At 45.2% G+C, this 115,343-nt stretch carries 86 protein-coding genes (1 of these 86 running past the window's edge); 47 read left to right on the plus strand and 39 right to left on the minus strand.

The window, feature by feature from the left end:
• Positions 1-3,893: tandem-95 repeat protein (locus KIT90_RS24330; protein ID WP_285379112.1), on the minus strand; the 3,893-nt coding region annotated here is incomplete at its 3' end.
• A 404-nt stretch (positions 3,894-4,297) separates the two neighbouring features.
• On the opposite strand from KIT90_RS24330, the gene KIT90_RS24335 reads away from it, so the two are divergent.
• The 4 genes from KIT90_RS24335 (at position 4,298) to KIT90_RS24350 (ending at position 8,851) form a co-directional block, all read left to right on the plus strand.
• Positions 4,298-5,608 carry a TolC family outer membrane protein gene (locus tag KIT90_RS24335; protein ID WP_045416554.1) on the plus strand — a complete coding sequence of 437 codons (1,311 nt, stop codon included), beginning with the start codon at positions 4,298-4,300 and terminating at the stop codon, positions 5,606-5,608.
• 3 nt (positions 5,609-5,611) lie between these two features.
• A complete protein-coding gene (locus tag KIT90_RS24340) occupies positions 5,612-6,232 on the plus strand; it encodes an OmpA family protein (RefSeq protein ID WP_005443610.1) in 621 nt (206 codons plus the stop codon).
• 106 nt (positions 6,233-6,338) lie between these two features.
• Positions 6,339-6,692 carry a DUF2750 domain-containing protein gene (locus KIT90_RS24345; protein ID WP_005443612.1) on the plus strand — a complete coding sequence of 118 codons (354 nt, stop codon included), beginning with the start codon at positions 6,339-6,341 and terminating at the stop codon, positions 6,690-6,692.
• A gap of 191 nt (positions 6,693-6,883) precedes the next feature.
• A complete protein-coding gene (locus KIT90_RS24350; RefSeq protein ID WP_285379113.1) occupies positions 6,884-8,851 on the plus strand; it encodes a GGDEF domain-containing protein in 1,968 nt (655 codons plus the stop codon).
• On the opposite strand, the gene queC is transcribed toward KIT90_RS24350, so the two are convergent.
• Together queC and queE are read right to left on the minus strand one after the other, a co-directional pair.
• Positions 8,808-9,506, minus strand: a complete 699-nt coding sequence (gene queC, locus KIT90_RS24355; RefSeq protein WP_285379114.1) for a 7-cyano-7-deazaguanine synthase QueC — start codon at positions 9,504-9,506, stop codon at positions 8,808-8,810. The genes KIT90_RS24350 and queC overlap by 44 nt on opposite strands.
• 14 nt (positions 9,507-9,520) lie before the next feature.
• The gene (gene queE / locus KIT90_RS24360) at positions 9,521-10,171 is read right to left on the minus strand and encodes a 7-carboxy-7-deazaguanine synthase QueE (RefSeq protein ID WP_038894142.1); all 651 of its coding nucleotides are present in this window, start codon (positions 10,169-10,171) and stop codon (positions 9,521-9,523) included.
• A gap of 165 nt (positions 10,172-10,336) precedes the next feature.
• Between queE and KIT90_RS24365 the strand changes: the two genes are divergently transcribed.
• Positions 10,337-11,146 carry a Cof-type HAD-IIB family hydrolase gene (locus KIT90_RS24365; protein WP_045416562.1) on the plus strand — a complete coding sequence of 270 codons (810 nt, stop codon included), beginning with the start codon at positions 10,337-10,339 and terminating at the stop codon, positions 11,144-11,146.
• 73 nt (positions 11,147-11,219) lie between these two features.
• Here the strand turns inward: KIT90_RS24365 and KIT90_RS24370 are convergent, their stop codons facing one another.
• The 4 genes from KIT90_RS24370 to KIT90_RS24385 form a co-directional block, all read right to left on the minus strand.
• Entirely contained in the window at positions 11,220-12,659 is a 1,440-nt protein-coding gene (locus tag KIT90_RS24370; protein WP_045494885.1) for a bifunctional NUDIX hydrolase/phosphatase PAP2 family protein, read from the minus strand.
• 307 nt (positions 12,660-12,966) lie between these two features.
• Positions 12,967-14,520 (minus strand): trypsin-like serine protease, encoded by a 1,554-nt coding sequence (locus KIT90_RS24375; protein WP_285379115.1) that lies wholly within the window; start codon positions 14,518-14,520, stop codon positions 12,967-12,969.
• Positions 14,521-14,720: 200 nt separating this feature from the next.
• On the minus strand, positions 14,721-15,203 hold the full coding sequence (locus KIT90_RS24380) for a GNAT family N-acetyltransferase (RefSeq protein WP_285379117.1): 483 nt from the start codon (positions 15,201-15,203) through the stop codon (positions 14,721-14,723).
• Between the two features lie 122 nt (positions 15,204-15,325).
• Positions 15,326-16,888: an arylsulfatase gene (locus KIT90_RS24385; RefSeq protein WP_285379119.1), complete on the minus strand. Its 1,563-nt coding sequence runs from the start codon at positions 16,886-16,888 to the stop codon at positions 15,326-15,328.
• Positions 16,889-17,046: 158 nt separating this feature from the next.
• On the opposite strand from KIT90_RS24385, the gene KIT90_RS24390 reads away from it, so the two are divergent.
• A complete protein-coding gene (locus tag KIT90_RS24390) occupies positions 17,047-17,964 on the plus strand; it encodes a LysR family transcriptional regulator (protein WP_285379120.1) in 918 nt (305 codons plus the stop codon).
• Between the two features lie 27 nt (positions 17,965-17,991).
• Here the strand turns inward: KIT90_RS24390 and KIT90_RS24395 are convergent, their stop codons facing one another.
• The 7 genes from KIT90_RS24395 to KIT90_RS24425 form a co-directional block, all read right to left on the minus strand.
• Complete coding sequence (locus KIT90_RS24395) at positions 17,992-19,872, minus strand: propionyl-CoA synthetase (protein ID WP_285379121.1); 1,881 nt, start codon at positions 19,870-19,872, stop codon at positions 17,992-17,994.
• 61 nt (positions 19,873-19,933) lie between these two features.
• Entirely contained in the window at positions 19,934-21,121 is a 1,188-nt protein-coding gene (gene prpF / locus KIT90_RS24400; protein WP_285379124.1) for a 2-methylaconitate cis-trans isomerase PrpF, read from the minus strand.
• 23 nt (positions 21,122-21,144) lie between these two features.
• A complete protein-coding gene (gene acnD / locus KIT90_RS24405) occupies positions 21,145-23,754 on the minus strand; it encodes a Fe/S-dependent 2-methylisocitrate dehydratase AcnD (protein WP_285379126.1) in 2,610 nt (869 codons plus the stop codon).
• Between the two features lie 132 nt (positions 23,755-23,886).
• Positions 23,887-25,029, minus strand: a complete 1,143-nt coding sequence (gene prpC, locus KIT90_RS24410) for a 2-methylcitrate synthase (RefSeq protein ID WP_285379128.1) — start codon at positions 25,027-25,029, stop codon at positions 23,887-23,889.
• 132 nt (positions 25,030-25,161) lie between these two features.
• Positions 25,162-26,058, minus strand: a complete 897-nt coding sequence (gene prpB, locus KIT90_RS24415; RefSeq protein WP_009696947.1) for a methylisocitrate lyase — start codon at positions 26,056-26,058, stop codon at positions 25,162-25,164.
• 12 nt (positions 26,059-26,070) lie between these two features.
• The gene (locus tag KIT90_RS24420; protein ID WP_009696948.1) at positions 26,071-26,790 is read right to left on the minus strand and encodes a GntR family transcriptional regulator; all 720 of its coding nucleotides are present in this window, start codon (positions 26,788-26,790) and stop codon (positions 26,071-26,073) included.
• 277 nt (positions 26,791-27,067) lie between these two features.
• Complete coding sequence (locus tag KIT90_RS24425; protein WP_005426534.1) at positions 27,068-27,958, minus strand: hypothetical protein; 891 nt, start codon at positions 27,956-27,958, stop codon at positions 27,068-27,070.
• 134 nt (positions 27,959-28,092) lie between these two features.
• On the opposite strand from KIT90_RS24425, the gene KIT90_RS24430 reads away from it, so the two are divergent.
• The 19 genes from KIT90_RS24430 (at position 28,093) to KIT90_RS24520 (ending at position 51,396) form a co-directional block, all read left to right on the plus strand.
• Entirely contained in the window at positions 28,093-30,075 is a 1,983-nt protein-coding gene (locus KIT90_RS24430; protein ID WP_285379131.1) for a type VI secretion system Vgr family protein, read from the plus strand.
• Positions 30,075-30,683, plus strand: a complete 609-nt coding sequence (locus KIT90_RS24435) for a hypothetical protein (protein WP_285379133.1) — start codon at positions 30,075-30,077, stop codon at positions 30,681-30,683. The genes KIT90_RS24430 and KIT90_RS24435 overlap by 1 nt, the downstream gene beginning before the upstream one ends.
• A complete protein-coding gene (locus tag KIT90_RS24440) occupies positions 30,680-30,982 on the plus strand; it encodes a PAAR domain-containing protein (RefSeq protein WP_005426629.1) in 303 nt (100 codons plus the stop codon). The genes KIT90_RS24435 and KIT90_RS24440 overlap by 4 nt, the downstream gene beginning before the upstream one ends.
• Positions 30,983-31,183: 201 nt before the next feature.
• On the plus strand, positions 31,184-32,632 hold the full coding sequence (locus tag KIT90_RS24445; RefSeq protein ID WP_285379135.1) for a type VI secretion system ImpA family N-terminal domain-containing protein: 1,449 nt from the start codon (positions 31,184-31,186) through the stop codon (positions 32,630-32,632).
• A 33-nt stretch (positions 32,633-32,665) separates the two neighbouring features.
• Complete coding sequence (locus KIT90_RS24450) at positions 32,666-33,187, plus strand: type VI secretion system tube protein Hcp (protein ID WP_005443647.1); 522 nt, start codon at positions 32,666-32,668, stop codon at positions 33,185-33,187.
• Positions 33,188-33,207: 20 nt separating this feature from the next.
• Positions 33,208-33,711, plus strand: coding sequence for a type VI secretion system contractile sheath small subunit (gene tssB, locus KIT90_RS24455; RefSeq protein WP_005443648.1), 504 nt, complete (start codon positions 33,208-33,210; stop codon positions 33,709-33,711).
• Positions 33,711-35,189 carry a type VI secretion system contractile sheath large subunit gene (gene tssC / locus KIT90_RS24460; protein ID WP_285379137.1) on the plus strand — a complete coding sequence of 493 codons (1,479 nt, stop codon included), beginning with the start codon at positions 33,711-33,713 and terminating at the stop codon, positions 35,187-35,189. The genes tssB and tssC overlap by 1 nt, the downstream gene beginning before the upstream one ends.
• A gap of 68 nt (positions 35,190-35,257) precedes the next feature.
• Positions 35,258-36,652 (plus strand): type VI secretion system contractile sheath domain-containing protein, encoded by a 1,395-nt coding sequence (locus KIT90_RS24465; RefSeq protein WP_285379139.1) that lies wholly within the window; start codon positions 35,258-35,260, stop codon positions 36,650-36,652.
• Complete coding sequence (gene tssE, locus KIT90_RS24470) at positions 36,652-37,074, plus strand: type VI secretion system baseplate subunit TssE (RefSeq protein WP_005451929.1); 423 nt, start codon at positions 36,652-36,654, stop codon at positions 37,072-37,074. Before KIT90_RS24465 ends, tssE begins: the two co-directional genes overlap by 1 nt.
• The gene (gene tssF / locus KIT90_RS24475) at positions 37,067-38,818 is read left to right on the plus strand and encodes a type VI secretion system baseplate subunit TssF (protein ID WP_285379141.1); all 1,752 of its coding nucleotides are present in this window, start codon (positions 37,067-37,069) and stop codon (positions 38,816-38,818) included. The genes tssE and tssF overlap by 8 nt, the downstream gene beginning before the upstream one ends.
• 12 nt (positions 38,819-38,830) lie before the next feature.
• Positions 38,831-39,769, plus strand: a complete 939-nt coding sequence (locus KIT90_RS24480; RefSeq protein WP_285379142.1) for a type VI secretion system baseplate subunit TssG — start codon at positions 38,831-38,833, stop codon at positions 39,767-39,769.
• Between the two features lie 57 nt (positions 39,770-39,826).
• Positions 39,827-42,433 (plus strand): type VI secretion system ATPase TssH, encoded by a 2,607-nt coding sequence (tssH, locus tag KIT90_RS24485; protein WP_285379143.1) that lies wholly within the window; start codon positions 39,827-39,829, stop codon positions 42,431-42,433.
• Positions 42,434-42,445: 12 nt separating this feature from the next.
• Positions 42,446-43,249: an ABC transporter substrate-binding protein gene (locus tag KIT90_RS24490; RefSeq protein ID WP_041060152.1), complete on the plus strand. Its 804-nt coding sequence runs from the start codon at positions 42,446-42,448 to the stop codon at positions 43,247-43,249.
• A gap of 3 nt (positions 43,250-43,252) precedes the next feature.
• Positions 43,253-44,191, plus strand: a complete 939-nt coding sequence (locus KIT90_RS24495; RefSeq protein WP_009704392.1) for a type VI secretion system-associated FHA domain protein — start codon at positions 43,253-43,255, stop codon at positions 44,189-44,191.
• Positions 44,191-44,673 carry a type VI secretion system lipoprotein TssJ gene (tssJ, locus tag KIT90_RS24500; protein WP_285379144.1) on the plus strand — a complete coding sequence of 161 codons (483 nt, stop codon included), beginning with the start codon at positions 44,191-44,193 and terminating at the stop codon, positions 44,671-44,673. The genes KIT90_RS24495 and tssJ overlap by 1 nt, the downstream gene beginning before the upstream one ends.
• A 26-nt stretch (positions 44,674-44,699) precedes the next feature.
• Positions 44,700-46,031 (plus strand): type VI secretion system baseplate subunit TssK, encoded by a 1,332-nt coding sequence (tssK, locus tag KIT90_RS24505; RefSeq protein ID WP_285379145.1) that lies wholly within the window; start codon positions 44,700-44,702, stop codon positions 46,029-46,031.
• Positions 46,032-46,037: 6 nt separating this feature from the next.
• The gene (gene icmH / locus KIT90_RS24510; protein ID WP_277203553.1) at positions 46,038-47,291 is read left to right on the plus strand and encodes a type IVB secretion system protein IcmH/DotU; all 1,254 of its coding nucleotides are present in this window, start codon (positions 46,038-46,040) and stop codon (positions 47,289-47,291) included.
• Positions 47,288-50,677 carry a type VI secretion system membrane subunit TssM gene (gene tssM / locus KIT90_RS24515; protein WP_285379147.1) on the plus strand — a complete coding sequence of 1,130 codons (3,390 nt, stop codon included), beginning with the start codon at positions 47,288-47,290 and terminating at the stop codon, positions 50,675-50,677. The genes icmH and tssM overlap by 4 nt, the downstream gene beginning before the upstream one ends.
• Positions 50,678-50,679: 2 nt before the next feature.
• Positions 50,680-51,396, plus strand: a complete 717-nt coding sequence (locus KIT90_RS24520; RefSeq protein ID WP_285379474.1) for a protein kinase — start codon at positions 50,680-50,682, stop codon at positions 51,394-51,396.
• 26 nt (positions 51,397-51,422) lie between these two features.
• Here KIT90_RS24520 and KIT90_RS24525 read toward each other — a convergent pair whose 3' ends face one another.
• Both KIT90_RS24525 and KIT90_RS24530 read right to left on the minus strand, forming a co-directional pair.
• Complete coding sequence (locus tag KIT90_RS24525; RefSeq protein ID WP_285379476.1) at positions 51,423-54,566, minus strand: HD domain-containing phosphohydrolase; 3,144 nt, start codon at positions 54,564-54,566, stop codon at positions 51,423-51,425.
• Positions 54,567-54,773: 207 nt separating this feature from the next.
• Entirely contained in the window at positions 54,774-57,902 is a 3,129-nt protein-coding gene (locus KIT90_RS24530; RefSeq protein WP_285379149.1) for an HD domain-containing phosphohydrolase, read from the minus strand.
• Between the two features lie 518 nt (positions 57,903-58,420).
• On the opposite strand from KIT90_RS24530, the gene KIT90_RS24535 reads away from it, so the two are divergent.
• A complete protein-coding gene (locus tag KIT90_RS24535) occupies positions 58,421-58,909 on the plus strand; it encodes a prepilin-type N-terminal cleavage/methylation domain-containing protein (RefSeq protein WP_285379151.1) in 489 nt (162 codons plus the stop codon).
• Positions 58,910-59,001: 92 nt separating this feature from the next.
• Entirely contained in the window at positions 59,002-59,451 is a 450-nt protein-coding gene (locus tag KIT90_RS24540; RefSeq protein ID WP_285379152.1) for an N-acetyltransferase, read from the plus strand.
• Between the two features lie 158 nt (positions 59,452-59,609).
• On the opposite strand, the gene KIT90_RS24545 is transcribed toward KIT90_RS24540, so the two are convergent.
• A complete protein-coding gene (locus tag KIT90_RS24545; protein ID WP_285379154.1) occupies positions 59,610-60,008 on the minus strand; it encodes a GFA family protein in 399 nt (132 codons plus the stop codon).
• A 284-nt stretch (positions 60,009-60,292) separates the two neighbouring features.
• On the opposite strand from KIT90_RS24545, the gene KIT90_RS24550 reads away from it, so the two are divergent.
• The 7 genes from KIT90_RS24550 (at position 60,293) to KIT90_RS24580 (ending at position 68,879) form a co-directional block, all read left to right on the plus strand.
• Positions 60,293-61,270, plus strand: coding sequence for a tripartite tricarboxylate transporter substrate binding protein (locus KIT90_RS24550; RefSeq protein WP_009704382.1), 978 nt, complete (start codon positions 60,293-60,295; stop codon positions 61,268-61,270).
• 228 nt (positions 61,271-61,498) lie between these two features.
• Positions 61,499-61,993: a tripartite tricarboxylate transporter TctB family protein gene (locus tag KIT90_RS24555; protein WP_285379156.1), complete on the plus strand. Its 495-nt coding sequence runs from the start codon at positions 61,499-61,501 to the stop codon at positions 61,991-61,993.
• 20 nt (positions 61,994-62,013) lie between these two features.
• Entirely contained in the window at positions 62,014-63,540 is a 1,527-nt protein-coding gene (locus KIT90_RS24560; RefSeq protein WP_005451899.1) for a tripartite tricarboxylate transporter permease, read from the plus strand.
• A gap of 154 nt (positions 63,541-63,694) precedes the next feature.
• Complete coding sequence (locus KIT90_RS24565; protein ID WP_042601388.1) at positions 63,695-64,465, plus strand: sulfite exporter TauE/SafE family protein; 771 nt, start codon at positions 63,695-63,697, stop codon at positions 64,463-64,465.
• A gap of 556 nt (positions 64,466-65,021) precedes the next feature.
• Positions 65,022-66,437: a tryptophanase gene (gene tnaA, locus KIT90_RS24570; protein ID WP_285379158.1), complete on the plus strand. Its 1,416-nt coding sequence runs from the start codon at positions 65,022-65,024 to the stop codon at positions 66,435-66,437.
• Positions 66,438-66,531: 94 nt separating this feature from the next.
• Positions 66,532-67,749, plus strand: coding sequence for an aromatic amino acid transporter (locus tag KIT90_RS24575; RefSeq protein WP_285379159.1), 1,218 nt, complete (start codon positions 66,532-66,534; stop codon positions 67,747-67,749).
• A gap of 26 nt (positions 67,750-67,775) precedes the next feature.
• Positions 67,776-68,879 carry a porin gene (locus KIT90_RS24580; RefSeq protein WP_285379160.1) on the plus strand — a complete coding sequence of 368 codons (1,104 nt, stop codon included), beginning with the start codon at positions 67,776-67,778 and terminating at the stop codon, positions 68,877-68,879.
• Between the two features lie 138 nt (positions 68,880-69,017).
• On the opposite strand, the gene KIT90_RS24585 is transcribed toward KIT90_RS24580, so the two are convergent.
• The 3 genes from KIT90_RS24585 to KIT90_RS24595 form a co-directional block, all read right to left on the minus strand.
• On the minus strand, positions 69,018-69,989 hold the full coding sequence (locus KIT90_RS24585; RefSeq protein WP_009704380.1) for a TAXI family TRAP transporter solute-binding subunit: 972 nt from the start codon (positions 69,987-69,989) through the stop codon (positions 69,018-69,020).
• Between the two features lie 212 nt (positions 69,990-70,201).
• Positions 70,202-73,246, minus strand: a complete 3,045-nt coding sequence (locus KIT90_RS24590; protein ID WP_285379161.1) for an efflux RND transporter permease subunit — start codon at positions 73,244-73,246, stop codon at positions 70,202-70,204.
• The gene (locus KIT90_RS24595) at positions 73,243-74,013 is read right to left on the minus strand and encodes an efflux RND transporter periplasmic adaptor subunit (RefSeq protein ID WP_285379162.1); all 771 of its coding nucleotides are present in this window, start codon (positions 74,011-74,013) and stop codon (positions 73,243-73,245) included. Before KIT90_RS24595 ends, KIT90_RS24590 begins: the two co-directional genes overlap by 4 nt.
• A 312-nt stretch (positions 74,014-74,325) precedes the next feature.
• Between KIT90_RS24595 and KIT90_RS24600 the strand changes: the two genes are divergently transcribed.
• Positions 74,326-75,426 (plus strand): alkene reductase, encoded by a 1,101-nt coding sequence (locus KIT90_RS24600; protein WP_285379163.1) that lies wholly within the window; start codon positions 74,326-74,328, stop codon positions 75,424-75,426.
• Between the two features lie 73 nt (positions 75,427-75,499).
• Here KIT90_RS24600 and KIT90_RS24605 read toward each other — a convergent pair whose 3' ends face one another.
• Positions 75,500-77,020 (minus strand): aldehyde dehydrogenase family protein, encoded by a 1,521-nt coding sequence (locus tag KIT90_RS24605; protein WP_038881709.1) that lies wholly within the window; start codon positions 77,018-77,020, stop codon positions 75,500-75,502.
• A 248-nt stretch (positions 77,021-77,268) separates the two neighbouring features.
• On the opposite strand from KIT90_RS24605, the gene KIT90_RS24610 reads away from it, so the two are divergent.
• The gene (locus KIT90_RS24610) at positions 77,269-79,032 is read left to right on the plus strand and encodes a sigma-54-dependent Fis family transcriptional regulator (protein ID WP_285379164.1); all 1,764 of its coding nucleotides are present in this window, start codon (positions 77,269-77,271) and stop codon (positions 79,030-79,032) included.
• Between the two features lie 65 nt (positions 79,033-79,097).
• Here KIT90_RS24610 and KIT90_RS24615 read toward each other — a convergent pair whose 3' ends face one another.
• On the minus strand, positions 79,098-79,235 hold the full coding sequence (locus KIT90_RS24615; RefSeq protein WP_009704374.1) for a hypothetical protein: 138 nt from the start codon (positions 79,233-79,235) through the stop codon (positions 79,098-79,100).
• Between the two features lie 342 nt (positions 79,236-79,577).
• Here KIT90_RS24615 and KIT90_RS24620 point away from each other — a divergent pair, with 342 nt between their 5' ends.
• Entirely contained in the window at positions 79,578-80,480 is a 903-nt protein-coding gene (locus KIT90_RS24620; RefSeq protein ID WP_285379165.1) for a LysR family transcriptional regulator, read from the plus strand.
• Between the two features lie 99 nt (positions 80,481-80,579).
• On the opposite strand, the gene KIT90_RS24625 is transcribed toward KIT90_RS24620, so the two are convergent.
• Positions 80,580-82,100, minus strand: coding sequence for a DUF1254 domain-containing protein (locus tag KIT90_RS24625; protein WP_285379167.1), 1,521 nt, complete (start codon positions 82,098-82,100; stop codon positions 80,580-80,582).
• Between the two features lie 271 nt (positions 82,101-82,371).
• Between KIT90_RS24625 and KIT90_RS24630 the strand changes: the two genes are divergently transcribed.
• Positions 82,372-82,578: a hypothetical protein gene (locus KIT90_RS24630; RefSeq protein ID WP_020197504.1), complete on the plus strand. Its 207-nt coding sequence runs from the start codon at positions 82,372-82,374 to the stop codon at positions 82,576-82,578.
• An 86-nt stretch (positions 82,579-82,664) separates the two neighbouring features.
• On the opposite strand, the gene gnd is transcribed toward KIT90_RS24630, so the two are convergent.
• The 6 genes from gnd to KIT90_RS24660 form a co-directional block, all read right to left on the minus strand.
• A complete protein-coding gene (gnd, locus tag KIT90_RS24635; protein ID WP_005442184.1) occupies positions 82,665-84,113 on the minus strand; it encodes a decarboxylating NADP(+)-dependent phosphogluconate dehydrogenase in 1,449 nt (482 codons plus the stop codon).
• A gap of 40 nt (positions 84,114-84,153) precedes the next feature.
• Entirely contained in the window at positions 84,154-84,870 is a 717-nt protein-coding gene (gene pgl / locus KIT90_RS24640) for a 6-phosphogluconolactonase (RefSeq protein WP_020197501.1), read from the minus strand.
• Positions 84,867-86,369, minus strand: a complete 1,503-nt coding sequence (zwf, locus tag KIT90_RS24645; RefSeq protein WP_038894102.1) for a glucose-6-phosphate dehydrogenase — start codon at positions 86,367-86,369, stop codon at positions 84,867-84,869. The genes pgl and zwf overlap by 4 nt, the downstream gene beginning before the upstream one ends.
• Before the next feature lie 617 nt (positions 86,370-86,986).
• Entirely contained in the window at positions 86,987-87,673 is a 687-nt protein-coding gene (locus KIT90_RS24650) for a response regulator (RefSeq protein ID WP_020197499.1), read from the minus strand.
• Positions 87,670-89,289: a sensor histidine kinase gene (locus KIT90_RS24655; protein ID WP_285379170.1), complete on the minus strand. Its 1,620-nt coding sequence runs from the start codon at positions 89,287-89,289 to the stop codon at positions 87,670-87,672. Before KIT90_RS24655 ends, KIT90_RS24650 begins: the two co-directional genes overlap by 4 nt.
• A gap of 257 nt (positions 89,290-89,546) precedes the next feature.
• A complete protein-coding gene (locus KIT90_RS24660; RefSeq protein WP_285379172.1) occupies positions 89,547-90,734 on the minus strand; it encodes a MalY/PatB family protein in 1,188 nt (395 codons plus the stop codon).
• A gap of 564 nt (positions 90,735-91,298) precedes the next feature.
• Here KIT90_RS24660 and KIT90_RS24665 point away from each other — a divergent pair.
• The 6 genes from KIT90_RS24665 (at position 91,299) to KIT90_RS24690 (ending at position 99,393) form a co-directional block, all read left to right on the plus strand.
• Positions 91,299-91,526: a hypothetical protein gene (locus KIT90_RS24665; protein WP_010648656.1), complete on the plus strand. Its 228-nt coding sequence runs from the start codon at positions 91,299-91,301 to the stop codon at positions 91,524-91,526.
• A gap of 150 nt (positions 91,527-91,676) precedes the next feature.
• The gene (locus KIT90_RS24670; protein WP_285379175.1) at positions 91,677-93,092 is read left to right on the plus strand and encodes a TolC family protein; all 1,416 of its coding nucleotides are present in this window, start codon (positions 91,677-91,679) and stop codon (positions 93,090-93,092) included.
• Between the two features lie 3 nt (positions 93,093-93,095).
• Complete coding sequence (locus KIT90_RS24675; protein WP_005442193.1) at positions 93,096-94,076, plus strand: HlyD family secretion protein; 981 nt, start codon at positions 93,096-93,098, stop codon at positions 94,074-94,076.
• 18 nt (positions 94,077-94,094) lie between these two features.
• Positions 94,095-95,282: an ABC transporter permease gene (locus KIT90_RS24680; RefSeq protein WP_285379177.1), complete on the plus strand. Its 1,188-nt coding sequence runs from the start codon at positions 94,095-94,097 to the stop codon at positions 95,280-95,282.
• Entirely contained in the window at positions 95,279-96,430 is a 1,152-nt protein-coding gene (locus tag KIT90_RS24685) for an ABC transporter permease (protein ID WP_045416696.1), read from the plus strand. The genes KIT90_RS24680 and KIT90_RS24685 overlap by 4 nt, the downstream gene beginning before the upstream one ends.
• Positions 96,431-96,804: 374 nt before the next feature.
• Positions 96,805-99,393 (plus strand): AAA family ATPase, encoded by a 2,589-nt coding sequence (locus KIT90_RS24690; RefSeq protein WP_285379180.1) that lies wholly within the window; start codon positions 96,805-96,807, stop codon positions 99,391-99,393.
• Between the two features lie 287 nt (positions 99,394-99,680).
• Here the strand turns inward: KIT90_RS24690 and KIT90_RS24695 are convergent, their stop codons facing one another.
• The 5 genes from KIT90_RS24695 to KIT90_RS24715 all read right to left on the minus strand — a co-directional run bounded on the left by KIT90_RS24695 (position 99,681) and on the right by KIT90_RS24715 (position 105,194).
• Positions 99,681-101,189: a DUF3360 domain-containing protein gene (locus tag KIT90_RS24695; RefSeq protein ID WP_009704349.1), complete on the minus strand. Its 1,509-nt coding sequence runs from the start codon at positions 101,187-101,189 to the stop codon at positions 99,681-99,683.
• Positions 101,190-101,605: 416 nt separating this feature from the next.
• Entirely contained in the window at positions 101,606-102,223 is a 618-nt protein-coding gene (gene msrQ / locus KIT90_RS24700; RefSeq protein WP_285379182.1) for a protein-methionine-sulfoxide reductase heme-binding subunit MsrQ, read from the minus strand.
• Positions 102,220-103,224: a protein-methionine-sulfoxide reductase catalytic subunit MsrP gene (msrP, locus tag KIT90_RS24705; RefSeq protein ID WP_005446028.1), complete on the minus strand. Its 1,005-nt coding sequence runs from the start codon at positions 103,222-103,224 to the stop codon at positions 102,220-102,222. The genes msrQ and msrP overlap by 4 nt, the downstream gene beginning before the upstream one ends.
• Before the next feature lie 222 nt (positions 103,225-103,446).
• Positions 103,447-104,382, minus strand: coding sequence for a DMT family transporter (locus KIT90_RS24710; protein WP_285379186.1), 936 nt, complete (start codon positions 104,380-104,382; stop codon positions 103,447-103,449).
• A gap of 98 nt (positions 104,383-104,480) precedes the next feature.
• Positions 104,481-105,194, minus strand: a complete 714-nt coding sequence (locus tag KIT90_RS24715) for an AraC family transcriptional regulator (RefSeq protein WP_199458633.1) — start codon at positions 105,192-105,194, stop codon at positions 104,481-104,483.
• 198 nt (positions 105,195-105,392) lie between these two features.
• Between KIT90_RS24715 and KIT90_RS24720 the strand changes: the two genes are divergently transcribed.
• Positions 105,393-106,760, plus strand: a complete 1,368-nt coding sequence (locus KIT90_RS24720) for an MATE family efflux transporter (protein ID WP_285379189.1) — start codon at positions 105,393-105,395, stop codon at positions 106,758-106,760.
• Positions 106,761-106,870: 110 nt separating this feature from the next.
• Here the strand turns inward: KIT90_RS24720 and KIT90_RS24725 are convergent, their stop codons facing one another.
• On the minus strand, positions 106,871-108,037 hold the full coding sequence (locus KIT90_RS24725) for a hypothetical protein (RefSeq protein ID WP_285379191.1): 1,167 nt from the start codon (positions 108,035-108,037) through the stop codon (positions 106,871-106,873).
• A 358-nt stretch (positions 108,038-108,395) separates the two neighbouring features.
• Entirely contained in the window at positions 108,396-109,292 is an 897-nt protein-coding gene (locus KIT90_RS24730; RefSeq protein ID WP_285379193.1) for an SDR family oxidoreductase, read from the minus strand.
• 188 nt (positions 109,293-109,480) lie between these two features.
• On the opposite strand from KIT90_RS24730, the gene KIT90_RS24735 reads away from it, so the two are divergent.
• A complete protein-coding gene (locus tag KIT90_RS24735) occupies positions 109,481-110,365 on the plus strand; it encodes a LysR family transcriptional regulator (protein WP_285379194.1) in 885 nt (294 codons plus the stop codon).
• Positions 110,366-110,471: 106 nt separating this feature from the next.
• Here KIT90_RS24735 and KIT90_RS24740 read toward each other — a convergent pair whose 3' ends face one another.
• The 3 genes from KIT90_RS24740 to KIT90_RS24750 form a co-directional block, all read right to left on the minus strand.
• A complete protein-coding gene (locus KIT90_RS24740; protein WP_285379196.1) occupies positions 110,472-112,076 on the minus strand; it encodes a S8 family peptidase in 1,605 nt (534 codons plus the stop codon).
• Positions 112,077-112,583: 507 nt separating this feature from the next.
• Complete coding sequence (locus KIT90_RS24745; protein WP_285379198.1) at positions 112,584-113,768, minus strand: nitrate/nitrite transporter; 1,185 nt, start codon at positions 113,766-113,768, stop codon at positions 112,584-112,586.
• A complete protein-coding gene (locus KIT90_RS24750; RefSeq protein ID WP_285379200.1) occupies positions 113,765-114,478 on the minus strand; it encodes an L-histidine N(alpha)-methyltransferase in 714 nt (237 codons plus the stop codon). Before KIT90_RS24750 ends, KIT90_RS24745 begins: the two co-directional genes overlap by 4 nt.
• A gap of 641 nt (positions 114,479-115,119) precedes the next feature.
• On the opposite strand from KIT90_RS24750, the gene KIT90_RS24755 reads away from it, so the two are divergent.
• Positions 115,120-115,343, plus strand: the 5' portion of a protein-coding gene (locus KIT90_RS24755) for a cytochrome-c peroxidase (protein ID WP_020197616.1). The gene runs 763 nt beyond the window's last position; the window shows 224 of its 987 coding nt (coding positions 1-224); it begins with the start codon at positions 115,120-115,122; the stop codon falls past the right edge of the window.

The following is a 115,343-nucleotide window of genomic DNA, read 5'->3' on the forward strand; positions in this document are numbered from 1 at the left end:
ACAACTGGTGATTGGCCTTCGAAACTATCGTTGTCTAACACATCCAAAATGGTTGGCGTATCTTCAACGATATCTGCACTATCTAAGACAATATCGGCAACGGCGTTGACTGTGAAATCAACTTTCTGACTCACTTCCAAACCACTCGGATCTTTTGCAGTGAACGTTAGCTCTTCAGAACCGTTCCAGTCTGCGGTTGGTGTGATCGTCGCAATACCATCGACAATCGAAACTTGAATGTTATTGTTGCCAGAAACGGTAAACGTCAGTTCGCTGTCCGCGTTATCAACATCGCTAAATGCGTCATTTAAGTTAATCGTGTATTCAGCAAAGTCCTCAGGTAGAACTTGGTCAGCAATGGTATTTTCCACCACTGGCTTATCATTAACAGGAGTGACGTTTAGCGTAACCGTCGTAGTCTCAGTGACACCGCCAGAGGTGACTGTGTAAGTGAATTTATCAGAACCGTTGTAATCTTGGTCTGGCGTGTAGGTGATTGTTCCGTCGTTGTTAACAACCACAGTGCCGTTAGTCGGACCATCTCCAGATTCAACTGTAACAACTGGAGATTGGCCTTCGAAGCTATCGTTGTCCAACACATCCAAAATGGTTGGTGTGTCTTCAACGATATTCGCACTGTCCGAAACAATATCGGCAACAGCATTAACCGTGAAATCAACCGTCTGACTCACTTCCAAACCACTTGGGTCTGTCGCCGTAAACGTTAATTCTTCTGAACCATTCCAGTCTGCGGTTGGTGTGATAGTTGCGATACCATCAGCAATCGAAACTTGAATATTGCTGTTACCAGAAACGCTGAACGTCAGTTCGCTATCCGCGTTATCAACGTCACTGAACGCGTCATTTAAATCGATGGTATAAGGCGTAAAGTCCTCAGATAGAACTTGGTCAACAATGGTATTCTCAACCACCGGCTTATCGTTGACAGGAGTAACGTTCAGCGTAACTGTTGTGGTTTCAGTGACGCCGCCAGAGGTCACTGTGTAAGTGAACTCATCCGCACCGTTGTAGTCTTGGTTTGGCGTGTAGGTAATGGTGCCGTCGCTGTTAACAACCACACTGCCATTTGTAGGACCATTGCCCGCTTCTACGAATACCACTGGGGATTGGCCTTCGAAGCTGTCGTTGTCTAACACATCCAAAATTGTTGGTGTATCTTCAACGATATTCGCGCTGTCCGAAACAATATCGGCAACGGCGTTAACCGTGAAATCAACAGTCTGGCTAACACTTTCACCATCAGGATCTGTCGCGGTAAACGTTAGCTCTTCTGAACCGTTCCAATCTGCTGTTGGAGTGATAGTTGCGATACCATCAACAATTGAAACCTGAATGTTACTGTTACCAGAAACGGTAAACGTCAATTCGCTATCTGCGCCATCTACATCGCTGAATGCGTCATTCAAGTCGATAGTGTATTCAGCAAAATCTTCCGTTAGAACTTGGTCAGCAATGGTGTTTTCTACCACTGGTTTATCGTTTACAGGAGTAACGTTCAGCGTAACTGTTGTGGTTTCGGTCACACCGCCAGACGTAACTGTGTAAGTGAATTCATCAGAACCGTTGTAATCTTGGTCTGGCGTGTAGGTAATCGTACCGTCGTTGTTAACAACCACACTGCCGTTAGTCGGACCATCACCAGATTCCACTGTAACAACTGGTGATTGGCCTTCGAAGCTATCGTTATCCAGCACATCCAAAATTGTTGGCGTATCTTCAACGATATCTGCACTATCAGCGACAATATCGGCAACAGCATTGACTGTGAAATCAACCGTCTGACTGATCTCTAATCCGCTTGGATCTGTCGCGGTAAACGTTAACTCTTCTGAACCATTCCAGTCTGCGGTTGGTGTGATAGTTGCGATACCATCAGCAATCGAAACTTGAATATTGCTGTTACCAGAAACGCTGAACGTCAATTCGCTATCCGCGTTATCAACGTCACTGAACGCGTCATTCAAGTTAATGGTGTATTCAGCAAAGTCCTCAGGTAGAACTTGGTCAGCAATGGTATTCTCAACCACCGGCCTATCGTTTACAGGAGTAACGTTCAGCTTAACTGTTGTGGTTTCGGTCACACCGCCAGACGTAACTGTGTAAGTGAATTCATCAGCACCGTTGTAATCTTGGTCTGGTGTGTAGGTAATGGTGCCATCATCGTTAACAACCACACTGCCATTTGTAGGACCATTGCCCGCTTCTACGGATACAACTGGTGATTGACCTTCGAAACTATCATTGTCTAACACATCCAAAATTGTTGGCGTATCTTCAACGATATCCGCACTGTCAGCGACAATGTCGGCGACAGCGTTGACCGTGAAATCAACTGTTTGGCTGACCTCTAACCCACTTAGATCTGTCGCGGTAAACGTCAATTCTTCAGAGCCGTTCCAGTCTGCTGTTGGGGTGATAGTTGCGATACCATCGACAATCGACACTTGAATATTGCTGTTACCAGAAACGCTGAACGTCAGTTCACTGTCTAAGTTATCTACATCGCTAAATGCGTCATTTAAGTTAATCGTGTATTCAGCAAAATCTTCCTGTAGAACTTGGGATGGGATAGCATTTTCGGTTGTCGGAGCATCATTAAGTGGATTAACTGTTACCGAAACTTCTGCTTCATCTTCTAATGCACCATCAGAAACTGTGTAGCTAATGGTTGCGTCGCCGTTGAAGTTTTCTGCTGGAGTAAAAACAAGCTTACCGTCTACGATCTCAACCGTACCTTGCTCTGCAGGAACAGACGCATTCACTATGGTCAGCGTGTCACCGTCAACATCGCTATCGTTTGGTAGCACATCAATGGTGACTGGCGTATCTTCGTCCGTCGTAGTGCTGTCATCATTTGCTACTGGTGCATCATTTACAGGGTTAACAGTAACCGAAACCGTTGCTTCATCTGTTAGTTCACCATCAGTAACAACATAAGTGATAGTTGCTTCACCGTTGAAATCTTCAGCAGGAGTAAAAATAAGCTTACCGTCTACGATCTCAACCGTGCCTTGCTCTGCAGGAACAGACGCATTCACGATGGTCAGTGTGTCACCGTCAACATCGGTGTCATTGAGTAGTACATCAATGGTAACTGGCGTATCTTCATCCGTCGCAGTACTGTCATTATTTGCTACTGGTGCATCATTTACAGGGTTAACAGTAACCGAAACCGTTGCTTCATCAGTTAGTTCACCATCGGTAACAACATAAGTGATGGTTGCTTCGCCGTTGAAATCTTCAGCAGGTGTAAAAACTAGCTCACCATCAACGATTGCAACGGTTCCCTGCTCTTCAGGTACTGTGGCTGAATCAATTGTAAGGGAGTCGCTATCTTCATCATCGTCATTGGCTAGGACATCAATGGTAATCGAAACGTCTTCGTCTGTTTGAATGTTGTCATCTTCAGCGACCGGAGCAATTGGCGTGACGGCTGGAGAGGTGTTAGGAAGGTTTAAATACAGCTCAGCAAGAGTTAGGCTTTGAGTTTCGGAAAAGCCAAGCGCAGCTAACCCCGTTGTTTCAAACACAGTATCGGCTAGCAGTTCTGCTGCCGTGCGCTCTACAGTGCCGCTAGCCTGCAAACTGGAACCATTACTCTCGCCTGCAGCTGGTGCGAATTCTTCGTTGAGCAACGTTGGATCTTGCCCATCTTGAAGTGCGTCAATAATTTGAGCGACATCGTCAGTGACGTCTTGCACCCCTTCTTCTCTTGCGACTTGAACTTGAAGCTTTTCCGGTTCAGCTTCAGTTCTAGCAACAATAAGTTCACCCGGTAACGGTTGTTCGTTTTGAGCTAATGTCTTTAATTGCCCATCCAAACCTATTACTACGATCTGACCACCAAGTGAAACTAAGGATGTACGATCCATATAAACCCCTGACCTTTAAATACTGTCAACATTTTGACCAATGATACTAATTCGTTATATATTGCCCGAAGATATAACGCAATAACAGAGCTTTAACACCAAAAAACAACTTTTAAGTCACATATTATCCATATGAAGTGCCAAACAAATGTATGAGAACTGGATCACTACGTTTAAGTGCCAAAATAGTTCTAACATCATGAAAATATGATCTTTATTCAAAGATTATATTAACAGCCATACGGTATAGTGAATTTCAACGATGCACACTTAAGTATAGCAACTAGTTCCATAGTTGATTGTTAATAGCTTTGTGCGTTAGATTATTGACGCCTATAGAGTTATCCCTAATTTATAAGAATAATTTCTCGCCTTCAGACTTGACTAAATCTAGGAGAATTAAAGTGAAGTGGACTCGTGCCAACGCCCTATGTCTTGGTGTGCTTACCGTTAGCCCAGCTTTCGGGCAAACACTAGAGCAAGCAGTAGAAAACACGCTTATTACCAATCCAGACATCAAAAGCGCGTTTAATGAATTCGTAAGTAAGCAGTATGTGAATGAAGCCTCGAGTGGTGCTTACCTCCCTTCAGTCGATCTGGATGCAGGAATCGGTTATGAAGGTATTAACCCTGCCGAAGGTGGCAGAGACTCAACAGACTTAACTCGAAAAGAAGCAACGGTCACCCTAACCCAACTTATTTGGGATGGTTCAGCAACACTAAACGACATTGATAGAACGGCCGCTGACGCTGAGTCTGTTCGTTATCAACTGCTTGCAGATGCTCAAGATACGGCACTTGAAGTGACCAAAGTGTATCTAGATGCAGTGAAAGCCTATGAAGTATTAACGCTTTCAGAAAACAACCTGAAAGTGCACAAAAAGATCTATCAAGACATCAAAAAACGCGTAGATTCAGGAATTGGCTCAACCGCAGACTTAACCCAAGTAGAAGCTCGCCTAGCAAAAGCTCACGGTAATTTGGTCGCGGCACAAAACAATTTGTTTGATAGCCATACCATCTTTACTCGATTAGTCGGGCAAGCTCCACAAGGACTAATCTTCCCACGAGCTGATCAAAACTTCATTCCATACACAGTGGATGACGCAGTTGACTTGGCATTTGACTCTCACCCAGTGATCAAAATTTCTAAAGCAGACGTTGATTCAGCGAAGTTTCAATACAAGCAGTCAAAAGGGAATTATTACCCAACGATCTCGGTAGAAGCAGCACAGACATGGCGTGATGATGCCGCTGGTATCGAAGGAAGTAGTGACGAAACGACCGCAATGCTTCGAATGCGTTACAACTTGTATAACGGAGGCAGTGATGCAGCAAATGCCGAGAGTTTTGCTTACCAATTGAACAAAGCTAAAGACTTACGTGAACGCGCATACCGAAATGTTGAAGAAGGTCTTCGTTTGTCATGGAGTGCATTGGATCTTACCCAGCAACAAAAGCAGTTTTTGTCTGATCACGTAGATTCAGCATCTGAAACCGTTATCGCTTATGAGAAACAGTATCGAATTGGTAAACGAACCCTACTTGATCTGTTGAACACAGAGAATGAACTGTTCGAAGCGCGCAAAGATTATTTAGATGCGAAATACGCTGAGCAATACGCAAAATATCGTGTGATGAACGCAACAGGACAACTATTGAATGCCCTACGCGTTGACGTTCCGACAGAATGGAATCAGAAGGTGGAGTACTAAGACATGCAAGCAGTAAAGATTCTATTCTCACTTGGATTGATTTTGTCTGTGAACCAAGCATTCGCAGAAGATGAATACGACTACATGGTCACTCCGAATGCACAGCAAATAGCAGATCTTCAAGATGATGACGATGACGGAGTAATTAACGCCAGAGATTTATGCCCGGGAACGCCGCCGACATCAGAGATCGATAACGACGGCTGCGGTGAGTACATTAAGTCATCAGAACAAATGCAAGTTCGCGTCTTATTCGCTAATGATTCTGATGAAATTAACCCAGTTTTCCACCGTCAAATCCGTCAGCTGTCTGAGTTTTTGAACGAATACCCTTCCACATCTATTGAGCTGCACGGTTATGCAAGTAAGGTCGGTGGCTCAACCCATAACTTAGACCTATCTAAGCGTCGCGCGAACAACGTCCGTTCTGCACTATTAGGTTACGGTATTGCGGCAAATCGTGTTCGAATCGTAGGTTATGGCGATACTCATTTAGCCCAACAAGGCACGGATGAAGTCAGCCATGCGCTCAACCGCAGAGTGACCGCTTCCGTTGTGGGTTACAAAGGTGAAATAAAGAAAGAGTGGACAATATTTACCACTCTTCCTGAAAATACAATTTAAGGAGCTTCGGCTCCTTTTCTTTTTCAACCTTGCTAAACCGTATTATGCTTTAGGAATCGGCACTTTAGTGGTAATCTACTCGCGTCATAACAATGAGAGTTTTGAAATGAGCAAACTTACATCAGATATCCAAGCAAACCTTGACCTTTTCGTTGCTGAAACCAAAGAAAACCAGTTGGTTTGGGGTCTACGCAATGAAGAAGGTTGGCTATCTTGTGAATCAACTGAATTCGAAAACAGCGAGGTTATGCCTTTCTGGTCTACTAAGGAAGATGCACAAACACACAACGTTGAAGAATGGGCAGATTTCGAAGTACTAGAAATCCCTCTAGATATCTTTGTTGAAGATTGGCTTCTAACTCTTGCAGAAGATGGCGTGCTTGTTGGTACAAACTGGAACGCTCAGCTAGAAGGTAAAGAGGTTGAACCTCAAGATCTAGCTAAACTGTACGTAGGCTAATTCCTAAAGACCTCAGCATCGTGCTGGGGTCTGCTTTATTGTTACTTACCTTTTCGATGTAAAGCTCGACCGAGCGCATAATTTTCTTCATTCCATTATCTATACCCTTCGGCTTTTGTCACAATGAACTGTACCTAATTGGTATATCATTCTGAGCAAACAATATAAAAATAACATAAGGTTACATCACTATGCGTACCCTGCTTTCTTTGCTTGCGTCACTCCTAATCGGCGGTCAGGCAAACGCAAGTGACACTCAAAATATCACCCAATGGCATGCTGTCTATCAAGCTACAATGAAAACAAATGCTAAGTCTGCGCTCAGCATGCTGCAAGATCGGTATCATAGCGCCGATTCTAATAGCGAAAAGTTGTACGTTAGCGGCTTGATTTACGAATACATGTCGAATATTGATCAGCCGTATTATGGAAGCAGTCAAATATTAGAAAACCGCTTTGCCAAGCTTGAGTCCAAGTACATTCTTGCACTGACAGAACGAAAAAATGGCAACTACGATACGTCGGTAAACGTTTTTACTTCCTTACTACAAAGTGCAAAACAGCGAAGTGATGAAGAAACTAAAGCATTAATGAACTATCAGCTTTGCTACACGTTGAATCAACAGGGCCAGTACCACAAAGCAAGCTTCTTTTGTTCATCATTGAACAATCATTTATCGGGTGATCATCAACAAAATATCCCTTCGGATCTTGCTTTACGTGTTATCGCGAACAACTTTGACTTTCGCGGTGAGTATGAAATTGCACTGAATTTGTACCGTCGATTGCTGACAGAAATGCCGACTCAGAGTGACCCAACCGGTGTTTACAATGACGTTGGTAACTTACTGAGCGAGTTAGGTCAGTTTGAGCAATCCGAACAGTACTTAATACAAGCATTGCTGGCACGCCAACTTGAATCAACACCGCTAGAAGTCGCACAGGTCGAACATAGCTTGGCGGCGATGTATAGCAAGTCTATGGATTATGAAAAAGCGGTCAGCCACTACAAGAATGCATTGACGCTTCTTGAGGATCTTAACTATCCCTACGGTCAAGGGTTAACTTATCTTGGACTTGGTTCCGCTTATGTTGATTCTGGCGATTTGAAAAGTGCAGTACCTTACATTAAAAGTGCACTTGCATTAGGTGAGCAATACGAAAATAAGCGTTTGCAAACTGAAAGCCATCTTACCGCGGGCTTTGCTTATTTGAAGCACGACTCTCTGCATGAGGCTTTGGAACACGCGCAAGCGGCGTTAGAACTCGCTAACAAAAACTCCACATCAGCGCTACAAGCTAAAGCCCAGCTGTTGTTATCGCAGATTTATCAAAAGCAAAATGATTTTTCTAACGCCCTCTCACACTATCAAAAATACGCAAAGCTCGAACTTGCTAGCCGTGATGCCAACAACGTAAAAGCAATTGAGGCGTTGGATCTAACAAAAAGCGAGTACGAATATGAACTTCAACTGGTCAAAATAGACAATGAGCGAAACCTTAAGCTCTTGGAACTTGAAAAGTTAGGTGAACAGCAACGAGCTTATAACTTTGTGATTTTCTGTCTGCTTACTATTTTACTAGTCGTGCTGTTCGTATTACGCAATACCAAGATAAAATCACGCTTAGATAGACTTACTGGTTCGTTGAACCGAAGTACTATCATAGAAAAAATCAGAAATCAGACCGTCAGCGCCCCAGAAGATATGCGCTATGTATTAGCCCTGATCGACTTAGACAACTTTAAACTACTCAATGACAAGCACGGACACCCAACTGGCGACTTGGTGTTGAAGCACGTGTGTAAAGCGATTCAAGTTAAATTGAACAAAGGCGAATACCTTGGTCGTTTGGGAGGCGAAGAGTTTATCTTGCTGTTGAAGAACGTGGATGAGATTGATGTGCCATTTCGTATCCAGAGCTTACACAAAACTATCTCTGAAAAACAAATTAAGAGCACTAACGACGAAACTCTCAATGTAACTGCAAGCTTGGCCTACCTCTCAACATCTAAGCCACTCAGTAACTTCGATGAGTTATATTCGATACTAGACCAAGCTTTGTATCAATCTAAAAAGAACGGACATAATGCCGTGATTGATGCGTATAACGAGCCTATTGATCTTCCGTCTTCTGCTTTTGAATCAACGACTGCATAACGGCGTCTTTGTTGTTCAGATAGTCATCTAAGCCCGCTTTGCGCAGGTCGCATGACGGGCAATCACCACAACCATCACCGATGATGCCGTTGTAACACGTTAGCGTGTTTTCACGAACTAGTTGCAGCGCCTCATATTGATCAGCCAGTGCCCACGTTTCTGCTTTGTTCAACCACATTAGCGGAGTTTTGATTTCAAACTGACGATCCATACCCTTAACCAAGGCACTGTTCATCGCTTTCACGAAATCATCACGACAATCTGGATAGCCACTAAAGTCTGTTTCACAAACCCCCGTAATGACGGTTTCTGCACCAATTTGGTAAGCGTAGATGCCAGCAAGCGTTAGGAACAAAATGTTGCGGCCAGGAACGAAAGAGTTCGGCAAACCGTTTTCTTGAAGTTCATGAGAAACTGGAATGTCGTCACGCGTCAGAGAGCTGATGGCCAGTTCATTCAGTAAGCCAACATCCATCACTTTGTGTGCAGTGACGCCAAGATCTTTTGCGACTTTCTCAGCCACTTCAATCTCCAGCTTATGACGCTGACCGTAATCGAATGTGATGGCATGTACTTCGTCAAACTCTTTTAATGCTTGAACCAGACATGTTGTAGAGTCCTGTCCACCACTGAAAACAACGACTGCTTTTTTCATCTTTCTCTCCGAGCTTAAGCAATACTTAGGTATTTATGAGTTTGAACCGACAAACGCCAGTTGCGAGCAACACAGGTATCAATACACAGTTGTGTAGCGCGAGGCTTCTGACTGATAGGCTGAAGTGCGATGACTGTCTTCTCAGCGATTTCTGCAGAGGCCAACAATGCATCAAGCTGATCGATGTCTTTTTGGGTGCCAACCGGATGTTTGATCTCATTTGCGCGTTCTAATGCACTTTTGAGTACTGGTAGCTTCCCTTTCATTGCGACTTTAGGTGACACCGTCACCCATGTACTTTCTGAAGTCACGACCTCTGAAGTACCACTGGTTTCGATTTGGCATTGGCAACCCATTTCCTCAAATGCAGCCGTCAACGCACGTAAATCATAAATGCATGGTTCGCCACCAGTGATCACAATGTGCTTCGCATTGAAGCCCTGCTTTTTGTATTCAGCTACGATGTCTTCTGCCGATGCGAAACACCATGTTGGAGAATCTTCTGTTTTCACCAAGATATCACCGATCTGGCGCTGGTCTTCTTCTTCTGCGTACCAAGTCTGTTTCGTATCGCACCAAGAACATCCAACCGGACATACTTGCAAACGCACAAAAACCGCTGGCACACCAGTGAAAACCCCTTCCCCTTGGATGGTTTCAAACATCTCATTTAGCTTATACAACGTAGAACTCACTCAACTCATTATACTTCGAGGCGAAGACCTTAATGGAGAGGCGCACTCAGGTCAATTTAAACCAAAAATAAATTGTTAAAATAGGTCGTTTTGTAGTTTCATACGCAGGTTCCCCATTTTTTAAGGTAAGTAAAGATGTACAAGCTGATCGCCCTAGACATGGACGGCACGTTGCTAAACAGCGACAAAGTAATTTCTGAAGAGAACAAGCAAGCCATTGCAAAAGCACGCGAAGCGGGTGTTACCGTTGTACTTGCTTCTGGCCGCCCTCTTGAGGGAATGCAAGACAAGCTAGACGAGTTAAACATCAACTCAGACAAAGACTTTGTTTTGTACTACAACGGTTCTATGGTGAAAAACATTGGTACCAATGAAATCATCCACCAGCAGATCATTGATGGCAAAGCTGCGAAGAAAATTGCACGTAAAGCACGCGAGCTTGGCGCTTATGTTCACGCATTCAGCCAAGAGCATGGTCTGATCACAGAAGAAAACAACCCTTACACTGACATCGAAGCAAAAATCAATGGCGTAGCAGTCACTGAGATGAACTTTGATGCGCTAGAAGATGATCACGCGATCATCAAAGCAATGATGGTTGCAGAGCCAAGTAAACTAACTGAAGTTATCTCAGCCCTACCAACAGAGCTAAAACAAGAGTTTACCGTTGTGCAAAGTGCACCTTTCTTCTTAGAGTTTTTGAATCCATCAAGCAACAAAGGCGTCGGTGTTTCGGCCATCGCAGAATACTTAGGCATCAAAGCTGAAGAAGTGATTTGTATGGGCGATGCCGAGAACGACCACCACATGCTTGAATACGCAGGTCTTGGTATCGCAATGGCGAACGCAATGGAAGAAACCAAACAAATCGCAGACTACATCACGGTAAGCAACGACGAGCACGGTGTAGCAAAATCGATCGAGAAGTTTGTGCTTAACGCGTAATACTCTGAGTCGATCTGAATTGATGTAAAAAAGCCTCGCATTTGAGCGAGGCTTTTTGTTATCCATTTTCTAGCTAAGCGCCCTGTTTCGCACGCTTTCCACACGTCAGCTTTCTAGCTAACGTAATAAACGTCAGCATTAGCAACGGGTAATGGAACGTATTAAAGACCAGAGACCAGAACCCACTGAACGAAACCGTTGTACCCAAGTAGAGATAGAGTTGATCAACCAGCAACAAGGCCAAAATAACGAACAACATCTGCTGGCGCTCAAATCGAATATCCGACTCTTTGAATGTCATAACCAGTGCAGACGCTGTAATTAGAATCGCTAACCAACTGGTGAACACAGGCAATGGCCAGATAACAGAGATCACCGCTGTAATTGCTGTCATGGTGAACCAAACCCCTTTCGAGGTGAGCAGTCTATCGACATCTATTTCTGGATTATCTTCCAAACGTAAAACATGCCATGCCACTAGAACACCCAGCAACGCACCAACAGACATATCCAGAATAAACGCAGTCCCCAAGAAGAACTTGCAGAACATTACGGTTAAAGTGACCAAGCCCGTCAACAAAGTGACTCGATTTAATCCAAAACTCTTCGTTCTTTGGAATAAGAAGGTCATCACACAGAACCAAATCGCGATCGGCAAGCTTGGGAAACTAAAACCAAAGCTATGCGTTAACTCTGTGATCGGCATATAAACGTGCGGCCTTGGTAGCGAGAACCCCTGCTGCGCAACCAATACCATTAGAGAAGTCGCAGTGATAGAGAAAAATAGACGGTAAACGAAACGGCTATCAAACTTCATCATGACAAACGGGAACAAGAACAACAGAAACGTTGGATTGCTGATGCTCGTTACCAATTTTGCAACTTCACAGGTTGTTTCACGGCTTGCTGACGAAAATGACGCGATCCAGCTTTGTAAATCGACCATCCAAGAAAGCTCAAGTTGACGAAAACCCGGCGCGGAATCAATCAACTGGTCAACATAAACAACTGATTGATTTGTCGCTCGCGAATAAAATTCAGCCACCTCTTTCCATTGCGCAGGATAACGGTAAAGAGAAGCTGACATGTTGCTCGGGTTTGCAATCATTGCAGAGGCGACTTCTACGCCATAATGCGGCGCAAACCAAATTGGAAGCTCGTTCCCATCTAAAGTGTTGGTCATAGAAAAAGCAATCACTTCTGAATCAGAGACACAATCATAGAATACAGCTGTGTCCGTTCTACCTAGCTCCTCGCCAACGGTGACAACTAAGCCAGTTTCTTCCCAAGTTTCTCGTTGAGCAGCGAGCTTCGGTGACTCACCTTCAATGACAGTGCCACCAGGAAGAGAAATTTTATTGGTTAATATTTCATGGATTAAAACCAGTTTGTCATCTGCGCGGACAATACAAAGCGCCCCTTTTACGTCTTCAGGAAGAGGATTCGCGGCAGATGTAGGAGATACAAACAAAGAAATGGAATACAGGATGAGAAAAAACAGCTGTCTCAGCACAAAATACGACCTTTAACAAAAAAGAAGAATCACTCAGCTATGATGGCAGGATTACCAATATTTTTCGACATAAATTAAGTAACCAGTTGTACATTTAGCACACATGTCAAAAAACGCTTTGCGACACTCTTCAAAATAGTTCTGACAAAAATCAGACATAACTCGAAATATTGGCTGCGATTTTGCCAGTTATATTAAGTTAACGTCAGAGGAATTTACGTGGATTTTACGCCTTCTCAGAATTGAAACAAGAAAGAGAGCTTATTGTCGACAACAAATAAACTCTCTTTATGGTTCACTTATGCATTTACAGCTTTAACCATGCATCTGTCCAAGCCGAGCCCACACCCGGCTCATATGCACTTGGAGTTGAGCCACACCACAAACTGTTTGGCCAAGGCTTGCATTGGTAACTTGCACCATTATTCGTCACTACATCCCCTGCAGAGTAATTCGTACCCGCTTGGTAAGCATCACCTGAAGATGGCGGCGTTGGTGGCGTAGGCTCTGTTGGTGGATCTACAGGAGGATTAGTCCCAGAACAATCTGAGCTGCCTATTGACTGCCATACTCCCCATGGACCAGATTCTGATGGATTATCGCCTTGAGTCCACCATTGCGCTTGCCATAATTGACCAGCCCAAGTAACGGTTTCGCCCGTGTTGTATACGCTACTCGCTTTCCATTCATTGTCACAACTACCAGAAGGCGGTGTCGTTGTACTAGTGGCGGAAGCTGTAGCCACTGCTTGGTATGTAGTACTGGTTTTATCGATACCAAAGGCCAAAGCAACTCTCGCATCACCTGCTTGAGACGCGCCAAATTCCACATCGACACGACATGAGCTTCCTGCACTGAGTGTCGATTGTGCACATTGGTCTCTGGTGATCATCGCAGATTTCGTGACTCCAGAACGTTGCAGTCCTACACTTTCGACAGTAAACGCAACATTACCGATATTTTGAATACTGAAACTGTGTTGCTTCAGCTCGCCCACTTTAAAAGAACTCAACGTCTGATTTGCCGTGTAACCAACAGAAACATTATCTGTTGGAGGCGTTGTCGTACCTATCACACCATCAACAAAACTGCGTAATGCTGCGATGTCGCTGTACACACCGTACTTACCCGGTCGGGCACAACCTATGCCCCAACTGACGATACCTAGCTGAGTGACGAGACCGTTGTTCTTAACGACGATGGGACCGCCGCTGTCTCCCTGACAAGAATCAATGCCACCTTGCGGAACACCCGCACAGAATGATACGGAGCCAACTGTGGTGTAATTACCGCCAGCTTGTCGACAAGTCGCATCAGAGACCAGAGGAACATCCACTTCTTGCAGCGCGGTTGGTGAACTGCCCCCCTCCGAAGTTCGACCTAGGCCAGCGACGGTTAACCAATCACCGACACCTGCATATTGCGAGACACTGCCTGCGGCTATATCCACTTTCGCAACACCAGAGGGAATTGAAGTGAGCTTAAGCAATGCGATGTCGTTAGAAAGCGTAGAAGCATTATAAGAAGGATGAACATAGATCTGGCTGACATTGGAACGTACGCCATCAGTGCCGTTATAAATCACACCACCAATTTTTACCGCGATTTGATTTGGTGTGTCACCGTCAACACAGTGAGCAGCAGTAAGTACGAAACCATCCCCAATATAACTCGCCCCGCAAAAAGAACGATTACCATTGCGGCTGACTATCTGGGTATAAAATTTCCAGTCATTGGGGTTTGCCGTGATACCACCCACGATATCCGGCTGAATTTCATTGTTTTGTGTTTGCGTGACTTGATCTGCACTTGCCAACATTGGCAATAACGCCGTTGCAAGTAAGGTTTTTGATAGATTCAATGTTATTTTCCTCTTGTTTTATGAGGCACTATTCATGTGCCACTTACAAAACAAGCAAACAAAAACAACATCACCAATTTGGATGAGAATGAGTCGCCGCACATTGCGACAAGACTAATAACAAATACTGACTAGTAGACTCAACTTTTGCATCGTCAGATTACATAAATCACTAAGTTACCGTCTTAGCTACGCATTAATTAACGTTCAGATAACGACTTTCTTAACCAATGAATATGATGCCCAAAACCTTGGTTCTCATAGAGAGAAATCGCTGTCTGGTTAAAGTCCCAAACCTCAACAAACATCTGTTTCACTCCATAATCAATGAATGTCGCCTCTATCTTTTCAATCAAAGCCTTCGCGGTACCTTGCTTGCGATACTCGGGTAAAACGTATAGCTCATCAACGCTTCCCATCATCACGGGTTTACTAACCGTAGAAATAAGCTCGCAGAAATGCCCTGATACAAAGCCGATGATCTCATCCTCTACTCTAGCGACATATACCAAACATTCAGGATTATCGAGATAGCGAGCAATACTCTTTTCTTGTTCGATTTCTTCTGCGGTTTTAAACAGCTCTGGGGATTGGACATGGTGCTCATCATGCAGCTCGAACATCAAATCATTGAGTTGTTCAAGATCGTCAAAAAGCGCTGGTTTGATTACAAAAGTAGACATAGGAAAAGTAGCCAAAAACAGGAATCCATATAGTGTGTGTTTAAATGTCCATTAAGGCAAGCAGGAACAAACAAAGCCCCAAAAAATGGGGCTTTTTCTTAATATTGAAGATGGACAACGGATTACATTTCTTCTAGTTTCTTCTGCATCGCATCCATTTGTTTAAGCTTTTCTTGTAGGTTTAGTGTTTGATAGTTCAGACCACCCGCATTAAAGCGAACACTCGGTTGCATTGGATATTGATCTAATGTTTCAGTAAACGCTTTAATCTCTGCACCAACTGGAACGAACAACCACAAGTTATCAGCCATCCATCGGAAATACATTGGTGATTCGTCTTTACCTCGCTCAAACGGATCTGCACGCATATGTGCAACCTGTGGCCAGTTTGGCTCAAAACGAACTGCGTCTGTCATATCGCCTTCCATAATTGCGAAATGCAACTTCCAATCATTCCAACGAATCGCGTTCAATTCACCGTTTGCCGAAAAATACAACAAAGACTCACGTGGCACCTTATCTGTTTCACCTTTCAAGTAAGGAAGGTAGTTGTAGCCATCAATATGAACACGCCAGTCTTTCCCGTTCGCCTTATAGCCTTTAGCTAACTTTTCTTTCACATCATTAACACCGGCAGCGGCTAGAATGGTTGGTAGCCAATCTTGGTGAGCCATCATTTCGTTCATCTGCGTGCCCGGCTCAATCACCCCCGGCCATCGAACAATCTGAGGCACTCGGAAACCACCTTCCCAAGTTGTGCCTTTCTCACCTTTAAATGGAATCGTACCGCCGTCAGGCCATGTGAAAGTTTCCGCACCATTATCCGATGTAAAGATAACTATGGTGTTGTCTTCAATCTTAAGTTCCTCTAGCTTATCTAGCAGAATACCAATTTGGTCATCGAGTTCTAACATGCCATCGGCATAGATGCTGACGCCCGACTTACCCTGATATTTTTCTTGAAGACGCGTCCAAACGTGCATACGTGTAGAGTTATGCCAAATGAAAAACGGTTTATCTTCTCTCACCGCTTTTTCCATAAAGTTAAGCGTTCCTTCCAAGAACTCTTCATCTACCGTTTCCATTCTTTTGCGTGTAAGTGGTCCTGTATCCTCAATCTTTCCGTCCGCATAAGAGTGAATCACCCCGCGTGGGCCGTAGTTCTTTTTAAATTCAGGATCTTTCGGGTAGTAATACGTCTCTGGTTCTTCTTCCGCATTTAAGTGGTACAAGTTACCGAAAAACTCATCAAAGCCGTGATTTGTCGGTAAATGTTTGTCTTGATCGCCTAGATGGTTTTTTCCAAACTGTGCAGTGACATAGCCCTGCTCTTTTAAAAGGTCAGCAATCGTTGGAGTCCAATCCGCGATACCATGATTGGCTCCTGGCAATCCCACTGTAAGTAGACCCGTTCTGAACGGTTCTTGTCCAGTAATGAAAGCTGCTCGTCCAGCCGTACATGATTGCTGAGCATAATGGTCGGTAAATAACGCGCCTTCATTCGCTATTCGGTCAATGTTTGGTGTGCGATAGCGCATCATACCTTGGTTGTATGCACTAATATTCCAATAGCCAACATCATCACCAAATATCGCCAATATGTTAGGTTTTTCTGCCGCTATAACGCTGGGAGATACAGCCAATACACTTAACGAGACCGCCCGTTTAAGCCCTATTGAAGTCATATACTTATCCTCATTGAACTGATAAAAATCCGTACCGATCTTACCTAGATGAGCTATAACTAGTGGGCATAAAAGTCCGCCGAAACGGTTATGAAATAACGACGTTTTTACGTGTTATATTTAACTAAGAAAGTAATAACGAGACTAAAGGTTAACGAATGCCGAAAGAGATAGACTTCAATTTGATCCCGTTTTTTCTGGCTATATATGAAGAAGGTAATATCTCTGTCGCTGCAAAAAAGCTTGGCGTTACCCAACCGGCCGCAAGCAAAAACCTTAAACGCCTAAGAGAAAAGTATGATGATGTATTGTTTATACGCCACCACAATGGTGTGTCTCCATCAAATAAAGCCATTGAGATCTACCCAGCACTCGCCGCAGCGAACAAACTGTATGCTTCAACGTTAGAGCATCTAAATAGATTCAGCCCTATCTCGTCAGACCGAAGCTTTTCCATGGCATGCATTAACATCGCAAGCTATCAATTGATACCTGAGTTGCTTACACAAGTAAGAAAAAAAGCTCCAAATATCACTATCGATGTTCACCCACTCTACAGTGAAGATTACGAAATGGATCTACGAGTAAAGAGATATGATTTTGTCATCGATGCGCCTCAACTACGTACTTCGTCCTTAAGATATAAACCGATTGGAAAACGTGAGATTGTCGTAGTTTGCGCGAAAAACCATCCAAGACTGGGAGAATCCATCTCTCAAACGGAGTTCTTGAATGAGGATCACATCGTTCTAGGTTCTTGGCAGCACAAGGTGAACCCTTTATCGAACAGTGACATAGTCGAACTATCTCACCGCAGCACTCCTTATAGTGTTTCTAATGCATTAGATATGTTGAAAACTGTCGAGAAAACGGATGTGATTTGCTTGATGGACTCAACGATAACGAAATCTTTTGAGCAGCTTATGGAAATCAAAGTTCTTCCATTTCCATTTGAGCAAACAAAGTGGGATTTGTGCTTAATATATCATCCAAACCGAGCCACCGACTCCGGACATAAGTGGATGAGGAACATAATAAGTGACGCCTCTGAAAAAATAAATAAGGCTCAGAATTGAGCCTTATTATGTTGAATTTGATGCAAACTAGCCACGTTTAAGCACTCGCTCGATTTCGCCAAGACTGGATGGGTCATCAATGGTTGATGGCACCACGTATTGCTCGCCATCGGCTATTTGACGAATGGTTCTTCGCAGAATTTTACCTGAGCGAGTCTTTGGCAAACGGTCAACAACCAGCGCATGTTTAAAGCAAGCCACAGCGCCAATCTCGTTGCGTACTTTACCCACCAACTCACCTTCTAGCGTTAGGTCATCAATCTTCACACCATCTTTAAGAACCACGAAGCCAAGTGGTAGCTGACCTTTTAACTCATCGTGGATACCGACTACCGCGCATTCCGCAATCGCTGGGTGACCACCAACGATTTCTTCCATCTCGCCAGTAGACAGACGGTGACCAGCAACGTTAATTACGTCGTCAATACGACCCATAATAAACAGATAACCATCTTCATCTAGGTAACCGCCATCTCCCGATACGTAGTAACCCGGGAATTGACTTAGATAACCGGTTTCAAAGCGATCATGGTTACGCCAGACAGTTGGTAAACAGCTTGGTGGTAATGGGCGCTTCAAAGCCACAAAACCTTGTTGATTTGCGCCCACTGGCATGCCCATTTCGTTCAGAATCTCGACCTGATAGCCAGGAATCGGCTTGGTAGCGGAGCCTGCTTTTACCGACATCATCTCGATACCGGTCGGATTGCCCGCGATCGCCCATCCGGTCTCCGTTTGCCACCAGTGGTCAATGACCGGCTTATCTGCTTTGCTTTCGACCCATTCTAGCGTTGGTGGATCAAGGCGTTCGCCTGCCATAAAGATAGAGTCGAGATTGGACAAGTCGTATTGCTTAATGAACTCGCCTTCTGGGTCTTCTTTCTTAATTGCACGAAAAGCGGTTGGCGCGGAAAAAAGCACATCCACTTTGTATTCGTCACAAACACGCCAGAATGCACCCGGATCCGGTGTTCTCACTGGTTTGCCTTCAAATAGAATAGTTGTACAGCCATGAATCAACGGTGCGTACACAATATAAGAGTGACCAACGACCCATCCTACATCCGATGCAGCCCAGAACACGCCATCTTGGGGGATGTTATAAATCGACGTCATCGAATATTTCATCGCCACGGCATGACCACCATTGTCACGCACTACGCCTTTTGGTTTCCCTGTTGTGCCAGAGGTATACAGAATATAAAGAGGATCTGTCGCTAGCACAGGGACACACGCATGAGGCAAAGCTTGCGCGTATTCTTGCTGCCAATCTAAATCACGTTCAAGGTTAAGTTCGGCTTCGCACTGCGGGCGTTGAAGAACAAAGACTTTCTCAGGCTTCCAACGGCTGTCCATAATGGCTTTATCAACCATTGGTTTGTACGGGATCACCTTGTTAATTTCGATGCCACAAGACGCCGTCATGATGACTTTAGGTTCCGCATCTTCAATTCGAACGGCAAGCTCATTCGGGGCAAAACCGCCAAACACCACCGAATGAATCGCGCCCAATCGAGCACACGCTAACATCGCCATTGCTGCTTCTGGGATCATCGGCATGTAGATGACCACACGATCGCCTTTGATTACGCCTTGATTAGAAAGCATGCCCGCGATTTTCGCCACTTGGTCACGCAGAGCTTGATAACTGTAAGTTTGTTTTTGCCCCGTCACTGGCGAATCATAAATCAGTGCGGTTTTGTCGCCTCTTCCTTGCTCGCAATGATAATCCAACGCGAGCCATGACGTGTTCATTACGCCATCAGGAAACCAACGTTCAATCCCATGTTCGTCAGCTTGTAAGATGGTATTTGGCGCTTCAAACCAATCGATGTTTTCAGCTTGAGCACGCCAAAAGTTTTCCGGTTCATTTTGTGCCCAAAGGTATTCTTTTTGATATGCAGACATATTGCTTCCTCCAGTATGTCCTGACATTGCTTCTCTTAAGTATCACTACCATGCAATTGTGTTATTCAAAGACATTGGAGGGAACACGCACACAGCCCTCCATCAGTATTCTCGCGCTGCGGCTCATAATGGCTTTCTCAACCACCCAACCTTGTTCTGTTTGTTTGGCTTTTGCCCCCACCTTAAGCATTCCTGATGGATGCCCAAACGTCACAGATTCTTTCTCTCCGCCACCAGCCGCTAGGTTCACCAAAGTACCCGGGACGCATGCCGCCGAGGCAATAGCGACCGCTGCGGTTCCCATCATGGCGTGGTGAAGTTTGCCCATAGATAAAGCTCGGACGAGAATATCGACCTCACCTGCCTCTACGGCTTTACCACTCGACGATAAATAGGATTTAGGCTGAGAAACAAACGCAATCTTAGGCGTGTGTTGACGTGTTTGAGCCTCTTCGAGCGAATTAATAAGACCCATTTTTAGCGCGCCATGAGCACGAATGGACTCAAACCTCGCAAGAGCAGATTCATCGTTATTGATGTCATCTTGAAGCTCAGTGCCTTGGTAGCCAAGTGCTTCTGCATCAATGAAGATCGTCGGTATGCCTGCGTTAATAAAGGTGGCGTTGAACGTCCCAACATCTGGCACGACCAAATCGTCTACTAGATTGCCAGTTGGAAACATGCTGCCTTCACCATCAGCAGGGTCGACAAAATCAACTTGAATTTCTGCCGCAGGGAACGTCACGCCATCAAGCTCAAACGCCCCTGTTTCTTGAACGAAACCATTTACGATTGGCACATGAATCAATATGGTTTTGCCAATATTTACCTGCCATACACGAACGGTAACGATGCCGTTTTGAGGAATTTGATCTTCGTCGATCAACCCTGCATGAATGGCGAAAGGTCCGACTGCAGCAGAAAGATTGCCACAGTTACCACTCCAATCAACAAACGGCTTATCTATCGATACTTGCCCGAACAGGTAATCAACGTCGTGATCGACTCGCTGACTGCGCGACACAACCACAGTTTTACTGGTGCTGGAAGTTGCGCCGCCCATGCCATCAATTTGTTTGGCATACGGGTCAGGGCTACCAATCACACGAAGTAGCAGCTTGTCTCTTGCCTCACCTGCAACTTGCGCTGGCTGTGGCAAATCTTCAAGGTTGAAGAAAACACCTTTGCTCGTACCGCCGCGCATGTAAGTCGCTGGGACTTTGATTTGGCTTTGCATCTTGCTATCCATATCTTGCTCCGTTATTGCGCTATCTATTGCGAGAGGAAATCTTGAGCAAAGCGCTGTAACACACCGCCCGCTTTATACACGTGAACTTCATCTTCGGTATCGAGTCGACAAGTCACCGGCACATCAACCTTGTCGCCATTCGCACGAGTAATCACCAGCGCCAAATCAGCACCTGGAGTGATATCGCCGATAACGTCATAAAGTTCAGTGCCATCTAATTCGAGCGTCTTTCGGTTCACGCCATCTTTAAATTGCAGAGGAAGCACGCCCATGCCAACTAAGTTGGTACGGTGAATACGCTCAAACCCTTCAGCGACAATGGCTTCTACACCCGCCAAGCGAACGCCTTTCGCCGCCCAATCTCGGGACGATCCTTGACCATAATCTGCACCCGCGACCACAATAAGTGGCTGCTTGCGATTCATGTAAGTCTCAATCGCCTCCCACATGCGTGTCACTTTGCCTTCAGGTTCGACTCTCGCTAACGATCCTTGCACTACTTCGTCGTTTTCCTTGACCATTTCGTTGAACAGTTTCGGGTTAGCGAAAGTAGCGCGCTGCGCGGTTAAGTGATCGCCTCGGTGAGTCGCATATGAGTTAAAGTCTCCTTCTGGCACGCCCATCTTCGCGAGGTATTCGCCTGCGGCGCTGCTTGCCAAAATTGCGTTTGATGGCGACAAATGGTCGGTCGTAATGTTATCGCCTAAAACGGCAAGAGGACGCATTGAAGACAGAGTTCGCTCACCAGCCAGTGCTCCCTCCCCCTCTTTTTGCCAGTAGGGAGGTCGACGGATATACGTACTCATCGGACGCCAATCATAGAGCGGATTCGGGTTACGAGCCTCATCATTCAGTTTAAACATTTGAATGTAGACTTGATTAAATTGCTCTGGCTTAACGTACTCACCCACCACAGCATCAATTTCTTCATCCGTTGGCCACAAGTCATTGAGGTAAACCGGCTTGCCGTCTTTATCTGTACCCAAAGAATCACGTTCGATATCAAAGCGAATCGTACCGGCTAACGCGTAAGCAACGACCAAAGGGGGCGATGCTAAGAATGCTTGTTTTGCGTAAGGATGAATTCGACCATCAAAGTTGCGATTCCCCGAAAGTACCGCCGTTGAATACAGATCTCGGTCAATGATTTCTTGTTGGATTTTCGGGTCAAGTGCACCGCTCATGCCGTTACAGGTTGTACACGCATAAGCCACGATACCAAAACCAAGCTTTTCTAGTTCAGGGAGTAAACCAGATTCTTCAAGGTAGAGTCGAGCAACTTTAGAACCCGGAGCAAATGAAGATTTCACCCAAGGTTTGCGCACCAACCCAAGCTCATTCGCTTTCTTAGCGACCAGACCAGCCGCCACAACGTTTCTTGGGTTACTGGTATTGGTACAAGAAGTAATCGCCGCGATGATCACCGCGCCATCTGGAAGCTCGCCTTCCTTCTCTTGCCACTCGCCAGAAACACCACGTTCAGCAAGCTCTGCGGTAGGTAAACGACGATGAGGATTAGATGGACCTGCCAGATTGCGCCCGACTTGGGACAAATCGAATTCAAGCACGCGTTCGTAAACCGCCGTGTCTAAATCATCCGCCCACAGGCCGGTTTGCTTGGCGTACTTCTCTACCAAGTCGACCTGTTGATCATCGCGTCCTGTCAGTTTGAGGTAATTAATGGTCTGCTCATCAATGTAGAACATCCCAGCGGTTGCGCCGTATTCTGGCGTCATGTTTGAGATGGTCGCGCGGTCGCCGATGGTTAGGTCTCGCGCCCCTTCGCCAAAGAATTCGAGATAGGATGAAACCACGCGTTCATTGCGTAGAAACTCGGTAATCGCTAGTACGATATCGGTGGCGGTAATACCCGGTTGACGCTTACCAGTGAGCTTCACACCGACAATGTCCGGAAGACGCATCATCGACGGGCGACCAAGCATAACCGTCTCCGCCTCTAAGCCGCCGACACCAATCGCAATAACGCCAAGAGAATCAACGTGAGGTGTATGACTGTCTGTGCCGACACAGGTATCTGGGTAAGCAATGCCTTGCTTAACTTGCACAACCGGAGACATCTTCTCCAAGTTGATTTGGTGCATGATGCCGTTACCCGCAGGAATAACGCTGACGTTCTCAAACGCCGTCTTACACCACTCGATAAAGTGGAATCGGTCTTCGTTTCTGCGCTCTTCTATCGCACGGTTTTTCTCAAACGCCTCTGGGTCAAAGCCTGCGTGTTCAACTGCCAGTGAATGGTCAACGATCAACTGCGTTTCAACCACAGGGTTTACTTTCGCTGGGTCACCGCCTTGTTCGGCAATCGCATCACGCAAACCAGCGAGGTCGACTAATGCAGTTTGTCCAAGGATGTCATGACAAACCACACGCGCCGGATACCAAGGAAAATCAAGGTCACGCTTGCGTTCAATCAACTGTTTTAGGCTATCAGTAAGCATATTCGGGTCGCAGCGGCGAACCAACTGCTCAGCTAAAACGCGTGAGGTGTATGGGAGCTTTTCATAGGCTCCTGGAGAAATATCGTTAACTGCTTCTCGGGTATCAAAATAATCGAGTTTGGTTCCCGGGAGCGGCTTACGATATTGAGTATTTATGTTTGTGGTGATGCTCATGGGCTTGCTTCCGCTTTAGTGTACATCTTGTGCCTGAACGCACCGCGATACTGTTTTTGAAATGGATTCGCGGTGAAAGAGACGCCCTCTGTGAATGCCATCAAGACAAAACTCACAAAGAGGCGTCACGCGCTAGCGTTGTTCGATTGGCACCCAGTCTTGATGATCCGGTCCGGTGTAATCCGCGCTTGGGCGAATGATTCGGTTGTTCGCACGTTGTTCATACACGTGCGCCGCCCAACCTGTCAGTCGACTCATCACAAAGATTGGTGTAAACAATTTGGTCGGAATGTCCATGAAGTGGTAAGCCGAAGCATGGAAGAAGTCGGCATTACAAAACAGACCTTTCTCACGCTTCATGACTGATTCCACGCGCTCAGAGACCGCGTAAAGATGTGTGTCACCCACCTCTTTCGATAACGCTTCTGACCAACGCTTGATCAGTGCATTACGAGGATCACTTTCGCGATAAATCGCATGCCCAAAGCCCATGATTTTGTCTTTGTTCTCTAGCATTTGCAGAATATTGGCTTCTGCCTCATCTGGCGTTTGCCAATCTTGAATCATCTCCATCGCCGCTTCGTTTGCACCGCCATGAAGTGGCCCACGTAACGTACCGATAGCAGCCGTAATACAAGAATGAAGATCAGAAAGCGTAGAAGCACACACGCGCGCCGCAAATGTTGAGGCATTAAACTCATGCTCTGCATAAAGAATCAAAGAACAGTGCATCACCTTTTTGTGCGTTTCGCTTGGTGCTTTATCAGTAAGAAGTTTTAGGAAGTAGCCGCCTATGCAGTCTTCGCTGTTATCGTGCGTTTTGATTCGTACGCCATCGTGGCTGAAGCGATACCAGTAACAAATGATGGCAGGGAAAAGCGCCAGCATTCGCTCAGTAGCATGGAGCTGTTGCTCAAAGTCCATTTCTTGCTCTAAGTTACCCAGCATAGAGCAACCTGTGCGCATAACGTCCATCGGGTGAGCATCAGAAGGGATCAGCTCTAACGCTTGCTTAAGCTCCGCTGGTAAGCCACGCAAGCTCAATAGATGTGTCTTGTAGTCGTCTAGCTCTTGTTGATTAGGTAAGTGACCGCGTAACAGCAAATGCGCGACTTCTTCAAATTGAGCATGATTTGCCAAGTCCGTAATATCGTAACCACGATACGTTAGACCCGTCCCCGTTTTACCGACAGTGCATAAAGCTGTGCTTCCAGCGCTTTGACCGCGTAGACCTGCGCCACCTATCTCAGCTTTCTTTTCTACAGAATGAGGCATTGTTGAACTCCTTTTCTGTCTGACTTGGCTCTCTTAATGGGCTCTTTTGAATCAGACAATTTTCACGTTATTGGATTAGAGATTCCGTTTATCTATCTTTTTCTTGGGCTTCCGTTTGTTTCTTTGTAGACCTTATTTACCCTCCGAGAACAGCTTGTCTAACTTATTCTCGTAGTCATGGTAATTAAGGTGCTCATACAGCTCTTTTCGTGTCTGCATTGAATCAAGCAACGCTTCTTGGTTGCCAACTTCAAGTAAGTGTTTGTAAACCATCTCGGCAGCTTTGTTCATCGCACGGAATGCACTCAGTGGGTACAAAACCATGTCCACTTTGGATTGAGCTAACTCTTCACAGCCGTACAGAGGTGTTTGTCCAAATTCAGTAATGTTGGCAAGAATCGGCACGTGCTTCCCTGTTGCGTCTTCGAGCGCTGTTGAGAACTGTTGATATTGGTCGAGCTGATTCATTGCTTCTGGGAAGATCATGTCTGCGCCCGCTTCCACACATGCAATCGCACGTTCAATCGCACTGTCCATACCTTCAACCGCTAACGCATCAGTACGAGCCATAATGACAAAGCTCTCGTCATTACGCGCATCCACGGCCGCTTTCACTCGATCGACCATTTCTTGTTGGCTAACAATCGCTTTGTTTGGGCGATGACCACAACGCTTCTGCGCCACTTGGTCTTCCATATGCACTGCCGCCGCACCCGCTTTTTCCATCGCTTTGATAGTGCGTGCGATGTTAAAAGCACCACCAAAACCGGTATCGATATCAACCAATAACGGCAAATCACACGCGTTGGTGATACGGTCTACATCGACCAAAACATCGTTCAGTGTCGTAATACCAAGATCTGGTAAACCGTAAGATGCATTGGCGATGCCGCCACCCGACAAATAGATAGCTTGGTGACCCAAGTTTTTCGCCATCATGGCGCAGTATGGGTTAATGGTGCCGACGATCTGCAGCGGGTTATTTTGCTCAATGGCGAGTCTGAACTTCGCCCCCGGAGATAAGCTCATGACAATTTCCTTCTAGTCTTGTTCTCTATCTTTACTTTCAGAATGTAGAATCTGTAATTCGATTAGTTTTCGGCTGCCTGAGATGTGCCTTCTCATCAGCATTTCTGCCAGCTCTTCATCACGGTTGCGAATCGCTTGCAGAATGAATTTGTGCTCGTTGAGTGCTTCATTAGGACGAGATTGCGCGCGTGGCGATTGGTAACGATACATGCGCAACAAGTGATACAGCTCGTCGCAAAGCAGAGAGATAAGCTTGCTGTTTCGGCTCGCTTGAATGATTCGATAGTGGAAGTCGAAGTCACCATGCTGGTGGAAGTAAGACGATCCTTCGACTTCATCAATATGTTTGGAATGTGTCGACAATAGCATTTCCAAACTCAGTAACTCTTCTTGAGTGATATAGCGAGCCGCGAGCCTTGCAGCCATGCCTTCTAACGCTTCACGGACTGAATACAATTCGATGAGCTTTTCTGGCGAGAAAGTAATAACACGAGCACCAACATGCGGAATGCGCTCAATCAACCCAAGTCCTTCTAGGCGCATCATGGCTTCACGCAAAGGACCTCTACTCACCTGATATTTCTTGGCTAATTCAGGCTCTGAGATTTTACTGCCCGGTTCAATTTCACCACTCACAATCGCTTCCACTAACGATTCGGTCAGCGATTCAGATTTAGTGTGCTCTTTTTCAGAGACAATCACTTTATGACGAGTTTTCAATTCTGTATTCATATTCAAGGCACTCGTATTTAGAAATCAAAGTGTCAACAATTTGTTAACTTGAATATAAAATAGACGATCAGATTGTCGACAATCAAGCAAATTGTCGACAATTTAGACTAAGGTATAGTGTTATTGAGTGATTTATGAGTGGATAAATATTCATTTCGATAAGAGCAAGCTGAAATTGTCGACAATAAAAACTCAATAAATTCAGCAAGTAAAAAGAAATAGGGAGCACGTCAGCTCTCTATTTGAGTTTAATTTGCTAACGGACGGTCATATTTGTCTAGTTGACCAGTTTGTAGGTTAAGTCTTTTTCATCCAACAAACCGGATTCAACTAGGTTTCGCTCTAACATCATGTCTTGCAGTTGTTTCAGCGAGTTGATGTTGCCGTAACTACGGCGGATCTGGTCAAACGCTTCTTCTAGTTGCGGTAAGTTTTGTGCATTCATCTGATCAGTCGTTGCTTCAGAAGCCGCCAAGAACCACTCCACATCCTTGGTGATTTCTTGCACTTGAATCAGACTTTCACGCAATTTCGCTTGGTAGTGTTCCACCTCTTTGATGGCAGAAAAGAACTCCGTCCAAGCTTGCATGTTATCGATAGCCGATGTCGAAGACATGGTGGTTTTGTTGAGTTTCACACGGGATTCATTGATCGCCTCTTTAAGCTTGAATAAACGCAAACTGAGCTCATCAGAACGCTTTGGTAACAGCTTCACCTCGTACTTCACGAGTTTACGAATCGCATGGATGTGTTCATCACGCTTACGCGCAGAAAGCGCCAAGAACTCGTGATCGACTTTTCCTACCGAGTTAGTTTTAAGTTGCTTGCGAGCAGATTCAATTTTTTTGTTAAGAAGAGATTTAACCCCTTTCTTTGAGCCTTCTTCCCACGCTTTGCGAGAAGCTGCTTTTAACGCTGCCCCACCTGCGACTTCCAAAAGGGCAGCCCCCTCTTTCGAGCCGGGAAATGGAATCATCCCGATACCAGTCCTTACCCCTTTTTGCGCAATATCCATCGCGACCATTTTCTTGTCACGTTTTACCCAGTTCTTTGCAGATTGGTATTTATTACCGAATTTTCTCGCCCAACTTTTGTGATATGACTTACTGTCCTTTTCTACATTTTGCAAAAATTCTTTCGCCATCTTTTTTGCATTTTGACTCGCCATAAAGAACTCCTTTTCTTTTAATAAATCGAATAGCGAATAAGATCTAATACTGCTATTTTTTGAGTAATTTGATTAATAATAGTATTTATATTTCAAATTTTTATTATTGAAAAGTTCAAGCATAAGGATATGCAATGGCTGATAAATACAGCAGTTCGGCTAGTTTGATGTCTGCAAAAGACTCAAGTAATCAAGAACATATCATAAGTAATGCAACAATAAAGCAAGCCTTGTCAGAGCCCTTTGAAATCAAAGCAATGCTGGTATCCAGTGGCTTTGACATGCAAGATCAACTAGGTCAGTTCCTTACCATAAACCGTTATTTCAACGACTCTGGCAGCAATACGCTCAATCGTTCCTACAATGGAGTTGTGACATTGATCCAACATTTAGGAATGGATTCTAATTTGCAGAATCACCAATACGAAATAACGCTTAAACCTTGGTTTTGGTTATTAAAACACACACATTCTTTCCGGGTTTATCAAAATCAATCCACACAAGAAATTGTCAGTGATATTTTCGATAACGCAGGTTTCAAAGGTAACTATAAAATATCCAGCATGCCTTCGACCAAGCGTGAATATTGTTTGCAATATAACGAATCAGATTTTGATTTCGTTTCTCGCCTGCTCGCTGAGGAAGGCGTTCATTATTATTTTGAGCATGCGAGTGGTTCACACACCATGATTTTGCAAGACGCTCAAACCCCATTTGATAAAGCCAGCACTGCAAAATTTGATATGAAGGAAACGCCGACAGGCTCACTTCCTTTGCTTGAAGATTGGTGTCCTACCGTTGCCTTTCATAGCGCGAGTGTCGAGCTATCAAGCTACGATTATTCGCAGACGAAACTCATCACCAGCGGCAGTAAAACCTCCAGCAATACCATTGCCAACAACACTAAACTCGCCAACACGCGTTACCCGACTTTGGGCATCAGCGGGGACATGACGGATCTCTCAAGCAATCTTGCCAAACGTCGAATCGAGTATGTCGAGCAGGATTACCAAAGTGTCATTGCCAGCGCAAAACATGATCTCTTCGAGCTCGGTACTTACTTCTCGCTCTCAAGCCATCTAGACAAAGATCAACTTGGCGACTTTTCGGTCATCAGTATGGAAGTGGAATACACTGAAAGTGCACAGAGCAGCACCAGAGTAAAAGTGATCCCAAAAGATACCCCTCACTACCCTCAACCTCGCTCAAAACAAGTGGTTCAGGGTTTACAGAGCGCAGTCGTTGCCGGCTCAACCGCAGGTGATATTAATCAGGACGAACAAGGTCGCGTGCGTATTCAGTTCCAATGGGACACAGACGCAAGTGGCGACAAAACCAGTTGTTATGTTCGTGTCGCACAAATGCTTGCGGGAAGTGGTTATGGTGCTCAGTTTGTGCCGCGTACCGGGCAAGAAGTTCTGGTCTCTTTCATTGATGGCGATCCAGATAGACCAATCATCACGGGCAGCGTTTACAACAGCAAAAATGCTCCGCCATACGCAGAAGCCAATACAACAAAGTCTGGCATCAAAACTCAACTTTCCGGACAGAGCAATGAGCTCTACTTCGATGACAAAAAAGACAATGAATTGCTTTACCTTCATGCAGCCAAAGACCTGACGCAAGAAGTTGAAAACAACCAAACCGAAACCATCAAGGGTGAACTAAGCCAGACAGTCACCAAAGCGGTATCAGTGTCGACCGAAGACAACTACTCGCTGAGCGTAACCAAAGCACTGAGCGAAAAAGCCAAGTCGATTTCGATTGAAGCTGACGATTCTATCGAGCTCAAAGTTGGCTCAAGCAAAATAACCCTGTCCTCATCATCCATTGCCATTGAAGCAACCAATATCGACGTCAAAGCCAGCAGCGCGCTGAATTTGGAAGGGACCAACGTCACCAGCAAAGCCACTTCAGCCAACAAGATTTCAGGTACCACGACGGCGCTTGATGCAACGAGTTCAAACAGCATTTCTGGCTTGAGTATTTCCATCAAAGCGGACACCACGCTCTCTGCAGAGGGCTCTTTGAGTGCGGAGTTCAAATCAGGCCTCAAAGCGACATTTGATGGCGGTGTAATGGGTGAAGTGAAAGGCGCAATTGTAAAGGTTAACTAATGAAATATAAGAAAATTCCATACCAAACGGCTGGGCAAATACTACCGAGATTTAAAGCCAGTGACGAAACAAAGGCACTACTCGACGAAGAAACCAGCATCAGCGATGCAATTCAATCGCTTACAGACAAAGAGCTCTACAACGATCTCGTGCAGTTTTTGACGCACGCTCTGCCCGTCCGGGAGGCAATCTGGTGGGGAGCGTTGTGTTTAAATCAACGCAATGAGGAATGGTCACCCCTTCAAAAACAAAGTGTCGAAACTTGTATGGCTTGGGTGCGTTCACCCTCCGAACAATTGCGCCGCAAAGCCGAACATCTCTCTCATCGATTGGAGCTGAATTGCGGCCCATCTTGGCTTGCTCAAGCGGTATTTTGGAATGGTTCTGGCAGCATCGTTGCACCAGATATTCCACCCGTTATGCCTGATCCATTTCTGTACGCCAAAGCGACTGCAGGAGCGATCAATCACGCAGCCGCCCTTCCTGAATGGGACAAAACTAAACCTTATTATCAAGCCGCAATCGCCATGGCTCTGAATATTGCTGCGGGCGGTCAAGGCACTTCAGATAGCCAATCACAAACTGCAGTACAAGGAGAAGTGCGATGACGTTACCTGCTGCTCGTATCACTGACATGCATGTATGTCCGATGCAGACACCAGCAACCCCACCAATTCCCCATGTTGGCGGCCCAGTTACTGGTCCCGGGGCACCAACCGTACTGATCGGTAGCTTACCTGCTGCCACAGTGAGTGATGTTTGTGTATGCGTTGGAACCCCGGATTCTATCGCGATGGGAAGCACGACCGTGCTATTAAGCAATAAGCCTGCAGCCCGAATGGGAGACACTACGTCTCACGGCGGAAGTATCGTTGCAGGAATGCCCACTGTACTTATAGGGGGATAAAACCCCTTTATAAATCAGGACATTATATTGATAGATGTATTCCTCCGACCAATTTTTTGGATCAACCTCTTACTTTTTATTAAATAGTTAATTTTTCTCAGCTATTTCAGAAAATTCTCACTAGACTCAAGTTTACAAACTATGAAACCAGAGTAATGGATTTATCTCTGACTTAATAAAACAATAATTCATGGATTGGATATGGTTAATATTGATAGTCTTTTGGCTCCGATCACAGATGGCTCGCCAAGTGGTGTCTATCTGAAGCTTGATAGAAGTGCCTATCGAGCACTTAGAAACAGTTACAATGCCGCGCAATCATCGTTTCGCCAATTGGTTGAAACTCCTGATGCATCTAGCGATCAAGCACTGCTTGAAAGCAACGATGACAACTGGGCACAGTTGCGTACCGCGACATACCACGCCCTCACCCAGTCAAGCAAAGACTTGGAGCTGCTAGGTTGGTATATCACCAGTCAGTTGTTCACCGACGCTCCCTATCGAAATCTTGCCGACGCAACGCAAGTGCTTCTAAGCACCGTGGAGCAGTTTTGGGACTCGCTCAATCCGTTCCTTCCTGAAGACAAACTAAAAAGCGCAGAAGAGTCTGGCATCGCTAGAGAACGGGCCGAGTTCCGGATGAAACCTCTGCTACAACTTGTCGGCGAAACTCACGATACCACTGCCCTGTATATGCCTTTGCAGTTGACTGGCTTGATTGACGATGTCACCTTTGGCGATTACCTACGCGCAGAGCGTAACGGTTCGCTTGGCGAAATCAAAACTAAAGCGCAAAACCTATTCAACGCTGACACGCAAGACACCTTAATGGATTTGGCGCAAACCTATCAAAATCTTGATGCTATAGAACAAGCTATCGCTCAACAGTGCCAACCCGTTAATGCAACTCCTGTAAGTTTCAAATTCATCAAAGAAAACATCGCGGAGCTGATTAACGCGATCCGTTATCTCACTGAAGACAAGTTTTCTAAATGGCCGCTAGATGATCAATTTAGATTGATTGCCGAAGAAGCTCAGGCTCCCCCCGTCGAATCAAACTCTCCTGAAACAACCTATCAGGCAACTGAAAATGCAGAAGTAGCACCAACCTCATCAGAGCCAGAAGCAGAGCAAATTACGACGACGCCGTTGCTAGAGTCGATTCCTTCAAATGAAACACACCAGCCAGCGGCACCCACTACGATGAATATCGCTGGCCAGATCCAAAATCGCGACCACGCTTTTCATGAACTTAGAAAGCTCGCCGATTACTTCAAACAAACCGAGCCACACAGCCCTGTTCCGTTCTTGTTAGAGCGCGCGATTCGATGGGGTTATCTAAGCTTGCCAGAACTACTCCAAGAAATGACAGGCGGCAACAGCCAAGTTCTGAGTCATATCAATCAACTCACCGGAATGGACAACTTAGAACAAACCATTCTGAAGACAATTCCTGAACCACAATCAGTGCCAGAGCCGATTCCAACCGTTTCTGCGCCTGAGGTTCAAAACACCTCTAATGAGGAGTCTCAAAGTGCAACGTCAATTGAACCTACAACGTCAGAGCAAAGCGACACTCCTAATACAACCAACCAACCAGAAGTAAAAACTACTCAATCGTCGAGCGGTATTACCGATTTCGAGTGGTGAAGCAAAAAATGCTAATAAGCAAAGGAGAACCAAATGGCTTCTATTTACATGAGAATTGATGGCACTACACCAAAAGGTGCTGCAACGGTAGATAAGATCGGTGGCAAGGATGGATTTTTTGCTATTGATACAGTGAACTGGAGTGCCGTTCGTGGCGTTGGCATCGACGTCGGTAACGCGAACAACGCAGACCAAGGCATGGTCGCGCTAGGTGAAGTGAACATCACTCGTGGCTGTGATGGTGCAACGCCTTACCTAACAACGTTCCTTTACGCACCAGGTGGTGAAGGCAAAACCATCGAAATCGTGATGACCAAACCAAACCGTGAAGGTTCTGGTGCAGATCCATACCTAATCCTGACACTGAGCGCAGCACGTATGTCGAGCTACAACATGGGCGCGTCGGATGGTCACCTGCCAAATGAATCATTCAGCCTGACATACACCGAGATTTCGAAAGCGTACTACATCGAAGGCGAAGGCGGCAAAATCGAGAAAGGTCCTGAAGTGGGCTTTGACGCGACGACAGCGAAAGTTACTTCGACAGCTTCTTAATGGAATAAGGAGATACCATTATGGCACTGAACTCCCAACACAAGCGAGTTAGCAAAAACCGTGTAAGTATTACTTACGATGTCGAGACGAATGGCGCAGTAGAAACCAAAGAACTCCCTTTTGTGGTGGGAGTCGTCGGTGATTATTCGGGTCACAAGCAAGACAAAGAAGACGTGGAAGATCGCACCTTCTATAACGTCGACAAAGACAACTTCGATACTGTGATGAAGCGTGTTGGTCCTGAGTTATCACTCAAAGTGGACAACGTTTTGGTTGATGACGACAGCCAAATCGAAGCGAGTCTGAAATTCTCATCAATGAAAGATTTCGAGCCTGAAGCCATCGTTGAGCAAGTTGAACCGCTCAAGAAGCTTGTTGAAACTCGTAACCAACTCAAAGTACTGCTTTCAAAAGCGGACCGTTCTCGTGATCTAGAGAAACTACTCAAGGAAGTGCTGCAAAGCGCAGACACTATCAACGCCCTTTCCGATGAGCTAGGTATCCAGAAAGAAGGAGCAGAATAATGACGACGGAAGTTGAAAACCAACCACAAGCAGAAGCGGCTGAAGCTTCGTTGAGCTTTCTGGATCGTGCAATCGAAGCGACCACACAAACGCCAGCGGACACAACAAAAGAACTGTTCTCAGTATTAGCAGAGCAAGCGCTAAGCGGTACAGTTACATGGGACAAGAACGTCACCAAAACGATTGAAAACGCCATCGTAGAGATCGACAAAAAGCTTTCTAAACAGCTATCGAAAGTCATGCAAGAAAATGACTTCCAAAAGCTAGAAGGTTCATGGCGTGGTCTGCAAAAACTGGTTAAAGAGAGCGACTTAGGACGTTCACTTAAAATCAAAATGGTCGACTACACCAAAGACGAACTGCTTGAACAATTTGAAGATGCACCAGCCATCGACCGTAGCCCATTGTTTAACGCGGTATACCAAGGCGAATACGGCACAGCAGGGGGTGAACCGTATGGCACCTTCATCGGTGACTACGAGTTCAGCGCAAAAGATGAAGACGTCGCCCTGCTTCGTTACATGGGTGAAGTAGCCGCTGCGTGTCACGCTCCGTTCGTTGCCGCAGCAAACGCTGAAATGTTTGAGTTCAATGACTTCACTACCTTCGAAGAAGGCAAACCTGTTGCGGCTGGTTTTGATTCTCCGGCTTACGCTGCATGGAACTCGTTCCGTGAAAGTGACGACGCGCGCTACGTAACTCTAACACTACCTCGCACACTGGCTCGCCTTCCTTACGGTGAGAAAGGTCTTGGCACCAAGCTGTTTAGCTACGAAGAATTAAACACTGACCAAGATGGCAACCCAAATCCATCAAGCAATGATGAGTTGGTTTGGTCAAATGCCGCTTACGAGTTAGGTCTGAAAATGACGCAAGCGTTCACTGCGTACGGTTGGTGTACAGCGATTCGCGGTCTGGATAACGGTGGTAAAGTAGAAAACCTACCAAACCTAACCTACAAGACCGAAGCTGGCGACTTGGTTCAACAATGTCCAACAGAAGTGAACCTAACCGACGAACGCGAGAAAGAGCTAAGTGACCTAGGCTTCTTGCCACTGGTTCACTACAAGAACTCAAACTACGGCGTGTTCATCGGCGGTCAAACAACGCAGCAACCTAAGACGTACACAGATCCAGATGCAACAGCAAACGCAGCCATTTCAGCGCGTCTTCCTTACATCATGGCAAGTGGTCGCATCGCTCACTACTTGAAAGTCATGGGTCGCGACAAGCTAGGTTCAAACCTAGAAGCGCCAGACATTCAACGTGAACTTCAACTGTGGATCGATCAATACACCAACGCTGGTGCAATTGGTAACGATCAACGAGCGAAAACGCCATTGGCAGAATCTCGCATAGAAGTGGTTGAACAACCGGGTAAACCGGGCGCGTATTCAGCCGTTGCTCACCTAAGACCTTGGTTACAACTTGAAGAACTGACTACGTCGGTTCGCATGGTAGCGAAGATCCCAGGTTAAGCATGATTAAGCTTGGTCGAAGTAGGATGCTTCGACCAAGCCAATTCGATTTAGGTCACAAGGATAGTATGAGTAAGATTTATCACTCAGGTTGGCAGACCCAATTTATACAGCTAGACGATAAAGACAGCGACTTTTTACAAGAGGCGCTCTCTTTACTGTCTCAAGTGTCTCGCTCCGCGCTAGACAATCCCGATGCGCTTATCACACATGTTTCGCGCTTGATTGCAGAGATTGACAATAAGCTCTCGAAACAGATGGATGAGTTATTGCATCATCCAGAATTTGAGGCACTGCAAACCAATTGGCTTGGGCTTCAAGGCTTAGCCACCCTGCCCGTTAATTACCAACGTACTCAACTCAAGCTACTCAATGTGAGTTGGGAAGAAGTGTCTTCCGACGTCAATCAAGCCTACAGCACCAAAACGTCTGAGCTGTACAACAAGATCGGCAACCAAGAGTTAAACACCTTAGGCGGACATCCATTCGGTTGCTTGCTGTTCACGCAGCCAGTAGCGGCAGATATGGATTTCGAATCTGACTACGATGATTTATTCACCGTAGAACTATTGAGCCGCTTGGGTGAAGCGACGTTATGCCCAATGCTATTTGCTCCTAATCGCGATTTCTTTGTCGAATCTGGTGCTGACTGGCTGTCTGATATCAACCGAATCGAGAAGATCCTCGCCAGCCCTGATTACCAATCGTGGCAGTCTTTACGCAGTAAGTCCTCTGCGCGTTTTGTCGGTTTAGTGATGCCAGAAATGTGTATGCGTACACGCTATCAAAACGCCAAAGTGGGATTCATCTACAACGAGAAAAAAAACGGACTTTGGGGCAATGCGGGCTTTGCGTTTGTATCCACCATTATGCGAGAGCATCAACGGGTGAGTTGGTTTGGCTTCTTGAAATCTCGTTGGAACGACAACAACCAAGGTGCCGTGGTCAATCAAAGCCAAAGCGATAGTCATTTTCTGATTCAACCTCAAACCAAAGTGACCTTGTTTGGGCAACTGTCGACCTTCTACAGTCGCAGCGGTTTTATCCCTCTTACTAAGAGTCCTTTGAGCGACAAGTTTTACTTCAATGGTAACAATTCGATTTGGCACAACAGCGAGTCTGATAACGAGAAAGTCCTCACTCAAATCCAAACATCATTGATGTCTTGCCGCATTGCGCATTATCTCAAAGTACAAGTGCGAGAGATGATTGGCAGCTTCAAAACAGCTGCTGAGTGTGAATTATTCCTCTCTCAATGGATAGAAAAGTTCTCTAGCAACGTCGCGTATGCCAACGAAGAAACCCTATCAAAATACCCATTGAGTTTTGCAAAGATCAGCGTGTGCGACTCCGACCATCATCCGGGCAATTTCGTCTGCACTTTGCGTATCGTCCCGCAGTATCAATACGACCATTTCAGTGGCGAAGTCGTGCTGACAACAGAATTGGATGAGGTGGCGTAATGAGTTTTTGGCGTACCTTTGTGCAAACTGCCCCTACGACTCGTCGAGATGATATCGAGGACATTAAATATCACCTGACTCGCCTGTTTGATTCGGAAGCGTCACTGATGAGCATTGATGATCGGTTAACCGAAGTGCAGCGCTCTAACTACCGTTTTGGCATCGAGGATGTGCACCTGTTGAGTGCCAGTCTCGACCACCAGCAATTAGCCCTCAAACTAGAAAACTACATTCGACATTTCGAGCCACGCCTTAGCCAAGTCATGGTTGAACTTGTTGAGCGTAAAGCGGGAGAGAACACCATCGCGTTCAATATCGTCGCCAAAGCCAAAACGGCACAGGGCGAAAAAGAGCTGATTTTTGATTCCAAGATTTCATTAAGCGACATGACTACCGATATGAAGGAGGATTTGTATGAGTGATCCTCTACTGCGTTATTACGAGCAAGAGCTGACTTTTGTTCGCCGTGCTCTCGGTCAATTTGGTTCTGAACATCCAGAACACGCACAACGCCTAAACATCCATCAGGGACAAATCGAAGACCCAAGTTTGGCTCGCTTGTTGGATGGCGTGGCACTATTGAATGCCAACGTCGAAAAACGTCTATCTGAGCAAATCCCTGAAGTTGTCGAAGGATTACTTGGCGTACTCTACCCAAGTTACATTCAAACGGTGCCGAGTGTGGCGTATCTAGAAATGAGCATAGACGCCCCTTCCACTGACAGCACGACGCTTCCCAAAGGCACACGCTTTTCTTCCGAATCACAAGGCAAAACATGTTTGTTCACCACAACGGATGAACTCAAAACGACACCATTTGCACTGATTGACACCAAAGCAAGCAGCGCGCCCTTTGACTTCAATCGCCCACAAGGCAGTGAACAAACTACCGCCGTTATTCAACTCACTCTGTCTACTGGCGATGATGATGTGCACTTCAGTCAATTAGCGTTAGAAGATCTCGACTTCTTCGTTCAAGGTTTCGAGAACAATGCGGATTCCTTGGTCGAACTGCTGCTCAGTGAAGCGCGTGCAATATCGATTTCCGACATCAATGGTGAGAATCACGCTGTCTTGGCTGCCAATCAGCTCAAGAGCCGAATTAGCGATAAGCAGTTTCAGTTTCTGCCACAAAAAGGCAATCAATTTTCTGGCTACCATTTGATGAACGAATTTTTCTTCTTCAAAGAGAAACGTCAGTTCTTCCGTCTTAAAGGCTTTGGTGAAGCGTGTCAGCAACATGATTGCTCCACTGTGGTGTTAAACCTGTTTATGCACTCTTTGCCAATGGAGTTTATCCGTCTTTTCGATAATCAAGTGTTTAAGCTCAATGTCGTGCCTGCGGTGAACCTCTTCGAGCAAACTGGCGAACCAACCAGCTATGACCAACGTAGCCTGACCATTCCCGTTAATGCCGATGCGCATACCGATAATGAAATTCAAGTGGTCGACATTTTGGATGTGTTTGAGATTACGTCGAGCGGTCAAAAACTGCTGACGCCACTGTTTAAAGACAGTTACCAGAGCGACCCACATTGTGATTACTGGCAAAGCCGAAAAGATTCCACAGGTGAACTGCGATTGGCGATCAGCCTAAATGCCAACCAAGAACTCGAATTCAACAAACTCTACGGTACTCGCCTTCTTTGTACCAATGGCAAACAAGCATGCACCATCAATGGTGAGATGACATGTTTAGAGCCGATCGATTTACCCGGCGATTTTCATTCTCTCTACCCGCCGTCGGCTCCGATAGAACGTGAATCTGATGCCAATATGCACTGGCAGTTTATCGGGCTTCTGAACAGTAATTTCTCGTCACTTTTGCACTCAGAAGATCCTACTCAGCAGCTTAAGCAAATGCTGCAATTGTGTAGCCGCAATCAGTTAGTAAGCGATGAAATTCAGATGATTCAGTCAGTAAAAGTGCGCTCACAGGTTTCATCAATGCGTATTCTAGGCAAGAACGTCTTCTCTCCGGGCACAGAGATTGAAATCACTCTCGATACGTCTGGCAACTATCTGACTTTCACCGATGTGTTGAATCGCTTCTTCCAACAGTTCTGTAGTTTTGATCGCTACATTCAGCTCACAATTCGTCTTTATGGCAAAGATGGCATTGTGAGGCGTTATCCAAAAATCCACGGGAGCCAACGCTCGATGTAGCGTGGAAGATAGATGATGTCGATGTCACTGATTAACGATTTAAAGGCGAACCCACATGAGTATGACTTTGCTCAAGCAATGCGATTGCTGATGCAAATGGCAAAACAGTCTGGGCACAAGCTGAAGTTAGAGCTCAAAGCGGAAGCCATGCCCCATGGTGATGCCGACGATATTCAATACTTTTCGTTCAGTGACCACAGCGCCAAGGTTCGCATTGCTCAGCAAGCGCTATCTGGCGCACAAGGTGTTATCCCAAACTACATCTATGAAGAATTGTTGTTTGCACTGCATAACGATGAGCACGCACTCAAGGACTTTTTAGACGTATTCAATCAACGCCATTTTGAACTTGCCGCGCAGCTAGAGCTCGCTCCTCACCTCTTGATTCAGAAAGAGCTGGCGAAAGAAAAAACCGATTTACTCAAACAACTGGCGAACCTGAAACGCGAACACGGTGCGCTGTTCCAGTATTCACTGCTGTTCGCTCAAGGACATCGTAACTTAGAAACGTTAGAGCAGATTCTCAACGACTACTTCCCTTACCAAATCGATGTGTCGACTAAGAGCCATGAACGTCGCCAGTTACCCGCTAGTTCTCTTACCCGTTTAGGACAGAAAGACGACTATAACAGCGGAATCGGACAGGGTTTCCTCATTGGCAAAACGTGCATGACTTACAACCAACATTTGGTGGTGAGTATCCAGCCTGCCAACCGCAAAGAACTGCATCAAATTCATCGAGATACTCAGTTGGCGAGCCACATGCGCCAGCTCATTCAACATTATTTACGAGACGCCACGCCGATTTCTATTTATCTCAACGTTAAGCGTGCGTATCTCGAAAAACCAAGGCTTTCTGCTCAACCAGATCAAGCCGCGAAATTGGGTGAAGTGGATTGCCTCGCCCCGGAACGTAAACCTACAGAGCGGATTCGGATTCTTCTGAAATAGCTAGGTAGACACCGCGACGACAAAGAAGGTTATCGCGCAAAAGACAAGGATAAGGTTATGACACAAGTAACGCTGACAAATTTAGTCGCCAAGTTATCGCCAGAGTTAAAACGCGCATTGGAAGCCTCTGCGGGTGCAGCTATGAACCAAGGCGTTGCCGCCATTGAGCCAGAACATTGGCTGCTCACGTTATTGAATCAGCAAGACACGCACTTAAAAACTCTGATTGAGAGTCAGAAGATCAACCAAGATCAACTTGCCAGTGAGCTAGCAAATCGCATCGAGCGCTTGCCAAAAGTACAAGACAGCCAACCAACGCTCAGCCATGCACTGACTGAACTTCTAAAAGACGCTTGGATGATTGCCTCCGTTAACTATGGACATGGTGAAATCATCAGCTTGCATCTCGTTCAAGCGCTGTTGCAGCAGAACGTCATGGGCGTATCGAGCAACAATCTCGAATCACTACAGAACGTGTCGACCGAGTCCCTGCAAGGTTTAATCAACAAAACGCCGGTTAAGCGAGCAACACAACAAAGCACAGGTGAAGCAAGTTCAGCCGCAAACACAGCAAGCGCGAACGACGCATTAAGCAAGTACACCATCAACCTGACTCAACAAGCGATTGAAGGCAATATCGACCCGATTTCTGGGCGTAATTCTGAAGTAAGAAAAGCCATCGACATTCTTTGTCGTAAGCGCCAGAACAACCCTATTTTTGTTGGTGAGCCGGGTGTGGGTAAAACTGCTGTCGTTGAAGGCTTAGCGCTGAGAATCGCAGCAGATGAAGTACCAAGTGCGCTGCAAGGCGTTCAACTCCATTCACTTGATTTAGGTTTGTTACAAGCAGGTGCGAGCGTAAAAGGCGAATTTGAAAATCGCCTTAAAGACGTCATCAACGAAGTGAAAAACAGCGATGTGCCAATCATTGTATTTATTGACGAAGCACATACGCTGATCGGGGCTGGTGGTGCAGCAGGACAAAATGATGCTGCCAACTTATTGAAACCGGCTCTTGCGCGTGGTGAGTTCAAAACCATTGCCGCAACAACATGGGCAGAGTACAAAAAGTACTTTGAGAAAGATCCTGCTTTGACTCGCCGTTTCCAAGTCGTGACTGTAGAAGAGCCAAATGCGGAAGATGCCAAACAAATGCTGCGTGGCATTGCGGCTTCATTGCAAAAGCACCACGGCGCGTTTATCACAGAATCAGCCATTGATGCGGCGGTTAACCTATCTATTCGCTACTTACCTTCTCGCCAATTGCCAGATAAAGCGATCAGCCTACTCGACACAGCAAGTGCGCGTATTGCGTTAACTCAAGGTGCAAAGCCAGAAGTGATAGAAGCGTTAGAGCAAACCATTCGTTATCAACAGAACGAGCAGTCTGCTTTGGAGAAAGAGTTTGATTTATTCGGCTCAGGCGCAGAAGAGATTGCCGAATTGAAGCAAGAAATCACTACCAACCAATCTCAATTAGCGGGCTACCAAACGCGTTGGGAACAAGAGATTACTTTGGTTGATGAGATTAAAGCGCTTCAACAAAGCATCACAGAAAGCGAAACACCAGACGAAGTTCAGCAAAGCCAGTTGAATGCCCTTCTCGACCAATTGCACGAGCTTCAAGGTGAAGAACCGTTAGTTAATGCGATGGTGGATGATGCGACTATTGCTCAAGTCATTTCCGGTTGGACAGGCATTCCTGTCGGCAACATGATGAGTGATGAAATCGCTCGCCTATTATCACTAGAATCAGAGCTAGATAAGCGTGTTATCGGTCAAAACGTGGCGAAGCAAGAACTGGCAAAAGCGATTCGAATCTCGCGTGCAGGCTTAACCGACAATCGCAAACCAATCGGTGTGTTCTTGATGTGTGGTCCAAGTGGTGTCGGTAAAACGGAAACCGCCATGGCGCTCGCCGAGCAGCTTTACGGAGGCAGCAACGATCTCACGGTTATCAACATGACCGAGTTTAAAGAAGAACACAAAATCTCAATGTTACTTGGCTCGCCTGCCGGCTATGTTGGCTTTGGTGAAGGTGGCGTGTTAACCGAGGCGATTCGCCGCAATCCTTATTCTGTCTTGCTTTTGGATGAGATGGAAAAAGCGCATCCGGGCGTTCATGACCTCTTCTATCAAATCTTCGATAAAGGACACATCAAAGACAGCGAAGGTCGCACGGTGGATTTCAAAAACACCTTAATCATCATGACTTCCAACGCCGCTGATCAAGCGATTTGCGATGTGTGTGATGAAAACGCCGAACGCATCAGCAACGATGAACTGCTTGAAGCAATTCGTCCCGATCTACAACGTTACTTTAAGCCTGCGTTCTTAGGGCGTACTACCATCGTGCCTTATTACCCACTCAACGATGATGAGCTGGCGAAGATCACCGAAATCGCGCTAAACCGCATTCGCAAAAAACTGGCAGAACATTATCAAGCCAGCTTTACGTGGGATGCAGGTTTTGTGGATTTGGTTGTCAGCAAAAACACCGACCCTACGACAGGTGGTCGCGCGGTTGAGCAAATCATTAACCGCTCTTTGATGCCGTCGTTGGCAGAAGAATGCATCGCGCGCCTGAGCACACAACAACCAATTAGCCAAGTGACGGTCACCGCAGCATCGACGCCACAGGGCTTTGAACTGGATATTCAGTAGTAACGAATCATGATGTTTAGAAGCGTACATTCACCCCATCTCGTCACCACCTCGATTCTTGTTCAAGAGGCGGCGGTCAGCTGTGGGGTGAGCTTTTTCCGCAAAATAACCAAGCTGGTTTCATCGCTGTTTATTTTGCTTGGTGCCCTATTCTCGTTCGAAGCATGGGCGCAAGTTTGGATTGGTCCTGACCGATTGCTGCTTGCGACCCACAAATGGGCACCGTACCAAACTCACCAGAATCAAAACATGGATGGGTTTGCGCTTAATCGCGTCAAATGCGCGCTGGGCGAAATGGGACAACCTTACCAACTGACCATGACGGAATGGTCTGACGCACAGCTCCACGTACACAGTGGTCAACAGCACGGCTTTTTCGTCTCGCCTAAAACCAGAGAACACGACAGCTACGCAACGTTGTCTGCTCCCATTACCGAGCAAAAACTGCGTTGGTATTTTGGTCCCGGTGTAGAGCCTAAGCTTGATGATTTGTCAAAGTTGAACCTGAAGTTCTCGGCAGAATTTGGCTCAAGTACATGGTTTTGGCTGAAACGTAATGGATACAACGTCGTTAAGCAGCCACGAGATGCTAAGGTTTTACTAAGGCTTTTAAAACAAAGAGAAATTGACGTCGCACTGGAAGATGAACGGGTGTTCCACACGGAAATCAGCCAAGCGTCTCTTCCAAGCGATTACTTCTATTCTCAAGTATTCGAAACCAAACCTATGGGCGTCTATTTCTCTAACCGCTTTTTGGACAAATATTCTGGTTTCTTAACCGCTTTCAACACAGCGTTGGCTAAATGCGAGGGATAACAAGTGGCGATCAGCATACATTTGATTTCTGTACCCTCTGAAGAGGTGGTGACTTCAAGAGTCATCTATCTGCCCGAGTCTGGCGGGCAGTTTGGGCGTTCTGCTTCTTGTGAAGTGGCATTGCCCGATCAATCAAAGCGCATCTCGCGTATTCACGGACAAATTCGTCTCACTGAAACAGGTTATTTGGTGAAGAGTACCGGCAAGAACCCGGCTCGCCTCAACGATAAAGCCATGGTGAGAGACAAAGATTACCCACTCAACGATGGCGACATTTTAAAGATCGAAAGCTATTCGATGTTGGTATCAACACTCACGTCGAGCAAAGCGCCTGTCGAAGAGCAATCCGATGACCTCTTTGCGACCAAGTTCGACCTGCAACTGGAAGACAATGTCGATTTTCTCGATGAAGGAGATATCGTCGAACCCGTGAAATCGGAAGTTCATTACTCTCACCAAAATGTAATGAGCGATGACCCCTTCTCCTCCGACCCGTTTGAAGACATCGACGATGACGAACTGGCGGATCACTTTGAAGTGGATGAGGTGTCGAAACAGCAGCAAGCAATGGAGCGTTCTACGGAGATTGAGTATCTTCCGGGAGACCACCTTCCAACGTCAGAGCTGGAAGCCTCCATCGAAAAGCTGATTACGATTACCGAGAAGAATCAACAATACCTTCGCAACCCACCGCTTGCACATGATGCTTTGTTTGATGCGTTGGACAAAACGCTCGATCAGTTCCTCAACGAATTCGCGCCGAACCAACTAGAGAATCAATTTAGCGAATTTGTGTCTGGCGGACTGTTCAGTAGCAAAGACAAGAAGTATTGGAAAATCTACCGCAAGCACTTCCAACATCGACAAGACAACGGTGATTTTCGTCGCCAGTTCAAAGCGATGTTTATGGAAAACATGCAAAAGCAAAGCGAGGAAAGCTGATGAAGATTTGGCTTAGTTTACTCGTTTTCGCTTTGGTGGGATGTTCATCTGACCCAACACCGGTTGTAACGCAATATCAATTGGCGGTGAGCGCCGAGAAGACGATTAACCCAAGTGTTAACAACAGTACTAATCCCGTAGTAGTACGCTTGTATCAACTGACCGATGCCCAGCAGTTTAAGCAATTGCCGTTTATCGATTTGTACAACGATGACGTGAGCCTATTGGGCGCAAACTTGGTGTCGAAACAAGTTCTGCCCGTGGTGATGCCAGACAGCAATAGCAAACAAACCTTAGACATCAACAAGACCACTCAATACATCGGCGTATTGGTGGAATTTGCCAAATATGATGCAAGCACGGCGACGGTAGTGACAACCACGCCTCAGGAAGAAGAACAATATATCCAGTTAAAGATCAGCGGTAACAAGGCAGCATTGCAAACCGTGACACCAGATTCGCCTTGGTGGGATGTTTTTTAACTCGATTCAGTAGATAGGGAAATCTCGTGGACGCATATAAAAAAGTCGTTTGGCAAGAAGGCATGTTCATTGCCCCACAACACTTTCAACAACAAGACAGATACACACAAAACTACGTCAGACAAAACGTCGAAACGCTTGCTGGTTATGCCCCGTACTATGGCGTGACCGACTTGGTGATAAATCATGATCTTCTTAAAATTGGTAAGCTTTCCGTCTCTTCTAGCGCAGGTTTGTTCCCAGATGGCACGCATTTCGAACTGAAACGCGAAGTCGCCAGAGATGTGCCGCACGGTACGATTGAGAAAATGGCTTACTTAGCACTGCCCGTCTCTCTGCAAGGCAATAATGATTACGCCAATGATGAATCGGAACAAAGCCGCTATCTCACACGCACCATCAATGTGTTTGATACTTCAACCTCTGAAAACGCCAGCGTTGAGGTGGACGTCGCACAGCTCAATATAGCGATAAAACTCGAAGGCGAAGACACTTCGGGCTTTACCCTGATTCCTTTCGCCAAAGTATTGGAATGCAGCGAAACGGGCGAAGTGATGCTAGACCGTTCCTTTATTCCTGCGTGTTTGCATTATGGTGCATCACAGTTATTGGTTGAGCGTTTGAAAGAGATTCATGCCCTCACCTCTAACCGTGCCACCAGCTTGCTCAAACGTATTCAAGCCGGACAAGGGCAAAAGAGCCCGCAGTCGATGATGCAGGATTACCTGTGGCTGCAAACACTCAACACTTGGCTTCCGTGGTTTGATTTATCTTTGTCGAATCCAAAGTTTCAGACCCATCTGCTTTATTTGGAGCTACGCAAGTTTGAAGCGCAAGTCATGGCATCCACACCCGCAATTCCAGAACCTTGCCAACCGTTGGATTTCCATCGTCTGTACGATTGCTTTAATCCGCTTTTTTCGAATCTGCGCAATATGCTCACGCTGGTTCAACAAGACTCAGTGATTGAGTTTGCGTTCGACACTTCGTTGTTTGAACGACGCCGCTTGCTTCGCACGTTGGTAAAAGATGGTCACAACCTGTCCGATCGCCGATTCGTACTCAGTGTCCGTTCCAACGTCAGCAGCACCGAGCTTAACGAGTTGTTCCCTGCAGCAGCCAAACTCAGCAGCAATAACAAGATTGTCGAGATCGTGCGTAATGCCCTTTCTGGCGTGCAGTTAACGCCGCTTCCTGTTGCGCCAAGTGAACTAAAACCGATGCAAGGTACAGCATATTTTGAAGTGGATACGTCAGACCGCAATTGGTTAGAAATGATTGAAAATCGCGATGCACTGGCGCTGCACGTCGATACGCGTGTTGGCGACCTAGAAGTGATGCTGTACGCACTGAGGTAGTAAGTTATGAACTATTTGGATGAAGATACCTTAGTTTGGGACAGCAGCGAAAACGACTTCGTGAGTAAAGACACCGACATGCCAGACGTAAAATGGCATTCGGTCAACGCTGCGCAAGCCAATATTGGGTTCTTACATCATTTCGATAAAGCCGAGAATCAGCTGATCAACATCAGTTCTGAGTTATTGGCTGTCACGCTCAAGATCAACACCTTGCCGGAGCCCGAAGACATCACCACGCTCAGACATCAACTGGTGGCTTCTATTAATGAGATCAAAACCAAAGGCGCAGAGCTGACCTACCCAGTCGCCGTGATCGACAAGCTCTGTTTCCTGTATGCCGTGGTTTTGGATGAGTTGATTGTCTACACCGATTGGGGTGAAAAACGCGGATGGGAGAACAAAACCCTACTCAGTGAACTGTTTGGCATGCGCAACGGCGGTGAACTTTTCTTTACTGTGGCAGAGAAAGCAGCGCGCCAACCGCACAAGCTGATCGACTTATTAGAAGTGGTTTACCTGTTCCTCAATATCGGCTTTAAAGGTCAGTACCGCGAAACGGGCAGCGAACAGCTAAAGAGTTTTACCTACCGTCTAGAACAGATTTTAAGTCAGTACCGACAAGCCGGTGGAATCTATTGTCATACTAAGGTTTCGGTACCTAAAACACGTAAGCCAACGCGCAAAAAACGTTACCTTGTCACCACCCTATTTTTCCTAACTATCATTGGTTTGAGCGTTGCTCTGACCTATTTCTGGTACAACAAAACCAAACCACAGCGGGCACGTGATTTTGTTCAGCTTGGTGAGTACAGCCAGCGCTATATTGAATCTGGTCGTGCGGAAGACATCGTGTATGTCAGCACTGACGACGATTTAAAAGGCAATAAAGTCGCGGTAAATACCACTCAACCACCTCGTCCAGTTCCGAGCCAACCAAAAGCCGTGACGCCACAAGCGAAAACTTCGGCGCCAGGGACGAAGAGCGCTCCAGTCACGAGCCCTGCAGCGGACACTGATTGGCTGGTGCAACTTGCGACCTTCTCTAACCTTAAAAACGCCGAGAAGTTTATCGCCCAGCTGCCGACATCCAACTATCAACCTGTCGCGGATAACATCAATTCATACGTTCGCGTCATTGTTCGATGTGACAACTCAGAACAAGCGAAAACCATCAATAACTGGTATCGAGAGAATGCCAACGTCAACGGCTTAGTGGTGCATAACAAAAACAAACAAAGCGAGGTTGAGTCACGATGACGCAAGACAACCCAAACACACCAACAAGAAAAAAGGCAATCATTTGGAGCCTTGTTACCCTTCTGCTTCTGGCAATCTTAGGCGGCTTACTGACTTGGTTTGTTGCGTATCCTGATTTCTTATGGGCAGGCGTCATCACGACGACCATTGTGGCGCTGCTCTCTGCTGGGCTGTGCTTTTGGTTAATCAACCGCAAGGTGAAAAAGAGTCTTGAGCAAGACCAAGAACGTGCACTAATTATCAAACGCTCCAAGTTACTCGCCTTCCACTTCAAGAAAATGCTCGGCGTACAAAAACGTAAAAAGCGCTTAACCAGCCGTTACGATCAGCCGATTTACCTGTTACTCAGTGACAACCCAAGCAAAGACAAAAGCATCATCACGCAGATGGGTTATGAAGCTTATAAAGTCGATGACTTTGGCAACGACATCGAGTTCCCGATTCTATTTTGGCTCAGTGAACACTCAATTCTGATTTCCGTCAGCATGGGCGAAGATCAGCAACCGCTTTACTTAAAAACACTGTGCCAATGCCTTAATAAATGGCGCCCGAGACAAGCGATTAACGGCTTGTTGCTCACCACAGAAATTGAACAGTTAGTTGGCAATAGTGAAACCCTTTCACAAAAAGCCGACCAATTGAAATCGCAAATCAAAGCATTCAATCGTTCATTTGGTTTGAACCTACCTGTCTACAATGTCCTGACCAACATGGGCCAAGTGAGCGATTTCTGTCAGTTCTTTTCTGCGTTTGATGAAGCGAGACGCAATGAAGTGTTCGGCGCCACAAGTCCAGTGCAAAAACATGGTGGCATTGATGCCGATTGGTTCAATGACGAATACGACCACCTCATCGGTCAGTTAATCTCGAACATGAGCAATGCGTTGGGAGCACAGCTTAACCAAGATTTCCGCAATGCCATTTGTGGTGCACCATACCAATTTGGTCTGCTCAAACAGAATTTGTGGCATTTCTTACAGCGTTTGCATCGAGGTGACCAATACACAGATGGGCTCAACTTCCGCGGCTTCTACTTTACCCACAGTGGCAGTGATTTCGCGCAGCATGATTTACTCGCGAACGTAGTCAATCAGTCCCTCGGCAATGAGCAATATCAGCAACACCAACAAATGCCTGTTCAACAAACCTTGTTTGCTCAGCATTTGATGTCTCATGTCGTGTTAAATGAAAACACTTTAGTCGGGGTTAACCGCCATAAAGAAAATTGGTTGTGGTTCAGTCAAACCGCCTACAGTCTAATTTGGCTCGGTCTACTGATTGGTACACTGACGATTCTCAAGCTCGACTTCGATTATCAAACCAATCGTGAAGCCAAAGCCGATGGCATGTTAGAGCGTTACAAAGAAGCGATCGCAGCACAGCCATATAGCAAAGAAGATTTGGTGGGCAACATTCCAAACCTGTACACCATGCATCGCATTTACGCGTTATATCAGGAGCCTGAACCTTGGTATACATTGCCATTCCTACCGAATGCGACCATCAAACCAGAAGTCGAGGCAGCTTACACCAAAGAACTGCAACAAGTGCTGATCCCTTCTATGGCGCACACCATTGAGAGCGACTTGTATGTGTATGTGAACTTGGAAGATCAAGCCAGAACGCTCGAATTGCTGAACGACTATCGACTGTTGTTTGATAAAAATCGCACCAACATTGAAGAGCTCAAAAGCTACTTCCTAGCAAACTTAGAGCACCAAGGCGAAGCGGACAAAACCAACGTTGCTCAGCTTAAAGTGCTGCTCGACGATGTGTTTAACCAGCACTTAGTGGCGACAACTGCCAATCAAGAGCTTGAAGGGTTGGCGAAGCAAGTCATCAATCAATCCAATATCGAGACGCTACTCTACCAACACATTTTGAACGATCATGCGTACGAAAAGCGCATTGATGTGCGTAAAGAACTTGGTTCCAACTTCAATCAGATATACCAATTCAAACCTGGCTACGTTGGCTATTTCGTTCCTTACTTGTACACACCGACTGGCTTTAACGAGCTGGATCTTTCGGTCGAGTCCCCTCTTCTTATCGAAGCGTTATCCGCTTATGAAGGCATCGCAGGGCAAGCACCAAGCGCGCTAGAGATGCATAGAATCAGCCACGATTTAAAGCGCATGTACCAGAACGATTACATCAATTATTGGCGCGATTTTATTAACAGCATCGAGGTGAAAACCATTTCCGGTTCTGAACAGTTGAATGCCAGCTTGAACGTGCTCAACAATGCCTCAAACAATCCAATGTCTAAGCTGTTTACCACCATCAGCAACTACACTTCGGTTCTTCTACCTGAGCCAAAAGATGCGAAGAAGAAGACTGATGAAGAGATTGCCGATGCTGCGCAAGACAACGAGAAAAAGGAATCAGCTCGCCAAATCACACTGACGTTTAATGATTTCCACAAACAAGTGACGCCAGACGATCAGGGTAAGAAACCAATAGATTCCGTTCTGGAAGGTTTTGCGAACACGGCTAAATGGCTCGATCAGTTCTACAAATCCAACACGCCAGACAAAGTGGCTTACGAAACGTTATCTGCAGGTTTAAAAGCGCAAAATCCGGTCGCACAGTTGGCGTCATTGACCGATTCCCAGCCACCGCTATCCGGTGAAGTGATTGACTACGTGACAGTACAAACCAATGAGTTGGTAATGAACTTAGCTCATCAATACCTTAACAGTATGTGGAACAGCGAAGTTTACCAGCCTTATGAAAACACCATCGCGGCTTTCTACCCGTTTAAGAAAAGTGCCGACAGCGACGCAAGCACGGCGGATGTTGCTGCCTTCTTCAAGACCGACGGCACGTTGGACACCTTCTATCAAACCATGTTGAAGGGCTTTTCGACAGAGCAACGTGCGCCGTTTATGTCCGGCTTGCTGCCAAATACTGGCTTTGCGTTAGATCCTGCAATTTGGCTGATGTTTGATAAAGCCAAAGACATTCGCTCTGCCCTGTTTTTAGCTGACCCGAAAAACGTCGCGATTCAATTCCAGATGAAACCAACAGAGATGAGCTCGGCACTGACTGAGTTTTCCATTCGTGCTGAAAAACCGATTTTCACCTACCAACACGGTCCGATGCTGTGGACACAACAAAGCTGGAAAGGTGATTCTGTCGCGCAAGATGCATTAACGGTGCGTCTACAAAAACAAGCAACGCCGATTGCCAATGAACAGTTTAAAGGCAGTTGGGCATGGTTCCGCTTGATTGAGCCGCGTGTCACTTCAACCTCTTCGCAAAGTACCCAACTTGAGTTTGATTACAATGGCGATAAGGTTCGCTTAACGATTAAAACTCAAGGTCAGAATAATCCGTTCGTACCGAACTTCTTTGCGGGCTTTGTGTTACCTGCGAGCATTTAGTGATGAACACGTTCGCCAATCAAACCCTGTTTAGAGCCTGTGGCGTTACTTATGTAGCACCTTTGAGCGAAAGCGTGTTTCAGTGCGAGCACAAACTGTATGGCACGGTGGTCATCAAGGTAGCACGCAGCTTGGCTGAGAAACGGGCCTTGATGGCGGAAGCGGATTTTCTATCCAAATATGCATCGGATTACTGGGCGAACTTTCATGGTTACGGCTCACAGAACCACGCCGACTGGTTAATGAGCCAATATCTAGAAGGCAAAACACTTAACGCGATAGAACCCGATTTATTACCTCAAGACATAATAACCAAGCTTGAATTCGCTTTGCTAAACCTACATAAAACGGGATATCTGCATGGCGATATCAAGCCACATAACGTCATCGTGACGCCAAATAACCAAGTTCGGCTTATCGACTTTGGCAGTGTGATTCGAGTTGAGGCTAAATATCGAGAGCATTCACATACCACCGTTAGCCGAGCCTACAGTGCGACACGCCCTTGTCTGCGTATCGGTCAGGCAAGTAAGAACGATGATTTTTATGCCTTGGCCATGACCTTGCTCAGTTGTCACGATCAACATCCCTTTGCCGGTCTCTCGCTACAAGAAGCGGCAGAATTGCTACCTGCCCCAAGCAACATTGATTTACCAACACGCTACCAAGTTCTGATACAAAAAGAGTGGCAACGAATGCGCCACTCTTTGAAGCTGTAGGTATTCAACGCTCTAAGCTCTCTGGCTTACGCGTCTGATGATTTCGACTTCAGATACTTTTCAATATCCACCTCATCAACCTGTTCGGCTGGCATAAACTTGTTGGCATAGTCACGGTAAACTCCGCTTTCTAAGAACAACAAGAACAAATCCATATCCAAATGCTCGTCCAGTGCCATTTTGTACATGATGTCGACCGCAACGCTCACTGGCTTGGCTTTCTTGTAAGGTCGATCCCCTGCGGTTAACGCTTCAAAAATATCCGCAATCACTAAGATGCGTTCTGGGGTTGATAAATCATCTGCACTCAACCGACGCGGATAACCTGTGCCTTTCAACGTCTCATGGTGAGTCGAAGCGTAACGCGGTACGTTACTTAACTCCGGAGGGAATGGCAGTGCCCCGAGCATTTTGATCCCACTGATCATGTGCTCGTTAATTTTGAAACGGTCTTCTGGTGTTAACGTCCCGCGGGAAATGGTCAGGTTGTACACTTCACCCAAGTTATATTGATGCTCCGGCACTTGCACCTTAATGCCATGCTCCGGAGCAAATTCCATTGGGCGAACGCGCTCAATAATATGGTCAGGCTTATCTGCTAAAAGGTTTTCAACCACGGGTAGCGTCACATCTGATTTTGGCTTAATCATTTCTTCAAATGGAGAAAGGCCAAGATGATCATCATAGTGACGCAACCAAGTTTGTTGGGCGATTTGTTTAATGCGCTCAATCTTATCGCCACTCATGAACTCACCACCCACGTTGGCGTTGGCAACAAATCGGAAGTCTTCATCCAACTGCGCAACTCGTTGGTCGAACTTGGCTTGCGCCTCTTCTTTTGACAGTTCACCAGTAGATATCGACTTCCACATTTCCACCTCAGCGTCTCGCCTTAGTACTTCGAAACGAGTGCGAATTTCATTGATGCGGTTGTAATTGGCTTCTAACTTAGTGCCTTTATCAACGATGTGTTCTGGCGTGGTGATCTTGCCACAATCATGTAACCAAGCCGCGATACGGAATTCACGTCGTTCATCGTCATTGTTGAACTTAAAGTCTTTGAACTTACCGGTGTCGCACTTCTCTACTGCCTCTGCCAGCATCAAACCAATTTCTGGAACACGATTACAGTGCCCCGCAGTATAAGGAGACTTGTCATCGATCGCTTGCGCAATAAGGCGAATAAAGGCTTCAACAAACTCTTCTTGCTGTTGCTCGTGATGCTGAATCTCTCGCGTCATTTCAGTGACCGAATCGGACAAATCAGAAACTTCTTTGATACGCGTTTCTACCGGGACGAGTTTATCAAACTGACGATCTTTGATTTTGATGGTCTCTTTTCGCAGCGCAACAATTGGGCGCACGATTGGCGAACCCACTCTCCACGCCAATGGGAAGAGAATCATCATTGCAAACGCCGTAATAGCAATCGCTTTAGACAATCGACTTGTCACCGCATCAGTCACTACTTGACCAGAAACGATCACAGCAAAGTAATCGCTCGTACCACGAGTAGAATGCAGCTTAGTGAGATAGAGGAATCGGCTTTCACCATCAATGGTCACTTTGTTCATTAGGTCGTGTTTGTCCTTCTGAATCGCCAACTCGTAGACCTCTGGATACGGAGCAAAACTCCCCCTCCATTGATGAGGTTTGAGCCACTTCTCTTGCAACGCTACTTTTTGCTCCGGTGAAATCGCCGCGATCGCTTGGTTGATAAGCTCAACCACGTCTTTATCTTTCTCCTTCATAAACAGAGAAAACTCTAACGGTGGCGCGTCGAGCAACCCGACATGAATATCGGTCAGCTTCACCAACCGCTTCATCTCAACCATGGTTAAGTAAGTGTCTACAAGGTACTGAATGTCACCCATGTGCAGTGCTCGTTTTGCTAAATCGAGATTCGGCTGTTCGATAATATTCAGTGACGGGTAGCGCTCAAGTAGCCATTCTTTCATGCCAAAACCCGCCACCACACCAATACTGTCATCGCCCAATTCCGTCAACGACTTAGGCATTAGATTGGCAGTTTTCGTCGCAATCGCAAGCTGCCCTATGAACAGAGGATCACTTTTGATCCCTAACTCTGGCGGTGCGCCAAGCACAGGTTGGAGGATATCAATCTCTCCCTTGCGGTATTTCTTTTCCAACTCTCTTGAGCTAAAACCATTAACGAACTCTAACGTCATGCCCGTTTTCTGCGAAACCAGATTGAGTACATCAACAGCATAACCACCTGGTTCACCGCTCTGGGTGTAGTCGTAAGGTCCCCAGTCGTTTTGATTCGAAACCACAAACTCACGGCCATCTAGCAAGGCTTTTTGTTGTTCGCTTAATGCCAAAAGCGATGATTCAGGAATATCTACTTCGTGAAAAACGTTGATGCTGGACGCGACCACTTCACCACGATTGTTGAATATAAACGCTTCAACACCATCATCCTTCTTCATTCCAAGTTCGGTTGCGCTGATCTTTTCACTCAGTGAAGAAAGCACCGTATCTACGCCAATAACGGCGCCTTTACTGCGCACAGAGTAAGACTGCCCGGTGATTTTCAGGTGTTGAAACAGATAAGGATCGGTTTTGTAAACGATGTCTCTTGAGGCACCCGCAAACCAAGGTCGGCGAGATGGATAAAAGTTACTTTTCTGTTCTGTTTGACGGACAACCTCAAGCGATTCCGAGTAATACATGGTTTGCCGCATTCGCGCCTCGCCGTCACCTTTGATGGTGATGATGACCCAGCGCTCATTGGCCGTAGCCCCTATCTTTCCTCTAACTTCCGGGGACGATTCCAAGTTGATGACTTGGAAGAAGTACTCGTTGTTATTGGCAAAATAGATACTGTAAAAAACGGGATTGTCGATGAGCGCTTGAACGAACACTCGTTGGATTTCATCCACGCTGAACTGCGTATCACTGAAGTCCGCTACACTGCGCAAGATACCCGCACTGCTGGTCGCACTGGCATCAATTTGATGGATATGATTACTGACGTCTTTGGCGGTCATGGTTAAACGAGTCAGGATATGTTCTTCCGACATCTGTTTGCCGAAGTAATACTGCATTCCGAGTCCAAGTAGCGCCGTCACCGCCGTAGCAATAACAAACAAACTCCCGACGGTGAATTTAATCGAAAATTTACGAGGGGTACCAGATTTAGTCTTCACGCGATAAAGCCCTCCGATGGCTTCAACAACAAACTCAGCAATTCGCTTTATCAAAGCAACCTGAAGCATATACTTTTCAAGTCTAGTAGATATTTTTCAGAGACTTGCGTCGCATACAAGCCAGAGATCACTTTTACGCAATAAAAAAGAGCGATACCGAAGTACCGCTCTTAGCTGATGTTTTTGGGAGGGTTAAACCATTGTGATTCAGTGAGAGAGATACTTTTGAATATCAACCTCGTCCACTTGCGTTTCTGGCATAAACTTCTTCGCGTATTCGAGGTAAACGCCGCTCTCTAGGAACAACAAGAACAGGTCCATATCCAAGTGCTCATCCAACGCCATCTTATACATGATATCGATAGCCACACTCACTGGCTTCGCTTTCTTGTAAGGTCGGTCTCCCGCCGTTAATGCCTCAAAAATGTCAGCAATCACTAGGATGCGCTCTGGAATCGACAAGTCATCCGCACTCAACTTACGAGGGTATCCTGTCCCTTTCAGCGTCTCGTGGTGAGTAGACGCATAACGTGGAACATTGCTTAGCTCTGGTGGGAATGGCAAGGCCTCTAGCATCTTAATGCCACTGATCATGTGTTCATTGATTTTGAAGCGATCTTCTGGTGTCAGCGTACCGCGAGAAATCGTCAGGTTATAGACTTCACCCATGTTGTACTGATGCTCCGGCACTTGCATTTGAATGCCATGCTCCGGCGCAAACTCAACAGGGCGAATACGCTTGATGATATGTTCTGGCTTGTCTTCCAACAGTTTTTCCCTAACAGGCAGCTGCGTATTAGAAGTTGGCTTGTTCATTTCTTCAAATGGTGACAAACCTAAGCGGTCATCAAAGTATCGTAACCACGTTTTCTCAGCAATTTGCTTCACGCGCTCGATCTTATCTTCACTCATGAACTCACCACCAATGTTTGCATTGGCGATAAACTCAAAGTCATCGTTGAGCTGAAGTACTTTTTCTTCAAACTCGGATTTTGCTGCGTCTTTGTCTACCTCACCACGTAACAAGGCGTTTAGGTATTCGATCTCTAGGTCTCTGCGTAACACTTCAAATCGAGTGCGAATTTCATTGATTCGGTTGTAGTTCGCCTCTAGCTTGGTGCCTTTATCAACGATGTGCTCTGGCGTGGTGATTTTGCCGCAGTCGTGCAACCAAGCCGCGATACGGAACTCTCTTCGCTCTGCGTCATTTTGGAAGGCGAAGTTTTTGAATTTACCGCTTTGACATTTTTCAGCCGCTTCCGCTAGCATCATGCCGATTTCTGGCACTCGGTTACAATGCCCTGCAGTGTATGGAGACTTGTCATCGATCGCTTGTGCGATAAGGCGAATAAAGGCTTCAACAAACTCTTCTTGCTGCTTCTCGTGTGACTGAATCTCGGCCACCATTTCCATCATGGCATCTGAGAGTTCATCAATCTCTTTTACTCGCGTCGTCATCGGCCACACTTTATCGAAGCGACGAGCACGGATCTTTCTCGTTCTTGCTTTCAGCGCGTAAATTGAGCGCGTCATTGGTGTGCCGAGTCGCCATGCAAGAGGGAAAAGACCCAACATGACTAGCGCTGTAAACAACAACGAGTTAAACAAACGCTTTGTTACTGCATCGGTAACGATTTCTTTCGGAATCACCACCGAAAAGTAGTCATCACCGCCGCTGGAGCTTGAGATTGGCGTGACATAAACAAAGTAGTTTTGCCCTTCAATGCTTCGTCTCACCATGGTGTTGTAGTTAGACGTATCTTTCGACAGTTGAAATACTTCTGGGTATGGCACAAACGTTCCGCGCCAATGGTTTGATTCCAGCCATTTTTGCGTTAATGCTTCTCTTTGCTCCGGTGTAATTGACTCAATAGCAAGATTGAGCACCTCTAACAAACCCGCGTGCTTTTGGTTAATGTAAATGTGATAAGGCACAGGCTTCGCATCCAGCTTTCTTACCGTGACGGTCGATGTTTTCTCCAAGCCATTGAGTTCATCTAACGTCAAATAGGTATCAACCAAATATGGGATCTCGCCTTTCTCTAGCGCTTCTTTTGCATCACTTAAGCTTTCAAATTCAACGATGTTCAGCTTAGGGTAGTTTTCTTGTAACCACTCCTTCATGCCAAACCCGCAAACAACGCCCACTTCATCAGTGAAATTTTCAAGAGAAATAGGAATGAAACGTTGGCTTTTCCCTGCTATCGCCAAGTCTGCGGTGTACATGGTAGCGCTTTGCTCGCCGTACTCAGGCACTTCTCCAGACACGGAATGCAGGACATCAATGGTGCCTCTCAAGTACTTTTTCGAAAGCGTGATCGATTCAAAACCATTGATAAAATCGAACTCTAAGCCGGTTTGTTGAGAGAGAATTCTCAATAAATCGACGGCATAACCTTGCGGTTCACCAGCTTGAGAAAAATCATAAGGTCCCCAGTCGTTTTGGTTCGAAACCAATAATGCAGGTGAGTTCATCACAAGCGCACGTTGAGGCTCAGTCAGCACTAATGGTTCAGACGGTGGCACTTCGATATCGCGTTCTAGATCGATGTTCGACGCGATCACTTCACCCTTATGGTTGAAGATAAAAGACTCTGCCCCACTTTCTAAACTCATACCCAGCGCAGTTGAAGCGATTTTCGAGTTCAGTGTCGACAGTTCAATATCGATACCGATAACATCTTTACCACTGCGGATCGCATAGCTCTGCCCCGTAACCTTCATGTTTTTAAACAGGTAAGGTTCGGTCTTATAGACGTTTGTTTCTGTCGCCCCGATAAACCATGGTCGGCGGGTAGGATAAAATGACGTTTTGCTCGCAACGGTTCGGTTCACATTAAAGTTGCTGTCCACGTACGACACGATCATTTGTCTATCCGGACCGATGCCAGTGGCTTTAGCGATGGCCCAGCGATCTACCGCATCGGCGCTCATCTTGTCGCGAATCGTTACCGAGGTTTTTAGGTTGATGATTTGAAAGAAATCTTCATTCTCGCTACCCACATACAAGCTTTGAATGAACGGGTTTTCATCCAAAACTTGAGCAAACAAGGTGAGAATTTCTTTTTCAGAAAAGTTGTGGTCAGACATAGAAAGAAAGCTCTTGAGCATTCTTGTACTGCTGATCGCATTGCTATCGACTTGGTGAATGTATTCACTTACATCTGCCGCCGCCGTACTCAACCTTGAGATGACGTGCTCCTGCGACATTTTCTGCCCAAAGTAATACTGCATACCCATAGCAAAGATCGCCGTAAGTGCCGTCACTAACATGAACATGCTACTTACAATGAACTTGATTGAATATTTACTTTTTAGCTCAGAACTGCGTTTCATTCTTGCGCCCCGGCATCACCATAAAGTGCCAAAACTGTCGGCTTTACATCACCATTTACTATCAAAATACTAAATAACCCCATACATAAGCGTAGACTTATACAACGTAATATTTGCTATCAATTTTGCAAAACCTATGTTTAAAACGATCCGATAAATAAGATTGTCCTTCACAGAACCAAATTTATTACTTGTTAATTGACTCAAATTGATGGCTAACAGCGATTATTTTTTGATGCATATCGCAAGCAAATCCATTCTTCAAAAGGCATTCACAAAACCAGACAACACCTACATCGACACCACCTTTCTAATAAGCTCAATATTTATACTAGTGGGAATGAAGACACGCTGCTTGTCGTGAAAATAAGAAAAAAAGCATCGCTTGTATTTGGGTGAGAAGAAGCACTGATAGGTTTTATCTGTTGAAACAATCGTTCATCTCAAATTTATCCTGAGCACTTCGCTCGCTACCATGTCGCCTCTTTTGTCTTACACCCCATTTATAAGAAATCTCTATGAAACAAAAAGGATTCACCCTAACGGAAGTGGTGGTTGCGGTTGTGGTACTGGCGATCATTGGACTGTTTTCTGCACCTAAGATGATGCAAATGCAACGCGAGGCTCGAATCAATACCCTAGAAGCTTTCGTTGGTGCTTTTCATGCCACCAATGAGGTCGTGATGACCAAGGCCAAAATACAAGGGGTTGAAAAGGAACCGTTGGCAAAACTGTCAGAGCATGACATTTATATTCGAATGGGTTCACTCGCGTTGGATGATTTTAACGTGGCGAATGCAATGCAAATCGATGGGTTTAATCTTGCCAATACGGGCTCGACTGAAACACCTTCATTGCTGGTCTATTTAGGTAAGGAGAAATCCCTACAACAAATCCGAGATTCGGGCTGTTTTATCAATATTCATCGTCCCTTCACGGCTTTCGATGTAGAAGGCATCGTGGCCATGGAGGAGCTGAAAGTGAGTAAATTCTACGACTATTGTTAGCTCATCATTTTAGAGAGATTAGATTACCGGAAAGCCTTACTGCACATTAGGCGTATGCTTGCTAACGTCCTGTATGCCTTTGAGGTTTTATTATGATCGTTGTAAAAAAAGCAGACGCCTCTGACGTTGCGAAAATTACCCCTCTTTACCTGAAGTATCTTGAGTTCTACCAAGTCGATGTTTCAGGTAAAGATCCCGAGGCTTTTACCAAAGCTCGTATTGAGAATGAAGAATCAGTCGTGTACTACGCAACTGATGAAAGTGGGCAAACGCTTGGTTTTGCGCAGCTTTATCCACTCTTCTGTTCGTTAGAAATGAAAAAGATTTGGCTTCTCTACGATTTGTATGTGGATTCATCCCAGAGAAAACGAGGGATTGGTGAACGCTTATTGGAACAAGCAGACCAACTGGCAAAAGAGACCGACTCTGCCTTTGTTATGTTAAGCACAGGCATAGACAACAAAGCCGCTCAATCTGTGTATGAGAAACACGGTTACGTACGCGATGTCGAGTTTTATAACTATGTTCACATGCTTAAGTAATCAAACCCGCACGTGAGCAAAAAGCGAAAAGCCGAGTTGTACTCGGCTTTTTATGTTCAACTTACGCCACTTTGTACTTGCTGATAGACAATCAAAAACAAACCAGCAAATACCGCTACCGTCAGTAATATCTTTAACCAAAGTAACTTCATGATTATCTACTCTTCTGGCGCATATTGGTCAAACACTTCTTGAGCTGTCATTTTCTTACTGTGTGGCTGCAGATCATAGTACGCAGGCTTCTCATCGGTGAATATTTCTAAACTCAATTTGAAATCTGGCTCATTAAATAACCCGGCGGAAAGAATGTATTCATCCGTTGCCAATAAATGGTAATAGATGTTCGTGCCGCATTCAGCACAAAAACCTCGTACTGCCCATTGGGATGATTGATAGCGTTTAGGCTCAGCACCACTAAATGTCACACCGGGGCCGCAATGCACCGCATGCAGAGGCCCACTTGACCACTTTCGACACATATCGCAATGGCAAAAGCTCACTTCATTGTGTTTGGGTGCGGTCACTTCAATAGCGCCACATAAACATGTTCCTTTCATCGCTGTTCCTCCCTATTCAATCTCCATCATTATGACGGTTTTAGACTCTTAATTGATGTGACCAACCTAGTCTTTCACCACATTCTCCGGCCGGCATGTTTGCGTGAACTTTATGAACAAAATGTCGCTTATGCTCAATATTCTCTTTATCTACGCATTAGAGACATCACGTTAACACCTTATTAACCTTTAGCTCATCACTAGCGAGTCTCCCTACCTCGTTAGGAGAACAAATAATAAGACTCTTCAAAACAAGAGAGTCACCAACATAAGGAACGTGAAACATGTTAAAGGTACTCAAACCAACGCTCGCCGCATCCATCATTGCAGCCTCATTTTCTTTCCACGCTTTTGCTGCTGATGTTGAAAAACTCCATTTCCTAATCCCTGGTGGTGCTGGTGGCGGTTGGGATATGACAGCTCGTGGCACAGGTGATGTTCTGGTTAAATCCGACATCGTTGAGAATGTCTCTTTCCAAAACCTCTCTGGTGGCGGTGGTGGTAAAGCCATTGCACACCTCATCGAAACCGCTGAGCGCCAACCTGATACACTGATGGTCAATTCAACCCCAATCGTTGTTCGCTCACTGACGGGTATTTTCCCGCAATCTTTCCGAGATCTGACGCCAGTAGCCGCAACGATTGCTGACTACGGCGCTATCGTGACTTCCGCGGATTCGAAGTACAACACATGGGAAGATGTGGTCAAAGATTTCGAATCTAACCCACGTAAAGTAAAAATCGCTGGCGGTTCTGCTCGTGGCTCGATGGATCACCTAGTTGTCGCAGCCGCATTTAAAGGCGAAGGTTTTGACGCGCGTAAAGTTCGCTACATCGCGTACGATGCTGGCGGCAAAGCAATGGCAGCACTTCTATCTGGCGAAACACAATTGCTTTCAACCGGTCTTGGAGAAGTGCTAGAGATGTCGAAATCTGGTCAGGTAAAAGTACTGGCGATTACGGCACCAAAACGTCTAGACGCTGCACCAAACATCCCTACCCTAAAAGAATATGGCAATGAGACTGTGTTCGCGAACTGGCGTGGTTTCTTTGCCGCTCCTGGTACAAGCCAAGCCAAGCTCGACGAATGGAACGCAGCTCTGACCAAAATGTACAAAACGGACGAATGGCAAGTTGTTCGTGACCGCAATGGTTGGATTGACAACTACAAAGCGGATAAAGAGTTCTTCGCGTTCCTAGAAGAGCAAGAGCAGCAAATGGGCGATCTAATGCGTGAATTAGGTTTCCTTAAGAAGCAATAACTCCCATCCGAGTTTATGGGGTTAGCTATCCCTAACCCCAGTTGTATTTGCACTCTAATTTCACCGTATATGGGCATTGTCGATATTCGACAAGTAAAAACTCCTTTGTTTATTGATTGGTAAACACTAAGTAACTCGACTAGCAGCGATGCGCTTAATTGTTAATGACTTAGTCCTTCTTCATTAACGCCCATATACGGTCTTTTCCTGTTGTTCTAGGAGTTGGATATGTCTCATTCAACCAATATTTTTACCAAAGAGAATTTGCTGTGCCGCGATCGTGTCGGTGCGATGATCTTTTTGTTGTTTTGCCTATGTTATGGCTACCAAACTACGCAAATCCCCCTCTTTCCCGGGGATGAATACGAACCCTTCACGGCTCGCACCTTACCAACCATTCTGACCTACGTCGGGATTGGTTTAGCGCTAATGCTATTGGTCACTGGTCAGCCCGATAAACAAAGCGGCGCTGTGATGTCATTCAACTGGAAATTGCTCATCGCCTTTTTAGTTTTGATGGCGCTTTATGGTCTGGCTTTGACTTACATCGGCTTTGTATTAGCGACGGGATTCTTCCTGCTTGCGGGCTTTTACCTTCTTGGCGAACGACGTAAATCGGTGTTGTTCGGCGCCTCATTCCCGTTCGTTATCGCGTTTTACTTGTTGCTCACTCAAGGTCTGGATATCTACCTTGAGCCTGGTCTGATTTTCACCATCTGGTAGTCAAAAGAAAGGACTGAATTATGTTAGATGGAATTCTACAAGGTTTATCCACCGCCGTGATGCCAATGAACATCATGATGGTGATTGTTGGCTGTTTTGTCGGTACGTTTATCGGCATGCTACCGGGGCTTGGTCCTATTTCTGCCATCGCTCTGATGATCCCTATCACCTATGGTTTGGATCCGTCTTCGGGTCTGATTCTGATGGCAGGTGTTTACTATGGTGCGGTATTTGGCGGCTCAACGTCTTCTATTCTTATCAACGCGCCGGGTTGTTCTTCAACTGTAGTCACCGCGTTTGATGGCTACCCAATGGCACAGAAAGGACAAGCAGGCAAAGCACTTGCACTGGCGGCTTACTCTTCTTTCACTGGTGGCACGCTTTCAGCAATCATGCTGCTTGTGGCGGCACCAGCACTGGCTAACGTCTCGCTAAGCTTCCAATCTTCAGACTACTTTGCGCTAATGCTTCTTGGCTTATCTGCCGTGGCTGCGTTCGCAGGTAAAGGACAAGTAATAAAAGCATGGATGATGACCATTCTGGGCTTAATGTTGTCTACTGTCGGTATTGATAAAGGCGTCGGTGTCGAACGCTTCACCTTTGGTCTGACAGATTTGATGGATGGTTTCAGCTTCCTATTGTTGGCGATGGCGACCTTTGCGCTTGGCGAAACTTTGATGGGCATTTTGAAGCCTTCCGAGGACACACGTGATGAAGAACAAGATAAGCTGAGCAACATTGGCTCGATGAAAGTCACCAAGGAAGAAATCAAAGAAGTAGCGCCAGTTTCTATTCGCTCTTCAATCCTTGGCTTCTTTACTGGTGTTCTTCCGGGGGCAGGTGCAACCATTGCCGCCTTCTTAAGTTACGGCATGGAACGTAATCTGGCTCCAAAGGATAAAAAAGAACAATTTGGTAAAGGCAGCATCCGAGGTTTGGTGGCTCCAGAATCAGCGAACAACGCGGCATCAAGTGGTTCTTTCGTTCCCCTACTCACTCTTGGTATTCCGGGTTCTGGTACAACTGCAATCATGCTAGGAGCATTAATCGCTTACGGTATTCAACCGGGTCCTCGTCTGTTTGTTGAGCATCCAGATGTGTTCTGGTCGGTAATTATCTCCATGTACTTCGGCAACATTGTGTTGGTGATTCTTAACCTTCCGCTGATCCCATACATCTCAAAGCTACTTGCAGTACCAAGAACCGTGTTGCTACCGATGATTCTGTTCTTCTCCATCACAGGTGTGTATCTGGTTTCTTTCAACACCATGGACGTGTTTGTGATGTTACTTGTGGCAATGGCTGCCATCGCACTAAGGTTGGCAAACTTCCCTCTCGCACCGCTGTTGCTTGGCTTTATCCTTGGTGGATTAATGGAAGAGAACCTGCGCCGTGCATTGATGATTTCCGACGGTGAACTGAGCTTCTTATGGGAACGCCCAATCACACTGACATTTACAGTACTCGCGGTATTGGTACTTGGCAGTCCACTGTTTGTAAAACTCTTTCAAAAGCTTAAAGCACAGCCAGTGAAAGTTGAGCAATAAGCATTCTATCTCTCCCTCAAGATAGACCTTTGAAACCAAGCCACCCTATGCGGTGGCTTTTTTCTTGGACTAATCGCTACTTTATTTCTTTGGATGAGTTGCGTAGTGTTAACCGTTCAGAAACAAAAATTATAAGAACAAAGAAGGACTTTTTATGCTGCTGGAATTTGCTCTCTTATTTGCTGCAGGCGTCGTTGGTGGGATCATGAACTCCGTCGCCGGTGGTGGTAGCTTCATTACTTTCCCTGCATTGATGGCGGTTGGTGTGCCTCCCATAATGGCGAACGCGACGAATACCTATGCTTCTTGCGCAGGTTACATCAGTGGTGCAATCGGCTTTCGCGAAGAAATCATGAAGAACAAGCAAGAACTGGCTTTCACTATCTCTTTCAGTTTGATTGGTGGCGCTGTCGGTGCTTATCTTCTGCTGAATACGCCAGAATCTGTTTTTCTTGAAGCGATTCCATGGCTACTGTTATTCGCAACCGTACTGTTTTTAACTGGCTCACGCATGACCGCGTTGATTAAATCTCTGACCAAGGAGACCAAACACGCAGGCATTTTAGGCGTAATAGCTTTGAGCCTGCTTTTAGTTGGAGTTTCTGCTTACGGTGGTTTCTTTAACGCGGGACTAGGCGTGATCGTGTTGAGTTATTTAGTGGTTGCAGGACACCAAGACATCAACTTAATGAACGGGCTTAAGCTGCTGGTTTCAACCTGTGTTTCCCTGATTGCCATCGTGATTTTTGTGGCCAACGGTTCAATCGATTGGACCAAAGGCAGTGTTGTGATGGTTGGCACATTAGTCGGGGGCTACTTGGCAGCGCGTGTATCTCGCCAGTTGAATCCCAGCCACGTAAAAGGCTTTGTCGCCCTCTCTTCTATCGCGATTACCATTTACTTCTTTATTGATGTTTATATGTGAAAAAGAACATGGTTATTTCTTTAGTTTGATAAGCAATTAGTTGCCATTATTTAATTAAATTTAGAACTCCGTAAATTATACGAACATTAGCTGAATATTAAATTAAAATAGTTTTCACTAAAAAATATTAACTAAAGTGTTATACATTAAAAAATCATGATAGAAACTCTTTGCATAATAACATAATGTATTATGTGAACGTATATAGCACTTTTTCATGGCATATATTAACAACCTCACAATTATTGTACGTTTACATTTTTAATTTATATTAGTTATGTAAGCATAATAACGTGTCTAACTGCTGTAACTCACAGGATTAAATATGAAGTATATTCAGATCCAAGAAAAGTTATGGTCAAGCTCAATAGCTTGGTACACCAACGACTTTAAATTATCTGTCCTACCTCTTTTTTCTATTCTTTAGTCTCATCTTACTAACCACCAGTAAGAAGGTTAGTTGATCCCAATTACATTTATTTTCTTAGCTCTTCCTTTATAAGCATCACTATTAAAGGCTAGCTTCGCACGTCTATATAAAATAAGAGACTTAATTATGGAAAACTTCAAACATTTGCCAGAACCATTCCGCATTCGCGTTGTAGAACCAGTAAAAACCACTACACGTGCATACCGAGAAAAAGCCATTCAAAAAGCAGGCATGAACCCATTCTTACTCGATAGTGAAGATGTGTTTATCGACCTACTCACCGACAGTGGTACAGGTGCTATTACCCAACAAATGCAAGCAGCAATGTTGATGGGTGATGAGGCGTATAGCGGAAGTCGTAGTTACTATGCCCTAGCTAACGCGGTTAAAGACATTTTCGGCTACGAGCTGACCATCCCGACCCATCAGGGCCGCGGTGCAGAGCAGATTTACATCCCAGTCCTCATCAAAAAGCGGGAGCAGGAAAAAGGCTTAGATCGCTCAAAAATGGTGGCCTTGTCCAATTACTTCTTCGACACAACGCAAGGCCATACGCAAGTGAATTGCTGCGTAGCCAAAAATGTTTATACCGAAGATGCGTTCGATACCTCTGTCACCGCTGATTTCAAAGGTAACTTTGACCTAGAGAAATTAGAACATGCGATATTAGAAGCGGGAGCAGAAAACGTCCCCTACATTGTCAGCACTATTACATGTAACTCAGCCGGTGGTCAGCCTGTTTCTATTGCCAACCTAAAAGCCGTTTATGAGATAGCTCAGCGCTACGACATCCCTGTCATTATGGATTCAGCACGTTACGCCGAGAATGCGTACTTTGTACAACAACGTGAGCCTGAATATAAAGACTGGACCATCGCAGAGATCACCAAAGAGACTTACAAATACGCTGATGCCCTTGCGATGTCTGCGAAAAAAGACGCAATGGTTCAAATGGGCGGCTTATTGTGTTTCAAAGATGATTCGATGATGGATGTCTATACGGAATGTCGCACACTGTGTGTTGTTCAAGAAGGTTTTCCGACTTACGGTGGCTTAGAAGGGGGAGCCATGGAACGCCTTGCTGTTGGATTGTATGATGGCATGCGCTCCGAATGGTTAGAATACCGCATTGGACAAGTCCAATATTTGGTGGATGGCTTAGAAGCCATTGGCGTAGTCTGCCAACAAGCGGGCGGCCATGCAGCATTTGTTGATGCAGGAAAATTACTCCCTCACATCCCCTCAGAGCAGTTCCCCGCTCATGCGCTCGCCTGCGAACTGTATAAAGTTGCGGGTATCCGTGCGGTTGAAATCGGTTCTTTGTTGCTTGGCCGAGATCCCGCTACCGGCATACAACATCCGTGTCCCGCAGAACTGTTACGTCTTACCATTCCTCGCGCTACTTACACGCAAACCCATATGGACTTTGTCATAGAAGCCTTCCAAAAAGTGAAAGAGAACGCTCAAAACGTAAAAGGCTTGGATTTCACTTATGAACCAAAAGTACTACGTCACTTTACCGCTCGCTTAAAAGAGGTCTAAAAGACACTCGCGCATCGATAATTCGATGCGCGAGATTCCTTTCTTACACGTTATTTGGTTTGAGTTTATTCATTTCATTTACAGGAATATAAACATGGAAAAGAAACCGTCCTTATTTGGCGGCGCTTGTATAATTGCAAGTGTTTGCGTAGGTGCAGGAATGCTCGGATTACCAAGTGCTGGAGCCGGTGCTTGGACAACTTGGAGTATTATTGCCATTTTAGTAACCATGATCATGATGACAATATCAGGATGGATGCTTTTAGAATCTTTTAAGCGATATGATTTAAAAGTATCTTTTAATACTGTCACACAAGACGTTCTTGGCAATAAAGTAAATATTCTAAATAATATCGCAGTTTACTTTGTTGGAGGCATATTACTTTATGCTTATATCACGTCATCAGGCCTGATCATTGAAGGTATCCTTGGTATTAACAGTAAAGTTTCCTCTGTTTTATTTGTCGTTATATTTTCTTTATTTGTTTGGCATTCAACACGAGCGGTAGACAGAATTTCAGTTATTCTGATTATCTTCATGATATTGAGTTTTATATTTGGTGTATCAGGTTTAGCGATAAATATAGATACCAATATATTGTTTGACCAAATCAGTAAAGAAACAAATTACGCGCCTTTCGCAATGGCGATGTTGCCAGTGGCGTTAACTTCCTTCGGTTACCATCACTCGGTAGCAACCATGCGAGCTTATTACAAATGTGAATATCACGCTAAGTTTGCGATTCTCGGGGGTACAAGCATCGCGTTTACACTCTACGTGCTTTGGCTCGTGAGTATTAATGGTAATTTGCCTCGTCCTGAGTTTATTCCAGTGATTGAACAAGGCGGAAATGTTGAAACATTGCTCGCAGCGTTAGATTCCGTCATCGATTCAGATAAGGTTTCCAATGCGATCAATGCCTTCTCAATGGCTGCGATTCTCTCTTCTTTCATTGGTGTGGGACTAGGTTTGTTTGATTACCTTGCTGACCTTTTCAAGTTTTCAGATACACGACAAGGACGCACCAAAACATGTCTCGTAACCTTTCTTCCACCACTCATCTTATCCCTCTTATTCCCATTTGGATTCGTCATAGCAATTGGATATGCAGGCGCTGCCGCAACAATATGGACTTGTTTTATCCCGGCCTTACTCGTTTATAAAACTCGTCAACTCGAGGGTGGACAAGAAGGATTTAAAACCCCGTTTGGCAACACAATGATCGTCATGGTGCTTCTGTTTGGTTTGCTTACTGCCACCTTCCACTTCATGTCGATGATGGATCTCCTACCCACCCTTATTAACCAGTAAACAAAGATTTTGAAATGGAGTTTAAGATGAAAACTAAGTTACTTATTGTCGCTTCCACTGTTCTACTTTCTAACAGTGCTTATTCAGTAACTGTTTATGAAGACGAAGTAAACAAAGTCGATATTGGTGGTGCATTTCTCATGGACTACTTCCAACCTGTTCATTTTCTTGACCACTTCTTTAACACTAGTCGCAGTACATTGAACATTGGTGTAGCACGTACCCTCAATAACAAGTGGTCTACGGACGTTAAGTTTGAGTGGGACACGATTCTCAATCCACCATCAAATGAGTTTGGAAACAAAAATGGAGATAAATTCCGTAGTCGTTTGGGTTACATCTCCGTCAACCACACTGAGTTAGGTAGCTTGCGAATTGGTAAGCAATATTCTGCTTATTACGATGTAGCAGGATACATGGACAACCTCATCGTTTTTGATCCAGACGCAACACCACTATTCAGTGATGGAAAAGACGGTGGATTTTTAGCGACGGCACGCGGTGATAATCTTGTCGTTTATCGCAACAGCTTTGATGCATTGAACCTATCAGTTCAATACGGCTTCAATAACGTGAGCAATCAAATGGGCGGGCTGACTAGGGATAACAACCTAGCACTCGCATTAAGCTACGATTTTGACTCTGGTTTGAGCCTTGGAACTACCTATATGCGCAACAAAGTGGAAGGTAGCTCTGGTGGTTTAAATGATGGCGATTTGCAAGAGCTGACGACTGTTGCCGCAAAGTACGTAAACCAAGGCTTCCAAATATCGGCAGCCTATACGATCGGGGAAAATGCACACGAAACCGATTTGTTCGGTTACGGATTTGATGGTACAGCGCCAACAAGTAAACCCAACCTTTACGCTGACGCAAATGCCTATGACGTATACGCACACTACTACTTCGCTATGGGTATTCGTCCTTACATTTACCTATCTAACGTCGATTTCGATGACTCAACGCTGCAGGTAAACGGCAATCGCAATGTCTACTCATTCGGCATCAGCTACCACGCGACACCACAATTCATCATTTCAGGGGAAGTAAGAGCAACAGAAGAAGATGGATTAGGAGCAGGGAAAAGAGATGACACGCTTAGCGGAATGACTATCATTTATGCATTCTAAATAGCGTTCGAGAACCCACCTCTAAAGGTATTGAATATTAGCCTCTGCTTTATACTTCAATAACAAGAAGCTCAAATAGCACCCAAACAAAAACGCCATCGCAAATTACGATGGCGTTTTTATTAGTTCTGAGTGAAATTACTTAATCAGACCCACTTCTTTGTAGTACTTCTCAGCACCTGGGTGAAGCGGCGCAGATAGACCATCTTTCACCATTTCTTCTTTCTTCAAGTTAGCGAATGCTGGGTGTAGACGACGGAAGTCGTCAAAGTTTTCGAATACCGCTTTCACTACGTTGTAAACTACTTCGTCTGGCACTGCCGTTGAAGAAACAAACGTCGCACCTACACCAAAGGTTTGTACATCGCTTTCTGAACCGCGGTACATGCCACCCGGTACGTTTGCAATACGGTAGAAGCTGTTATCAGAAACCAACTTCTCAACTTGTGGGCCAGCTACCGTTACGATGTTGCTGTCACAAGAGGTAGTCGCTTCTTTAATCGCACCGCTTGGGTGACCTACTGTGTAAATCATCGCGTCGATCTTGTTATCACACAGCGCTTTAGACTGCTCTGATGCTTTTAACTCAGACACCAGTTTGAAATCGTCATTCGTCCAGCCGTACTCTTTCATCAGCACTTCCATCGTACCGCGCTGACCAGAGCCTGGGTTACCAATGTTCACTCGTTTGCCTTTTAGGTCATCAAACGTCGTGATATTCGCGTCTTTACGAGCCACAACGGTGAACGGTTCTGGGTGAACAGAGAACACAGCACGAAGCTCTTTGAATGGTCCTTTATCTTCAAACTTGCTCGTACCGTTATAAGCATGGTACTGCCAGTCTGACTGAGCGATACCTAAATCCAACTCACCTGCACGAATGGTATTGATGTTGTAGATAGAACCACCGGTACTTTCTACTGAACAACGGATGCCATGGTCAGCACGTGATTTGTTCACCAAACGACAAATAGCACCACCCGTTGGGTAGTACACGCCAGTTACACCGCCCGTACCAATGGTTACGAACGTATCTTTAGCAGAAACTGAAAAACTTGCACTTAGTGCAGCCAGAGAAGCCGCGACAGCAATTTGCTTGAGCTTTAACATTGAACGTCCTTATTTTTTCCTTTGTTTATGGCCAGATAAGTATAGCAACCGTTAACAAGTTGATAACGTTCGAGATCACATCCTGAGAATTATCACCACGTAGCAAAAGGCATTGATCGGTAAGCAATTATGAATCGCGTACGACTTTAGTTTTAGTCCAATTAAAAAGCCCGCAGAGTTTGTCTGCGGGCTGTTCGGTGTTTCAAGCGTACTTAATCGAGCGCTAAGGTTTTCTCTTCACCGTTGTCATTGGTTGCGGAGGCACTTTGATTCCCTTTCCTGTGTGTCCATAGATAAATGGATGGAATCACGGTAAGTGTGACGATCATTGAGATCACACAGCCCCAACCGACCACCAGCGCCATCGGTGACATGTAGTTATCGTAACCACCTAAGCCATACGCAAGCGGAATAAGGCCTGCAACCGTTGTGATTGTGGTTAAGGTAATTGGTCTTACGCGGCTTTGCGTTCCACGAATGACAAACTCCAGCAAGTTGGTTTCGTTACATTCCGCTTCGTGTTCTTTGAAGTGCCAAATCAGCACCAAGCTGTTGTTCACCATAATACCAATCAAGGCAATCATCCCTATGATGGAGAAAAAGCTCAGCACCTGATTATGTAAGAACAAAATGAACAGCGCGCCTGCGATGCCAAATGGAATCACCGTCAATACAATTAAGGTTTCGCGCATTCGGTCAAACAGAAGAATCAGAAGCAACGCAATACCAATAAACGCCACGCTAATCGCGATCATAAAGCCTTGTTGCGCTTCTTGTGTTTCTAAGATCTGCCCTGTCGCAATGATAGAGGCACCGCCGTATTCTTTATTGGCAAAGGCTTTTTGAACCGCAGAAAAAACAGCAACTGGATCGGTCACAGTCGAATCGACACCTGACGAGACGCGAATCACTCGCTCACCATTAAAGTGTTTGATTTGCGCTTCTGCATCGGCATTTTTCCAGCGAACCAACTCACTTAATGGCACCAGCTTGTTATTGCTGGCACGAACTAAAATGTTATCCAGTTCTTTTAAGGATTTGTCATCTTCTTCTAGCGCGACTCGGAAGTAAACTTCTTCTTCGCCATTAAAGATCCTTGTCACGCGTTGACCGTCAATCGCAAACTTAATGATATCGCCGACCTTGTTGGCACTGATGCCGTAGTACTTGAGCCAATGATGTTGCAGCTCAGCTTGAATCTGTGGTGCTGGAGCATTTAAATCACGTCGTACTCGGCTCGTCCCTTCTAATGATTCAATGTACGCCGTCAGGTCATTAGCAAGCTTTTCGCGCCCTTCATCCGTACCGCCAACAACACGCAAATCCACTGGACGTCCTACCGGAGGACCGCCGCCATCAATATCGAACTCAATTTGAGCCAACCCTGTAATTTGCGTTGCTTTCTCTTCCCACTCTTCGACGATTTGCTCTGCGGTTCTTGTTCGGCTGTTTGGTGGTGTTAATGAAATCACCCAATAGCTATTTGGTGAACTTACTTCGCCATACCAATAATTCACCTCTTCGATGCTTTTGATCAGCGCTTCGAGTTGTTGTGTTTCTTTCCAGACGTCATCCAAATCCAACTCTGGATTCGATTCAGCACTGATTTCTATCAAATACGCGCCGTCTGTTGGGAAGAATAAAAAGCTCAAGCTCTTATATGAAATTGTCCCTAAAGTCAGTATCACCAGGGTAATACATGGCAGCGCTACCTTGCTGTTTCGAATGACAAATTCAATCAAGCGATTCAGTGCGCTTAAATCTAAAAATGGCTTTTTCTTTACCTGACTCTTACTCAAAATGCCTTTTAAATGGGCTGGAATAAAGAACAGCGCGTCGATAAACGAAAAGCACAGCGCAATGATGACCGTAAGCGGAATCACATACACCAATTTGCCGCTGTTTCCCGGCAAGAAGAGCAAAGGTATAAAGGCAATCATGGTCGATAAAATGCTTGCCAACACCGCTGGGAATACACTCTTCACCCCTTGTGTGACGGCCTTCTCAACCGGATAACCCTCTTCAACTAATGCCACGATTTTATCGCTCACCACCACGGCATCATCGACAATAATTCCGACAATCAAAATTAAGGCGGACATAGTGAACACGTCGAGTATCTGGCCGAAAGGAGGCAGCAAAGCCAGCGTGCCGAAGATACACACGGGAATAGAAACCGCGACCCAAAATGCAATGCGTCTATTAAGGAAAAGCGCCAACGTAATCAGCACCAAGCCAAGTCCAACCAAGCCGTTGTCTTGCACGATGCGCGCTTTCTCTTGGATGTCTTCAGACAAATCAGAACCGATGGCGATAGTGTATTTGTCACCGAGCAGTTTTTGCTGATTTGCAATCAGAGCTTTCACTGCGTTGGAGGTGCTAATAACATCCGCACTTTCATTGGTTCTTAAATCAAAAAGAATGCTCTTATTACCATTGATTGAGCCATAAACCTCGCCTTTTTCAAACCCATCCTCAATGAGACCTGCAACGTCTTTGAGCTGAATATTCGGGCTGAATGAGATGAACATTTCACGCAGTTCTTCAATGCTATCCAGCTCGGCAGAGGTCATCAGTTCTGGGTTGTTCTTTAAGGTTTCTAGACGACCACCGCTGATCAGCGTATTACGCTCTGCAATCAATGCCGCCACTTGATCGAGCGTTAAGCCATAACGTCTTAAAGAGATAGGTTCGAGTTGAATTAAGAACTCTGGCGCACGCAAATCGACAGTGTAAACTTCACCAATCCCCTCGACGCGTCGCAATGCCAACTCTAGGTCTTTGGCTTTATCTCGCAGTGCTTTATAACTAACATCACCGGAGATTCCGACTACCATGAAATCCAAGCTGTACGACTTTTTGATCGACAACGCTGGCGCTTCGGTCACACCAGCGGGTAAATCCGTTACCCTTGCCAATGCATCTCGAATGTCTTGGTAAACCGCATTCGGATCATTGACATTGCTGTCCAGCACCACACTGATGTTTGAGACTCCCGTTTCCGACGTGGAGGTAAACTCTTTCAATCCAGAAATAGACAGCAGTTCTTTCTCGATTTTACTGGTGATGTTGCTTTCAATGTCTTTCGCACTGGCACCAGGATAAACCGTGACGATATCGCCTTTTCCTAAGTCAAATCGAGGCTTCTCAGCAAGGGGAAGATTGTAGGCAGTAAGGGCACCAATGCTGATGATCAAAATGGTTAGGATTTTAGACGCAAACTTTCGATGAGAGAGCAAATCTAAGAAGAAATTCACATTGCCTCCTGATCATTGAAATACACGTATGATTCCATGCCCGGATTAAGCTCGCCGTTGGCGTTATCGACCGTCACTTCGACAAGGAAGCCCGGCTCACTGTTTTGGAAAGCAGGAGAAAGCAAAGTGATGGTGCCATCTAGTGTTTGCTCAACAGAAGGCACTTCAACCTTAACCTTCTCGCCTTTGCTGAACTTGTTGAAATCAATTTCTAACAGGTGGAATCGCACTTTCAATCGTTCCATATCAGCAATGGTAAAGAGCGCATCGCCCACCGAAATAAACTGCCCTAGCTCAACAGAACGATTGATGATCACCCCATCAAAAGGTGCATCTGGAGAGGCTTTATCCAATGTTCGTGCGGCGATTTTGTAGTGAGTATTGCTTACGTTGAATTGAGCTCGACCAATGTTAGTCACACGAATTTGGTTGTCCACGTCACTTACCGATACGCCATTGCTAGTCAGCAGGGATTGATAACGTTTTAGTTGTTTCTCTTGAATATCCAACTCGGCACGACTCACCTCTAACTCGTTACGGGCTAAATCCAAACTCAATGCATAATCTTCTGAGGACAGAGACAATAGCTCCTGCCCTTGAGTCACAGAGTCACCGTTATCGTAACGATAAGAATCCACAACGCCGACGACTTCACTTTTTACCACTACGCTTTTTTCAGGAATCAATTGACCAACGACATAATCGCTCGCCGCATGAGCTGCACTTGATAGGAGAAACAAGGGTATTAATACGGATCTTTTTTTCATTTAGTTATCTCATTTCCGATGAACCAAATGACTTGTGTAATTGTTCTGTCCGAAAGGAACCACTGAGCTGAACATACAAGCCACTGATGTTTAATAAAGCGTTAACCAAAAGCAAAACCAACAGTTAACGCATTTATTCATTGATGCTTGATATATAAATTATCAGCGGCGGTGTGGAAAAAAAGTGAGTCCCTATTGCTGCAATTACCCTCTCTATTTTTGTTGTTTTAACAAAAGCCTTTTGCCATTACTGCCGTTAATTGCAAATCATCAAAAGAGTAGACTGAGGGCAATTCGAAATAAGAGCTTCTTATGAGCAACGCACTTTTCAACGCATTCCAATTCGGCGATTTTGCTGTAGACAACCGCATCGCAATGGCACCAATGACTCGCTCACGCACTTCACAACCGGGCGACGTGCCAAACGATATGATGGCGACTTATTACCAACAACGCGCCACAGCGGGTTTGATCATTACTGAAGGCGCACCAATTTCAGCAGTAGGTCGCGGCTACTCAATGACACCGGGTATTTACACTCAAGAACACATTGAAGGCTGGAAAAAGACCACCGACGCGGTACATAAGGCTGGCGGCAAAGTGTTTATTCAACTTTGGCATGTTGGTCGTCGCAGTCACGACACGATCGCTGGTGAACAACCTGTATCGGCTTCTGCAATCAAAGAACCAGACATGGTATTTGGCCCTCTTCCAGAAGGCGGGTTTGGTATGATCGAAACATCAATGCCACGCTCAATGAATGAAGATGACATCAAACAAACCACTACAGATTTTGTCCAGGCGGCAAAAAACGCAATGGAAGCTGGCTTTGATGGCGTTGAGATCCACGGTGCTCATGGTTACTTACTTGATCAGTTTATGCGCAAAGCATCTAACCAACGTAATGACCAATACGGTGGCTCTCAAGAAAATCGTATGCGCTTTATGTTGGAAGTGACCGAAGCGATCGCAAAAGAAATTGGCGGCGATAAAACAGCTATCCGCCTGTCTCCTTTCGTTACCGAAGGTTCAAACATCGTTGATGACGAAATTGTTGAATTAACAGTGAAGGCACTAGAGAAGCTTGCACCGATGAACCTTGCTTACATTCACTTCAGTGAGAATATCTCTAACTACACAGAAGTAACGGACGCCTTCCGCAAACAAGTTCGCGATGTGTACCCAAACCCAATCATGGTTGCAGGTAAACTCACCGCAGAAAAAGGCCAAGCATTGTTAGACTCTGGCTTGGTGGATTTGGTGGCGTTCGGCCAACCGTTCATCACTAACCCAGACTTCGTCTACCGCGTGGAAAACGGCATCGAGCTAACGCCAGTTGGCTACGATGCGCATTCCACCTTCTACGGCGGTAATGAAAAAGGTTACACCGATTACCCTTGCGCGACCGCATAAGTGAACATAAAAAGCCCCGAAAATTCGGGGCTTTGTTTTACTGCTTTTTCTGTTGCCTTAAAAGGCGTTTTGTTTAGAAGAAGCCTAGCGGATTGACGTCGTAGCTAATGAGTAAGTTTTTCGTATTCTGGTAGTGATCAAGCATCATCTTATGGGTTTCACGGCCGATACCTGATTTCTTGTAACCACCAAACGCAGCGTGTGCAGGATATGCGTGATAGCAGTTAATCCAAATACGCCCTGCTTCGATGTTTCGTCCCATGCGATAAGCGAGGTTTTGGTCGCGCGTCCACACACCCGCACCCAAGCCATATTCTGTGTCATTGGCAATCGCTAGTGCTTCCGCTTCATCTTTAAAGGTTGTGACTGCGATGACCGGGCCAAAGATCTCTTCTTGGAATACGCGCATCTTGTTGTGACCTTGTAACAAAGTCGGTTGAATGTAGTAACCCTGCTCCAAGTCGTTTTCTTGTTTCGCTACATCGCCACCAAACACGACTTTCGCGCCTTCTTGACGACCGATTTCTAGGTAGCTCAGGATCTTATCGAACTGCTCTTGCGAGGCTTGAGCGCCAACCTGAGTATCGGTATCAAGTGGATTACCCTGCTTGATTGTCTGCGCGCGCTCTGCAACTTTAGCGATAAACTTGTCGTACACGGACTCATGCACTAACACTCGTGATGGACAGGTACACACCTCGCCTTGGTTAAAGAACGCAAGTAAGGTGCCTTCAATACACTTATCTAGGTATTCGTCTTCATGATCAAACACATCTGGGAAGTAGATATTTGGAGATTTACCACCAAGCTCAACCGTTGATGGAATAAGGTTCTCTGCGGCGCATTTCAAAATATGGTTACCGACTTCTGTTGAACCCGTAAATGCCAACTTAGCGATTCGGTTACTGGTCGCCAGTGCTTGCCCTGCTTCTGAGCCAAAGCCATTGACTACGTTCACTACGCCAGCTGGCAGAAGGTCACCAATTTTTTCCATCAGAACAAGAATCGAAGTCGGCGTTTGCTCGGCAGGTTTAAGCACAACACAACAGCCCGCAGCCAAAGCTGGAGCCAACTTCCAAGCCGCCATCAACATTGGGAAATTCCAAGGGATAATCTGCCCAACTACCCCAATCGGCTCAGGGAAGTGATAACTTGCGGTATGCTCATCTAGCTCGGCCGCACTGCCTTCTTGAGCACGGATACAACCTGCAAAGTAGCGGAAATGGTCGACGACCAAAGGCAAGTCTGCTGCTAGCGTTTCACGGACGGGTTTGCCGTTTTCCCATGTTTCTGCCACAGCCAGCTCTTCAAGGTGTTGCTCAATGCGATCTGCAATCTTAAGTAGGATGTTCGAACGTTCAGTCACACTGGTTTTCGCCCATTGCGCTCTTACGCCATGTGCAGCATCCAGTGCAAGGTTGATGTCTGCTTCTCCGGAACGAGCCACCTTACAATACGCTTGACCATTGATTGGCGATGTATTGTCGAAGTATTCACCACCCGTTGGTTTTACCCATTCGCCACCGATGTAGTTGTCGTAATGCGATTTGAAATTAACGATGGCATTTTCACTACCTGGCTGTGCATAAATCATAACTCTTCCTTTTGTTCTCGTTCAGTTTTTTGTTTTAAACAACCGAGTGTTCAACTCTGTTGTGTTGTTCACTTCATTACTCAAGTCACATGCCAACAACACACGTCTTGTTGTTAATTAAATGTAAAACTATGATTACCAAGCGATAACAAACCAAGTGAGTGACGTTTGAGCGGATGTATGGTGTGAACACCAGTGTTCAAGTGTTCCAAAATGGCACACCCTCACTGTGACAAAATGGTACAGTCATGGAACTTCAACACATTACCAACAGCAATTGGCTTTCCACATCATGGGACAGAAGTGAGCAAGCTGGTTTAAAACAGCGACGTCGACCAGACGATATTCGCGTAACTTCCGCGTTTCTTGAAGACAGACGCCACCAGCTCAATTTCTTGATCGATGCGGTCAAACAATTCGCTCTGCCTCTGTTTAACCAACTGTTTGCTCACAGCGACAGTCGCCTAATCTTGACCGATGCAGAAGGCGTGATCATTGGAAGCTGGGGACAACCTAAATTCCGCGAAAAGTTGACCGAGATTGCACTCAGTTCTGGTGCATGCTGGCAAGAAAAGCTCAAAGGTACGAATGCCATTGGTACCGCATTAGTAGAAGCAAAACCCGTCTCTGTGATTGGAGACCAACACTTCATACAACATCATCGTTTCATCAGTTGCTCGGCAAGCCCTATCTTTGATCATTTGGGTAACTTGATTGGGGTTCTGGACATCACCAGTGAACAAAAGAAGCATGACTTTTCAACGCAGGTCTTGGTGCAAAACATGGTTCAGCAAGTGGAGAACCAACTGCTCAACCAAATTCCTCAAGGGCATATTCGAGTGGATTTAGCTTGTGAGCAAGGTCTACTGAATAGCGGTTGGCAAGGCATCATCATTGCCAATGAAGAGGGTCAGATTCTGGCTCATAACCAAGTTGCATCACAACTACTTGATCAAACCAACGTTGTTGGACAGCAACTCGCCTCCATACTCGACGATTCTGCCAGTAACCAATCTTTTGTCTTCAAAACTCAGCCACTATCGGAGCGAAAAGCATCATCCCGTGCCATTTCTGCCTCGAATGACCTGCATTACGGTGACATCACCGTCGAGCACTGCTGGCAACAAGCCAATCGCGTAATCGATAAAGACATTAGCTTGTTGATCCTTGGCGAGACGGGCGTAGGTAAAAATGAGTTTGTTAAAGCTCTGCATAAAAACAGCCAGAGAAAAAACGGCCCCTTGGTTTCCGTCAACTGCGGTGCGCTACCGAAAGACTTGGTCGAATCCGAACTGTTTGGTTATGTCGCAGGTGCCTTCACCGGAGCAAACAACAAAGGCTACCAAGGTAAGATCCGTCAAGCGCACAAAGGCATCTTGTTCTTAGATGAAATCGCAGACTTACCATTAGAAGCGCAAAGCCGACTGCTGCATGTTCTCCAAGACAAAACCGTGTTGCCTGTCGGCTCAAACCAAACCATCCAAGTGGATACACAAATCATCGCCGCAACACACAAAGACTTAGAGCGATTAGTTGAGCAAGGTGAGTTTCGTCAGGATCTTTATTACCGCCTAAACGGACTCATCGTCGAATTGCCCCGTTTCCAAGAGCGTAGAGACAAACAAGCACTGATTGAGAACATTCATCGTCGTCACGCCGAGTCTGAACAAAGTATTTGCCCTCACCTGCTGTCATTAATGTTGGGCTATGGTTGGCCGGGGAATCTGCGTGAGCTCGACAGCTTAATCAAAGTGTCAGCCTTGATGGCGCAAGGAGAAGTGCAACTCGAGCTTAGCCACGTACCGAACCACCTTGCCAAAAAGCTAAGCCAAACAAACGCTATCGAACAAGTGGATACTTCAAAAACCAGAGACATGCGTACGACTGTGGAAGATAAGCTGGTGAAAACCTACCAAGCAAACCAAGGCAACATCAGTAAAACCTCACGCATGTTGGGTCTGAGCCGCAATACCATTTATCGCAAACTCAAGAGCCTTGGAATGCTGAAATAATGAAATGTGAGAGATAAAAAAAAAGAGCACCTCTTGGGGTGCTCTTCTTATTTTGAAACCTAGCCTTACAGTCCGCCTTCTTGCTGCGCCTGTTTTACTAATGCCTGACGTTGAGTTTCCGTTTCAGAGTTCACTTTCTGTTCCTTGTGCGTTTCCTGATCCATATCTGCCGGAATGAAAACAAAGTACTTGTTAAGAGTCATCGTAAGAACCTCAATTAATAGTGTTAAATCACCTTCTTGGTAAATGTAAACAACACCAGCAAAAACGACTTATGCCGGTTCCTTGTTGTAGGTTTCAAAAAATAGAGGATGTTTGTCTACTAAACATCCTCCATATGCAAGCTAATTATAGGAGGAGATCAAGGGCTTACCTAACACTGTTTTTCATCTTTTACGTAATCTTAGTTTCGATATCAGTATTGATACACCATACCCTTACGAGCTAACTCTATGTCACAAAAGAAAAAAATGATGCAGATTTTATTGGAACAGAGGATGAGAGGCGTTGATACTTAAAGCTCAATGTTTTGAGGCGCTTACTTCGTGAAAAATACCATTGATTTAAATTTGTATCGCTTTCTTTACCTGCTCAGCCAGCAAAAAACGCAGGCGAAAGTGTGTCACACCCTCGACATCAGCAAAGCGACTTTTACTCGGCAACTCGCCGAATGTCGCCAGCGATTTGATAACGAACTGTTCAATGCGGAGAAAGGGTTCTACACCCCCACTCTCCTTTGCCAACAGCTATGTGAAGCCATAAGCGAGCCGTTAGAGCAACTTGAGCAGATACCGCAACTGGCACAAAGCTACAATGCGAATCAGCATGCGAACGAATACCTATTCAGCATTATCAATCCTCTTTCTGCCATGTTGACGATTCCTTTGGTCACCGCCCTCACAACAAAAGAACAAAAACCTAAGATCACCTTTATTGATTGGTCGATTGAAAGCATAGAAAACCCCAAACGTGGTGCTGTCGCGATTGGTATTGGTGGTTTTCCGAATGAACTCAATGAAAGGATGGTCGAACGCAAAGTCAGCTCAGTGCCGATTTTCGCTTACGTCAATGATCAACACCCACTCAGTCAACAGCAAGAAATAGAGCTAAGCGATATGGAGAACCTAGATACTGTGCGCGTCTCAATGGGTTCGCTCGATGTGAGCGCCTATTACGAGCGAATGCGTAAGTTGACTGGCGTGAATCTAGAACAAAAACTGACTGTCTCCTCCATGAGTGCTGCGCTAGATTGCGTCAAAGTCAGCCCGTATGTATTTGTCGGTATGTACATCGATGACCAAGAGCTGCCCGCAGGCATTCGTCGATTACCTTTGAAGTTAGAAGGTAAACCCATGATGTTTGACGTTGGCATTCAGTACCATCGTGCCTTCTACCAACATCCAATCATTGCTCAAGTAGAAGCCTTTATTAAACGAGCCCTTAGCTAATCCACTTGATTCAATTGCCACATCGTCAACGAATACAAAAAAGCCGACCAATAAACAGGTCGGCTTACTTCTTCAGCTTCTAGAACTTAAGCTCTTATCTTATTTAACCTCAGTGATATCACTTGGCTTCCAAGTACCGTCGTACCAAGGCTCTAGTGGACCATATACTCGCAAGATAGTGAACCAACCTTTGTTAGGTACAGTTTGAATCCAGTTTGCTTCTTTGCCTTTTGGAGCTTTCGGGCCAAAGTACAAATCAATCGAGCCATCTGAGTTCTCAATCATCTCATCGCGTTTATCGTTCTTACTTGGGAACGGTTGGCTCGTTTGTAGCTCCGAACGTGTTTGCGTATCGTAAGCCACCACAGACCAGAAGTTCTTCGCTGGCACATTGGCAGGAATCGTCAGTTTATAATTCTTGCCGCCATCAAAGTACTCGCCTTGTGCAGACTTATCGACAATCGCGTATTTCGATCCTTTACCAACCATCTTCAATGCCATTGCAGGCGTGTTAACCGTTGCCATGTAGAAGAAATAGGTACGTGCATCTAAGTTTCGTCCACCGTTACCTTCTTCAATTAACCACTGGTAATCGTTGCCTATGAAGGCAGTCTTCCAGTTACGATCGTTCCAAATATATGCATTCTCGGTGCGTGGGTTAAACATCAGTGCACGTGCCGTTGCATTACCAATCGCAGCACCATCTTCAAGGATCTTTTGCATGCGAGCATCTGGTGCAAATGGTTTGCCCTTCTGAATACCGATAGTCGCAATCAAACCACGCATTTCCGGGTCGATGAATTCAATCGGCTCTTTGTCGATCACCGTTTTGATTTCATCATAGAAATGGTCGTCGTTCGCATGGATAGTATTGAAAGACTTGCCACTACCTGAGATGAATTCCATCTTCGGTTGTTCGCCTTTCTTCGCCAGTGGGTAAATCTTCAAACCTGTGTGGTATGAGTTCACAGCAGCATCGGTTTTACCATCTTTCAGGAAGCCACGCGCAATAAACCAGTTGGTATAACTTGTGGATTGGGAAACATGGTAACCCTCAGGTACTGGACCCTCGTAGTTTGGTGGCAAGATGAGGTATTTACCGCCCTGACCTTTATCTGGACCTACAACGCCCATGTCGGTCACAAAACGGAAGAAGGCATCATTGACTGTAGTTGGCCCCATGCCCGGCGGGATTTCCACAACCGTTGGACCATCACGCTCTAAATCAAGAAACGCCGATGCGTAAACCGTATCCGTGTTTCCCGTTAAAAATAGAGGGTTTGAATCCATCAGATCATCAAACAGCATCACCTGATTTGAACTGGTTAGCCCCATCTTCTCATGCCCGACTCTCAACGCTTCCATAGAGGCCATAGGAATCGCGTTCATAAACACTTCTGTCGCACGCATGGTATCGAGATTGTCGTACAGCGTATCCATGGTTTGTTGGCTTGGCACGCCATCCTTGAAATTCAGAGTACCAATGCTGGTTTCAACCTTATCAGGTGTCATGATGCTTGATGGAATGTCAGTGTTGTAAGCGCCTGTGCTTGCCATCACTGATGATGAAACCAATAGGCTGGTAATCAATGCGACACGTTTAAGTTGAGTCTTTAACATAAGAGTTTCCTGCGTTTTCAGTTGGGATGCATTTACTTTAGTCAAAGATAAAAATCATTTTTGACGCTCAACAGAATCAAAAATGCTGTCCAAAACGCTATGCAATGAAACTCACAACAATTGGCTATTAAAAACTGTCTACCAGGTCAATATTTAATCTTTTTTGAGAAATATTTAGCCTACTTTTTGGGTATCTTCTGAGCAAAAAAGAGACAATACAAATGCGGAGTGAAAGTACTCTGGCTCTACCCACTAAGCTCTGGGAGGCGTTATGAAAAGTAAAAAATTAGGTCATGTAATGTCATTCAGCAGAATGTTTTCCTTCATTGCCTTTCTGACAGCCACATTCGCTTGGGTATTAAGTATGTATGCCCTCTTTACGGTTTCCGTTGTGGCACTTTTCGTCAGTGGACTTCTCTACTTGAATGACAGATTCGGCCATCACCCAAAAGGCAATGTAAAAGAAAAGAGCGCTTAGGCGCTCTTTGAGTTTCTATAGAGTAAGAATGAAAAAAGGATGCCACTTGGGCATCCTTTTGCTTTTATCCGTTTACTGACTGCGGATTAAACGTCGTAAGTTGTAGACGCTGTGTCGCCGCCTGTACCAGTCCAGTTAGTGTGGAAGAATTCACCACGTGGACGGTCAATACGCTCGTAAGTGTGAGCACCGAAGTAGTCACGTTGAGCTTGAAGCAGGTTCGCTGGTAGACGAGCTGTTGTGTAACCGTCTAGGAAAGATAGCGCAGAAATCGTACATGGCATTGGGATACCAGACTCTAGAGACTTCGCTGCTACTTTACGCCATGCTGCTAGGCTGCCTTGTAGGATGTTTTTGAAGTACTCATCAGAACCTAGGAACGCGATATCTGGGTTCGCTTCGTACGCATCACGGATGTTGCCTAGGAACGCAGAACGGATGATACAACCACCACGCCACATTAGAGCTACGTTACCGTAGTTTAGGTCCCAACCGTTCTCGTTAGACGCTTCGCGCATTAGCATGAAGCCTTGAGCGTAAGAGATGATCTTAGAAGCTAGTAGCGCTTGACGTAGTGCATCAACCCACTCTTGCTTGTCGCCTTCAACTGGAGTGATTGTCTTACCGAATAGAGACTCAGCTTCAACACGTTGGTCTTTCAGTGCAGATAGACAACGAGAGAATACAGACTCAGAGATAAGCGTTAGTGGAATACCTAGGTCTAGTGCGTTGATACCAGTCCATTTACCAGTACCTTTTTGGCCAGCTGTGTCTAGGATCTTCTCAACTAGAGGCTCACCGTCTTCATCTTTGTAGCCAAGGATGTCAGCCGTGATTTCAACAAGGTAGCTGTCTAGTTCAGTCTTGTTCCAGTCAGCGAATACTGCTTGCATCTCGTCTGCAGACATACCAAGACCGTCTTTCATGAACTGGTAAGCTTCAGTGATAAGCTGCATGTCACCGTATTCGATGCCGTTGTGTACCATCTTAACGAAGTGACCAGCACCATCGTTACCAACCCAGTCACAACATGGCTCACCAGCGTCAGTTTTTGCAGAGATACCTTGGAAGATTGGCTTAACCGCTTCCCAAGCTTCAGCAGCACCGCCAGGCATGATTGAAGGACCAAAACGTGCACCTTCTTCACCACCAGATACACCAGTACCGATGAAGTGAATGCCTTTCTCACGGCAATGTGCTACGCGACGGTTTGTATCTGGGTAGTTAGTGTTACCACCGTCGATAATGATGTCGCCTTCGTCTAGAAGCGGAATTAGGTTGTCAATGAACGTGTCAACAACGTCACCTGCACGAACCATAAGCATCACTTTACGTGGTGTTTCTAGCTTCTCTACTAGTTCTTCTAGAGAGTATGCACCGATGATGTTTGTGCCTTTCGCTGGACCTTCCAGGAACTCGTCTACTTTAGCAGCAGTACGGTTGTGAGCCACAACTTTAAAGCCGTGGTCGTTCATGTTTAGGATAAGGTTTTGACCCATTACAGCAAGGCCGATTACACCGATATCACCTTTCATTGTTTCTCTCCAATTGTCTTTTATTCGACCAGCGGCCGCATTAAGCGATTTTTGCCGCTGCGTCTAAATCTAAATACCATTCCGTCAGACCCGCTTTCGCTTGGATCTTCGCTGCCGGATATGGAAGTACGCGTGCTGGTGAGCTGTTAATCTCTTCGATAATGTCTGCTTTACCAGCGCCAAGTACCAAGTAACTGATGCGCTTCGCTGCTTCTAGCACGCGTGCCGTTTTCGATACACGAATCTGACCAGACTCAGGATGAGAAGCCAATACTGATAGGTTCTCATCATCGTAGTTTGTCTGACCTGGGAACAGCGATGCGGTATGACCGTCTGCGCCAACACCAAGTAAGATCCAATCAAACACAGGAGTGCCATTTTCAGTTGGAATCACTTCTGCCATCTCTTTCGCAAAGCGTTGTGCTTCAACTTCTGGCTCGTCTTCACCACGAATGCGGTGGATGTTCTCAGCAGGAATGCTTACTTGGCTAAATAGTAGCGTATTTGCTTCACCGTAGTTGCTTTCTGCATCATCAGGAGCAACACAGCGCTCATCACCCCACCAGAAGTGTAGGTTTTGCCACTGAATTGACGTCGCGTAAGCTTCTGTTGCCAATAGCTTAAACAGCATTTTAGGTGTGCTGCCACCAGAAAGAGAGATGTGAACAGGTCGGCCCATTTCGCTAAACGCTTTCATGTCGTTAGCAAGGCTTTCTACTACCTGCTCTGCTGTTTGGTAGATCTTATGGTTGATCATAGTTCGCAGTAGTCCGTATCTGTTAGGTTTTTACAAGGGAAGCGCCATGCGCGGTTAGCTCGTTGTAGCAAGTCGTCCGCTTCTTTTGGTCCCCATGTACCACATGCGTATCCGAATAGCGCTTGTGGGTCTTGCTTGAAATCTAGAATTGGTTGCACGTATTTCCAACACGCTTCAACCGCATCGCTACGAGCAAATAGCGTTGCATCACCGTTTAGGGCATCAAGAAGTAGACGCTCATAAGCAGTTAGCATTTGGGTTTCTTGCAGGTCAGCGTAGTGGAAGTTCATTTTCACTTCCTTCGCTTTAAAGCCTGCGCCCGGCTCTTTCAGACCAAAGCTCATTTGAATGCCTTCGTCTGGCTGAATACGAATAATCAGCTTGTTCTCTGGTGCGTTTTGACCAAACACTGGGTGTGGTGTCTGTTTAAAGTGGATAACCACCTCAGTAACGCGAGTCGGTAAACGCTTACCTGTACGCACGTAGAAAGGCACGCCATTCCAACGCCAGTTGTTGATGTAAGCTTTCAGGCCGATGTATGTCTCAGTACGAGAATCGTCTGCTACGCCGTTCTCTTCACGGTAACCAGGAAGTTGTTGACCACGAACTTCAGACGCCGTGTACTGACCCAATACTAGGTCATTGCGAAGTGCGTCTTCATCCAATGGTTTAAGACACTGAAGCACTTTCACGACTTCATCACGCATTGCGTCAGCATTGATTTGTGCAGGTGGTTCCATACCAACCATTGCCAGTACTTGTAGCAAGTGGTTTTGGAACATGTCGCGCACCGCACCTGAACCATCGTAGTAACCGCCACGCTCTTCTACGCCTAAGAATTCTGCGCCTGTGATTTCCACGTAATCAATAAAGTTACGGTTCCACAATGGCTCAAACATAGCGTTAGAGAAACGAAGTACAAGAAGGTTTTGAACCGTTTCTTTACCTAGGTAGTGGTCGATACGGTAGATTTGATGCTCTTGGAAGTGCTCGTGGATTTCTTTGTCCAACGTACGCGCTGATTCAAGATCGTAACCAAAAGGTTTCTCGATGATCAGGCGTTTCCAACCATCTTCCTCGTTGTTCAGTCCGTGTGCTGCAAGGCTTGCAGGGATCACGCTGTAAAGGCTTGGTGGCGTCGCAAGATAGAATAGCGTATTACGTTGTTCGAATTGGTATTCGTCTGCCAGTTGGTCTAAACGAGTCGCCAACTTGCTGTAATCTTGTGTGTCAGAAGTATTGATTGCTTGGTAATGCAGGTGGTTGATAAATGCATTAAGCGTTTCTGGCTCAGTTTTCTCCATTTCCTGAAGCGATTTTTTCAGCTTTTCACGGTAAGAATCGTCGCTGTATTCAGTACGACTTACGCCAAGAATGGCAAAATTCTCTGGAAGCTGTTTGTTCGCATAGAGGTGGTATAGAGCAGGAATTAACTTACGGTATGTAAGGTCGCCTGAAGCACCAAAAATAACGATGCTGCTGTTTTCTGGTATTACCATCATCTTTCCCTTAAAAACGAGGTACTTATTGTGTGCCCGGATACGGCTAAAAGGATTGAGCCAACCCTATCAATGGCACCCCAAAATAGAAAATTGGTCTTACCTATTACGTTGATAGGTAAAGCCTATAGTCCCAAATCACTGCAACTGCTGAGCTCCTTAAACATAGTCTGGATTTCAACATTTGTAGGTCGTTTAGAACGCTTATGTCTCTCGAGTACAACCTTGCACTCTGCGGAGGAGATTTCCGACACGGGGGCGTATTGTCTACGACTATTTGATTTACATCAACACTTGGTGGTGCAAACGTTTAAATAATTTACACGATACGCAACAAAGCATTGAATAATAAGAAGTAATCAATAACCTTTCGAGAGTTATAAAATTTAAGCAAAAACTCTAAATTGAAGAATAAATGTTCAAATTTGCAATCCATTACATAAGTAATGCGATTCAGGTGGAGTTTACTCCTCAATTCGCAACTCGTTGAGAATGATACTTAATGAATTATAACCGAGCGTTCTATCGAGACGCAGGCAGGAAGGCAGTGGTTAATACTTAGAAATGAAAGGATGGCTAGATAAAAGCCACCACTTTATGAGTTAAAACGACAATGATTACCTTATCACTTTTTTATAACTGCGCTCTGGTCGCCCTACGGTTCCGTAGTTTAAGTCGGCTTCCAGTTCACCCGAACTGATCAGGTATTCAAGATAACGTCTGGCAGTTGTTCGGCTGGCACCAATCTGCTCGCCTGCTTCGTCCGCCGTAAACATGCCTTCTCCAACAAACAAAGCTCGAATCTTGTCTAAAGTTACGCCATCGATTCCTTTTGGTAAGCGTTGTGGCGCATTGTCTGACCCTGTATTTGATTGCAACATCTTATCAACCAAGTTCTGGTCTAAGCTTTCTGCTACGTTCAGCTGTTGGCGTTGAGAGATGTACTTTTGCAATGCCGCCTCTAATCGAGGGAACATAACGGGCTTGAGTAGATAATCAACGACCCCGCCTCGCATCGCTTGTTGAAGCGTATCTACATCTCTCGCCGCGGTAATTAAAATCACGTCGCAAGTTTGATTGTTTGAGCGCAGCGTATTGAGAATCTCCAAGCCAGTTCCGTCTGGCAGATAAACATCCATCAGTAACAAATCGGGTTTAAGGATCTCTAGCTGCATTTCTGCTTCCATCCGTGTCGTTGCAATGCCCACGACTTCCAAACCGGAGAGTTGGCTCAGATACTTGTGGTGAAGCTCTGCAATGGCAATATCATCCTCGATGATCATGACTCGCGTTGCCGTATTCATACTTGTTCTTCCTTAGGCAAATACACGGTAATTCTCGTTCCATGTTCTGTATTTGGTAGCATCTCAACATAACCGTGGTAACGCGTCGCCAGTTGATTCACAAGGTGTAGTCCTACCCCTCGATTCTGGCGAGACTTGGTTGAAATGCCCTTTTTCAAGAGCTCTTGTGGCTCAATGTTATCCGGTAGCCCACAACCTTGGTCGACCACCTCTAAAATCACTTCGTTTCCGTAATCACTGATCGAAACATCAATACTGCGACGCTCTAACGCAAACGCAGATTCAACTCGAATAGCAGACAAAGTCGCGTCAAATGCGTTATCGACAAGGTTACCGAGAATGGTCACCAAGTCTTCGGCGTTTAGCCATTCCGGTAACGGTTCTAGGCGACTGCCTTCTTCTACCACCAGTTGCAAACCAAGCTCACGAGCACGTTCTGTTTTGCCTAAAAGCATGCCAGCGATAAGCGGATCTTTAATGGTGTCTCGCAAGAACTCAATCATCGCTTGGTAATGCGCCGTCTCTTGTCCAATAAGCTGCTGCACCGCTTCTAACTCACCCATTTGAACCAAGCCGCTAATGGTGTTGAGTTTGTTTCTGTGTTCATGCGTTTGTGAGCGAAGCAAATCCGCGTACTCTTTGGTTTGCGAAAGTTGCTCGGTGAGTTCGTTGATTTCATCACGCAAACGGAAACTCGATACGGCGCCGACGATTTTACCATCCACAAAGATCGGGGAGCGGTTTGCGATTAAGCGTTTGTGATTGAGGAAGATCTCGATGTCGTGATCTTCTTGTCCTGTTTCTAACACCGTATACAAATCGCTATCTCGGAGCGTATCAGTCAACGGTTTGTTGAGTGCGGCTTCTCGGTCGATGCCTAGAATTTGGCATGCGCTACGGTTGATTGAGCGTAATACACCTTGCGCATCAACACTGAGCACCCCTTCTTTAATGGTGCTCATAGTCACATCCAATTCACCGTATAAACGACCAATCTCTTCCGGCTCAAAGCCCATGATCGCTCGTTGGAACTTACGTGATGCATAGTTAGAGACCACGGCATTGGCTGCAACCACAACCAATGCCATTACAATTAGAAAGGCAAGAAACGGCTCGATGCGGTCTTGCAGACGCTCCAAAAGATAACCGACAGAAACCACCCCAATGATGTTGCCTTGCTGGTCAAAAATCGCCGCTTTACCACGAACGGAATAGCCCAAAGAACCTTGAGCCGTAGAAATATAGGACTTCCCTTCCACCAGCGCTCTTTGGTTATCACCGCCTTTCATCGGCTTACCAATACGTTCGTCGACCGGGTGAATCAAACGCACGCCATCTTTATCGCCGATAACAATAAACGCAGCACCTAACGCATCGGTCATTTCACGAAATCGCAGTTGGTATGGTTCAGGGTTTTGAGATTCGATCATCTCGATGACAATGTGGGATGTCGATAAGAAACGCGCTACACCCAGCGCTTTCTCACCCATCTCTTGTTCTTGATCGAATTTAAGGTAAGTAAAGCCAGCAGCCACAAGGATAAGAAGTTCAATCAAACCCGATAACGTCATAATAATGAGCATGCGCTTACGAAAGCTGATCGAACTCCAACTCATTGATACATCCCTTACCGTTACGAACATTCCACGTCACTGTGGAGACACATTCTAAATTAACACTGAGTTAACAATGAGGCTTTTACTAAATGACAAATCTGTGAACGAACGAAATGATCTCGTGTGTTTCCGATTAATAACTAAGCGAGCAGAAGCACAAGCACTTAAAAAGTGGGAGAAAAACTTGATGGAATAAAATGCAGAAACAGAAAGATAAGCGGTCAGGCGATCATGCTTCTCACCTGACCTTGTTGGTTTTATCGAGAAGCAAAAACGCGCTCTAAACGCTCCAGTGCTTCCTCAATCACCGCAGTCGGACAAGCCACATTCATACGAATAAAGCCTCGTCCCATTTCGCCAAACATGCTGCCACCTTCTAGAACCAAGTGCGCTTCATCAGCCAGTAGATTAAGCAAGTCGGCTTCTTCTAACCCAAACTCAGAGAAATCTAACCACGCTAGATAAGTCGCTTCAGGGACATAGAATTGGATTTTTGGAATGCGTTGCTTGATGAAAGACGCCATCAAAGCCAAATTCGTGTCGATAACATTATTGACCTCTTCCACCCACTGCTCTTCTTCATTGAATGCGGCAATCGTCGCGTCCAACGCAAACGGAGACATGCCCACCTTTCCTGTGTAGTTGTTCAATGTATCCCTATGCGATGCGTTCTTGATGACCAAGTTCGTAATATGTAGCCCAGCGACGTTAAACGTTTTGTTTACCGCCGTTGCGATGATGGTATTTTCACTGTATTCCAAGTTAAGGGCAGAGGTAAATGAGCGGTCTTTGCGAATCAAATCCGCGTGTATTTCATCCGAGAAAAACAGCACATCGTTGTCTGCACAAATCTTGAGAAGAGACTGCGTGACTCCCTCAGACCAAATATTGCCCGTCGGGTTATGCGGGTTGCAGTAAATAAAGATCTTGTTGTTCGGGTCTTTACACTTTTCTTCAAAATCCACCAAATCGATACTGTATTGGTTGTTCTGATCTCTAATCAGATGATTTCGCACGACTTCACGGTTAGTCTCTTGAATCTGCAATTGGAACGGGTAATACACCGGAGGCTGAATAATGACGCCTTCCCCTTCTTTACTGAAGGCTCGAATCACGTTACGAACCGCAGAAACGGTTCCGGCACTGTACACAATCCAATCCTGCTCAATCGACATATTATGACGTCGACCATACCAATTGATGACGCTGTCATAATAAGGTTCAGTCTGTTGCGTATAACCCAAAGTGCCTTGCATCGCTCGGTTAGTCAGTGCGCGAGTTATTGCTGGCGCGCACTCAAAATCCATATCCGCCACCCAAAGGGAAATGGTGTCATCGTAATAATTCACCCCTAAAAAATCTTTGACTATCTGATGGTTTGTCTTTGCAGCAAAGCTGTTTTTTCGGTCTAATGTTGTGGTGAAATTATAAGAATTCGTGGTCATGAATCTGGTACCTTTAGCGCTTAAAAATGAGAGAAGCGAAGAAATGCAATGGGAATACTTGAGTCTAATCTAGCGACCATTGTTGATTAAAACTCTGACACCCCGCAAAAAAACAGCAACGTTTTCAACTTGGTGAAGCGGCACAACTCGGTGTCTTCGTCACTTTGAATCACGGCGCGTTTAACCGCAGTCTCAACGCTCAATTTATAGCCTCCATGAAATATCAAAAACAAATCATATCGCCAGCCAAATAATGTTGTTATTTATTCAACATCATACATAAATTGCCATCCAAATCTTGAACATGATCACACCAATTTGAGCGGTTTTTGAGGCGTTTTTAGACTTTCCGTCGTATAATTTTTAGTCAAGAAGCCTCCTAGAGCTTCGAACAAAGAAAGCAGCCAACTGGAAGTCTATTTAACGCTCAACACTTGCGTCAGAAAATTTGAAGATACATTGATAAAAATACAAATACTGACCGTAGGACAAACACTTAGACACCATCTGCACTGCAATAACTATAAACAGAGGTGCTTTTATAGTTAGAAGGAACACCAAAACATGGAACGCGATACATTTGGAATTTGCCTGAATAAGGCCATGCTGTCAGAGAATATGTATTCAACGTTTACACACGTCAGGGCTTATGAAAAGAGTGATGCTAGCTCCGCTGATCTTAAGGTGCTGCTGTCATTCCCACAGATGAGTGGCAAAGACTTGCTGAATACAATGCGAGGTTCTCGTCAGCTTGAGTGGAGAGCAGAATTTCACTGCCCTTCCATGAAGTGAAACAGTAGAAAATACGTAATAACGCTGCGCCCAACTAAGCCCCACTTAATTGGGCGCAACATTTCTCCAACAATTCTTTTATCCAATCACTTAACACTTTCTAATGAATACTTTATATTAGAGCTAATACTCTAAAGCAAAGTAGCCACTATGAAACAAACCGGAAAGTTCTGGATTTTGGGCCTTCTCAGCAGCTCGATTTCTCTTGCCTGTCACTCGGCTCCCATCACATTCGATGATGCATGGAAATTGTTGTTAGAAAACAACTATTCCCTTAAAGCGCAACGTGCCAACGTAGAAAGTTATGAATACCAACAAAGCGCGACAGATAACCTCAACTTACCGCAAGTAAGCATCGGCGCGAATTACACGCGTTTAGATACGGACGTCACCTTGTCCGGACAGCAGATTCTCGATAGCACTGGGCAGCACATTAGCGTGCCACCTGTTTTCCAACCTATTTTTAGTGCGCTTGCGAACACCACCTCAACGATTACAGAGCGTGACATCTTCTCCTCTTCTATTCGTGCTATCTGGCCAATCTTTACTGGTGGTCGAATCAATGCCGCTCAATCAGCAGCAGAAGGTAAAACGGACGAGGCAAAAAGCCAGCTCGCGATGGAGCAACAAGCTCGCTTTGAAGATCTCTCTAAATACTACTTCTCCGTTGTCCTCGCAAAAGAAGTATTAGCAACACGACAAGCGGTAGAGAAAGGGTTAACCAAACACCGCGACTTTGCGATTAAGATGGAAGAACAAGGCCAAATCGCCCGCGTTGAACGCCTTCAAGCGGAAGCCTCACTAGACAAAGCCAAAGTCGAAACACGCAAAGCCGCCAGTGACCTGAGTATCGCGCAAGCGGCTCTTGGCAAAATCTTAGCGCAGAGTGATTCTGTAGAACCTTCAGAAACCCTGTTTATCAACAATAACCTGCCGCCGTTGAACGCATTTGTTGATCAAACACTGCTGACCTATCCGGGCTTAGATTTGTTGGATGCCAAACACAAACAAGCGTCGAGCTTAATCAAAGCCGAGAAAGGCAAATACTACCCAGAAGTTTACCTATACGGTGATTACAGCCTGTATGAAGATGACTCCCTTGCCAGCCAAATGAAACCGGATTGGTTAGTTGGTGTCGGTGTAAATATTCCGCTTATCGAATCTACTGGCCGCAGCGAAAAAGTAAAAGCGGCGCAAAGCATGGTCACCCAAGTCGATGCACTAAAATCACAAGCGAAGCAAGATTTGTCGCTTCTGGTACAAAAGACGTATCTCGAAGCACAACAAGCCATTGATGAAGTACAAGGTCTAGAATCAAGTATCGCCCTTGCAGACGAGAACCTGCGCTTACGCGAAAAAGCCTTCACTCAGGGCTTATCGTCATCTTTGGATGTGGTCGACGCACAACTGTATGTCGCCAGCGTAGAAACACAGCAATCAGCGGCACGTTTCCGTTATCTGATTTCTTTAACCAAACTATTAGCACTGAGCAGCGAAATGAACAGCTTCGCTCAATACCAACATACTGCTTACGTTCCAGCATCAGCATCCAAAGAGGCAAAATAAGTCATGGCAGCAAAATCTCTAAAACCCGCTCTACTATCACTTTGCGCTTTGGGTGTCGCTTCTTGGGTTGGTTACCAGTTCTACCAAGCGTATCAACCAGAACCAGCTCGTTTACAAGGACTGATTGAAGCGCAGCAGTACAGCATCTCTTCTAAAGTCCCAGGTCGTATCGATGAAGTCATGGTGCGCAAAGGCGATGATGTCGAAAAAGGTCAGTTGATCTTTACCCTTCACAGCCCAGAAATCGAAGCAAAATTGGAACAAGCAAAAGCGGGTGAAAAAGCCGCTGGCGCATTGGCATTAGAAGCAGAAAAAGGCGCACGTGAGCAACAAATTCAAGCCGCAAAAGACCAATGGTTGAAAGCGAAAGCGGCGGCAGATTTGATGGAAAAGACCTACCAACGTGTAAACAACCTTTATAAAGATGGCGTAGTCGCAGAGCAAAAACGCGATGAAGCCATGACGCAATGGCAAGCATCTAAATACACCGAAAGCGCAGCGTTCCAAATGTACAACATGGCGAAAGAAGGTGCACGTAGCGAAACCAAAGTCGCTGCAGCAGAGAAAGCACGCATGGCGGCTGGCGCAGTAGCGGAAGTAGAAGCGTACGCAAAAGACACGCAAATCTTTAGCTGGTTTGATGGTGAAGTCTCTCAAGTTTTACTGCAAAGCGGCGAACTTGCACCTCAAGGCTTCCCAGTTGTGACGGTTATTGATACCCAAGATTCTTGGGCAACACTGAACGTACGCGAAGATTTGCTCAAACACTTCACCAAAGGCACGACCTTTAAAGCTTACTTACCAGCACTGGATAAAGACGTTGAGTTTAAAGTGACTCACGTTGCTGTAATGGGTGACTTCGCAACATGGCGCGCGACAGACGCATCAAAAGGTTTTGATCTTCGTACATTCGAAGTGGAAGCTCGCCCTACCCAACCAGAGCCTGAGCTGCGCATGGGCATGAGTGTTGTGGTTGAGCTTTAATCGCGTTGGCATAAGACTATGACGATTCAAATCTCACAACGACAAATCCTACGGCGTGATAAGTGGTTGTTATCTTGTCTGACATGGGTGCCGATCATATTGGCCGTCACTATTTGGGGCGTGTTCTCTGCAGGCATTGCCAGAGATCTCCCTATTGGAGTGGTTGATTTGCAGCACTCGCAATTGTCACGCAAGATGATTCAGTCTCTTGATGCCTCTTCCACTCTTTCTGTTGATTACCACTACACCAGCTCAACAGAAGCGAAGAACGCGATGATCGAAGGTGATATCTACGCTTATGCTGTGATTCCCCCTCAATTTGACCAAGACATTCTTTTGCATCGACAACCACAGCTATCGGTCTTCTTCAACAGCCAATACATTTTGGTTGCGAAACTGATCAACTCAGCGGTTGCACAGTCTCAAGGGTATTTTGATGCTCAGCTAGAAACCATGGGTAACCTAGCGAAAGGCAACACCACAACACTTGCAGCTATTGGTCAAGCCGTGCCAATTTCGACTCAGATTACAGCCTTGTTTAACCGCAACACCAACTACGCCCAATTCTTGGTGACAGCGATTGTTCCGGCGATCTGGCAGATCTGTGTCGTGGTCAGCACCATTTTGATCCTAGCGGCGCATTTTCGTCTTTATGGAAATGGCAACAACAGCTTCGCGTTCTTAGGCGATCGCCCTTTCACTCGACTAAGTAAAATTCTAAGCCAGTACATTCCTGTCTTTATGGCACAAAGTGCACTGTTCTTAGTCTGGTTTTATGTGGTGCTTGATTGGCCGATGGAAGGCAGTTACTTAGTTATGTTGTTGGCGCAGTTCGTAACGACTATCGCATGCATCATCATGGGTGCATTGTTCTTCTTCCTATCGATGGACCCAGCGCGTGCGATGAGCTTTGCTGGCGCATTTACCGCACCGAGCTTTGCATTTATGGGGATAACCTTCCCGGTTTCCAACATGAACGCGTTAGCACAAGCATGGCGAGGCTTATTACCAATTACGCATTACATCGAAGTTCAAGTGGATCAAGCAAGCTACGGCGCAAGTGCGGCACAATCTATCGGCTCACTCTGGCCGATGGTTGGGTACATTATCCCGCTACTGATGACGGCGGCTTTATTGGCAAAACATCGCAACACAGCTTTGTTAAATAGCTCGTCCTCAACAGATAGCAAACAGGAGGCTGTATGACACTGTGGCAACTGATTAAAACAGAACTTCGCTCAGTGATGACCAACCCTGTCGTGGTACTGACTGTCTTTGGTGGCGTGGTGTTTTACTCCTTCTTATACCCGCTTCCATACGCGCAACAAACACCGAGAGAACAGCCGATTGCAATTGTGAACCTTGATGGCAGCCAAACCAGTTTAACCCTAGAGCGCATGGTCGACGCGACGCCTCAGGTAAAAGTCGTGACACGATTACACACGATTGCCGATGCAAAACAAGCATTCCTAAACCGTGAAATTACCGGCTTCTTGGTGATTCCAGAGCACTTCTACAAAGACTTGATGCTTGGTAGCAGCCCTACTCTGGCTTATGCCGCTGATGCCTCTTACTTCTTGGTCTACGGCACCGTAGTAGAAGGTTTGGCAACAGCAGGCGGTACGCTTGGTGCTCAAGTTAAAGTAAGCAAAATGGTGATTGATGGTGTACCACTGAGCATGGCCAGCCATGACTACTCTGCAATCAAACTCAACATGAAGCCAACCTTCAACCCGACCATGGGATACATCGAATACGTGGTGCCAGCGGTGTTTGTTCTGATCCTTCAACAAACATTGATCATGGCTGTCGGCTTGCAGACAGGTACGCAACGTCATGGTCGCGGTTATTGGTCACAGGTGCCAACGGGCGCTCTGCTACTTGCCAGAACCTTGGTCTTCGTTGCTATCTACTACCTACTCAGCGCCTACTACTTTGGCTTCAGTTTTGAACGCTTGAACGTCAACCACGTTGCCAACGCAGGTGAGCTACTCACCTTGTTATTGCCATTCTTACTTGGTTGTTGTGGTTTAGGTTTATGGCTCGGATACTTGCTACCAAGACGCGAGCTGGTGACATTGGTTGTGCTGGTTAGCTCAATGCCTTTAATCTTCTTAGCAGGCTTTATCTGGCCCGTTGAGTCGATTCCTGCCCCGCTACTTTGGTTTGCCGACTTGAGCCCAAGCACTTGGGCAATAAAAGGCTTTTTAGCTCTCAACCAAATGGGCGCAACGTGGCAACAAGTCGCAAAACACTGGACTGCTCTTTGGGTACTGACGGTACTTTGGGGCGGCGTTGCTTACTGGATTGCTAAACGCAATACCAAACCAGTAGTAACAGAAAGCTTAGGTTAACGGCTTTTCATCCAATTAAGAAAGGGGCTCACGTAGCCCCTTTTTGTTTGCTTGGGTATTACAAAACCTCTAGTCAAGTGGCTAAATTTACTCATCAACTACAATTGGGATTAGGGAGAAACCTTGTTTGTTGGATTAGCCGGCCCTCCTTTTGGATCATATCAATCAAAAAGAAGCCTGACTCATTGAGTTCGGCTTTTTTACATCTGGGCTCTATGAGTTATCAAAGAAATGATTCGAGAAGATAATAAATATTATGAATAATTCTATTACTTGTTGATTTCACGCACGTTGTTAGACGACAAACCAATTTTTTACACCTGAATGCAACTGAACTCTATTACACTAGATTCTCATTTGGCGTGTTAAGGTTAATGATGATGAATGCGGTAGAATCAATAGTAGAGTGGTCCAAGGATAAGCCCGTATGGTGGAATCTAGCACTAAAGGTTGCTCTTGAAGAGGGAGAGCTAAACCAAAACCATATCGATTTTATTTTCAATTTTGCGAAGAGTGTTGAGGGCTTGGAACCGAAACACCCAAACCATGAGCAGTTGTTATCACCGATTGATATATCGGGCTACATGGCCGAAGAAAATTCGGTTCGACTGATTAGCTTGTCTCAAGTTGAAGGTGTTGCTGCGTTAGCGGAAGATCAAAAATTAGATTTTAGAAAAGATGGATTAACTATCGTATATGGAGACAACGGGGCCGGTAAGTCGAGCTATACGTCAATTTTAAAACATGCGTGTTTGACTCGGGGAGCATTGAAACCTATTGCGGGTAATGTTTTCACTTCTACACCTAAACCTCCTCAAGCTTTACTCACACTCGAGATTGATGGCACACCGACAGAATTAACATGGAGTAATGGGGCATCAAACAATAATGCTGCCAAGTCTATTCGTGTATTCGATTCATCTTCAGCACACCACTATTTATCTAATGAAGATGCTTTAGGTTATAAACCAGTAGGTTTGAACTTAATCACAGAGCTTACAAAGGTTGTGGAAAGCATAAAAAATAGAATAAGTGAAGATGTCATGGGTCGTAACGGTTTTGTTGCTATTCCATCGTTAAATTCACAAAGTAAAGCTGCATTGTTTCTTAATCAAATTTCAGAGTTAACAAATGAAGCTGATATTGAATTGCACTGCGCAACTAAGGAAGAAATTGAATCTATAAAACCATTGCAGGACGAGCTGGTTAGTGACATGGCCAAATCGCCAGAACAAATCAGAAAGAGTTTAATTAAGCAGCGTAGTTATATTGCCCCTTTACTTGAGTCCTACAAAAGACCTATCGAAGTACTCGGTTCTAGTAATTTCGATGTGTTAAAAGGTTTAGAACTCGACTATCAAGAAAAGAAACAAGTATCTGAAGCGTTAAGACAAAAGACACTAAGTGATCTACCGTTTGATAATATTGGTGATACACAATGGACTGTCCTTTGGAGAGCAGCAAAAGATTTCTTGGTAAGCGAAAATAAAGGCCAACAATTCCCTCCAACAAAAGGTGATTCCTGTCCGTTTTGCTTACAAGAGATCCAAGAGACATCGGCTGACAAATTACAAGAACTCAAAGCTTTTCTTAATGACAAAGCTGCAAGAAATACAGCTGAAGCACTGAAAGCACTAACACTGGCTAAGGCTGCCGTTAAGTCTTTGAGTTTGAATATTGCCCAATTTGAAGGTGTATTGAACGACCTTGACATAATAAAACCTGGGTTAAAAGTTGGGCTTGAGGAATTAAACCAGAATTTAATAAACAGGCAGACTGTTTTGTCAGGTTCCGTGCTACCCGAGTCGTTAGACGTAGTTAGCTTGTCTCATTTCCAATCATTGCGGGAAATAGATAAAGATCTGTTCACGCAAATCAGAGAACTTGAACAGCAAAGCAGTAACAACGAATTTGTGGCTAAGAAACAAGCAAGACTGACCGAACTAACAGATCGAGCCTACATTGCCAAACACAAAGCTAACATCATAACTAACGTAAGACGGTCAAAAAGAGTAGCTAAGTTAAATGAGATCTCAAGTCAATGCGCTACGAGAAGTATATCAACGTTGTCAGCTAGGATTTATTCACATGGTGTTATAGAGCCACTAAAAGAGTCTTTTGTGAAAGAGCTTAAATCCTTTGGTTTTAATAGATTTGACATCAAAGTTAAAACAAGAAATAAAGCCGGACAACAGCAATTTAAATTAGAGCTAGCCAACTCAAACGAATCTGTTGTTAGTAAAGTTGCTAGTGAAGGTGAACAAAGGTGTATCGCAATTGCGAGCTTTTTATCAGAAATGAAAGCTGACTCTAGAAGATCTGCTGTTCTATTTGATGATCCAGTGAACTCACTTAGCCATCAATGGAGTGCAAAAGTCGCAAAAAGGTTATTAGAGGAATCACTAGAACGCCAAGTCATTGTGTTTACTCACGACATAGTATTCTACAAGCTACTACTAGAAGCTTCAGATAGCCTAAAGCAAGATAAGGTCAATTGCATCAGCCTAGAAAGATCTAGAAGTAACTCCGGCCTTGTAAGAACCAATCCTCCGTGGGACGCACTTCCTACATCGAAGCGAATTGGAATTTTAACTACTAAGCTCCAAAAACTTCGAAAGATTGATGAGACAGGAACAGAGACTGAATTTAGAGAAGCTGCTGCGGTTTTCTATAGTTTTCTGCGTGAAGCATGGGAGCGATTGGTTGAAGAAAAACTATTAAATAAAGTCGTTAATAGGTTCGAAAGAGGTGTGCATCTGCAAAGATTAAATCGACTAGACGATATTACTAATGTTGATTTAGAGCGTATTCACCTTGCGTATGATAAATGCTGTATCGACTTTATTGGTCACGACACAGCCGCAGGTATACGTCCTTGTCCAACGATCGATGAAGTAGTAGCCGATTTTGATGAAATTAAAGATTACCTCAAACATCTACAAACAGATCGAAAAAGAACTTAATACTAGCTAACACTGAAGGAAAGATGGAATTTACCCCCGTGATACATCACGGGGATTAAACGCATGATAAGAATGGATAACTTTTAGTATGGCAAAAGCTTATTAACAGGATGCGAATGAGTAAAAGGTCTAAGCAACTTCGGGGCACTTTCGAGTTAGAAAGTACCACGGGTAAGAATTCACCCTATGAGGGTTTTGGACAAAAACGGTTTAGCTCCACTGAACTAAACCGTTTCTATCAGGTTTGAAAAAGGTTCTTCAAACCATAAATCGTACGATGAGCCTATCTAACGAAAACTTGGGATAATTGCTGGAATCCCCGGAAGTAAGCCAACCAACGCCATTACACTTGTTAATACAACAAACATAATGCCAGGCAGTACCCAACGGCTCATTTTACTGAGTTCCCCACTACGTTCTTTACAGCCAACTAAACCTAAGTTATCTAGCAGCATGGTGAGAGACCAGCCAAATGCAGGGTTAACGAGCGCTGAAGAAAATACAACTATCGCCGCCGATTGAGTGGTTTTACCCTCACGCGTCATTTCCATTCCTGCTTCTAGCAATGGAACAAATACCCCAACAATGAGCGCAACACAAAGTACCGGTTGCCAGATCGCTAAGTCCATTGGGTAACCCCAAACTGCGGCGATGATACAAAACAGCGCCGTCAACAAAGCGCCGGCAGGAATAGGACGTTTAGCGATAGCCGCCGGAACGATGTAAGTTCCCCACGAAGACGTAAAGTTAGTACCACCGAGCAAAGAGCCGAACGTCTGACGAATTGAGGCAGTGGTCATGGTATCGTCGATGTTCATATGTACTTTTTCTGTACGTTCTGGATAGCTGATTTTTTGGAATACTTGATGCCCTAAGAAATCTGGCGACCACATAGCTACGGCCAAAATGGCAAAAGGCAGCACGACCATGAAGTGTTCAATCGTCGGTAAACCTAGCATCCAACCTGTATCTTCCCCCCACCAATACATAGGGTTCATATTGGGTAAGCCGGGCTCGGTTTGAAAAGAAAACGGAGCGCCCATAGCAAAAGCTAACGTGCCGCCTAGCAAGCAACTAAGAGGAACGGCTAGCCAACGCTTACGAAAATGTTCCAGTAGTGCATATAAAATAATGGTGCAAAAGATCACGACAAAAGCAATGTGGCTCATCCCTATTCCCTCAGCCCAAGCGAACAGCTTTTTCACTTGAGAGACGGTTCCAACAAAGCCTAGGTAAAGCAACAAACCACCGCACACGCCTTTACTAGTGAGGTTTGCCAACATGCTGCCACCTTTACTGATGGCTAACAGTATGCCAAAGGCGCCAATCAGCAGACCAAAGGCCATAGGGTGCCCACCAGCAGCAACGACGATAGGAATTAATGGAATGAGTGGGCCGTGTGTACCCGCGAGGTTTGCGGTCGGCAGTAGAAAGCCTGAAAAAAGAATTATGAAAACAGAGGCGATGAGTAGTTCATAACGAACATTTTCTAAAATAAAGCCTTCGTTCAACCCTAGAGCCCCGGCAAAGGTTGCTGCGATCGCTCCCACCATAACGACTTTACCAATGGTCGCAGCCATCGCTGGAATGGTGTCTTCTACCTCAAAACGATAATCTTTAAACGGCAAATTGGGACGCCAACGTTTAGGCGCCATGATTTGCAACTCGTGCTCTAAATATTGTTCTCGGGACTCAAACTCCGAACTTGGTTTATGTTGTTGTTCATAAGTGAGTTCATCCTCACTGGCTTTAGGCTTATCTGTTCCAATATGTACGGACTCTAAAGTGCTGCTCATTGTGATTCCTTTCGTTCACACTCTAAGGTGTGTTTTTCCAACCAACGTTGTTTACTCACTAAACGAAGATTAAGCGAGTCGTTGTCTATATATTCTCTGCTACAAGAACTCGATGACTGATCTTTATGAACTCTTAAAATTCAGTTGCTAGTACCTTATACCAAACGAAAAAATACAAATAGTCTCAGGTAGTTAGACATTAGTCGTAGGGTTCGGGCTAACGGTATGAGCGTTGTGATGAGATTTGATATAACTAGCCTAAGGTCTTTGGCGAGACCGAACGAAAGGTGTGGAAGCGTGGTGAGCCAACAGCAACAGAAAGCTTGAGTTAGCGGCTTTTTATCCAATAAAGAAAGGGGCTCACGGAGCCCCTTTTTGTCTGTTGATTCATTTATCGCAATTAGTCTAACAGCGCATCAACTGGATAACATCTTTCGAAACACTCGCTGCTTCAATGTCTTCCAACGCACCAGCAACAAACCAATGGCGATTAGGATATAGATGGTTGGCTCTGCTACCTCTGACTTCACCGACCAATAGAAATGAATCGGTGCCAATATCGCAGCTAAGTAAACCCAGTTATGCAGCTTTTGCCATTTAGGACCCATTTTACGTTGTATAGATTGAGTCGAAGTCACCGCCAGAAGTAACAAGATTGCCCACACTGCTGCACCAACGGTCAAATAAGGGCGTTTGACGATTTCAGAAGCAAGTAAACTCCAATCTAACCCTAAATCAAGCACAGCAAACGCAACCAAATGAAGCACTGCCCAGAAAAAGCTGTAGAGCCCAAGTAGTCTCCTAACTCGAACTAACAAACCCTGCTTGGTCCAACGCGCAAGCGGAGAAACCAGCAAGGTAATAAACAGCGTATTCAGCGCGCTAATACCCGTGTAATGAATGATGCCTTGAACGGGATCGCCACCTAAGTTGTCAGTATTAATAGCAATGACCAGCAGACCTAAGAAACCGAGAGAGACAAGGTGGATCAGAACTTTAAGCGCAATGATGTGTTTTGGCGTCAGCTTTCTCAATAGAACTTCCTCAGGTCCATATTCTTATAGAGATGCGCCACCTCTTCCTCGTAGCCGTTGAACATCAATGTTGGCTGTCTGCGAGTGCTGAGCACACTGCCCTCGCCGATGAAACGCTCGCTTGCTTGGCTCCAGCGTGGATGGTCGACATTCGGGTTCACATTAGCGTAAAAACCGTATTCATTTGGCGCTAAACGATTCCACGTTGTTGGTGGCTCCCGGTCGGTTAGACGAATTCGAACAATAGACTTGATGCTTTTGAATCCGTACTTCCAAGGTACAACTAAGCGAAGTGGCGCACCGTTTTGTGGTGCAAGCGTCTTACCGTATAAACCCACAGAAATCAGCGCGAGCGGGTTCATTGCTTCATCAAGGCGAAGCCCTTCGACGTAAGGATATTCAATACTGCTAAAGGAGCCTTGGGCTGGGAACTGTTTCGGGTCGTAGAGGGTTTCAAAAGCAACGTATTTCGCGCTACTTTTTGGGTCCGCCATTTTGATGATGTCCGCTAGAGGAAAACCAATCCACGGAATGTTCATTGACCATGCTTCGACACAACGTAAGCGATAGATTCTCTCTTCTAGTGTGAACTTGTTAAAGATGTCGTCGTAGTCGAGCTTAATCGGGTTATTCACCAAGCCGTCTATCTCAACCGTCCATGGGTCAGACACAAATTCAGAAGAGTTTTTCGCAGGATCAGACTTATCGGTACCAAACTCATAGAAGTTATTGTATTTCAGAACCTTACTTTCAGGAGTAAGGGAAAGATCCGCTTGATACTGCTGTGGCTTAGTCACGCTAAGGTCAATTCGATTATCTGAGACTGGCTTTTCCTTTGACGAGAAGATGTCCAAAATACCCGCTTGTGCATTCGCAGCGAGTGGCATACCGACAACCGCAATGCCAAGCTTTTTCAATATCTCTCGACGCTCTTTATAGACGGACTCTGGCGTCGCTTCGTTTTCAGATAAAGCCCAGCGATGATTCTTCTTAATCCACATAATCTTCCCCGAATGTGTTCATACTTTAGTAAATAGCGAACTGGTAATACGTTGATTAAGACAGACCGTAGCAATGGCAGTTCTATTTCATTGAAAACGAAAAACCGATATGCATACGAGTTAACGCTTTTCATCGATGTCCGTTAGGAGTCTAGGTTCGTTGGGAGGCTAAGTCCATTAAGAGATGATTCCGTTAATGAGGGAACCTTATTCGCGAGGAAATCATGTCATCTGTTTTGGTTTGTTCGCATCTTTATCTAAGGTTTGAAGAATAAGGCATACACCAATTAATCCAACGCCAATCCAACCAGAGATAGCAATCTTCTCCCCAACAATCCAAACCGCCAGCACCGCCGCAACAACCGGTTCAAACAACGTGAGAAGATTGGCACTGCTAACATCAACGTACCTTAATCCATAACCATAGGCGAGATAACCTAAACACATTGGAATGATCGCCATATAGACCGAAACAGAAGCGTTCGTGACTCCGGTGAATAGGTTCTCTCCGGTAAACGCTAAGCTAGGCAATAACAACAGAGCACCACCAGCAAAGATACTACCTAACGCCGCTTGAGATTTGATTCCCCCATCAATCATTCGCTTAGCAACCCACGAATAAATGGCGTAACTTAACCCTGCTATTAGCCCCAAAACGATGCCAAATAGATAAGAGGCTTGGTCTGATTCAACCGCCCCACCCGATTTCGCCATGACTAACATCATGATGCCCACCAGACCAAATGCGAAGCTCACCCACCATTGAGCAGAAACGCGCTTGCCTTTGCTAAAAAGACACTCTATCAAAACAGTAAAGAAAGGCGCACTGGCAATTGAGATAACGGTACTAACGGCAACACCAGAAAGCTTCATCGACGTGTAAAACGCCAAAGGATATACAGCTAATGCAACGCTGCTTATTGCTAATGCCAACTTAAACAGTAAAATCTGATGGAATTGATGACGGATGCTACGCCAAGATAACATTGCTTGAATAACACCACCAACGCCCATAGCAAAAGCGCCAATGGCTAAAGGGCTGACTTGATGAGCAAAACTTGCGGCTGTGCCTGTCGTTCCCCACAACAAAGAAGCGAACAAGATCGCCAGTGCGCCCGCTTGATATTGGCTCGTCGATTGAATCGCAACAGATGACATGCTTTATTTCTCTATACTGATTTTCAATAGAGAAAAGGATACGTTGATGAAGAAGGTATAACTTTGCAGAAAGGACGCAACATTCGTTTAATGAGACGTTATTGACGGGCTAACTCGCGTGGCGACAAACCAAAGTGGATTGAAAAGCGACGACTGAACGCAGATAAATCGGTGTACCCGACTCGCTCGGCAATCAGTTGAACTGGTAAGTCGGTATGCGTGAGCAAAGCTTTGGCTTTTTCCATTCGCAACTCGGTGATGTACTGCAATGTGCTGACGCCAAGACTTTCTTTAAATCGCTTTTTAAATTGAGTCGGGCTCAAACAAGCTATCTTAGCCAGCTCATCGATAGACAAAGCCGTATCCATGTTTTCAGCAATATGGCTTTGTACTGCTCGAATCCTTGGATCAACAGGCTTTGCGTGGGTCTGCTGTTCTAGTAGCATCGAGAACACATTCAAAATCGAGCCCTCTAACCCACTATCAACTTGGTGCTGCAACTGTTTTTCTACAAAATGAAGATAGCTTAACAGTGGTGGCGTAACAGAAAACACTGCCAATTGTTCAGTAAGAAAGTGCTCTGGCAAAACGTCCAAATCCGCAACAATAAAACGCGCCATTTCATCGGCTTTGAATCCATGCTCAGTGCCAGCAGGAATCACGACACACTCACCAACGGTGACTTTACCAACAAAGTTTGTCATCTCAATCGCAATATTGCCGTGAATAGGCAGCACCAATTGATGATAATCCCCGTGTGAATGGCTCTGTAATTGCTTGGTATAAGCTCGAATACTGAGGCTATTTTTCATATCAGATTAGCTAACGAATACGCTTATTTTCAGAAAGATACGTTGAGTATAACCAGTCGAACACACAACACAAACACACCGACTGATTTGGATTATTAACCAAATCTAAAAACTGATTTAGGGATTAGCCCTCTTATCATTAACAATCGCAACTCTATACTGGCACTGTTCCCGAACTTTCGAATCAAGAGCCTTGTGATGATAGCGATTTCCTCGACCTTAAAATCCGTTCTCGAAAAAACACTGCCGCTGACTGTCGGCCTTTTTGCGATCATGTCAGTACAACTTATCGATGCGGTGTTTATCGGCATGCTTGGCGTGAACGAACTTACTGTGCAAGGTATCACGATGCCGTTTCAGGCTGGCTTTATTGGCATTCAAGTCGGCATAGGTGTTGCGGCAACGTCCATCATCTCGCATGCTTTTGGGGCAAATAATACGCAACGCGCGACAAATACCGCTTCACTTGCGTTACTGGTCGGCAGCGCTTTTATCGCTCTCATCGGAATTGCGTTGTGGTTGATGGAGCAAAGTGTGTTTTCTGCATTTGTCTCTGTGAAAGACAGCGGCGCACAGTATCAACAGCTCGAAACGTTATTTGGTCAGTTCTGGGGCTTATGGCTGTTGAGCGCACTATCCAGTGCCGTACTGTATTTAATGACCTGTGTTTACCGTGCGAACGGTGATACTAAAGTCACTGGATCTGTCTTTGTTATCGCAAGCCTTATCAACCTCGTGCTCGACCCGATCTTTATGTTTGTTCTAAACATGGGGATTGCAGGTGCTGCATTAGCCTCGATGCTTGGCTTTGCCATCAGCGCGGGTTACATGATGAAGAAAGCCAAAGGCCGACAATGGTTCGCGCCTTTTTCTTCGGCTCTAGCTAGCAAAGACGATGCTGCTCTGCTGATCAAAACCACGATTCCAACCATGATGAATCAGATTTTACCGTCCGTTAGTGCTTTCGTGACGGTTATGTTCATCGCTCATCTTGGTACTAATGAAATTGCATTTTGGAGCTTATTAAACCGAGTGGAAAGCTTCTTGCTGATCTTCACGCTGGCACTCACCATGTCTTTGCCACCAATGATTGGCCGTGAACTCGGTGCCGAACGTTTTGATTCAATCCAAGCGCTCGTCCAATCGGCTTCTCGCTTTGTGATTTTGTTCCACTTAGCCATCGCAACTTTGTTGGTAGTGAGTTTACCAATCGTTGTTCCTCTACTATCGGCGGACAACACAATGCAAGAGTGGTTAAAGCTAGCGCTTTGGGTGATTCCGTTTAGCTACGGTCCTTTAGGTTTGTGTATGGTTGTCACTTCCATCTTCAACGCATTAGGCAAACCAAAAACTGCCCTATTCGTTTGCTTTGTAAGATTGGTGGTTCTGTACATCCCAGCGATCGCCATCGGTTCGTTACAGGGTGACATTTTTACAATCGTCATCGCGGCGACAATTGCTAACGTTCTAGCGGGCTTGTTTGCATGGTTACAGTTAACGAGCTATGTAAAACAAAATTTGTCTGCGACTCAAGCGTCGATGTTGGAAGTGGAAGCAGTGAAGTAAGAGAGGATTATGGATTGAAAAGATAAACGCCCATACTTTTGAATAAGTGTGGGCGTTTTTGTTTTTGGCGCCGTACCTAGGGGGATGAGGTCATTACTCTTCTGCGTACTTTATAAAACCGGCACGTGATGCGCTTCCACTTTGGTTTTGTGAATGTGGCTCATCTTATGGGTATTAACGAAGTCTGTTCCGCTCCTAAAGCCCGTTTTCACTTTAGTAGTGAGTACTGCAATGTTGTTACCAAAGACAACGTCTGTGTGACGGGCATATTCGCATTCCGTAGTCTTAACGCCTCGCTCAGCAAATCCCTGCTCCATCTTACGAGAGTAAGTAACGAAGTCCGCAGGCGTGATTTTTTCATTTAGTTTCGAGTTGCTTGTTACTGCGCTGATTACATCCGCGGGTGACAACGATTTATCGAGACTTTCTAAGACCTCTACTGCTTTTTTAGGATGTACCGTTGGTGGTCTTTCACAGGTATACATTTCGTAGAGGTACTCAACAACCGTCTCAATATCCTCTTTATTGTGCCCACCCATCAGATAACTTCCGTTACCTACCGCACCACCGGAAAACTTGCTCTGGCCATTAAGGTGCTTCGCTAAATCACCGTCTGGCTTGATGCTGACACCGATATCAAAGAAATAATCTCCGGCATTTAAAGCCAGTAAAGAGACCATGTTCTTTACAAAAGCCGGGCTACCGTGATTGATGCTTGCCTCATACAATTCTGTCATCTTCTCGGCAATGACTGGCGACTCCATGTTTTTCTTCTTTAGCAATTCATCCACTGAAACGAACTTAACATTATCTGGAAGCTCGACGCGTGAGTCGTAACAAGTTCGCCCTTTAGTACGTCTATCAACATATATAACGTGTTTTACCTTTGGGGTAATTTTGGCATTACTAATGACGTTCAGTAGGCCATGTTCCTTTTCAACACTTGGAATAATATTGTCTTCACCACTTTCCGCTTTTGTATTAACCCAACAATAAGCAACGGTCTTGGTTGGTAGCTTGGAAAAACTCGGTTTTGCGCACAACAAAGAACTGAGTCCACTCTTTTTCTTATTTTCTTTTAATGGTGTTAGTGCTACGTCGGTGTTTTCGTTGTTGCGCTGAGCAATGACTCTTTCTCGATTCGCTGCCCAGCGTTTATTGTCTGCTTGTGTCACTTTTAGCTCTTCCTTACGAGCTAAACGTTGTTGGGTGGCGCGTTCTTGAACAGATTGTTGTACTTGTTCTGTGTGGTCACTTGGAGAAGATTGATATCGCATTAAGTTGGCCCTAATTATCAAATGTAAGAATTTGTTACAATATGATAAATTTGACACTTAGAATAAATAGTGGTGGTGAAGTAACCGCTCAATAAGATATTATTACTAATTAAAAGCTCATTATGAAGGGGGAAATCACATTATTTTCTCTTCTATATAATGGTAATGAGTACGGTAAATACCACTAAATATAAATTATTGTATATTTGCTCTAATTTATCATGAGTAATAAATAATTTAGTTCGCAATTAAATAAGTATTATCTAATTTATTTTTCATTAATAAACTAAGTAAGAGTTAATAGGCTCTAATATTTAAAAAGGGACTCAAACGAGTCCCTTGGTGGTTTCAAATAATCTTAAGCATTCGTTAGTTTTTTCAGCTCTGCTTTGTTCTCTTCTAACCAAGCTTCGAAACTCTGAGGCTGCTTGCCTGTCAGTTGTTCAAACGCTTCACTTGTACCATCTGAGTAGTTTCCGCGATTGTGCTTATCCATCGTCACACACAACTCTACGATGGGAGCAGGCAACTCAAACGACTCAAGCTGTGCTTGGTAATCTTCGTCAGACAGGTTAACCATGTTGATAGACGTACCGAGAACTTGGTCTATCACTTTCGCCATTTCTGCGTGCGTTAGAGATTGCGCACCGTTCATTGGTAAGACCACTTTGCCCTGCGCTGGTTTCACTAGAGCAGATGCCGCAGCAAGAGCGAGATCTTTGCGTGATAGTTGTGCAGAGCGCCCTTCTGCTGCCGACGTCAACCAATGACCCGATTGTAGAATGCTCGCAAAGTATTCTGCCAAGTTCTCGAAGTACCAGTTGTTACGCATGATGGTCGCATTAGCGATACTGCTTTGTTTAATCGCATTCTCGGTCGCTTCATGCTCATGAGCGAACATCACTGGTGAGCTCTCTGCAGAAGGCATCGAAGTGTAAGCAATGTGGCTCACCCCTACTTGTTCTGCTGCCGCGACAGCATTCAAGTGCGCTTGAGTGCGAGGACCAGAGGCGTCGATGCTGATCAATAGCATGCTGCCTGCTCCTTGGAAGGCTTTCTCTAGTGACTCTGGGCTTGAAAAATCTGCTTCGCGAACATCCACACCTTGGCTTGCTAACGCTTGCAGTTTGTCAGCATTACGAGTGGTCACAATCAATTGGCTTGGTTGTACATTTAGGTCTTCAAGCAATGCTTTTACTACTTGTGAACCTAGTTTACCTGATGCGCCTGTTACTAGAATTTTACGATCTGACATGATGGTTTCTCCATTCAATTCTTACATTATTTCTTTCTGAATAAGGCGGAAATGACCAAGCTGTTTTGGCTTCCCGCTATCGATGGAGACACTATATCGTTTGATGATTGATAGATAATTAGCCTTTGATTAAACTAATTGTTCATTCTGACTAAACAATAATAAATAGCTTTTGGAAAGTAATCGGTATGATCTCACTCGATGACATGATGGTCTTTGCCAAAGTGGCAGAGAAACAATCCTTTACTCAAGCAGCTGACGATCTTGATATTGGCAAAGCACGCGTCTCACAAATCGTCTCTAAACTTGAGCAAGCGTTGAATACTCGTCTGTTGCATCGCACAACACGCTCCCTTTCGTTGACTGATGCAGGTTTACGCTATTACGAAAAGTGCAAACTGATTGGTGATATTGCGTCTGAAGCTAATGCAGAAACACAAGATGCCAATCAAATCCCTAGTGGGACGATTCGTATTTCTACGCCTAGCTCAGCTTTGGTCGATTTACTGAGTGAGTTCTTACACCTCTATCCGGAAATCAAACTCGACATTATTGAGAGCGACAGTTACAGCAACCTGATTGAATCTCGTTGTGATATTGCACTGCGCGCCTCTTCCGCTTTAGAAGATTCGAGTTTATATGCGGTTAGACTGGGCTATTTTCGCGATATGATTTGCGCCACGCCAACCTATCTCAGCAAGGTAGAAACGGTATCGACACCGGAAGATCTTCTCTCGCTAGATTGGATTAGCCACCATATCGTTCACGGTGATAAGCAACTCACGATGACCAACAGCCAAGGTCATGTCACGCGCTTGGTCCACAGTCCAAAAGTGCAAGTGAGAACCGCGGCCACAGTCAAAGAATTCGTTTTGAATCATCTTGGGTTTGCCATCATGCCAAGCTTTATGATGAAGGAAGAATTAGCGCGAGGAGATTTAGTTCGCATCCTACCCGATGTGCACGACTTGGAGATCCCGATTTATGCGGTGTACCAAGAGAAAGCCTTGATGCCGCTTCGAGTTCGCACTCTCATCGAATTCTTGAAGCAAAAGACTGATGCGTTTGAATAACGTCGAACGTCTCCTATGAAACTCAGTAATCCCTAAGCACAGTATTCCCAAAAGAAAAGCCCACCGGAAAGTGGGCTTTGTTCTCTTCTAATAACGAGAATAATAACTAGTAGCTCGCTTGAATGCTGACACCACTATAGTTTGAGTAACCTTGAATCATGACGTGGTAGCGTCCACTTTGTGTTGCGCTGACCGTACATGTCTCATTGTTACCGTATTTGAAAGGTCGGCAGTCCCACGCATTCAGTGCTGGTTTGGCACCAAAACGGAGATACAAGTCGGCATCGCCAGTACCGCCATACATCTGTACGGTTAAGCGCTGCCCCGCTTCTACATCAACATAGTAATACGCGACTTGACCAGTTGAACCACTTAAACCACTCACTGGCACACCAGAGGTTAACTTGCCTTCTGGGTCCGGTGTTGGATCTGGGCCACCACAGTCTTGACCACAATCAGCATCGGTTAAGCTGTAAAGTAGCTTGTTCACGCTGCCTCTTGTATCCGTCACCTTTCCGCTTGTTGCGCGACTAACGATCAAGGCTTCCACTTGGCTTGGTGACAACGAACTGTTTTCTTGAAGATACAGCGCTGCTACACCCGCTACATGTGGCGTCGCCATCGATGTACCACTAATGGTTTTGTAGCCACCGTCATACCATGCAGATTTGATTTGTGAGCCTGGCGCAAACACATCCACACAACTGCCCCAGTTTGAAAAACTCGAACGTGCATCCGTGCTGGTGGTCGAGCCGACAGTTACACCAGTAGCAACGCGCGCTGGAGAGTAGTTACACGCATCGGCATTGGAGTTACCTGCCGCAAGCATAAAGCTGACACCTGATTGAACCGCACTTTGCACCGCACTATCGAGAGCGACAGATTGACCGCCACCCAAACTCATATTGGCGACTGAAGGTCCGGAAGCATTCGCAGCCACCCAGTCCACACCGGCGATAACACCAGACGTAGAGCCCGAACCGCTACAGCTCAATACTCTCACGCCGACAAGGTTGACGTTTTTCGCAACACCATACAAGCTGCCGCCAATGGTGCCCGCTACGTGTGTGCCGTGTCCATTACAGTCACTTGCATCTGCATCGTTGTCGACAAAGTCATACCCTGAGACCGAGCGACCACCAAACTCAACGTGTGCATTGTTCACACCAGTATCGATAACATAAGCCGTTACCCCAGTCCCATCAAAGTTGGCACTGTAGTTGTTATCGAGTGGTAAGTTACGTTGGTCGATTCGGTCTAGTCCCCAAATGGCGCTGGTTTGATTTGCGTCTGCCGAGACTATTGGGTCAAGCGATAGGATTCTGTCCTGCTCGATATAATCCACACGAGGATCAGAACGCAGGTCTTTTAGTTGCTCAGGACTCAAGTTAGCGACAAATCCACTTATCGAGTGGTCAAAAACCGACTCCACTTGTATCGAATACAAACCGGACATTCGGTCTACAGACTGTTGCGTGAATTGCTCGAATTCCGTTGAGTTACTCGCCATCATTTGCGGTTGTTGAAATACCACTATATAGCGATCTGCAATGGCGATGTCATCCGGTGCAAGCATCAAAGTTGCAGGCAATGTGTCGGGAACTTGTTGTAACTCTGCACTGTCCGCAATCTCATTAGATTGCGAAAAAGCGATAGAAGAATGAAAACAGAGTGCCGAGGTGATACAACAACTTAGTAGTTTCTTTAACATAAAATGTTCCTTGAAATCATAGTCTTGTTGAATTTTACCTAGTACCAAACTGTCAACACGAAAACACAGACAATCAGCGTAGTACGCTCAATACGTGCTGCAGTGACGTTACACAAATCAAACTAGACAATGAGCAACCACATGCATAATTGATAATAATTCACATACTCAGAAACATGATCAATAACCAAGCTTTATTGAAATTGAAATGCAAAGATTCATTTAGACTTAGAGCAAAATCCCTAAAATAGAATAATTCTACACACCTGACTTATTGCCTGTTATATACCCTCCCCTTACCGATAATTTACGCAATAAAAACCGAGCTTCTTCTATATCCTAGGTTTTTCGCCTACCAAAATTCATTTGATTGCATAATTGACGTATCTGCAGCTAATTCCTAGCTAACTTGGTGCCATCATCAAATCGATTAAAGCTATATGCACATCTTTCATGCTGTATATAGATAGCATCCAGTATTCTTTGGCGGCATCCTTGTCACCGTTTCTATTTATCACGCAAAAAATAATAAATAACTGACAAGGCTTGAGCACCAATTAGAACAAGAAAAGCAAATTGATACTTGACTGATAAGTCATGTATTGAAACAAACGAAGAATACTGAACTAGTAATCCAAATCCAACTTGAGCAGCGATCGCTGCTGCGAAGGTCATAATGTTAAAAATTGAATTTGTCGTCGATAAACAATCGAAAGGTGTCTTCTCTGCAATACTTGAAAAAGTTAACATACCTGAAGTACCAAGAAGCGCTAACATCCCCCATAAAATCATGCTATGTGACTGAACGATAACAATAACCAATTGATTAATGACTGCAATAGAAATAAAGATCACTGTCACTGAATCAATACTCATACTTAAGTACTTTTTTGCTACTGTCGCAGCCTTACCCAATAAGACTGAACCTAATATAGTCGTCAGCGACATCACCAACAGTACAAGCCCAACCCTTTTCTCAGCACTTTCATTAAGATTGGCCAGCCACATACCTGCCCCCAAACTTTGCATTGCAGAAGCAAGCCCTATCGACAAAGCTGAAGGGATGCCAATCTTCCACAAAACAGGGTTAGATAAGGCTTGAGTGATATTGATTTTAGGTGTTTTCTCACTTGATTGTGGCTGGGTAGGAACTCCAAATACCATGCATAGCCAAGAGAATAAAACGAGTCCACTTACGATAAGGTAAATGGTTCTCCAACCATACAGTTCAGAAACATATTCAGCAGGCCAAGTGGCTAAGACACCTCCAAGGGCGCCGATACCTAATACTAAACCATTATAAGTAGGGACTTTATCGTCTGGACACCATTGCTTAACAGCCTTAAAAGCTGACATCAAAGCCACAGACAAGCCGATCCCCAACAACAACCGACCGAAGAAAAAAGATGCAAAACCTTCAGCCGTAAAACATATCAAAGCACCTAATAAAGCGACTGGAATTAAACTTACCTGCACTTTTTTAGAGCCGTATTTGTCGAGCATAATTCCTAATGGGAGTTGAAAGATTACAAAAGAAATATAAAAGGCTGATGTCGCTAGAGAGATTGCTGAATCAGAGAGGTTTAACTCTTCAGTGATCACTGTACTTAGTACAGCATTTACTGTTTTTGACAGATCTGAAACAACGAATACCAGAGCAAATATTAATATGGGAGCCTGAGCTTTTATCATTGTGTGCCCTTCAGCTTACATACAGCCAGTGTGAGTTGCTTTTCTACCGAGTTAGCATTTTTTAGTATGACTACGGTAAATACCTCTGACAGTTCTTTCTTTAAGTTGTCTAAGCTCGGTCTTCTCGCAATGTTAGCCAAAAACAAGTCGTTATCTTCTATTTTCAATTCACTCAATGAGCTTTTTTTAGATACTAGAGAATATACTTCAACCTGTTCTCTCTCTCTATTGACTTGGATAATGTCTATTAAGTTCTCTCTTTTAAAACCAAGCTTAGAAAATAAACCCATCCTCATTTTGTCATCATGATATTTTTCAATTTCACGAAGATAAAATTCATCTAGCGTCTCCTGGCATGGCGTATCAATACCAATAACTAATGCATCCTCACTACGCATTTGCTCGTGTTTAAACATGGAAACAACATCTTCTGATGCACAGTTTCCGTAATTGTTCCCCAGAAAGAGAAATAGTTTTAATTCATTTTCAGTTTCTTCAATAGGATTCAGTTTAAAGTCTGTATCTAGATAAGGACTTTTTACGAAGAATGCACCAACACTTTCACATGCACGCACAAGTTCATTAATTTGTTCACTTGTACTTTCGGAGTAAAGATCAATTATTGACAGTCTACTAACATTTAAATTATCACTCTCATTAGCTGATTCCACTTCAACTCCCCTCCAGCCATCAATAAATTTACTTGTCATCAAATCAATAATTCTTTAAATCTGTATGCATAAAAAATTAATCTATTGGTAAATTTCAACTTTTTGGAAGCTAACATACCTCTCAATGAAGAATGAAATAATTAAGATTATATAAACATTATTTATATAAATTTAATCACTAGGTGTGCCACCTAGTTTCTGGAAACTGATAGCTTGATTACGAAGATGGTTTTACTTTCTATAATCGCTCCCCCTTTCAAAAGATTGAGCCAATTTACATACAGCCCACTTGCTAAACTGTAGTTTGCAAAATCTTTCTTTTCATCGATTAAACGGCATTTGAAAAAATGCAGTTAAATAAGCGTTTCGTATCACTCGACACTTGCCTGCCAATACAACTTGATTAAAACCAACCGATTGCATAATTGACCTAAATCAACGAACCTGTCGTTTATATTCTTTGCATATTTGTAAATGAAAGGTGACCAACTGCTTGGGAAGCTAGCAAAATCAAATCGTGCAAAGTTTGTGCGTTTTTAACATCGTTTTTTGCCATAAAAACCATCGATTTTTTGCATTTTATCGAATAAAACGATTGCTATACCGTGACTTCCAGAGCGTACCAATAAGAAGTACGCCGCCCTAGTGAGAGTGAAAAATCACTTAAAAAGGAAGTTATTATGAAAACTCTTATAGCAGTGAGCGTCTTGTCAGTCCTATCTTTCGGTGCCTACGCAGAGCGCCAATCCGCAGAACCCATCAAGGTGATCGAACCAGTTGCTGGACTTGATGCGAGGAAAGTAGAACTGGGTAAAACGTTGTGGTTTGAACCTCGTTTATCCGCCTCCAACACCATTTCTTGTAACTCTTGCCATAACATCGCAAAAGGTGGCGTCGATAACCT

Source organism: Vibrio sp. B172a, assembly GCF_030248355.1.
GTDB classification, from domain to species: domain Bacteria; phylum Pseudomonadota; class Gammaproteobacteria; order Enterobacterales; family Vibrionaceae; genus Vibrio; species Vibrio owensii.

What these genes read in the sequence shown, in the direction of transcription:
- KIT90_RS24715 (WP_199458633.1), bottom strand. Translation starts at nt 105,194, where the DNA reads ATGAAAAATAGCCTCAGTATTCGAGCTTATACCAAGCAATTACAGAGC.
- pgl (WP_020197501.1), bottom strand. Translation starts at nt 84,870, where the DNA reads ATGATCAACCATAAGATCTACCAAACAGCAGAGCAGGTAGTAGAAAGC.
- KIT90_RS24350 (WP_285379113.1), top strand. Translation starts at nt 6,884, where the DNA reads ATGCGTACCCTGCTTTCTTTGCTTGCGTCACTCCTAATCGGCGGTCAG.
- KIT90_RS24750 (WP_285379200.1), bottom strand. Translation starts at nt 114,478, where the DNA reads ATGACAAGTAAATTTATTGATGGCTGGAGGGGAGTTGAAGTGGAATCA.
- icmH (WP_277203553.1), top strand. Translation starts at nt 46,038, where the DNA reads ATGAACTATTTGGATGAAGATACCTTAGTTTGGGACAGCAGCGAAAAC.
- queE (WP_038894142.1), bottom strand. Translation starts at nt 10,171, where the DNA reads ATGTTTGAAACCATCCAAGGGGAAGGGGTTTTCACTGGTGTGCCAGCG.
- tssE (WP_005451929.1), top strand. Translation starts at nt 36,652, where the DNA reads ATGAGTTTTTGGCGTACCTTTGTGCAAACTGCCCCTACGACTCGTCGA.
- KIT90_RS24425 (WP_005426534.1), bottom strand. Translation starts at nt 27,958, where the DNA reads ATGGCGAGTCAAAATGCAAAAAAGATGGCGAAAGAATTTTTGCAAAAT.
- KIT90_RS24440 (WP_005426629.1), top strand. Translation starts at nt 30,680, where the DNA reads ATGACGTTACCTGCTGCTCGTATCACTGACATGCATGTATGTCCGATG.
- KIT90_RS24390 (WP_285379120.1), top strand. Translation starts at nt 17,047, where the DNA reads ATGCCGAAAGAGATAGACTTCAATTTGATCCCGTTTTTTCTGGCTATA.
- tssC (WP_285379137.1), top strand. Translation starts at nt 33,711, where the DNA reads ATGACGACGGAAGTTGAAAACCAACCACAAGCAGAAGCGGCTGAAGCT.
- KIT90_RS24385 (WP_285379119.1), bottom strand. Translation starts at nt 16,888, where the DNA reads ATGACTTCAATAGGGCTTAAACGGGCGGTCTCGTTAAGTGTATTGGCT.
- KIT90_RS24660 (WP_285379172.1), bottom strand. Translation starts at nt 90,734, where the DNA reads ATGACCACGAATTCTTATAATTTCACCACAACATTAGACCGAAAAAAC.
- KIT90_RS24540 (WP_285379152.1), top strand. Translation starts at nt 59,002, where the DNA reads ATGATCGTTGTAAAAAAAGCAGACGCCTCTGACGTTGCGAAAATTACC.
- msrP (WP_005446028.1), bottom strand. Translation starts at nt 103,224, where the DNA reads ATGTGGATTAAGAAGAATCATCGCTGGGCTTTATCTGAAAACGAAGCG.
- tssB (WP_005443648.1), top strand. Translation starts at nt 33,208, where the DNA reads ATGGCACTGAACTCCCAACACAAGCGAGTTAGCAAAAACCGTGTAAGT.
- KIT90_RS24395 (WP_285379121.1), bottom strand. Translation starts at nt 19,872, where the DNA reads ATGTCTGCATATCAAAAAGAATACCTTTGGGCACAAAATGAACCGGAA.
- prpB (WP_009696947.1), bottom strand. Translation starts at nt 26,058, where the DNA reads ATGAGCTTATCTCCGGGGGCGAAGTTCAGACTCGCCATTGAGCAAAAT.
- prpF (WP_285379124.1), bottom strand. Translation starts at nt 21,121, where the DNA reads ATGGATAGCAAGATGCAAAGCCAAATCAAAGTCCCAGCGACTTACATG.
- KIT90_RS24740 (WP_285379196.1), bottom strand. Translation starts at nt 112,076, where the DNA reads ATGTTAAAGAAACTACTAAGTTGTTGTATCACCTCGGCACTCTGTTTT.
- KIT90_RS24655 (WP_285379170.1), bottom strand. Translation starts at nt 89,289, where the DNA reads ATGAGTTGGAGTTCGATCAGCTTTCGTAAGCGCATGCTCATTATTATG.
- KIT90_RS24710 (WP_285379186.1), bottom strand. Translation starts at nt 104,382, where the DNA reads ATGTCATCTGTTGCGATTCAATCGACGAGCCAATATCAAGCGGGCGCA.
- KIT90_RS24535 (WP_285379151.1), top strand. Translation starts at nt 58,421, where the DNA reads ATGAAACAAAAAGGATTCACCCTAACGGAAGTGGTGGTTGCGGTTGTG.
- queC (WP_285379114.1), bottom strand. Translation starts at nt 9,506, where the DNA reads ATGAAAAAAGCAGTCGTTGTTTTCAGTGGTGGACAGGACTCTACAACA.
- KIT90_RS24585 (WP_009704380.1), bottom strand. Translation starts at nt 69,989, where the DNA reads ATGTTAAAGCTCAAGCAAATTGCTGTCGCGGCTTCTCTGGCTGCACTA.
- acnD (WP_285379126.1), bottom strand. Translation starts at nt 23,754, where the DNA reads ATGAGCATCACCACAAACATAAATACTCAATATCGTAAGCCGCTCCCG.
- KIT90_RS24615 (WP_009704374.1), bottom strand. Translation starts at nt 79,235, where the DNA reads ATGACTCTTAACAAGTACTTTGTTTTCATTCCGGCAGATATGGATCAG.
- KIT90_RS24580 (WP_285379160.1), top strand. Translation starts at nt 67,776, where the DNA reads ATGAAAACTAAGTTACTTATTGTCGCTTCCACTGTTCTACTTTCTAAC.
- KIT90_RS24445 (WP_285379135.1), top strand. Translation starts at nt 31,184, where the DNA reads ATGGTTAATATTGATAGTCTTTTGGCTCCGATCACAGATGGCTCGCCA.
- KIT90_RS24565 (WP_042601388.1), top strand. Translation starts at nt 63,695, where the DNA reads ATGCTGCTGGAATTTGCTCTCTTATTTGCTGCAGGCGTCGTTGGTGGG.
- KIT90_RS24560 (WP_005451899.1), top strand. Translation starts at nt 62,014, where the DNA reads ATGTTAGATGGAATTCTACAAGGTTTATCCACCGCCGTGATGCCAATG.
- KIT90_RS24670 (WP_285379175.1), top strand. Translation starts at nt 91,677, where the DNA reads ATGAAACAAACCGGAAAGTTCTGGATTTTGGGCCTTCTCAGCAGCTCG.
- KIT90_RS24695 (WP_009704349.1), bottom strand. Translation starts at nt 101,189, where the DNA reads ATGAGCAGCACTTTAGAGTCCGTACATATTGGAACAGATAAGCCTAAA.
- KIT90_RS24610 (WP_285379164.1), top strand. Translation starts at nt 77,269, where the DNA reads ATGGAACTTCAACACATTACCAACAGCAATTGGCTTTCCACATCATGG.
- KIT90_RS24735 (WP_285379194.1), top strand. Translation starts at nt 109,481, where the DNA reads ATGATCTCACTCGATGACATGATGGTCTTTGCCAAAGTGGCAGAGAAA.
- prpC (WP_285379128.1), bottom strand. Translation starts at nt 25,029, where the DNA reads ATGCCTCATTCTGTAGAAAAGAAAGCTGAGATAGGTGGCGCAGGTCTA.
- KIT90_RS24630 (WP_020197504.1), top strand. Translation starts at nt 82,372, where the DNA reads ATGAAAAGTAAAAAATTAGGTCATGTAATGTCATTCAGCAGAATGTTT.
- KIT90_RS24520 (WP_285379474.1), top strand. Translation starts at nt 50,680, where the DNA reads ATGAACACGTTCGCCAATCAAACCCTGTTTAGAGCCTGTGGCGTTACT.
- tssF (WP_285379141.1), top strand. Translation starts at nt 37,067, where the DNA reads ATGAGTGATCCTCTACTGCGTTATTACGAGCAAGAGCTGACTTTTGTT.
- KIT90_RS24465 (WP_285379139.1), top strand. Translation starts at nt 35,258, where the DNA reads ATGAGTAAGATTTATCACTCAGGTTGGCAGACCCAATTTATACAGCTA.
- KIT90_RS24680 (WP_285379177.1), top strand. Translation starts at nt 94,095, where the DNA reads ATGACGATTCAAATCTCACAACGACAAATCCTACGGCGTGATAAGTGG.
- KIT90_RS24690 (WP_285379180.1), top strand. Translation starts at nt 96,805, where the DNA reads ATGATGATGAATGCGGTAGAATCAATAGTAGAGTGGTCCAAGGATAAG.
- KIT90_RS24555 (WP_285379156.1), top strand. Translation starts at nt 61,499, where the DNA reads ATGTCTCATTCAACCAATATTTTTACCAAAGAGAATTTGCTGTGCCGC.
- KIT90_RS24545 (WP_285379154.1), bottom strand. Translation starts at nt 60,008, where the DNA reads ATGAAAGGAACATGTTTATGTGGCGCTATTGAAGTGACCGCACCCAAA.
- KIT90_RS24665 (WP_010648656.1), top strand. Translation starts at nt 91,299, where the DNA reads ATGGAACGCGATACATTTGGAATTTGCCTGAATAAGGCCATGCTGTCA.
- KIT90_RS24720 (WP_285379189.1), top strand. Translation starts at nt 105,393, where the DNA reads ATGATAGCGATTTCCTCGACCTTAAAATCCGTTCTCGAAAAAACACTG.
- KIT90_RS24530 (WP_285379149.1), bottom strand. Translation starts at nt 57,902, where the DNA reads ATGAAACGCAGTTCTGAGCTAAAAAGTAAATATTCAATCAAGTTCATT.
- KIT90_RS24490 (WP_041060152.1), top strand. Translation starts at nt 42,446, where the DNA reads ATGTTTAGAAGCGTACATTCACCCCATCTCGTCACCACCTCGATTCTT.
- KIT90_RS24450 (WP_005443647.1), top strand. Translation starts at nt 32,666, where the DNA reads ATGGCTTCTATTTACATGAGAATTGATGGCACTACACCAAAAGGTGCT.
- tnaA (WP_285379158.1), top strand. Translation starts at nt 65,022, where the DNA reads ATGGAAAACTTCAAACATTTGCCAGAACCATTCCGCATTCGCGTTGTA.
- tssH (WP_285379143.1), top strand. Translation starts at nt 39,827, where the DNA reads ATGACACAAGTAACGCTGACAAATTTAGTCGCCAAGTTATCGCCAGAG.
- KIT90_RS24380 (WP_285379117.1), bottom strand. Translation starts at nt 15,203, where the DNA reads ATGTCTACTTTTGTAATCAAACCAGCGCTTTTTGACGATCTTGAACAA.
- KIT90_RS24345 (WP_005443612.1), top strand. Translation starts at nt 6,339, where the DNA reads ATGAGCAAACTTACATCAGATATCCAAGCAAACCTTGACCTTTTCGTT.
- KIT90_RS24575 (WP_285379159.1), top strand. Translation starts at nt 66,532, where the DNA reads ATGGAAAAGAAACCGTCCTTATTTGGCGGCGCTTGTATAATTGCAAGT.
- KIT90_RS24435 (WP_285379133.1), top strand. Translation starts at nt 30,075, where the DNA reads ATGAAATATAAGAAAATTCCATACCAAACGGCTGGGCAAATACTACCG.
- KIT90_RS24340 (WP_005443610.1), top strand. Translation starts at nt 5,612, where the DNA reads ATGCAAGCAGTAAAGATTCTATTCTCACTTGGATTGATTTTGTCTGTG.
- tssJ (WP_285379144.1), top strand. Translation starts at nt 44,191, where the DNA reads ATGAAGATTTGGCTTAGTTTACTCGTTTTCGCTTTGGTGGGATGTTCA.
- KIT90_RS24625 (WP_285379167.1), bottom strand. Translation starts at nt 82,100, where the DNA reads ATGTTAAAGACTCAACTTAAACGTGTCGCATTGATTACCAGCCTATTG.
- KIT90_RS24725 (WP_285379191.1), bottom strand. Translation starts at nt 108,037, where the DNA reads ATGCGATATCAATCTTCTCCAAGTGACCACACAGAACAAGTACAACAA.
- KIT90_RS24365 (WP_045416562.1), top strand. Translation starts at nt 10,337, where the DNA reads ATGTACAAGCTGATCGCCCTAGACATGGACGGCACGTTGCTAAACAGC.
- KIT90_RS24595 (WP_285379162.1), bottom strand. Translation starts at nt 74,013, where the DNA reads ATGAAAAAAAGATCCGTATTAATACCCTTGTTTCTCCTATCAAGTGCA.
- tssM (WP_285379147.1), top strand. Translation starts at nt 47,288, where the DNA reads ATGACGCAAGACAACCCAAACACACCAACAAGAAAAAAGGCAATCATT.
- KIT90_RS24650 (WP_020197499.1), bottom strand. Translation starts at nt 87,673, where the DNA reads ATGAATACGGCAACGCGAGTCATGATCATCGAGGATGATATTGCCATT.
- KIT90_RS24430 (WP_285379131.1), top strand. Translation starts at nt 28,093, where the DNA reads ATGGCTGATAAATACAGCAGTTCGGCTAGTTTGATGTCTGCAAAAGAC.
- KIT90_RS24675 (WP_005442193.1), top strand. Translation starts at nt 93,096, where the DNA reads ATGGCAGCAAAATCTCTAAAACCCGCTCTACTATCACTTTGCGCTTTG.
- KIT90_RS24605 (WP_038881709.1), bottom strand. Translation starts at nt 77,020, where the DNA reads ATGATTTATGCACAGCCAGGTAGTGAAAATGCCATCGTTAATTTCAAA.
- KIT90_RS24730 (WP_285379193.1), bottom strand. Translation starts at nt 109,292, where the DNA reads ATGTCAGATCGTAAAATTCTAGTAACAGGCGCATCAGGTAAACTAGGT.
- gnd (WP_005442184.1), bottom strand. Translation starts at nt 84,113, where the DNA reads ATGAAAGGTGATATCGGTGTAATCGGCCTTGCTGTAATGGGTCAAAAC.
- KIT90_RS24745 (WP_285379198.1), bottom strand. Translation starts at nt 113,768, where the DNA reads ATGATAAAAGCTCAGGCTCCCATATTAATATTTGCTCTGGTATTCGTT.
- zwf (WP_038894102.1), bottom strand. Translation starts at nt 86,369, where the DNA reads ATGGTAATACCAGAAAACAGCAGCATCGTTATTTTTGGTGCTTCAGGC.
- KIT90_RS24600 (WP_285379163.1), top strand. Translation starts at nt 74,326, where the DNA reads ATGAGCAACGCACTTTTCAACGCATTCCAATTCGGCGATTTTGCTGTA.
- KIT90_RS24685 (WP_045416696.1), top strand. Translation starts at nt 95,279, where the DNA reads ATGACACTGTGGCAACTGATTAAAACAGAACTTCGCTCAGTGATGACC.
- KIT90_RS24420 (WP_009696948.1), bottom strand. Translation starts at nt 26,790, where the DNA reads ATGAATACAGAATTGAAAACTCGTCATAAAGTGATTGTCTCTGAAAAA.
- KIT90_RS24550 (WP_009704382.1), top strand. Translation starts at nt 60,293, where the DNA reads ATGTTAAAGGTACTCAAACCAACGCTCGCCGCATCCATCATTGCAGCC.
- KIT90_RS24480 (WP_285379142.1), top strand. Translation starts at nt 38,831, where the DNA reads ATGATGTCGATGTCACTGATTAACGATTTAAAGGCGAACCCACATGAG.